This is a genomic window from Salinibacterium sp. CAN_S4, assembly GCF_015752305.1.
Classification (GTDB): domain Bacteria; phylum Actinomycetota; class Actinomycetes; order Actinomycetales; family Microbacteriaceae; genus Rhodoglobus.
This window is the reverse complement of record NZ_JADOVB010000002.1, coordinates 169437-284779: the sequence shown is the minus strand read 5'-3', so window position 1 is coordinate 284779 and position 115343 is coordinate 169437. Positions and strand designations below refer to the sequence as shown.

96 protein-coding genes, 1 tRNA gene and 2 pseudogenes (2 of these 99 cut by a window edge) are annotated in these 115343 nt (G+C 65.8%); 62 read left to right on the top strand and 37 right to left on the bottom strand.

Annotated features, from left to right (window positions below; all coding sequences use genetic code 11):
• The 5 genes from yidC to IWX81_RS07690 all read left to right on the top strand — a co-directional run.
• Window positions 1-160, top strand: the 3' portion of a protein-coding gene (gene yidC, locus IWX81_RS07710; protein ID WP_199280734.1) for a membrane protein insertase YidC. Its footprint begins 827 nt before the window's first position; the window shows 160 of its 987 coding nt (coding positions 828-987); its start codon lies off the left edge, out of view; the stop codon is at window positions 158-160.
• Window positions 157-693 carry a Jag family protein gene (locus IWX81_RS07705; RefSeq protein ID WP_199280733.1) on the top strand — a complete coding sequence of 179 codons (537 nt, stop codon included), beginning with the start codon at window positions 157-159 and terminating at the stop codon, window positions 691-693. The genes yidC and IWX81_RS07705 overlap by 4 nt, the downstream gene beginning before the upstream one ends.
• A gap of 172 nt (window positions 694-865) precedes the next feature.
• Window positions 866-1453 (top strand): 16S rRNA (guanine(527)-N(7))-methyltransferase RsmG, encoded by a 588-nt coding sequence (gene rsmG, locus IWX81_RS07700; protein WP_334593646.1) that lies wholly within the window; start codon window positions 866-868, stop codon window positions 1451-1453.
• A 49-nt stretch (window positions 1454-1502) separates the two neighbouring features.
• Window positions 1503-2420 carry a ParA family protein gene (locus tag IWX81_RS07695; protein ID WP_199280731.1) on the top strand — a complete coding sequence of 306 codons (918 nt, stop codon included), beginning with the start codon at window positions 1503-1505 and terminating at the stop codon, window positions 2418-2420.
• Window positions 2420-3373, top strand: a complete 954-nt coding sequence (locus IWX81_RS07690) for a ParB/RepB/Spo0J family partition protein (RefSeq protein WP_199280730.1) — start codon at window positions 2420-2422, stop codon at window positions 3371-3373. The genes IWX81_RS07695 and IWX81_RS07690 overlap by 1 nt, the downstream gene beginning before the upstream one ends.
• Before the next feature lie 25 nt (window positions 3374-3398).
• On the opposite strand, the gene IWX81_RS07685 is transcribed toward IWX81_RS07690, so the two are convergent.
• The 6 genes from IWX81_RS07685 to IWX81_RS07660 all read right to left on the bottom strand — a co-directional run bounded on the left by IWX81_RS07685 (window position 3399) and on the right by IWX81_RS07660 (window position 10554).
• Window positions 3399-4352, bottom strand: coding sequence for a D-alanine--D-alanine ligase family protein (locus IWX81_RS07685; RefSeq protein ID WP_199280729.1), 954 nt, complete (start codon window positions 4350-4352; stop codon window positions 3399-3401).
• Window positions 4352-5671, bottom strand: a complete 1320-nt coding sequence (locus tag IWX81_RS07680; protein ID WP_199280728.1) for an aminotransferase-like domain-containing protein — start codon at window positions 5669-5671, stop codon at window positions 4352-4354. The genes IWX81_RS07685 and IWX81_RS07680 overlap by 1 nt, the downstream gene beginning before the upstream one ends.
• A gap of 131 nt (window positions 5672-5802) precedes the next feature.
• Entirely contained in the window at window positions 5803-6129 is a 327-nt protein-coding gene (gene trxA, locus IWX81_RS07675) for a thioredoxin (RefSeq protein ID WP_199280727.1), read from the bottom strand.
• Window positions 6130-6147: 18 nt separating this feature from the next.
• A complete protein-coding gene (trxB, locus tag IWX81_RS07670) occupies window positions 6148-7113 on the bottom strand; it encodes a thioredoxin-disulfide reductase (protein ID WP_199280991.1) in 966 nt (321 codons plus the stop codon).
• 55 nt (window positions 7114-7168) lie between these two features.
• Window positions 7169-8875 (bottom strand): murein biosynthesis integral membrane protein MurJ, encoded by a 1707-nt coding sequence (gene murJ / locus IWX81_RS07665; RefSeq protein WP_199280726.1) that lies wholly within the window; start codon window positions 8873-8875, stop codon window positions 7169-7171.
• Entirely contained in the window at window positions 8872-10554 is a 1683-nt protein-coding gene (locus IWX81_RS07660) for a DUF6049 family protein (protein WP_199280725.1), read from the bottom strand. The genes murJ and IWX81_RS07660 overlap by 4 nt, the downstream gene beginning before the upstream one ends.
• A gap of 111 nt (window positions 10555-10665) precedes the next feature.
• Here IWX81_RS07660 and IWX81_RS07655 point away from each other — a divergent pair, with 111 nt between their 5' ends.
• On the top strand, window positions 10666-12093 hold the full coding sequence (locus IWX81_RS07655) for a CCA tRNA nucleotidyltransferase (protein WP_199280724.1): 1428 nt from the start codon (window positions 10666-10668) through the stop codon (window positions 12091-12093).
• 112 nt (window positions 12094-12205) lie between these two features.
• Here IWX81_RS07655 and IWX81_RS07650 read toward each other — a convergent pair whose 3' ends face one another.
• Window positions 12206-13276 (bottom strand): inositol-3-phosphate synthase, encoded by a 1071-nt coding sequence (locus IWX81_RS07650; RefSeq protein WP_199280723.1) that lies wholly within the window; start codon window positions 13274-13276, stop codon window positions 12206-12208.
• Between the two features lie 152 nt (window positions 13277-13428).
• Here IWX81_RS07650 and rpsF point away from each other — a divergent pair.
• The 7 genes and pseudogenes from rpsF to IWX81_RS07615 all read left to right on the top strand — a co-directional run.
• Window positions 13429-13770: pseudogene (gene rpsF, locus IWX81_RS07645) on the top strand (30S ribosomal protein S6); the annotation flags it as partial.
• Between the two features lie 147 nt (window positions 13771-13917).
• Entirely contained in the window at window positions 13918-14457 is a 540-nt protein-coding gene (locus tag IWX81_RS07640) for a single-stranded DNA-binding protein (protein ID WP_199280721.1), read from the top strand.
• A 93-nt stretch (window positions 14458-14550) separates the two neighbouring features.
• Window positions 14551-14814, top strand: a complete 264-nt coding sequence (gene rpsR / locus IWX81_RS07635; protein WP_097061567.1) for a 30S ribosomal protein S18 — start codon at window positions 14551-14553, stop codon at window positions 14812-14814.
• Between the two features lie 11 nt (window positions 14815-14825).
• A complete protein-coding gene (rplI, locus tag IWX81_RS07630) occupies window positions 14826-15278 on the top strand; it encodes a 50S ribosomal protein L9 (protein ID WP_199280720.1) in 453 nt (150 codons plus the stop codon).
• A gap of 444 nt (window positions 15279-15722) precedes the next feature.
• Window positions 15723-17156, top strand: coding sequence for a replicative DNA helicase (gene dnaB / locus IWX81_RS07625; protein ID WP_199280719.1), 1434 nt, complete (start codon window positions 15723-15725; stop codon window positions 17154-17156).
• Between the two features lie 47 nt (window positions 17157-17203).
• Window positions 17204-17818 carry a DUF308 domain-containing protein gene (locus IWX81_RS07620; RefSeq protein WP_334593511.1) on the top strand — a complete coding sequence of 205 codons (615 nt, stop codon included), beginning with the start codon at window positions 17204-17206 and terminating at the stop codon, window positions 17816-17818.
• Window positions 17815-18075: a hypothetical protein gene (locus IWX81_RS07615; RefSeq protein WP_199280718.1), complete on the top strand. Its 261-nt coding sequence runs from the start codon at window positions 17815-17817 to the stop codon at window positions 18073-18075. Before IWX81_RS07620 ends, IWX81_RS07615 begins: the two co-directional genes overlap by 4 nt.
• A gap of 51 nt (window positions 18076-18126) precedes the next feature.
• Here the strand turns inward: IWX81_RS07615 and purB are convergent, their stop codons facing one another.
• Together purB and IWX81_RS07605 are read right to left on the bottom strand one after the other, a co-directional pair.
• Complete coding sequence (gene purB, locus IWX81_RS07610) at window positions 18127-19509, bottom strand: adenylosuccinate lyase (RefSeq protein ID WP_199280717.1); 1383 nt, start codon at window positions 19507-19509, stop codon at window positions 18127-18129.
• On the bottom strand, window positions 19506-19949 hold the full coding sequence (locus tag IWX81_RS07605) for a low molecular weight protein-tyrosine-phosphatase (protein ID WP_442977637.1): 444 nt from the start codon (window positions 19947-19949) through the stop codon (window positions 19506-19508). Before IWX81_RS07605 ends, purB begins: the two co-directional genes overlap by 4 nt.
• A 280-nt stretch (window positions 19950-20229) precedes the next feature.
• Here IWX81_RS07605 and IWX81_RS07600 point away from each other — a divergent pair, with 280 nt between their 5' ends.
• Both IWX81_RS07600 and IWX81_RS07595 read left to right on the top strand, forming a co-directional pair.
• Window positions 20230-20526, top strand: a complete 297-nt coding sequence (locus tag IWX81_RS07600; protein ID WP_199280715.1) for a hypothetical protein — start codon at window positions 20230-20232, stop codon at window positions 20524-20526.
• Window positions 20519-21988 carry a hypothetical protein gene (locus IWX81_RS07595; RefSeq protein ID WP_199280714.1) on the top strand — a complete coding sequence of 490 codons (1470 nt, stop codon included), beginning with the start codon at window positions 20519-20521 and terminating at the stop codon, window positions 21986-21988. The genes IWX81_RS07600 and IWX81_RS07595 overlap by 8 nt, the downstream gene beginning before the upstream one ends.
• Before the next feature lie 22 nt (window positions 21989-22010).
• On the opposite strand, the gene IWX81_RS07590 is transcribed toward IWX81_RS07595, so the two are convergent.
• Window positions 22011-22412 (bottom strand): phage holin family protein, encoded by a 402-nt coding sequence (locus IWX81_RS07590; protein WP_199280713.1) that lies wholly within the window; start codon window positions 22410-22412, stop codon window positions 22011-22013.
• A gap of 129 nt (window positions 22413-22541) precedes the next feature.
• On the opposite strand from IWX81_RS07590, the gene IWX81_RS07585 reads away from it, so the two are divergent.
• The 13 genes and pseudogenes from IWX81_RS07585 to IWX81_RS07525 all read left to right on the top strand — a co-directional run bounded on the left by IWX81_RS07585 (window position 22542) and on the right by IWX81_RS07525 (window position 33832).
• Window positions 22542-23633 (top strand): histidinol-phosphate transaminase, encoded by a 1092-nt coding sequence (locus IWX81_RS07585; RefSeq protein ID WP_199280712.1) that lies wholly within the window; start codon window positions 22542-22544, stop codon window positions 23631-23633.
• A 4-nt stretch (window positions 23634-23637) separates the two neighbouring features.
• On the top strand, window positions 23638-24765 hold the full coding sequence (locus IWX81_RS07580) for a thiamine pyrophosphate-dependent dehydrogenase E1 component subunit alpha (protein WP_199280711.1): 1128 nt from the start codon (window positions 23638-23640) through the stop codon (window positions 24763-24765).
• Window positions 24762-25742, top strand: a complete 981-nt coding sequence (locus IWX81_RS07575; RefSeq protein WP_199280710.1) for an alpha-ketoacid dehydrogenase subunit beta — start codon at window positions 24762-24764, stop codon at window positions 25740-25742. Before IWX81_RS07580 ends, IWX81_RS07575 begins: the two co-directional genes overlap by 4 nt.
• Window positions 25743-25822: 80 nt before the next feature.
• On the top strand, window positions 25823-27166 hold the full coding sequence (locus IWX81_RS07570; protein ID WP_199280709.1) for a dihydrolipoamide acetyltransferase family protein: 1344 nt from the start codon (window positions 25823-25825) through the stop codon (window positions 27164-27166).
• Window positions 27167-27248: 82 nt separating this feature from the next.
• On the top strand, window positions 27249-28220 hold the full coding sequence (locus IWX81_RS07565) for a metal ABC transporter solute-binding protein, Zn/Mn family (protein ID WP_199280708.1): 972 nt from the start codon (window positions 27249-27251) through the stop codon (window positions 28218-28220).
• Window positions 28221-28267: 47 nt separating this feature from the next.
• Window positions 28268-29086 (top strand): metal ABC transporter ATP-binding protein, encoded by an 819-nt coding sequence (locus IWX81_RS07560; RefSeq protein WP_199280989.1) that lies wholly within the window; start codon window positions 28268-28270, stop codon window positions 29084-29086.
• Window positions 29083-29989: pseudogene (locus IWX81_RS07555) on the top strand (metal ABC transporter permease). Before IWX81_RS07560 ends, IWX81_RS07555 begins: the two are co-directional and overlap by 4 nt.
• Entirely contained in the window at window positions 29986-30432 is a 447-nt protein-coding gene (locus tag IWX81_RS07550) for a Fur family transcriptional regulator (protein ID WP_199280707.1), read from the top strand. Before IWX81_RS07555 ends, IWX81_RS07550 begins: the two are co-directional and overlap by 4 nt.
• Window positions 30433-30592: 160 nt before the next feature.
• Window positions 30593-30829, top strand: a complete 237-nt coding sequence (gene rpmB, locus IWX81_RS07545) for a 50S ribosomal protein L28 (protein ID WP_199280706.1) — start codon at window positions 30593-30595, stop codon at window positions 30827-30829.
• A complete protein-coding gene (rpmG, locus tag IWX81_RS07540) occupies window positions 30829-30996 on the top strand; it encodes a 50S ribosomal protein L33 (protein ID WP_097061546.1) in 168 nt (55 codons plus the stop codon). Before rpmB ends, rpmG begins: the two co-directional genes overlap by 1 nt.
• A 2-nt stretch (window positions 30997-30998) precedes the next feature.
• On the top strand, window positions 30999-31304 hold the full coding sequence (rpsN, locus tag IWX81_RS07535; RefSeq protein WP_097061545.1) for a 30S ribosomal protein S14: 306 nt from the start codon (window positions 30999-31001) through the stop codon (window positions 31302-31304).
• An 82-nt stretch (window positions 31305-31386) separates the two neighbouring features.
• Window positions 31387-31677 carry an HU family DNA-binding protein gene (locus tag IWX81_RS07530; protein WP_199280705.1) on the top strand — a complete coding sequence of 97 codons (291 nt, stop codon included), beginning with the start codon at window positions 31387-31389 and terminating at the stop codon, window positions 31675-31677.
• Window positions 31678-31825: 148 nt separating this feature from the next.
• Window positions 31826-33832 (top strand): cytochrome c oxidase assembly protein, encoded by a 2007-nt coding sequence (locus IWX81_RS07525; RefSeq protein WP_199280704.1) that lies wholly within the window; start codon window positions 31826-31828, stop codon window positions 33830-33832.
• Here IWX81_RS07525 and IWX81_RS07520 read toward each other — a convergent pair.
• Window positions 33816-34781, bottom strand: coding sequence for a hypothetical protein (locus IWX81_RS07520; RefSeq protein WP_199280703.1), 966 nt, complete (start codon window positions 34779-34781; stop codon window positions 33816-33818). The genes IWX81_RS07525 and IWX81_RS07520 overlap by 17 nt on opposite strands.
• 98 nt (window positions 34782-34879) lie before the next feature.
• Between IWX81_RS07520 and IWX81_RS07515 the strand changes: the two genes are divergently transcribed.
• Window positions 34880-36211 carry an ATP-dependent DNA helicase gene (locus tag IWX81_RS07515; protein WP_334593502.1) on the top strand — a complete coding sequence of 444 codons (1332 nt, stop codon included), beginning with the start codon at window positions 34880-34882 and terminating at the stop codon, window positions 36209-36211.
• A 91-nt stretch (window positions 36212-36302) separates the two neighbouring features.
• Here the strand turns inward: IWX81_RS07515 and IWX81_RS07510 are convergent, their stop codons facing one another.
• Both IWX81_RS07510 and IWX81_RS07505 read right to left on the bottom strand, forming a co-directional pair.
• A complete protein-coding gene (locus tag IWX81_RS07510; protein ID WP_199280702.1) occupies window positions 36303-36842 on the bottom strand; it encodes a hypothetical protein in 540 nt (179 codons plus the stop codon).
• 39 nt (window positions 36843-36881) lie between these two features.
• Entirely contained in the window at window positions 36882-37304 is a 423-nt protein-coding gene (locus IWX81_RS07505) for a DUF4383 domain-containing protein (RefSeq protein WP_199280987.1), read from the bottom strand.
• Between the two features lie 217 nt (window positions 37305-37521).
• Here IWX81_RS07505 and IWX81_RS07500 point away from each other — a divergent pair, with 217 nt between their 5' ends.
• Complete coding sequence (locus IWX81_RS07500) at window positions 37522-38037, top strand: DinB family protein (protein WP_199280701.1); 516 nt, start codon at window positions 37522-37524, stop codon at window positions 38035-38037.
• 6 nt (window positions 38038-38043) lie between these two features.
• Here the strand turns inward: IWX81_RS07500 and IWX81_RS07495 are convergent, their stop codons facing one another.
• A complete protein-coding gene (locus tag IWX81_RS07495) occupies window positions 38044-38691 on the bottom strand; it encodes a dienelactone hydrolase family protein (protein ID WP_199280700.1) in 648 nt (215 codons plus the stop codon).
• 47 nt (window positions 38692-38738) lie between these two features.
• Window positions 38739-38809: transfer RNA gene (locus tag IWX81_RS07490), tRNA-Gly, on the bottom strand.
• Window positions 38810-38916: 107 nt separating this feature from the next.
• On the opposite strand from IWX81_RS07490, the gene dcd reads away from it, so the two are divergent.
• From dcd to IWX81_RS07470, 4 genes are all read left to right on the top strand, one after another.
• Window positions 38917-39522 (top strand): dCTP deaminase, encoded by a 606-nt coding sequence (dcd, locus tag IWX81_RS07485; protein WP_199280699.1) that lies wholly within the window; start codon window positions 38917-38919, stop codon window positions 39520-39522.
• An 85-nt stretch (window positions 39523-39607) separates the two neighbouring features.
• Complete coding sequence (locus IWX81_RS07480; protein ID WP_199280698.1) at window positions 39608-40675, top strand: iron ABC transporter substrate-binding protein; 1068 nt, start codon at window positions 39608-39610, stop codon at window positions 40673-40675.
• A 2-nt stretch (window positions 40676-40677) separates the two neighbouring features.
• Complete coding sequence (locus tag IWX81_RS07475; protein ID WP_199280697.1) at window positions 40678-42198, top strand: ABC transporter permease; 1521 nt, start codon at window positions 40678-40680, stop codon at window positions 42196-42198.
• The gene (locus IWX81_RS07470) at window positions 42195-43280 is read left to right on the top strand and encodes an ABC transporter ATP-binding protein (RefSeq protein WP_199280696.1); all 1086 of its coding nucleotides are present in this window, start codon (window positions 42195-42197) and stop codon (window positions 43278-43280) included. The genes IWX81_RS07475 and IWX81_RS07470 overlap by 4 nt, the downstream gene beginning before the upstream one ends.
• Before the next feature lie 44 nt (window positions 43281-43324).
• On the opposite strand, the gene idi is transcribed toward IWX81_RS07470, so the two are convergent.
• A complete protein-coding gene (idi, locus tag IWX81_RS07465; RefSeq protein WP_199280695.1) occupies window positions 43325-43852 on the bottom strand; it encodes an isopentenyl-diphosphate Delta-isomerase in 528 nt (175 codons plus the stop codon).
• A gap of 17 nt (window positions 43853-43869) precedes the next feature.
• Here idi and IWX81_RS07460 point away from each other — a divergent pair, with 17 nt between their 5' ends.
• Genes IWX81_RS07460 through IWX81_RS07440 form a run of 6 tightly spaced genes read left to right on the top strand, consistent with a single transcriptional unit; the run spans window position 43870 to window position 48991 of the window.
• The gene (locus tag IWX81_RS07460) at window positions 43870-44940 is read left to right on the top strand and encodes a polyprenyl synthetase family protein (protein WP_199280694.1); all 1071 of its coding nucleotides are present in this window, start codon (window positions 43870-43872) and stop codon (window positions 44938-44940) included.
• Window positions 44937-45836: a phytoene/squalene synthase family protein gene (locus IWX81_RS14975; protein WP_334593493.1), complete on the top strand. Its 900-nt coding sequence runs from the start codon at window positions 44937-44939 to the stop codon at window positions 45834-45836. Before IWX81_RS07460 ends, IWX81_RS14975 begins: the two co-directional genes overlap by 4 nt.
• Before the next feature lie 30 nt (window positions 45837-45866).
• The gene (gene crtI / locus IWX81_RS14970; protein WP_334593491.1) at window positions 45867-47450 is read left to right on the top strand and encodes a phytoene desaturase family protein; all 1584 of its coding nucleotides are present in this window, start codon (window positions 45867-45869) and stop codon (window positions 47448-47450) included.
• Window positions 47447-47788 carry a lycopene cyclase domain-containing protein gene (locus tag IWX81_RS07450; protein ID WP_199280693.1) on the top strand — a complete coding sequence of 114 codons (342 nt, stop codon included), beginning with the start codon at window positions 47447-47449 and terminating at the stop codon, window positions 47786-47788. The genes crtI and IWX81_RS07450 overlap by 4 nt, the downstream gene beginning before the upstream one ends.
• Window positions 47785-48138, top strand: a complete 354-nt coding sequence (locus IWX81_RS07445; RefSeq protein ID WP_199280692.1) for a lycopene cyclase domain-containing protein — start codon at window positions 47785-47787, stop codon at window positions 48136-48138. Before IWX81_RS07450 ends, IWX81_RS07445 begins: the two co-directional genes overlap by 4 nt.
• Window positions 48131-48991, top strand: coding sequence for a prenyltransferase (locus tag IWX81_RS07440; protein WP_199280691.1), 861 nt, complete (start codon window positions 48131-48133; stop codon window positions 48989-48991). The genes IWX81_RS07445 and IWX81_RS07440 overlap by 8 nt, the downstream gene beginning before the upstream one ends.
• A gap of 21 nt (window positions 48992-49012) precedes the next feature.
• Here IWX81_RS07440 and IWX81_RS07435 read toward each other — a convergent pair whose 3' ends face one another.
• The gene (locus tag IWX81_RS07435; RefSeq protein WP_199280690.1) at window positions 49013-49510 is read right to left on the bottom strand and encodes a hypothetical protein; all 498 of its coding nucleotides are present in this window, start codon (window positions 49508-49510) and stop codon (window positions 49013-49015) included.
• A 9-nt stretch (window positions 49511-49519) separates the two neighbouring features.
• The gene (locus IWX81_RS07430) at window positions 49520-50062 is read right to left on the bottom strand and encodes a hypothetical protein (RefSeq protein ID WP_199280689.1); all 543 of its coding nucleotides are present in this window, start codon (window positions 50060-50062) and stop codon (window positions 49520-49522) included.
• Window positions 50063-50120: 58 nt separating this feature from the next.
• Here IWX81_RS07430 and IWX81_RS07425 point away from each other — a divergent pair, with 58 nt between their 5' ends.
• Window positions 50121-50858, top strand: a complete 738-nt coding sequence (locus IWX81_RS07425) for a MarR family winged helix-turn-helix transcriptional regulator (RefSeq protein WP_199280688.1) — start codon at window positions 50121-50123, stop codon at window positions 50856-50858.
• A gap of 80 nt (window positions 50859-50938) precedes the next feature.
• Here IWX81_RS07425 and IWX81_RS07420 read toward each other — a convergent pair whose 3' ends face one another.
• Both IWX81_RS07420 and IWX81_RS07415 read right to left on the bottom strand, forming a co-directional pair.
• Window positions 50939-51727, bottom strand: a complete 789-nt coding sequence (locus tag IWX81_RS07420) for an isocitrate lyase/PEP mutase family protein (protein ID WP_199280687.1) — start codon at window positions 51725-51727, stop codon at window positions 50939-50941.
• An 89-nt stretch (window positions 51728-51816) separates the two neighbouring features.
• Entirely contained in the window at window positions 51817-53220 is a 1404-nt protein-coding gene (locus tag IWX81_RS07415; protein WP_199280686.1) for an MFS transporter, read from the bottom strand.
• A 239-nt stretch (window positions 53221-53459) separates the two neighbouring features.
• Here IWX81_RS07415 and IWX81_RS07410 point away from each other — a divergent pair, with 239 nt between their 5' ends.
• The 8 genes from IWX81_RS07410 (at window position 53460) to IWX81_RS07375 (ending at window position 69236) form a co-directional block, all read left to right on the top strand.
• Window positions 53460-60707 (top strand): SdrD B-like domain-containing protein, encoded by a 7248-nt coding sequence (locus IWX81_RS07410; protein ID WP_199280685.1) that lies wholly within the window; start codon window positions 53460-53462, stop codon window positions 60705-60707.
• Window positions 60708-60929: 222 nt separating this feature from the next.
• A complete protein-coding gene (gene dnaK / locus IWX81_RS07405; protein ID WP_199280684.1) occupies window positions 60930-62816 on the top strand; it encodes a molecular chaperone DnaK in 1887 nt (628 codons plus the stop codon).
• Between the two features lie 2 nt (window positions 62817-62818).
• Window positions 62819-63496 (top strand): nucleotide exchange factor GrpE, encoded by a 678-nt coding sequence (locus tag IWX81_RS07400; protein ID WP_199280683.1) that lies wholly within the window; start codon window positions 62819-62821, stop codon window positions 63494-63496.
• Between the two features lie 52 nt (window positions 63497-63548).
• A complete protein-coding gene (locus IWX81_RS07395) occupies window positions 63549-64550 on the top strand; it encodes a DnaJ C-terminal domain-containing protein (protein WP_199280682.1) in 1002 nt (333 codons plus the stop codon).
• Window positions 64551-64660: 110 nt separating this feature from the next.
• Window positions 64661-65083 (top strand): heat shock protein transcriptional repressor HspR, encoded by a 423-nt coding sequence (locus IWX81_RS07390; RefSeq protein WP_199280681.1) that lies wholly within the window; start codon window positions 64661-64663, stop codon window positions 65081-65083.
• Window positions 65080-66261: a class I SAM-dependent methyltransferase gene (locus tag IWX81_RS07385; protein ID WP_199280680.1), complete on the top strand. Its 1182-nt coding sequence runs from the start codon at window positions 65080-65082 to the stop codon at window positions 66259-66261. The genes IWX81_RS07390 and IWX81_RS07385 overlap by 4 nt, the downstream gene beginning before the upstream one ends.
• A gap of 75 nt (window positions 66262-66336) precedes the next feature.
• Entirely contained in the window at window positions 66337-67065 is a 729-nt protein-coding gene (locus tag IWX81_RS07380) for a hypothetical protein (RefSeq protein WP_199280679.1), read from the top strand.
• Between the two features lie 17 nt (window positions 67066-67082).
• Complete coding sequence (locus IWX81_RS07375; RefSeq protein WP_199280678.1) at window positions 67083-69236, top strand: ATP-dependent Clp protease ATP-binding subunit; 2154 nt, start codon at window positions 67083-67085, stop codon at window positions 69234-69236.
• Window positions 69237-69280: 44 nt separating this feature from the next.
• On the opposite strand, the gene IWX81_RS07370 is transcribed toward IWX81_RS07375, so the two are convergent.
• The 5 genes from IWX81_RS07370 to IWX81_RS07350 all read right to left on the bottom strand — a co-directional run bounded on the left by IWX81_RS07370 (window position 69281) and on the right by IWX81_RS07350 (window position 74475).
• On the bottom strand, window positions 69281-70390 hold the full coding sequence (locus IWX81_RS07370) for an ABC transporter permease (RefSeq protein WP_199280677.1): 1110 nt from the start codon (window positions 70388-70390) through the stop codon (window positions 69281-69283).
• Window positions 70387-71271 carry an ABC transporter ATP-binding protein gene (locus IWX81_RS07365; protein ID WP_199280676.1) on the bottom strand — a complete coding sequence of 295 codons (885 nt, stop codon included), beginning with the start codon at window positions 71269-71271 and terminating at the stop codon, window positions 70387-70389. Before IWX81_RS07365 ends, IWX81_RS07370 begins: the two co-directional genes overlap by 4 nt.
• A gap of 133 nt (window positions 71272-71404) precedes the next feature.
• Window positions 71405-72382, bottom strand: a complete 978-nt coding sequence (locus IWX81_RS07360; protein ID WP_199280675.1) for an aldo/keto reductase — start codon at window positions 72380-72382, stop codon at window positions 71405-71407.
• Between the two features lie 12 nt (window positions 72383-72394).
• A complete protein-coding gene (locus IWX81_RS07355) occupies window positions 72395-73078 on the bottom strand; it encodes a response regulator (RefSeq protein ID WP_199280674.1) in 684 nt (227 codons plus the stop codon).
• Window positions 73075-74475, bottom strand: a complete 1401-nt coding sequence (locus IWX81_RS07350) for a sensor histidine kinase (RefSeq protein ID WP_199280673.1) — start codon at window positions 74473-74475, stop codon at window positions 73075-73077. The genes IWX81_RS07355 and IWX81_RS07350 overlap by 4 nt, the downstream gene beginning before the upstream one ends.
• 102 nt (window positions 74476-74577) lie before the next feature.
• Here IWX81_RS07350 and IWX81_RS07345 point away from each other — a divergent pair, with 102 nt between their 5' ends.
• On the top strand, window positions 74578-74982 hold the full coding sequence (locus IWX81_RS07345; RefSeq protein WP_199280672.1) for a DUF1801 domain-containing protein: 405 nt from the start codon (window positions 74578-74580) through the stop codon (window positions 74980-74982).
• Between the two features lie 19 nt (window positions 74983-75001).
• Here the strand turns inward: IWX81_RS07345 and IWX81_RS07340 are convergent, their stop codons facing one another.
• Complete coding sequence (locus IWX81_RS07340; RefSeq protein ID WP_199280671.1) at window positions 75002-75589, bottom strand: nitroreductase family protein; 588 nt, start codon at window positions 75587-75589, stop codon at window positions 75002-75004.
• 153 nt (window positions 75590-75742) lie between these two features.
• Between IWX81_RS07340 and IWX81_RS07335 the strand changes: the two genes are divergently transcribed.
• Window positions 75743-76792 carry a zinc-dependent alcohol dehydrogenase family protein gene (locus tag IWX81_RS07335; protein WP_199280670.1) on the top strand — a complete coding sequence of 350 codons (1050 nt, stop codon included), beginning with the start codon at window positions 75743-75745 and terminating at the stop codon, window positions 76790-76792.
• A gap of 63 nt (window positions 76793-76855) precedes the next feature.
• Here IWX81_RS07335 and IWX81_RS07330 read toward each other — a convergent pair whose 3' ends face one another.
• Together IWX81_RS07330 and IWX81_RS07325 are read right to left on the bottom strand one after the other, a co-directional pair.
• A complete protein-coding gene (locus IWX81_RS07330) occupies window positions 76856-77521 on the bottom strand; it encodes a GntR family transcriptional regulator (protein WP_199280669.1) in 666 nt (221 codons plus the stop codon).
• Window positions 77522-77635: 114 nt separating this feature from the next.
• Entirely contained in the window at window positions 77636-78472 is an 837-nt protein-coding gene (locus IWX81_RS07325; RefSeq protein ID WP_199280668.1) for an exodeoxyribonuclease III, read from the bottom strand.
• 126 nt (window positions 78473-78598) lie between these two features.
• On the opposite strand from IWX81_RS07325, the gene IWX81_RS07320 reads away from it, so the two are divergent.
• The 3 genes from IWX81_RS07320 (at window position 78599) to IWX81_RS07310 (ending at window position 80981) form a co-directional block, all read left to right on the top strand.
• On the top strand, window positions 78599-78775 hold the full coding sequence (locus tag IWX81_RS07320) for a hypothetical protein (protein ID WP_199280667.1): 177 nt from the start codon (window positions 78599-78601) through the stop codon (window positions 78773-78775).
• A gap of 32 nt (window positions 78776-78807) precedes the next feature.
• On the top strand, window positions 78808-79359 hold the full coding sequence (gene pyrE, locus IWX81_RS07315; RefSeq protein WP_199280666.1) for an orotate phosphoribosyltransferase: 552 nt from the start codon (window positions 78808-78810) through the stop codon (window positions 79357-79359).
• A gap of 437 nt (window positions 79360-79796) precedes the next feature.
• Window positions 79797-80981 carry a septum formation family protein gene (locus tag IWX81_RS07310; protein ID WP_199280665.1) on the top strand — a complete coding sequence of 395 codons (1185 nt, stop codon included), beginning with the start codon at window positions 79797-79799 and terminating at the stop codon, window positions 80979-80981.
• 14 nt (window positions 80982-80995) lie between these two features.
• On the opposite strand, the gene IWX81_RS07305 is transcribed toward IWX81_RS07310, so the two are convergent.
• The 4 genes from IWX81_RS07305 to IWX81_RS07290 form a co-directional block, all read right to left on the bottom strand.
• Window positions 80996-81796: an HAD-IIA family hydrolase gene (locus IWX81_RS07305; RefSeq protein ID WP_199280664.1), complete on the bottom strand. Its 801-nt coding sequence runs from the start codon at window positions 81794-81796 to the stop codon at window positions 80996-80998.
• Window positions 81797-81858: 62 nt separating this feature from the next.
• Window positions 81859-82719 (bottom strand): DNA-methyltransferase, encoded by an 861-nt coding sequence (locus IWX81_RS07300; protein ID WP_199280663.1) that lies wholly within the window; start codon window positions 82717-82719, stop codon window positions 81859-81861.
• A 45-nt stretch (window positions 82720-82764) separates the two neighbouring features.
• Window positions 82765-84108, bottom strand: coding sequence for an HNH endonuclease signature motif containing protein (locus IWX81_RS07295; protein WP_199280662.1), 1344 nt, complete (start codon window positions 84106-84108; stop codon window positions 82765-82767).
• Window positions 84109-84210: 102 nt separating this feature from the next.
• Window positions 84211-84609, bottom strand: coding sequence for a DUF3253 domain-containing protein (locus IWX81_RS07290; protein ID WP_199280661.1), 399 nt, complete (start codon window positions 84607-84609; stop codon window positions 84211-84213).
• A 78-nt stretch (window positions 84610-84687) separates the two neighbouring features.
• Here IWX81_RS07290 and IWX81_RS07285 point away from each other — a divergent pair, with 78 nt between their 5' ends.
• The 3 genes from IWX81_RS07285 (at window position 84688) to IWX81_RS07275 (ending at window position 104096) form a co-directional block, all read left to right on the top strand.
• Window positions 84688-85332, top strand: coding sequence for a TrmH family RNA methyltransferase (locus IWX81_RS07285; protein WP_199280660.1), 645 nt, complete (start codon window positions 84688-84690; stop codon window positions 85330-85332).
• A 129-nt stretch (window positions 85333-85461) separates the two neighbouring features.
• On the top strand, window positions 85462-103611 hold the full coding sequence (locus tag IWX81_RS07280) for a DUF7507 domain-containing protein (RefSeq protein WP_199280659.1): 18150 nt from the start codon (window positions 85462-85464) through the stop codon (window positions 103609-103611).
• Window positions 103608-104096 carry a hypothetical protein gene (locus tag IWX81_RS07275; protein ID WP_199280658.1) on the top strand — a complete coding sequence of 163 codons (489 nt, stop codon included), beginning with the start codon at window positions 103608-103610 and terminating at the stop codon, window positions 104094-104096. Before IWX81_RS07280 ends, IWX81_RS07275 begins: the two co-directional genes overlap by 4 nt.
• A 25-nt stretch (window positions 104097-104121) precedes the next feature.
• On the opposite strand, the gene IWX81_RS07270 is transcribed toward IWX81_RS07275, so the two are convergent.
• From IWX81_RS07270 to IWX81_RS07260, 3 genes are read right to left on the bottom strand one after another with little or no spacing between them, the layout of a single operon-like run.
• Window positions 104122-106017: a YhgE/Pip family protein gene (locus IWX81_RS07270; RefSeq protein WP_199280657.1), complete on the bottom strand. Its 1896-nt coding sequence runs from the start codon at window positions 106015-106017 to the stop codon at window positions 104122-104124.
• On the bottom strand, window positions 106014-106679 hold the full coding sequence (locus tag IWX81_RS07265; RefSeq protein ID WP_199280656.1) for a hypothetical protein: 666 nt from the start codon (window positions 106677-106679) through the stop codon (window positions 106014-106016). Before IWX81_RS07265 ends, IWX81_RS07270 begins: the two co-directional genes overlap by 4 nt.
• Complete coding sequence (locus IWX81_RS07260) at window positions 106664-107290, bottom strand: TetR/AcrR family transcriptional regulator (RefSeq protein ID WP_199280655.1); 627 nt, start codon at window positions 107288-107290, stop codon at window positions 106664-106666. The genes IWX81_RS07265 and IWX81_RS07260 overlap by 16 nt, the downstream gene beginning before the upstream one ends.
• 123 nt (window positions 107291-107413) lie before the next feature.
• Here IWX81_RS07260 and IWX81_RS07255 point away from each other — a divergent pair, with 123 nt between their 5' ends.
• Window positions 107414-108703, top strand: coding sequence for an adenylosuccinate synthase (locus IWX81_RS07255; RefSeq protein WP_199280654.1), 1290 nt, complete (start codon window positions 107414-107416; stop codon window positions 108701-108703).
• A gap of 272 nt (window positions 108704-108975) precedes the next feature.
• Window positions 108976-109680 (top strand): hypothetical protein, encoded by a 705-nt coding sequence (locus IWX81_RS14965; protein WP_334593478.1) that lies wholly within the window; start codon window positions 108976-108978, stop codon window positions 109678-109680.
• Between the two features lie 19 nt (window positions 109681-109699).
• Here IWX81_RS14965 and IWX81_RS07240 read toward each other — a convergent pair whose 3' ends face one another.
• Window positions 109700-112210: a helix-turn-helix transcriptional regulator gene (locus tag IWX81_RS07240; RefSeq protein WP_199280651.1), complete on the bottom strand. Its 2511-nt coding sequence runs from the start codon at window positions 112208-112210 to the stop codon at window positions 109700-109702.
• Between the two features lie 223 nt (window positions 112211-112433).
• Here IWX81_RS07240 and IWX81_RS07235 point away from each other — a divergent pair, with 223 nt between their 5' ends.
• The 3 genes from IWX81_RS07235 to IWX81_RS07225 are packed head-to-tail and all read left to right on the top strand — an operon-like array spanning window position 112434 to window position 114411.
• Window positions 112434-113060 (top strand): GNAT family N-acetyltransferase, encoded by a 627-nt coding sequence (locus IWX81_RS07235; RefSeq protein WP_199280650.1) that lies wholly within the window; start codon window positions 112434-112436, stop codon window positions 113058-113060.
• Between the two features lie 48 nt (window positions 113061-113108).
• Window positions 113109-113429, top strand: a complete 321-nt coding sequence (locus IWX81_RS07230) for a chorismate mutase (protein WP_199280986.1) — start codon at window positions 113109-113111, stop codon at window positions 113427-113429.
• A 46-nt stretch (window positions 113430-113475) separates the two neighbouring features.
• Entirely contained in the window at window positions 113476-114411 is a 936-nt protein-coding gene (locus IWX81_RS07225) for an SDR family NAD(P)-dependent oxidoreductase (RefSeq protein ID WP_199280649.1), read from the top strand.
• A 213-nt stretch (window positions 114412-114624) separates the two neighbouring features.
• Here the strand turns inward: IWX81_RS07225 and IWX81_RS07220 are convergent, their stop codons facing one another.
• Window positions 114625-115343, bottom strand: the 3' portion of a protein-coding gene (locus IWX81_RS07220) for a hypothetical protein (RefSeq protein WP_199280648.1). It continues 169 nt past the right edge of the window; only the last 719 of its 888 coding nucleotides appear in the window; its start codon lies off the right edge, out of view — the gene reads right to left on this strand; its stop codon occupies window positions 114625-114627.

Sequence of the window (115343 nt, the reverse complement as noted above, 5' to 3'; positions counted from 1 at the left end):
CCGTGAGGCCAGGCTCGCCAAGCGCCAGCAGCGCAGGGGCATCGTCATCATCGAAGACGAAGTCGGCGTCACCGAGGTCGAAGAGATCAAGAACGTGCAGCGGCAACAGCCCGTTGGTAAGAATCGTGCCAAGAAGAAGAGTGGAAGCAATAAGCGATGAGCGATGTCACCGAGATCAATGAGACAGAGACTGTCACCGCGGACGACGTAACCGAGGCAGCCCCGGCGTCGACTCCCGATCAGCTCGAAGAAGAGGGCGACATCGCCGCCGACTACATCGAGGAACTGCTCGACATCACAGATCTCGATGGAGACATCGAGATCGATGCTCGCGGTGGTCGTGCTTACCTGTCCGTCACGTCCAGCGAGCAGACCAACCTGCGACTGTTGTCCCGACCGGATACCGTCAACGCGCTGCAGGAACTCACGAGGATTGCTGTCCAGACGAAGACCGGAGCATTCTCTCGCCTGATCCTCGATATCGGCGGCTCACGCGAGACACGCGAAGCGGAACTGGCACTCCTTGTGGACAAGGCAGTGGAGCGCATCGACGCCGGCGCCGAGTCGGCTGCGTTGCCGCCCATGTCGTCCTACGAGCGCAAACTGATCCACGATGTGGTCGCGGAGCGCGGATTCACGTCCCAGTCCGAGGGTGAAGGCCGCGATCGCCACACGGTCATCACGCGTTCATAGTTTCACGTGAAACATCGGGAGTGAGCTTCGGTTGTCTCCCGGGAGAGGCCCGAGGATGATGAGCGATCTTCCCGTGCAGCAAGAGATTCCTCTCGTCGACGGATCAGATCAGGCTGGGCCCGCAGTGTCCTATCTCGACCTGCTGGAATCCGAGCCGACGTTCGCCTCCGAGATGTTCGGCCATCGCATCGAGGTTGCCCGGCAATACACCGATGACCTGGCGCGACGCGGGGAGGAGCTGGGGTTGATCGGGCCTCTCGAGCTGCCCAGGTTGTGGACGCGCCACATCATCAACTGTGGCCTGGTTGCTCCTTTGCTTCGGGCCGGCCGGGTCGGCGACGTCGGCAGTGGCGCTGGGCTTCCCGGACTGGTGCTTGCGATTGCTCGCCCCGATTGTCACCTCGTTCTCATTGAGCCGATGGAACGCAGGGTTGCCTGGCTCGAGAGCGAGGCACGCGACCTCGGGCTGGATAATGTGACGGTCATACGGGCGCGTGCGGAGGAGGCCAGGCTCGATGCCCCACTTGACCAGGTGACCGCTCGGGCCGTTACAGCGCTCACTAAACTCATCCCCGCGACAGTCGGGCTGGTGCGTCACGGAGGCGAGATGGTCTTCATGAAGGGGGCGCGGGTCTCCGACGAGATGGTTGCGGCAAAGAACATCATCCGCAAACACCACCTCGTGAATGCAGAAGTGCTCGTGCTCGGCGAGGGACAGACCCCAGAGTTGACGAGGGTGTTTCGGGCTACAGTGGACTGACCACGAACGACCACGCAAGCAGACAGCTCACGCCAGCAGAAGGTTTCACGTGAAACATCCCGAAGGACAACTCGCCGATTCGACGAGGAGCTTCGATGGAACGACTCCCTTGGCTCGAGAAATAGCCGACAACACTCGCCGTCGCCGGGCGATTGCCGCAGAGACTCTTCCGTTACCTCCCGAACCACGGATCTTCACGGTGGCCAACCAAAAGGGTGGCGTAGGCAAGACGACGACGACAGTGAACCTCGCAGCGGCCCTGGCCCGCGGGGGGGCCCGGGTGCTCGTGATCGATCTGGACCCGCAGGGAAACGCATCAACGGCGCTCGGAGTGGAGCACCGGTCTGAGACTCCCAGCGTCTACGACGTGATCATCAACGAAGTGCCGATGGGTGACGTGGTGCAGAAGAGCCCAGAGTTCGATCACCTCTACTGCCTTCCCGCGACCATCCATCTCGCTGGAGCCGAGATCGAACTCGTGTCATTGGTTGCCAGGGAACAGCGGCTCAGGACCGCACTCGATGCATTCCTGGATTCCTCCCCGGATGATTTCCACTACGTCTTCATCGACTGCCCCCCATCCCTGGGACTTCTTACGATCAACGCCTTCGTCGCCGCCAAGGAGGTGCTCATCCCGATCCAGTGCGAGTACTACGCACTCGAGGGGCTCAGCCAGCTCCTCAGCAATATCCAGCTGATCGAGCGGCACCTCAACCCGGACCTTGCCGTATCCACGATCCTGCTGACGATGTACGATTCCCGCACTAACCTCGCTAACCAGGTCGTGAAGGATGTGCGGGACCACTTCCCGGACCAGGTCCTGCAGACGCTCATTCCCCGCTCAGTTCGAATCTCAGAAGCACCAAGTTATGGACAGACAGTGATCAGTTACGACGCAAATTCACCGGGATCACTCTCGTACCTCGAAGCGGCGGGCGAGATCGCCCACCGCGGAGCACCCGAATAATGGCGGCACCGAAGCGCACGGGCCTCGGCCGGGGAATCGGTTCGCTGATTCCTGGCAACGACGAGTCGGCGCAGCGCCCTGTCGATGTCTTCTTTCCCTCGAACGCCGGCGCACCCCAGGGGCTTCTTGCCGTGCCCGGCGCCAAGCTCGCTAATCTCTCGCCCGACGATATCGTGCCGAACCCGAAGCAGCCCCGGAGTGAGTTCAGGGAAGACGAGCTCAACGAACTTGTCGTGTCCATCAGGGAGATCGGCGTTCTCCAGCCGATCGTCGTTCGTCCCCGGGTCGGCGCGGCAGCCGGGGAGGCCCAGTATGAGCTGATCATGGGGGAGCGCCGCTTACGCGCCACCAAACAGCTCGGCCTCGCAACGATCCCTGCCGTCATCAAGAGCACGGCAGACGAAGACATGCTCCGGGACGCCCTGCTGGAGAACCTCCACAGGGCAAACCTCAACGCGCTGGAAGAGGCATCCGCGTACCAGCAGCTGCTCGCCGACTTCGGAATCACGCAGGAGCAACTGGCGAGCAGGATCGGGCGGTCCCGGCCCCAGATCACGAACACGCTGCGCCTGCTGCGACTTCCGACGGCGGTGCAGAACCGCGTCGCCTCAGGTGTATTGAGCGCGGGTCACGCCCGGGCCATCCTTGCCGCGGGCGACGAAGCCTCCATGGAACGGCTCGCCGACAAGATCGTCAACGAAGACCTTTCTGTGCGAGCGGCAGAGGCGGCCGCCGGCCAGTTGTCACCGAAGCTCACCAAGTCGAAGCCGTCTGCGGGGAAGCGTCAGGGCCAGCTCGACGAGATTGCAGAGCGGCTGGGCGACAGGCTGAACACCAGGGTCAAGGTCAGCCTGGGTGCCAGTAAGGGTCAGATCGTGATCGACTTCGCTACCGTTGGGGATCTCAACCGCATTCTCGGCGAACTCGGTGAGCCAGGTTTCACTCGCCCGTAGTGGTTCCCTGCAAAATTAGTGCTGGTCAGGAGGCTGATTCAGTGACTGCAGCTTCTGCCAGAGTAGCGTAGACCCAACCCAGATCATGGCCAGCTGCCTCAAGCGCCTGCGGCAGGACAGACGTCTCGGTCAGCCCTGGCAGCACGTTCGCCTCGAGGAACCACGGTGTGCCCGCGCCATCGACGATGATGTCAACGCGCGAGAGGTGCCGCAGGCCGAGTGCGCGATGGGCAGCAAGGGCGGCATCGGCGGCACGAGCCGCGACATCCTGATCGATGCGGGCGGGCACGTAGAAACGCGTCTCGCCAGCGTTATAGCGGGCCTCAAAGCTGTAGACGCCCGATAGTGGTTCGATCTCCACGGCGGGGAGCGCGACGGGTCCGTCTCCGCTGTCGATGATGCCGATCGCGATCTCGGTGCCCGTGATCTTCTGCTCGATGAGGGCCACGTCCCAGTACGTGTATGCATCGACCATGGCTCGCGGGAGCAGTGACCGGTCGTCGACGATCGTTACTCCCTGCGATGAACCACCCTGAGCTGGCTTGACGACAAGAGGGCCGGAGAATTCGTCGGAGATCTCTTCGAGGATGCTGTTCGCACCCAGTTCACGAAACGCGTCGCGGGGGAGCGCGATCGACGTCGGTGTGGCGACTCCTGCGCGGCTCACAATCGTCTTGGCGGTCGGTTTGTCCCACGCGAGTCGGGAAGCATCTGCCCTGGAGCCAACGTAAGGCACGCCCATGAAATCCAGGAGCCCACGCAGCGCACCATCCTCTCCGCTGGCGCCGTGGAGAGCAGGCCACACTACGTCAGGGCGGTTCTCACGCAGGTAGGCGAGGAGCGTGGCATCGGGATCGCGTAATTCGACCTGAAGGCCGTGCGCGGAGAGGCTGTCAGCGACCCTGCGGCCCGACCTCAACGAGACATCGCGCTCGTGTGAGATGCCTCCGGCGAGAACAAGCACTCTGGTGGATGCCATCAGCCGAGGTTCGCAGGAGGGTTGCTCATCGACGCCTCGGGTCGCACTACGGGCAGGGGGCTGGTCTGAGAGAAGGTGTTGAGAAGTTCACGCTCGCCATTGATGACGGTGGAGAGACGACGGATCCCCTCGCGGATGAAGTCGGGTGTCGGGTAGCAGAATGCGAGCCTAAGCTTGTTGCGACCGCTGCCGTCGGCATAGAACGCGGTGCCAGGCGTATATGCCACGAGTTCCTTGACGGCCCTCGGAAGCATGGATTTCGCGTCGATGTTATCGGGAAGAGTGACCCACACGTAGAAACCGCCGGCCGGCGTGGTCCAGTTGAGGTCGGGGAGGTAGTCGCCGAGAGCCGCAAGCATGGCGTCGCGCCGCTCACGATAGACGCCCCGGAAGGTGTCGATCTGGCCCTTCCAGTCCGCTGAATCCAGGTATTCACTGATCACGTGCTGGGTAAAAGAGCTGGGGGAGAGCACGGCCGCCTCGTTGGCGAGGATGAGTTTCTCACGAATGGCGTGCGGCGCGAGGGCCCAGCCCACCCTGAATCCGGGGGCAAGAGTCTTGGAGAACGTGCCGAGGTAGATGACCCCGTCCTCCTCGACCGAGCGCATGGCGTGGGGAGGCTGGCCGTCGAAGTAGAGCAATCCGTACGGGTTGTCTTCGAGTACGAGGATGCCGTTGCTGCGGCAGATCTCGAGCACCTCGAGCCGGCGTTCCCAGGACAGGGTCACACCGGCAGGGTTGCTGAACGTCGGAACCGTGTACAGGAACTTGATGGATTTGCCGGCAGCCTGGATTCGCGCGATGCTCTCGCGGAGCGCCTCGGGGATCAGGCCGAACTCGTCCATGGCGACGTGGTTGATGTCGGCCTGGAAAGACTTGAAAACGGTGATGGCCGTTACATAGCTGGGCGCTTCTGCGAGCACGACGTCGCCGGGGTTGATAAACAGCTTGGTGACCAGTTCGAGAGCGTGCTGCGAACCCGTCGTGACGACGAGGTCGTCCACACCGGCGCGGATACCCTCCAGCGCCATGACCTCGAGGATCTGCTCACGCAGGGCCGGCATCCCCTGGCCCGATCCGTACTGCAGCGCCACAGCGCCTTGTGTGGCCATAACGCGCTCGATTGCACCACTGATCAGCTCTTTCGGCAAAGCTGAGACGAACGGCATTCCGCCAGCGAGCGACACCACTTCTGGTCGGGATGCGACGGCGAACAGGGCACGCACTTCCGAGGCGGCAAGACCGGCCGTGCGGGCGGCGTAATGGCCGTACCACTGGTCGAGGTTATTGCCCGTACCCGGGGAGTGTGCTGTGGTCATGCGCTGGTCCTTTTCAGTCGCCAAGTCTCAAGGATAACCGTGACCATGGGAAAAGCCCCGTCCCCCAGCGGGGACGGGGCCAGTCAAGCGCAATGGGACGCCCGAGGCGTCATCCTGCACTCACGATCGGATCAGGCGAGGAATTCGGCCAGGTCTGCTTCGATGGCGGGCTTCGGCTTGGCGCCGATGACAGTCTTGACGACCTCTCCACCACGGAAGACCTTCATCGCCGGAATCGACGTGATCTGGTACTTCATGGCCATCTGCGGGTTGTCGTCGACGTTGAGCTTGACGATCTTGATCTTGTCGGAGTGCTCAGCGGCGATCGCATCGAGGATCGGCGAGACAGCGCGACACGGGCCACACCATTCGGCCCAGAAGTCGACCATGATGGTGTCGCTCGAGTTGAGCACCATGTCGGCGAACGTGGCGTCAGTGACATCTTGTGCTGTTGACATTATGTTTTCCTAACTGTTTCAGACGGTGACCGGCTGTGATTCAGCCTTAGCCAATAGTTCTTTTGGGAGAGCTGCGAGGTAATGTTCGGCGTCAAGCGCGGCGACCGTGCCGGATCCGGCTGCGGTGACGGCCTGGCGGTACGTCGGGTCGATGACGTCTCCTGCTGCAAAGACACCGGTGAGGTTGGTGCGAGAGGAACGTCCGTCGACCGCAATCGTGCCGTCTGCGTTGAGGTCCAGTTGCCCGTGAACGAGGTGCGTGCGCGGGTCTGCACCGATGGCGATGAAGAGGCCGGAAAGGTCGATCGTCGATTCCGTGCCATCCACGGTATCGATGACACCGATGCCGGTCACTAGTTCGTCGCCGTAGATGTGCGCGACTTCCTTGTTCCACAGGAACTCGATCTTCGGATCGTTGAACGCGCGATCCTGCATGGTCTTGGATGCTCGCAGGGAGTCTTTGCGGTGGATGACATAGACCTTGTCCGCAAACCTCGTGAGGAACGTGGCTTCCTCCATCGCGGAGTCTCCTCCGCCCACGACCGCGATCGTCTTCTGGCGGAAGAAAAACCCGTCACAGGTAGCGCACCAGGACACCCCATGGCCGCTCATGCGCTCTTCGTCATCGAGACCGAGCTTGCGATACGCGGATCCGGTCGCGAAGATCACGGCCAGGGCCTCGTGGACATCGCCGTTGCCGAGGGTGACGCGCTTGACCTCACCCTCCAGCTCGAGCTTCGTGACGTCGTCGAGCACGATCTCCGTGCCGAATCGCTCGGCCTGCGCCTGCATGGCCATCATGAGCTCGGGGCCCTGGATGCCGTCGGCGAATCCGGGATAGTTCTCGACCTCGGTGGTCTTCATGAGCTCGCCGCCCGCCTCGACCGAACTTGCGATGAGCAGAGGCTTCAGGTTGGCGCGCGCAGCATAGATCGCTGCGGTGTAGCCGGCGGGGCCGGAACCTATGATGATGATCTGGCGCACGGTGAGTGTCTCCTTCAGGGTTTTACTATCCGGCACAACACTGTCACGATACGTGCTATTCCCGGGAGTCAGCCGGTCGTGTGCGGCGCAGCAGCTTCGCCATGATCGGCTCACCGAACGCGCGGAGTTCCGGATTGCGGGTGACCCACAGCAGCCCGAAGTAGACGACAGCCATCGCCGAACCGGCAGCAGCCATGGAGACAATAGCGTCGAGTCGGTTGGTGATGGGGAAGGCATCGGGACCGACACCTCCGAGGAGCTGCAGGATGCCCCAGCCGGCAGCGCCGGCGGGGATCGCCGAAGCGAGGAACCACATCGCCTGTTTCACGACTCCAGCTACATCGAGCTGGCCGAGGTGCCGGCGCAGCACGATTGCCGACAACACGGCCTGCACGGTGACGGCGGTAGTAAGAGCGAGCGTGAGCCCGACGGCCGTCCATTCATCTGGCACGAAAACGCCCACGAGCAGCGCGAGCGAGATATAGACGGCGGTCTGGATCACCTGGATGAAGAACGCCCAGCGCGTCTTCCCCAGGGCGTAATAGACCCGCAGCAGCACAAAAAAGACAGTGAATGGCACGAGGCCGGTCAGGAAGCCGAGATAGACGGCAGCAAGAGACAGGATCTCGTCGTACCTGTTGCCGAACACCGCGCTGAAGGGGAGGGCGAGCACTCCAAGGCCGACAGCGGCGAAGATCATGATCAGCAGGATGGAACGGATGGCGGACGAGATGTCATCCCGCAACTCGTCGAGGCGGCCATCGCGCACATGAGTGCTCATCCTCGTGAAATAGGCCGTGACGATCGAGACCGTGACGATCGAGTGTGGCAGCATAAACATGAGCCAGCCGATCTTCATGGCATTCGCAGAGGCGTCCCCGCCACCGCTGGCGCTCGACGAGACGTTGACCTCGATGACCCCTGACACCTGGCTGACCAAAAAGATACCGAAGACCCAGGATGCTGCCTTGCCGGTGTTACCGAGTCCCACGCCCTTCCAACGGAAGTCCGGGCGGTACCTGATGCCGGCTTTGCCCAGGAAGAGAAAGAGAGAGACCGCCTGGACCGCGATTCCCAGGGTGGCACTTCCCGCCAACAGGGCGATCTCAGCAACTGTCCACCGGGACGGATCGGTGTGCTGCGTAGCGCCACCGAAGAGGATGATGAAGGTGACGAGCCCACCGATGGCCACCACGTTGTTCAGCACGGGAGCCCAGGCGAATGGGCCGAACAGTCCACGGGCGTTCAGTGTCTCGCCCAACAGGCTGTACAGCCCGTAGAACAGGATCTGGGGCAGACACCAGTAGGCGAGCGCGGTCGCCAGTGCCTTATTCGAGTCAGTGAATCCACCGCCGTAGAGCGAGACGAGCAACGGTGCACACGCCGTAGCGATCAGTGTCACGACGAACACCACCACGAGGCCGATGGTCAGCAGCTTGTTGATGAAGGCGGTTCCGCCGTCGTCATTCAGGCTCGACTTCACGATCTGCGGCACGATCACGGCACTCAGGAGGCCGCCGGCCACCAGAGAGTAGATGTTGTTGGGCAGCTGGTTCGCTACCGCAAATGTGTCACCAGCCGAGCTGTTGACACCGATCGCCACCGACAGCACGATGATGCTGACGAGTCCGAGCACTCTGGATACGAGGGTTCCCGAGGCCAGCAGAACGCTCGACCGGCCGATGGACGACGCCGGTCGTGCTGGTTCGGGAACATCGACGATGGATGCCGCGTCCGAGCCTTCGCTGACTGGTTCCGTCATGCGCCAGGACCTTTCGCCGCTGCCGCTTTGCGCAGTCGGAGGATATTGCGCACCAGCCCGCCACCGAATACGGCGACGACCAGGCTCGCGATGATGACGACCACCGGCGTTTCCCACCCGGCCTGCACGTTGATCCTCGCCCGGGAGGCTTCGCCGATCGGAACTCCGGTTTCGCTCGAGAGTGACACCGTCACGCTCACGACTCCATTCGACACAGCCTGCGCGGGAATCATCGCGCTCGCCTGCGAGTTAGGTGCGATCTCGAGTTCGACCCTGGACTCTGCCACGGTGAGCAGTCCGGTGTCCGGCCGTACTGTCACGTACACGGTCACGGGTTGGTCGAGGTTGTTGGCCACAGCGATCGGCAACGGGGCGGCGGCGGCGAGGAAGTTGAAATCGCCAGTGGAGGCGACCTGCACGGCTGAGCGCAGTTCTGTGGACGCGGTGAGGTCTTGTGACACGACGACGGGCCACCCGGCGGCGTTGCTCCTCCAGCCGCTGGACTGGAGGGCGAGCAGCTCGAGCCGGCGCGCCGACGTGATGGCGAGCGGATCTTCGGCAATCGCTGCGAACTGGTCTTCGGCGGCCCTGGCATCCAAAAGCTGGCGCATGAGAGCCAGTTGGTCCGGAGCGTGAGGCAGGTCGATCACACTCGCAGGCACCGTATCGACCCCCAGCAGATCGGCGAATCCGACGACTCGCACCTGGGGGTTTCCCTGCACCGCGGCGATGGTCTCCGCCAACCGGGTGCCGCCGCCGAGCGCGATCCGATCGAGGGTCATCACGACCGTCGCCGCGGAGGCCGACTGGCCCTGACCAGCAGCGGCGATAGCCGTGGACATCGCGGCGACGTTCGCTTGCCAGTCCGTGGTAGTGAACGACTGCACAGCGGATCGGAATGACGACGATGCTGTGGCGTCAGAGACGACGGTGCGAATCCCGGCCAGGTCGGCTGTCGCCCCCGATCCGGGTGTGCGATCGAGATTCTCCGACGAGAGGATCACCGTCGAGAAGCCGCTGCTGGAGATCACAGGCAGGTCCGCCGCCGTCACCGTCGACTCGAGAGGCCAGGCGATCCCGGTAACGGAATACGTCCAGGATTGCAGGTCATCACTGCTGGGCAGTGGCGGTACGACGGGAGTCGCGGGCGTAGCGGTTGTGGTCGGAACCGCCGTCGGTGTCACCGTCGCGGTAGGAGTGGCCGTCCCAATGGGAGCCGTGAAGAGAGCAGGATCGATGGCGAAGTCGAATCCTGTGGGCTGGATGACGCTCGTGCTGCCGGCCTGGGTGGCCAGCGTGATGTCGGAATCCGCATAGGTCAGCGGAAAAGACTCATTCGGTGCTGCCTCCAGCCGGGCGAGCCAGCTCGTGGCGCTCGCTGGGGCTGCCGTTCCCAGGATTCGGATCGACACGATGATCCTCGGGTCGATCCCGAGCACGACGGGGCGGCCCTCGACGGCGTCCAGTTGCCGCGTGAGGGTGCCCAGCGGAGAGGTGTATTGCGTGAGGGCATCCGCCGAAATAAGCCCACCGGCACTCTCCGGCACGGTGATCGGCACCGCGATCGCCACCTGGACCGGCACGGCCGGGTCGGCAGCCACTGCGGCTGTTGAGCCGACGCCGAGGCCGACCAGCCCGATCCCGAAGGCCAGCGCAGCGCTGAGCACTCTCAAAGACATGGGCTGGCCCCGAAAAAAGGCGTGGCCAGCATGAGGATGATTCTATTCACCGCAGGCTGAGAGTTGCCGACCACAACCGGTGCGGCGGCTCTATGTCATGCTGGTTCGATCATGGAGAGTGTCGCCAGGGCCATCGTCAGTCTCGGCGCGCTCGCCGAATCCCGGCCGGTCGCCGCCCTGGCCGCCGCATTTGCGCAGGCGGGACGGGAACTCGCGCTCGTGGGCGGTCCTGTGCGGGACGCATTTCTCGGTCGAGCCGTCACGGACCTGGATTTCGCGACAGACGCCAGGCCCGACGAGATCCTTCGGCTCGTCACCCCGATCTCGAGCGCCCAGTGGGATATCGGACGGGAATTCGGCACCATCGCCGCCCGCATCGCCGGTCAGACCGTCGAGATCACCACCTACAGGGCCGACTCGTACAACGGCGAGTCCCGTAAACCGGTGGTCGCCTTCGGTGACAGTCTCGAAGACGACCTCGAGCGTCGCGACTTCACGATCAACGCCATGGCGCTTCGCCTGCCGCAGCGAGTGCTCGTCGACCCCTGGGGTGGCGTCGAAGATCTCGTGGCCCGGCGCATCACCACCCCGGGGCCGCCGGAGGTGTCGTTCGGCGACGATCCGCTCAGGATGATGCGGGCAGCCCGATTCACGTCGCAACTGGGCTTTACCGTCGCTCCCGCAACGGTCACGGCGATGACCGAGATGGCCGCCAGGATCGGGAAGATCAGCGTCGAACGGGTGGCGGACGAGCTGTCGAAACTGCTGAAGACCGATGACCCCGTGCCGGGCATCCGGTTGCTGGTGGAATCGGGGATAGCGCAACTCGTGCTGCCCGAGGTGCCGGCCCTTCGGCTCGAGGTCGACGAGCACGCCCACCACAAGGACGTCTACGAACACAGTCTTACCGTGCTGCAGCAGGCCATCTCGCTGGAGAAGTCCAGGGCCTCCGAGGGCGCTGCGCCCGACCTGGTGCTGCGGATCGCTGCGCTGCTGCACGACATCGGTAAGCCATCGACGCGCCGCATCGAAGGCGGTGGAGTGGTGACGTTCCACCATCACGATGTCGTCGGGGCGAAGCTCGCGGGTCGTCGGTTGAAAACCCTGCACTTCGACAATGACACGATTGCGGCGGTCTCCCGCCTGATCGAGCTGCACCTGCGATTCTTCGGATACACGGATGCCGCCTGGACCGACTCGGCCGTTCGACGCTACGTGCGCGATGCCGGAGACCAGCTCGAGCGGCTGCACATCCTGACCAGGGCCGACGTGACGACCCGCAACGTGCGCAAGGCCGACCGACTGTCATTCGCCTATGACGACCTCGAGGAGCGCATCGTCGCCATCGCCGAGGCGGAGGGGATCGCCGCGGTGCGCCCTGACCTCGACGGGGAACAGATCATGGCGATCCTCGGAATCACTCCCGGCCGCGAGGTGGGCGAGGCGTACCGGTTCCTGCTGGAGCTGCGCCTGGACGAGGGACCGCTCGGAGCCGAGGTCGCCGAGCAACGCCTCCGGGCCTGGTTCGCGGCGCGCTAACTCCCTTTCACTATTCCGGAGGTCATGTGGCTGACGTGACGCAGCGGCACTGGAGTGCCCTCAACAGTGGCACCCCGTCACAGGAGTCACACAGACTCCGGAATTATGAAAGTCAGGAGTTAGACGCGATCCACTCGTCGAGCTGACGGCGCGCGACAGGATCGGGCAGCTGGACGGGGGGCGACTTCATCAGGTACGCCGATACCGCTTCGATCGGGCCGCCGAGGCCGGCATCCAGAGCCATCTTCGCCGCGCGGACGGCATCGATGACCACTCCGGCCGAGTTGGGAGAATCCCAGACCTCGAGCTTGTACTCGAGGCTCGTCGGCGCGTTGCCGAAGCCATGTCCCTCGAGGCGCACGAACGCCATCTTGCGATCTTCGAGCCACGGCACGTGGTCGCTCGGGCCGATGTGCACGTCCCGCGAGTTCAGCTGGGCGTCGACGTTGCTCGTCACGGACTGGGTCTTGGAGACCTTCTTGGATTCGAGCCGAGTGCGCTCGAGCATGTTCTTGAAGTCCATGTTGCCGCCGACGTTCAGCTGGTACGTGCGGTCGAGCACGAGGCCACGCTCCTCGAAGAGGCGGGCCAGCACACGGTGGGTGATGGTCGCGCCGAGCTGGCTCTTGATGTCGTCTCCGACGATCGGGATGCCGGCGTCGGCGAACTTCGCCGCCCACGCCGGATCGCTCGCGATGAAGACGGGCAGTGCGTTCACGAACGCGACTCCCGCATCGAGCGCGGCCTGCGCGTAGTGCTTCGCGGCCTGCTCCGAGCCGACGGGGAGGTAGCAGACCAGCACATCGGCGCCGCTGTCGCGGAGGGCCTGTGCCACATCGACGGCCGCGGCATCCGACTCGTCGATCATCTCGCGGTAGTAGCTGCCGAGCCCGTCGAGGGTGGGCCCGCGCTGCACCGTCACGCCCGTGGGCGCGACCTCCGCAAAACGGTACGTACCGTTCTCGCTGGCCCACATCGCGTCAGCGAGATCGACGCCGACCTTGAGTGCATCGACGTCGAACGCCGTGACGAACTCGATGTCAGACACCGCGTATGGGCCGAAACGGTTATGCATGAGACCGGGGATGACGTCGCCCGCTGCGGCATCCGCATAGAAAGTGACGCCCTGGATGAGTGAATTGGCGCAGTTTCCTACGCCCGCGATAGCGACCTTGACGGCCATAAAGATGGTGCTCCTTGCGAGAAATGACTACACTGGGCAGGTTGTCTGGTTCCAAATGGAGCTGCGACAACCGTCAACACCCTCCTGTTGCAGATCGTCTGCAACCGTTCAAGTCCGAAGGAGGTGGGTTTGTGACGCACCAGTACGAACTCATGGTGATCCTCGATCCAGAGATCGATGAGCGCACCGTGGCACCCAGCCTAGACAAATTCCTCAATGTCATTCGCGCCGATGGTGGAACCATCGACAACGTCGACATCTGGGGACGCCGTCGCCTGGCCTACGAAATCAACAAGAAGACCGAGGGCATCTACGCCGTCGTTCAGCTGACGGCAAACTCGTCGGCAACTGTTGAGCTCGACCGCCAGCTCAAGCTCAGCGAAGCGGTCATGCGCACCAAGGTGCTCCGCGCCGAAGAGGGCATAGCCCAGGTCGCAGCAGCGAAGGTCCTGTCCGACGCGAAGGCGGCCCGCAAGGCTGCAGCCGCGCCCAAGACAAGTGCCCCGGCAGAAGCTGCAGCTCCCGCTGCCGCCGCACCCGCCGCCGCATCCAAGCCAGCCGCATCCAAGCCAGCCGCAGCGAAGCCCGCTGCCAAGGCCGACGTCGAAGCCCCGGCCGAGTCGAAGGACTCGGAGTAGAGCATGGCCGGCGAAACCGTCATCACAGTCGTGGGAAACCTCACGGGAGATCCCGAGCTGCGTTACACGCAGAACGGGCTCGCGGTTGCCAACTTCACCATCGCCTCGACACCGCGCAACTTTGATCGTGCATCCAACGAGTTCAAAGACGGCGACACTCTCTTCCTGCGCGCAAGCGTCTGGCGTGAGTTCGCTGAGCACGTTGCTGGTTCGCTGACAAAGGGCAGCCGGGTCATCGCGACCGGTCGCCTGAAGCAGCGTGACTACCAGACGAAGGAAGGCGAGAAGCGAACCAGCCTCGAGCTCGAGGTCGACGAGGTCGGCCCCAGCCTTCGCTATGCAACCGCGCAGGTCACTCGTGCCGCTTCTTCACGCGAGGGCGGCAACAACTCCGCTCCCCGTGGTGGCGGCAACCAGGTTGGCAGCAACCAGGGCGGCTCAGGCCAGCAGCAGGAGGAGCCGTGGGCCGCAAGTGCCCCGAGCGCCTCGGGCGGCGACGTCTGGAACACGCCAGGCAACTACTCGGACGAGACGCCTTTCTAGTCCCCACATGAGCCGCCTCCACGTTGCTGCGCAACGCGGTGGACAGCTCGATGGGGGCTCAGGCTCATCACTTACTGAAGGAAAAAGAAACTCATGGCTGGAAAGAGCAGCGGCGATCGCCGCAAGCCCATCCGCAAGGGCAAGGACGGCAAGAACGCCGCCCCCGCCAAAGCGATCCGCGTGGGCGTCATCGACTACAAAGACGTCGCGACGCTTCGCAAGTTCATCTCAGAGCGTGGAAAGATCCGCGCTCGCCGTATCACCGGTGTCTCCGTACAGGAGCAGCGCCTCATCGCCACGGCCGTCAAGAACGCCCGTGAGATGGCACTGCTGCCGTACGCAGGCTCGGGCCGTTAAGGAGCACCGATATGTCCAAGTTGATCCTCACGCATGAGGTCACCGGTCTCGGTGCCCCCGGCGACGTCGTTGACGTCAAGAACGGTTTCGCTCGAAACTACCTGATCCCCCAGGGCTTTGCCGTGGCGTGGACTCGCGGTGGCGAGAAGCAGATCGAATCCATCAAGGCAGGTCGCGCAGCGCGCGAGCACGCCACCCTCGAAGAGGCACAGGACCTGAAGGCTCGCCTGCAGGCCACCACCGTCAAGCTCACCGTCAAGGCGGGCGAGGGCGGTCGTCTTTTCGGTTCGGTCAAGACGTCGGATGTCGCAGACGCCGTCGCCGCAGCCGGATTGGGCACCGTCGACAAGCGCAAGATCGAGATCACCACGCCCATCAAGGTGACCGGTGAGCACGAGGCTTCAGTTCGTCTCCGTGACGACCTGGTCGCCACCATCACGCTGCAGGTAGTCGCAGCGAAGTAGCATTGCCCCCCCATGGGGGGTAGACGGCGGCGAGAATTTTCTCGCCGCCGTCTTTACTTTAAGCACAATCATCCGGAGAGTTTCGACATGGTTGTACACAGGAGTGCTCACATTCCTCCAACCCTCAAGTTGCGGTCTAGACATGTTTGTACACACATGGGCGCAAAATCAAAAATGCTGGTCAACATAGCAATTTTCCCATAATCGGGGTAACTTTCCACAGATCAATCCACAGGTTTCGCACACGACTTCCGGCGTTTCCCCCCAGTTGTACACAGCGTCATCCACAGGGTGGCTTGTCGAGGCATCCTGCGCCTCCGTACTGTGGGGCAGCCCCTCCCGATGCGGTTGCGCTGGGGGAAAGCCCAGCTGATATCGCCAGGACCGCGAGTGTCGGCGGACGCGGCTACAACTGAGGCATAGCGTCATCAAACGGAGGGTCGAATGTCAATCGCGCACCTGGGGCTCGCTGGCGAACAGCGACCCGGCGACCAACGACACGGCGACCAGCGCGGCGGCGACCGGGCCCAGGGCGGGGACTCCAGGGCGGATTCCCGGGGCGACAGGGTCCCACCGCACGACCTTCTCGCTGAGCAGAGCTCCATCGGTGGCATGCTGCTGAGCAAGGATGCCGTCGCCGATGTTATCGAGACGGTGCGCGGCCTCGACTTCTACATCCCCAAGCACGAGACGATCTTCAACGCGATCATGTCGCTGTATTCGCACGGGGAGCCGACCGACGTCATCGCCGTCACCGACGAGCTGACGAAGACGGGCGAGCTCAGCCGCGCCGGCGGGGCCGAGTACCTCCACACGCTCACCGCCCTCGTGCCGACCGCCGCCAATGCCGGCTTCTACTCCACCATCGTCGCCGAGAAGGCGGTGCTGCGTCGACTGGTCGAGGCGGGGACCCGAATCGTTCAGATGGGCTACGCCAGCGAAGGTGAGGTCGTGGACCTCGTCAACAACGCCCAGGCCGAGATCTACGGCGTCACCGGTGGCGTCGAGAGCGAAGACTACATTCCCCTCACCGAAGCCGTCACGACGGCCATCGACGAGATCGAGGCAGCTCGAGGGCGCGACGGCCAGATGGTCGGAGTTCCGACCGGATTCGCCGAGCTCGATGAACTCACCAACGGACTGCACCCCGGCCAGCTGATCATCATCGCCGCACGACCGGCCATCGGTAAGTCGACACTCGGCCTTGATATCGCCCGCGCTGCGGCGATCAAGCACGACCTCGCCACGATCGTGTTCTCGCTCGAGATGGGACGCAGCGAGATCGCGATGAGACTGCTGTCTGCCGAGTCATCAGTTCCCCTGCAGCACATGCGAAAAGGCTCTGTGCACGCCAACGACTGGACGACCATCGCCCAGACGCGCGGGCGCATCAACGATGCTCCGCTTTATATCGACGACAGCCCCAACATGACCCTCGTCGAGATCCGCGCGAAGTGCCGGAGGCTGAAGCAGAAGGTCGGCCTGAAGATGGTCATCATCGACTACCTGCAGCTCATGACCAGCGGCAAGAAGGTCGAATCCCGCCAGCAGGAGGTCAGTGAGTTCTCGCGTGCGCTGAAGCTTCTCGCTAAAGAGCTGCGCGTCCCCGTTATCGCGATCTCCCAGCTGAACCGTGGCGCCGAGCAACGCGCAGACAAGAAGCCGGCACTGTCGGACCTTCGCGAGTCGGGCTCGATCGAGCAGGATGCCGACATGGTGATCCTGCTCCACCGTGAGAGCGCGTACGAAGCCGACAACGCTCGCGCCGGAGAAGCCGACCTCATCATCGCCAAGCACCGGAACGGCCCGACCCGCACCATCACCGTGGGCTTCCACGGCCACTTCTCCCGCTTCGTCGACCTTCCGCCAGGATCCTAGGCACCTCCCGGGATTCCGTCTCTCTACAAGCTCGTAGAATAGAACGCGTGGAAGCTGTAACGCCCTGGTACGTGCCTGTGGCGCGAGCTGTACCCGCTCTGGCGCTCTCGGTGGTCGTCGCGTTCACCCCCGATCACTCAGCCCCTCTCGGGTACGTGACCTTCGGAATTTTCGCTGTGGTGACCGGCGCGATCCTGGCCGCCTCCGGGCTCAGGCTGGGTGCGCGCGGGGTCACCCGCTCTGTCACCATCGCGCAGGGACTGGTCTCGGTTCTCGCAGGGATCGTCGCGTTGTCGCTTCCCGCGGGAGGGCTGCCGTTCTTCGTATTCCTTCTCTCGGCTTTCGCCGCCATCACCGGTTTTCTCGAGCTCTACCTCGGGCTCCGCAGTCGTGGGCGCGACCAGTCGGCCAGGGACTGGGTCTTCGTCGGTGCTCTCACAGCGGTGCTGGCGGTCGTCGTGCTGCTCGTACCTCCCGAGTTCCAGCAGGTCTTTTCGGGGCCGGATAACGTCGAGCGGCAGCTGACGGCATCCGTCATCATCGTCGGTGCTCTCGGCGCATACTGGGCGATCGTCGGGGTCTACCTCGTGATCGCGGGCCTGTCACTCAAGTGGGCGAAGACGGATGCCGTCGCTCCTGTCACGGAAGAAGCGTCACCATGAGCAAGCCCAGCCGAAAAGATCGCACCCGCCCGGTCGAGTTGCTTGTGCTCTCGGCCATCCTCGGGGTTTTCGCCGGCCTCGTCGTGTTCATGTCGACGCGCGAGATCGTGCTCGCGCTCATCTTCCTCGGCATTGCGTTCATCGTCTCGCTGGTCGTGCTCGCAATGCTGTCACTCGCCGTGCAGCCGACCGGTGACGAGAAGATCGACCTCGCTCAGCAGGACGACGAGCAGGGCAAACGGCCGCTCGGTCACTGACCCTGCGGCTGACCTGAGCTTCGGCTGACCCCCGCTGATCTGCCGCGACCCTCAGTTCTCGATGTAACCCACGAGCTGTGAGGCGAGCCCGGCATAGGTCGCCGGTGTCAGGATGCGCAGCCGATCCTTCGCGTCCTGGCCGATGTCGAGTCCGTCGATGAACTCGACGAGTTCAGCCTGACCGATGCGCTTGCCGCGGGTCAGTTCTTTGAGAATCGCATACGGATCGGTGATCGAGCTTCGGCCAGCGGTGATCTCAACACGAATGACGGTCTGGATGGCCTCGCCGAGAATCTCCCAGTTGCCATCGAGGTCTGCCGCGAGCCGCTCGCGATCGAGGTCGATTTCCTTCAACCCGCGCAGGATGTTCTCGAACGCGACGAGCGAATGTCCGAAGGCGACTCCGATATTGCGTTGCGTCGTTGAGTCGGTCAGGTCGCGCTGCAGTCGTGAGGTGACGAGGGTTTGTGCGAGAGATTCGAGCAGCGCGCTCGAGAGTTCGAGGTTGGCTTCGGCATTCTCGAACCGGATCGGGTTGATCTTGTGGGGCATCGTCGACGACCCCGTTGCGCCTGCCTGTGGGATCTGCCGGAAGTATCCGGTACTGATGTACGACCACACATCGGTGCACAGATTGTGCAGGATGCGCGCGGCATGGCTCATCTGCTGGTAAAGGTCGACCTGCCAGTCGTGAGATTCGATCTGCGTCGTGAGTGGGTTCCATTCGAGACCGAGGCTGGTCACGAATTCCCGCGAGATCTCAGGCCAGTCCTCGCCGGAATCTGCGGCGAGGTGGGCTGCATATGTGCCCGTCGCGCCGTTGAACTTACCGAGGAACTCCGTGGCCTCGATCTTCGCGGTGATGCGTTCGAGGCGGTGCACGAACACAGCGAACTCTTTGCCCATGCTGGTGGGGGTGGCGGGCTGGCCGTGAGTGTGGGCGAGCATCACGTCATCCCGCAGCTCGATGGAGAGGGAGCGCAGTGACTCGATCACCGCCCGCAGCTTCGGAAGCCAGACCTCGCGCACGGCCGCGCTGATCGTGATGGCATACGACAGGTTGTTGATGTCTTCGCTGGTCGCCGCGAAGTGGGTGAGCTCTGCGATATCGGTGAGTCCGAGCTCGGCGAGCTTGGCACGGACGAGGTATTCGACGGCCTTGACGTCGTGGCGAGTCGTCGCCTCGAGCGTGGCGAGCTGGTCGATTTCGGCCTGCCCGAAGTCGGCGGCGAACTCCCGCAGCTGTCGGGCCTGCTCGTGGTCGACCCGTCGGGACCCCAGAAGCTCGTGGTCGGTCAGGTAGAGCAGCCACTCGACCTCCACTCGTACCCTGGCCCGGTTGAGCCCGGCTTCCGAGAGGTGGTCGCCGAGGCCCGTGACCATGGGTCGGTATCGTCCGTCGAGCGGGCTCAGTGGTTGTTCGGGCAGGCTCATAGTGTTCCCTGTCTGATTCCTGGTGTGATCTGGCGAAAGAGTGCGGCGCAGGCCTTTTCGATCATCGACAGCACCTGGTCGAAGAGTGCGGCGTCAGAATAGTACGGGTCGGGGACGTCGTTCATCGGGGACTGCTTACTGTCGAATGACAGCAGAAGTTGCACCTTTGATCGATCCTGGTCCGTCGATGCCCACGACTTGAGAGTGCGCTCCTGGCTGCGATCGAAGACGACCACGAGATCGAGTTCATCGAACCAGGCCGGGTCGAACTGCCGCCCGCGATGGCCGGAAGCGTTGTATCCCCTGGCAGCCAGTGCCGCGAGCGTGCGGTCGTCGGCCGGTTCCCCGACGTGCCAGTCGCCCGTGCCGGCCGACGTGATGGAGAGGTTAGCGCCGAGCCCGGATTGGGAGGCCAGTCGCTTCAACACTGTCTCGGCCATGGGTGAACGGCAGATGTTGCCTGTGCAGACGAAACACACGCGAAATCGTGCGGTTTCGATGAAGCTCTGCTCAAAACTCACCAGCCTATTGTTGCGCAGTTCTTCTCGCCCACACGAAACGATTCTCTGCGGTCGCCACCAGTCGGGATTTCGAGGCCCACGCTGGAGACGGCCAGGACACGCTGTAGCCAGCACCACGCATCCAGCAACGCACCGCATGCAGCAGTGACTCGTTTCCAGCAATAACTCATATCCAGCAACGACTCGGGAAAGGCCACAGTTGAACCACTCGACGGACCTCGTGACGGGGAGCACCCCCGACACCCAGGTGGCGCGGCAGGTTCTCGCCGCGCTGGAGCGACAGGCGCGCGAACTCACCCACCTGCTGTGGCGGCTGGAGCGTGCCCGACGGGTGCTCGTCCCGGCCACAGTGGATTCGTGGCGTGGACTGTCGAAACTGGCGTTCGACTCGGCGCTGGGAGGGCTGGAGACGACAATGGATGACGCCATCGCGACCGTCGGTGCGGCTATCCAGTCGACCCGGAACGCGATAGCGACGATGAGCTCAGATGGGTGACGAGCTGATCATCGGAGGCAGTGGATCCTTCGCCGTCGGTACCGATGAATTGTTCGCCTGCGCCGAGCAGTTGCGAGAGCTGGCGAGGGAGATGTCGACCCTCGGCAGCGACCTGGCCGTGATCGACTCGCTCGTCGCCGGTTGGCAGTTGAGGTCGGCAGCCGTGCCCGCGAGTGCCTCCGATGCCGATGCCGGGATCCAGCGGGCGAGAGTGGTCGTGGCGGAGGTCGAGCTCCAGTCGAGGGTCATGGATTCCGCAATCCAGGCCGCAGCGTCCGGCTACGGATTCGCCGAGCATTTCGTCGGCCGCATGATCCACGAGTTCACGGGCCAGTTCGGGGCGATGCTCGCGCGGTTCTCGCCCGTGCTGCTGCTCGCGACCCTCGCCGGAACGGCCGTCGTCGGCATCGCGGGCGGGCTGCTGATCGAGAAAGCGAATGCTCCTGCCACAGGTCCGAATCGGCCGAACCGTTCCCCGCTCAGCACGTCCAGGCCGGGCCGCCCCGGCGAATCGGCACCATCGTCCTGGTTCAGGGAGCACAACGAGATCATCACCAATCCCCTGACCGTGGATCTCGTGCGCATAGCCTCACAGGCCTCTGGCGACGTGGTGGCCGGAGCGCTTGGAGTGCCACCGCAACTGACCAGTCTGCTCGGTGGCGCCGGGGTGGTGATCGGCTCGACCGCGGTGATGCGTGCTGGGGCCACCCTCGGTTTTTTGAAGGAAACCCCGGTGACGCTGGCCGATTCGCATCCGCAGGCCGTATCGGGCGGGCCGAACGGATTCGCCGAACGGCTGTCGCGTGTGCCGGACACCGCAGCAACGGATGGCGCCCAGGTAGTGATCGAGAAGTATTCGACACCGGGCGAGGCCGACAGGTTCGAGGTATACATCGCCGGCACCGTGACCTTCTCACCGACGGCAGACAGTGAACCGTTCGACATGACGAGCAACATGGCGAACGCGGCCGGGTTCGGTGGCGGGAGTTACGCTTCGGTCGCCGCGGCGATGGAGCTCGCCGGAATCGATGAGTCGAGCCCCGTCCAGTTCACCGGCTACTCGCAGGGAGGTGGAACGGCGGCACGACTGGCGGCATCCGGTGACTACAACACTCAGGGGCTGGCGACGTTCGGCGGCCCCACGGGGCAGGTCCGGATCCCCGAGGGATTTCCTGCGGTGATCGTCGAGCACACCGACGACATAGTTCCCGCTCTCGGGGGTGAACAGGTCAACAACCATGCTGTGTTGGTGGAACGGGCGGTGTTCGCCGGACGCGAGGTTCCTGCCGACTATGCGGTGCCTGCCCACCACTACGAGTACTACGAAGAGACGGCGCGACTCATGGATGTGGCGCGGAGCGACGATGTGACGTCGGCGCGTTCCCGACTCGATTCGTTCGGCAGCGGAGCGACCTCCGTCACCAGCACGGCGTACCAGTTCGAAAGAGTGCCTCAGAAGTGAGGGCTCCGTGACCGCGCCGCCGCTAGCTGCGTCGCGACGAGTTGACCACGGGACGGAGCACGATTCCGATCAGCCAGCTGATCAGGCCGAGCACCAGCGCGCCGAGCACTCCCCACCAGAAGCTCTCCACGACAAGGCCGAAGCCGAACAGCTGGGACAGCCAGGCCGCCAGCAGCAGAAGCAGGCCATTGACGATGAGAGAGATCAGGCCGAGAGTCAGGATGTAGAGGGGAAACGCGACGATGCGGATGACGTTACCGATCACGCCATTGACGATTCCGAAGATCGCGGCCACCAACAGGTAGGTGAGCACTGTTTCGAGGGTGCCGCCGGGGGCAAAGGCCTGAACGCTGACACCCGCAACCAGCAGTGTCGTCAACCAGAGAGCCACGGCGTTGATGAGCAGGCGCACAATGAGTTTCATGGCATAACTATGCACCGAGGGCATTGCACCGTGCAAAGGTCCGCTGCCTGGACGCGCGCACTGCGGCTGGCGTCGCCACGATAGCCGCGCCAGTGCCGCTGGTGGGACCTGCCAGTTTAGGCTGGGGCGGTGACCTCACCGAGAGTACGACTGCGCCCCGAGATCGAGACGCTTCAGCCATACCGGCAGGGCAAGCCCGCCGCAGCCAAGGCGTTCAAGCTGTCATCGAACGAGAACCCGTTCGAACCGCTGCCCTCCGTGCTCGAATCGCTCAGCCTCGCGGGAATCAACCGGTATCCGGATGCCACGGCGAGCGAGTTGAGGTCCATCCTGGCCGCGCGCCACGGCGTCGAGTCTGGGCAGGTGCAGGTCGGCGCGGGATCCGTGTCGGTGCTCGCCCAGCTGATTACCGCTGCCGCCGCTCCCGGCGATGAGGTGGTCTACTCATGGCGCAGTTTCGAGGCATACCCGGGGCTTGTCACGACAGCGGGGGCGACATCCATCCAGGTGCCGAATACGCCGGAGCACGGGCACGACCTTCCCGCCATGCTCGCGGCCATCACCGATCGCACGAGGCTCGTCATCGTATGCAGCCCCAACAACCCGACGTCGACAGTGGTGTCGCGCTCGCAGTTCGCGGAGTTCATGGCGGCCGTGCCGCAGAGCGTGCTGGTGGTGCTCGATGAGGCCTATGCCGAATTCGTCGTCGACCCTGAGGCCGTGAGCGGAGACGGGCTGCTTTCCGAATATCCGAACCTCGTGCTGCTGCGGACATTCTCCAAGGCGTTCGGGCTGGCCGGGCTCCGGATCGGCTACGCCGTCGGTCCCGAGTACGTGATGGAGGCCGCGAGGGCCGTCGCGATCCCGCTGTCGGTGACCGGTCTCGCGCAGCAGGCGGCCATCCTGTCGCTGCAGCACGAGGATGAGCTGCTCGATCGGGTGGCCCAGCTCAACGAGGTCAGGACGCGTGTCGCGGACGGCCTGACGGCTCAGGGCTGGAACTTCCCCCAGCCGCACGGCAACTTCGTCTGGCTGCCGACCGGTGAGCACACCGCCGCCGCGGCAGAGGTGTTCGCCAGTCACTCAATTGTGGCCAGGGCGCTCATCGACGGGCTCCGCGTGAGCGTGGGAGAGGCAGAAGCTGTGGACAAACTCCTAACGGCCGCGGCTGAGGTTGTGCGTATGCAACGAACGTCTCCGACGACAGGCGGGTTAGGTTAGAGCAATGCATTACACCCCAGCGACGGTGCAACTCCTGTCAACGGAAGGCAAAATCGTCACAAGCGATGCTGCCGCCGAATACCTTCCCTACATCGAGCAGCTCAGTGACGAGCAGCTCAGGGACTTCCACCGAAACATGGTCGTCATGCGGATGATCGACCTCGACGCCGCGAACCTGCAACGTCAGGGCCAGTTGGCGATGTGGATTCCGAGCCTCGGCCAGGAAGCCGCGCAGGTCGGTTCGGGCTTCGCCGCCAGGCCACAGGATCACCTGTTCCCCGCCTATCGCGAGCACGCGGTGGCTCGCATCAGGGGCGTCGACCCGATCAAGCTGATCGCGTTGCTGCGCGGGCTCAGCCACGGAGGCTGGGACCCGAAAGAGAACGGCAACTTCCACCTGTACACGCTTGTCATCGGTTCGCAGACGCTGCACGCGACAGGCTTCGCGATGGGCATCCAGCTGGATGGCGCGACGGGCACCGGAAATCTCGACACCGACGAAGCCGTCATGGTCTATTTCGGCGATGGAGCCACGAGCCAGGGTGACGTGAGCGAGGCTCTCGTGTTCGCGGCGAGCTACCAGACCCCCGAGGTGTTCTTCCTGCAGAACAACCACTGGGCGATCTCGGTGCCGGTGACGAGGCAGTCCCGCACGCCGCTCTACCTGCGTCCGTCGGGGTTCGGCATCCCCTCTGTGCAGATCGACGGTAACGACGTGCTCGCGAGCTACGCGGTGACGAGGGCCAATCTCGATGCCACCCGCAGCGGCGACGGGCCGAGGTTCATCGAGGCGCTGACCTACCGCATGGGCGCTCATACGACGAGCGACGACCCCACGAAGTACCGGAAGTCCGAGGAACTCGAGTTCTGGACGGCGGCGGATCCGATCAGCCGGTTCGAGGCCTATCTGAGGTCGCGAGGCGAAGGCGACGGGTTCTTCGCGGAGGTCGCGACCGAGGGCGCGGATGCCGCGTCTGACATCCGCCGTCGCATCCACGATCTCGGCACGCCGTCGGTCTCGAGCATGTTCGCTCACGTGTATTCAGAGCCGCACCCGGTGATGGATGCCCAACTCGCCTGGCTCGAAGCGTATGAGGCCTCGTTCGCCGGCACGGAAGGCGGCCACGCATGAGCACGCAGTCACTGAGTCTCGCGAAGGCCATCAACCTGGGATTGCGCCAGGCCCTGCTCGACAACGACAGAGTGTTGCTCATGGGGGAGGACATCGGCCCGCTGGGTGGAGTCTTCCGCGTGACAGAGGGCCTGCAGGCCGAGTTCGGTGACAACAGGGTGCTCGACACCCCACTCGCCGAGTCCGGCATCATCGGCACGGCCATCGGCATGGCGATGCGCGGGTACCGACCCGTTGTCGAGATCCAGTTCGACGGATTCATCTTCCCCGGATTCGACCAGATCACGTCCCAGCTCGCCAAGCTGACCGCTCGACACGAGGGTTCGCTGAGCATGCCCGTCGTGATCAGGGTTCCCTACGGCGGACACATCGGTGCCGTCGAGCACCACCAGGAGAGCCCGGAGGCGTACTTCGCGCACACGGCCGGCCTGCGCGTCGTGACCCCATCCACTCCTCACGATGGCTACTGGATGATCCAGGAGGCCATCGCCAGCAACGATCCCGTGATGTTCTTCGAGCCGAAGAGCCGTTACTGGCCCAGGGGCGAGGTCGACATGGACGCCAGCGGCAGCGCGCTGCACTCCTCTCGAGTGGTTCGCGAGGGAACAGACGTGACGGTGCTCGGCTACGGTCCGATGGTGAATGTGTTGCTGCGCGCCGCGGAGTTCGCGGCCGAGGAGGGTCGAAGCGTCGAGGTCATCGACCTGCGATCGATCTCACCGATCGACTACGACCCTGTGGTGGCGTCGGTGCAGAAGACCGGCAGGCTCGTCATCGCCCAGGAGGCGCCCGGCTTCGTGTCGGTCGGGTCCGAAATAGCGGCGACGATCACCGAGCGCGCGTTCTATTCGCTCGAGGCTCCGGTGCTGCGTGTCGCCGGATTCGATACACCGTTCCCTCCGGCGAAGCTCGAAGACATCTACCTTCCGGATGCCGATCGGGTGCTCGAAGCCGTCGACAGGGCCATGGCCTACTAGGGCCGCCCGGCAGCTTCACCCGGCAGCCTCACCCTGCACTTTTCAGACCCGGCACTTTTCAGAACAGGAGCACGGCGAACATGGCGAACTCAGATTTCACACTTCCGGATGTTGGCGAAGGGCTCACCGAGGCCGAGATCGTCTCGTGGAAGGTCAAGGCTGGCGACACGGTCGTCGTCAACCAGGTGCTCGTCGAGATCGAGACGGCCAAGTCCCTCGTGGAACTGCCGTCCCCGTTCGCAGGCACGGTCTCGGCGTTGCTGGTGGAGGAGGGGCAGACCGTCGAGGTCGGCACCCCGATCATCTCGGTTAGCGCCCAGGGTGCCGAAGTCGAGCTCATGGCGCCGGCCGGAGCCGACGAGTCGATCGTGGCCGACACCGCAGCGACGGTGGCGCCCCAGGAGGAGGGCTCGGGGGCCGTGCTCGTCGGCTACGGAGTCAGCGGCCACGGTGCATCCCGCCGCCGGGCAGCCGCACCGGTGGCACCCCCGACACCGGGTGCTGGCGCGGCCGCACCTCGGGCTGCTGCACCTCGCGCACTTGCCGCACCGCCGGCCGGGGCATCCGTCACCATCACGAAGCCACCGATCCGCAAGCTCGCGAAAGACCTCGGCGTCGACCTGTCGCTCGTGGTCGCGACGGGCCCGATCGGCGACGTCACTCGCGACGACGTGATCCGCCAGGCCTCGCAGGTGAGTGTCTTCCGCAACATCCAGACTCCGGAGTGGGGTGAAGAGCGCGAAGAGATCATCCCCGTGAAGGGCGTGCGCAAGGCGATCGCGAAGGCCATGGTCGGCAGCGCGTTCTCGGCTCCCCACGTCAGCGTATTCGTCGATCTCGATGCGACGAGGACGATGGAGTTCGTCAAGCGGCTCAAGAACTCGCCGGACTTCGCGGGGATCAAGGTCTCACCGCTGCTCATCGCGGCCAAGGCCGTGATCTGGGCGGTGCGACGCAATCCCACGGTCAACAGCACGTGGACCGATAAAGAGATCAGCGTCCATCACTATGTGAACCTCGGGATCGCTGCGGCGACCCCGAGGGGACTCGTCGTGCCGAATATCAAGGATGCCCACACCCTCTCCCTGCGCGACCTCGCGACCGCTCTCGAGCAGTTGACGATCACCGCGCGAGACGGCCGGACCCAGCCCGCGGAGATGGCGGGGGGCACCTTCACGATCACCAACCTCGGCTCGTTCGGCATGGATACGGGCACCCCGATCCTGAACCCCGGCGAGGCCGGAATTCTCGCGCTCGGCACGATCAGGCAGAAGCCGTGGGTCGTGGACGGGGAGGTCAGGCCGAGGTTCGTGACCACGCTCGGCGGCAGCTTCGACCACAGGGTCGTGGATGGTGACGTGGTGAGCAGGTTCGTGGCGGACGTCGCCAGCGTGCTCGAGGAACCTGCGCTGCTGCTCGACTAGCGACTCTCTTCGAGGACCGCCGCGGTGGTGCGCTATGCTGTTGATAACGAATCTCATTACCGTTCCAGCTAGAGAGCCCTTCATGCGCCACTCCATTCCTGTCCTGGCCGCCGTTGCCATCACCAGCCTCGCCCTCGCCGGGTGTTCTGCCGCCCCTGCGTCACCAAGCTCAGGGGTGTCGATCGTCGCCACCACGAGCGTGTATGGCGACATCGCGCAGAGCATCGTCGGTGAGTTCGGCACCGTGACGAGCCTGATCAGCGACTCCTCGGTCGATCCGCACAGTTTCGAGGCCTCGGCTCGCGACCAGCTCGCCATCGCCGACGCCGACCTCGTGATCGCCAATGGCGGGGGATACGACCCCTTCGTGTCGGCCCTGGTCGAGGCATCCGGGACGAAAGCTGTGGTTGTCCAGGCCGTCGAAGCTTCGGGACTGCTCGACCACGCCGAGGGCGACCACACTGACGAAACCCCTGCGGCCGACGACAGTCACGACGACAGTGACGACGCCACCCACGACCACATCGAAGGGTTCAACGAGCACGTCTGGTACTCGCTGCATGGGATGACTCACGTGGTGGAGCACATCACCGACGAGCTGGTTGCGCTCGATCCGGCCAACGAATCGACATTCGAGGCGAATGCCGAGGAGCTCACGACGAAAATCGAGGCTCTGGAGACCAGGACCGACGAACTCACGGCGCAGATCAACGGCGGCGGTGCTGCCGTGACCGAACCGGTTCCGCTGTACCTGCTCGAGGCCGTCGGCCTGGAAAACCTCACCCCGGCCGACTTCACCGAGGCGATCGAAGAGGGAAACGACGTTCCTCCGCTCGCGTTCGAGCAGACCGTGGACCTTTTCGCCGCCGGGGACGTGCGACTGCTGGGGTACAACGAGCAGACCGCCAGCCCCGAAACCGAACGAGTGCGCCAGGCCGCGGAATCCGCTGGTGTACCCGTTGTCGTGTTTACGGAGACCCTGCCGGAGGGGGCAGACTACGTGTCGTGGATGACCGACAACCTCGACGCTCTGGCGGAGGCACTTCAGCTGTGACGCCCAGTTCCATCGAGAACATCAGTTCCATCGACAACAGTGGTCCCATCGGCAACAGTGGTCCCATCGACAGCGCCGGGCCCATCCTCGACATCCGCCAGGCCGGACTCTCCCTGGGCGGGCGGACCCTGTGGAGCGGCCTCGACCTCGCGGTTCAGCCGGGGGAGTTCGTCGCTGTGCTGGGCGCCAACGGCTCGGGTAAGACGAGCCTGCTGCGGTCGATCCTCGGGCAGCTTCCCGTCGACTCGGGCGAGATCCTGCTGCAGGGCAAGCCCGTGCACCGGGGCGACCGGGCGATCGGCTACATCCCGCAACAGCGGATCATGCCGGCCGGCACCGCGCTGAGGGGTCGTGACCTGGTGAGCCTCGGTCTCGACGGTCATCGCTGGGGTGTGCCGTGGCCCTCCCGGCAATCGAGGGAGACGGTGGATGCCCTCATCGAGTCTGTCGGAGCGACGGCGTATGCCGACCTCCCGGTGGGCGTGCTCTCGGGTGGTGAGCAGCAGCGCCTCCGTGTGGGGCAGGCTCTCGCGAGTGATCCTGCGTTGCTGTTGTGCGACGAGCCGCTGTCAAGTCTCGACCTGCATCACCAGCGTGGAGTCGCAGAACTCATCGATAGGGGACTGCACGAGCGGGGTACCGCCGTCGTCTTCGTGACCCATGACATCAATCCGGTGCTCGACATGGTCGACACCGTGCTCTATCTGGCCGCAGGCCGGTTCACGTCCGGCCCTCCGGAGGAGGTGCTGCGCTCTGACGTGCTGAGCGACCTCTACGGAACCCAGGTGGAGGTGATCCGCACCGGTAACAGGGTGTTCGTCGCCGGCGTTCCGGAGTTTCCGCATCACCTCGGGGAGCCAGCATGACCGACGTGTTCTCGGCAGACTTCTGGTCGTCGATCTTCAACTTCAGCGACTACGGGCGACTGCTCGTGCTCGTGCAGAACTCCATCATCGCTGGCGCGATCCTCGGGATCGTCGGCGGGCTGATCGGTGTGTTCGTCATGCAGCGCGACATGGCCTTCGCCGTGCACGGCATCAGCGAGCTCTCGTTCGCGGGCGCGGCGGCGGCCCTAGCTGTTCGGTGCGAACGTCGTCGCCGGATCCCTCGTGGGTTCCCTGCTCGCGGCAACGATCATCGGCGTGCTCGGGTCGAGGGCCCGCGACCGCAACTCCATCATCGGGGTGCTGATGCCGTTCGGGCTCGGGCTGGGCATCCTGTTCCTCGCGCTCTATCCCGGGCGCAGCGGCAACCGGTTCGGCCTGCTCACCGGCCAGATTCTCTCGGTCGACATCCCGCAGCTCGGCGTACTGATCGCCATCAGCATCGTGGTGCTCATCACGCTCCTGGTGATCTGGCGGCCGCTCGTGTTCGACAGCGTTGACCCGGATGTGGCCATGGCCCGTGGCGTCCCCGCTCGCACCCTGTCGATCGTGTTCATGATCCTTCTCGGTCTCATGGTCGCGGTCTCGGTGCAGATCATCGGGGCGCTGCTCGTGCTCGCGCTGCTGGTCACCCCCGCGGCCGCGGCGCTGCGCGTCTCGTCGTCCCCCGTCGTCGTGCCGTTGCTCGCGATGCTCTTCGGATTCGTCTCCGCGGTCGGCGGGGTGCTGCTCGCGATCGGCGGCTCACTGCCGATCAGCCCCTACGTCACCACCATCTCGTTCCTCATCTACATCGGATGCCGCATCGTGGGCCGCGTCAGGGGAGGCCGTTTGCGGCGCCTGTCCGAGTCGTCCACCCCGCAGGCGACGGGAGTCAGCGCATGAAGCGCCACACCTGGCAGCGCGACGCCGTGCGCGACGCCCTCAACACGCGTGAGAACTTCGTGAGCGCGCAGCAACTGCACGCTGCGCTGCGGGCGGGTGGGTCATCCATCGGCCTGGCTACCGTCTACCGCGCGTTGGCCGACCTCGCCGTGGAGGGGGAGGCCGATTCGCTGCAGCAGGAGGGTGAGAGCCTGTATCGCGCGTGCACACCGGGTACCCACCACCATCACCTGATCTGCCGCCGGTGCGGGCTGACGGTCGAGATCGAGGCGGATGCCGTAGAACAGTGGGCGAACTCCGTTGCGGCGGAGCATGGCTTCACGCGTCCGAACCACGTGGTCGACGTCTTCGGCTATTGCGCAGGCTGCTCGCTGGCATCGGGTGAGACCACTCAGCATGAGAAAACACAGGGTTCAATTGCAGAAGCGCCGGTAAACCCGTAACATTGCAGGCTGCAGAGCGGACTCTTCCGCTCACGCACGCACCGAACCTCGCGGAGCACGCCTCGGCACTGCTCCTGACGTTCACTCGCGTGCCGACAAGTGATCTTGGGCGGGCTTTCGGAAACGGAATGCCCGCGGTAACCAGAACAGGAGTAGAACCATGGCAGCAACATGCCAGGTGACAGGAGCCATCCCAGGCTTCGGTCACGCAATCTCGCATTCGCACCGACGCACCAAGCGTCGCTTCGATCCGAACATCCAGAAGAAGAAGTACTACGTACCGTCGCTTCGCCGTAACGTCACGCTGCAGCTGTCCGCCAAGGGCATCAAGGTCATCGACGCTCGTGGCATCGAAGCAGTGGTCAAGGATCTTCTCGCACGTGGGGAGAAAATCTAATGGCTAAGACCCAGGACGTACGCCCGATCATCAAGCTCCGTTCCACCGCTGGAACCGGCTACACCTATGTGACGCGCAAGAACCGTCGCAACAACCCGGATCGCCTCGTGCTGAAGAAGTACGACCCGGTGATTCGCCAGCACGTCGAATTCCGCGAGGAGCGCTAACAATGGCCAAGAAGAGCAAGATCGCCCGCAACGAGCAGCGCAAGGTCATCGTGGCTCGCTACGCGACCAAGCGTCTCGAACTGAAGAAGGCACTCGTCGATCCTGCGGGAACCGACGAATCCCGCGAAGCTGCACGCCTCGGCCTGCAGAAGCTTCCGCGCAACGCTTCGCCGGTCCGCGTTCGCGGCCGCGACGCCATCGACGGACGCCCGCGTGGTTTCCTCAGCCAGTTCGGTGTCTCCCGTGTTCGCTTCCGCGACATGGCGCACCGGGGCGAATTGCCCGGAATTACCAAGTCAAGCTGGTAGATTCCAAGCGGCTCCGGGGATTTTCACCGGGACATCCAACCAGTTCCACCTATAACTGCATCAGGTCCGAGGAGGACATCCCATGGCTGACAAGTCACTAAACCGTACCGAGTTCGTCGCGGCAGTTGCCGCAGAGTCTGGCCAGACCCAGGCTGCAGTCAGCGGCATCGTTGACTCGCTTTTCTCAGTTCTCGCCAAGTCTGTCGGCGACGGCACGAAGGTGTCCATCCCGGGATGGATCTCCGTCGAGCGCACCGACCGCGCAGCGCGCACCGGACGCAACCCGCAGACCGGTGAAGCGATCGACATCAAGGCAAGCAAGGGCGTCAAGATCAGCGCCGGAAGCAAGCTGAAAGCCGCTGCAAAGGGCTAAGCAGCTCACACCGCAGGACTTTTTCACGACAGGGCGGCATCCGAACGGATGTCGCCCTTCGTCGTTTCCTGACGGGCTACACGCGCTCGCCATTGCGCGGCATGGCGCTAACGGCGAGCTCCCCAAGTGGCCGACGTACACTGTTCTGGTGCCACGCCTCGTCCGGATCTCCGCTCCCGCGACCCTCATTCTGGCGGCTTTGCTCGCCCTTCTCGCGTCGCTCGCTTTCGGAGGTGGCGCCGATGCCCCGCAGCTGATCGACCCCGGCGCCGCGGCACGATACGGGCTCCCGATCTCGAAGCTCCTCGTCAACATCGGCGTCGCCGGCACCATCGGAGCCCTGGTGCTGGCGTTGTTCGCCCTGGACTCGAGTAAGCCGGAGTTCTCGAGGGCGCTGGATGTCGCGGCCGGGGCATCCGCCCTGTGGGCCGTCGCGTCAGCTGCTACCGCCTTCTTCACGTTCCTGACAGTCCTGCAGCCGACCATCAGCCTGGACAACGCGTTCGGTGATGTGCTTGCCGGCTTCCTCACCGGCACTGGACTCGGCCAGGCGTGGCTGGCGACCACGCTGATCGCCGCGACGGTCACCGTGCTCTGTTTTGCTGTACGCAATATGACGGTGCTGGTATTCGTCACGCTCGCCGCTGTCGCCGGTCTCGTGCCGATGTCGCTCGAGGGCCACACGGGCGGCACGGAGAACCACGACGCTGCCACCACCGCTATCTTCCTGCACATCCTCTTCGCGGGGATCTGGCTCGGGGGGCTCATCACCATCGTGCTCGTGAAACCGACCCTCGAGAAGGGTCGACTCGCTGCCGTGATGGCGCGGTACTCGACAGTCGCGCTGGTCAGCTTCATCGTCGTGGCGGCATCCGGATATCTCAGTGCCCAGATCAGGGTCGAAGAGATCGGCAATCTGCTGTCGCCGTACGGCATCCTCGTGCTGGTCAAGGTGGCGTCCCTGCTCGCGCTCGGGCTGTTCGGTGCCGTGCAGCGCCGATACTTCATCGGCAGGATGCAGGCGGCCACGGGCAGCGGCCGCGGATTCTTCTGGTGGGTGGTGACGGCGGAGATCGCGTTCATGGGGATCGCGTCGGGAGTGGCCGCCGCCCTGGCTCGTACCGCGACCCCCGTGCCCGAGGTCACGGCGGCGGATCTCGCACGGCCCACACCGGCTGAGCTGCTCACCGGGAGCCCGCTGCCGCCTCCCGTCACGATCGAGCGGCTGTTCACCCTCTGGAACTTCGACCTGCTCTGGATCCTGGTCTGCGGATTCGGGATCTTCTTCTACGTCGCCGCGGTCCTCAGGCTGCGCCGGCGCGGTGACTCGTGGCCGATCCTGCGCACGGTGTTGTGGATCGCTGGGATGCTCCTGCTGTTCTACATCACCAACGGCGGCATCAACGTGTACGAGAAGTTCCTCTTCTCCCAGCACATGCTCGCCCATATGGTGCTCGGCATGGGCATCCCGGTGCTGCTGGTTCCCGGTGCACCCATCACCCTCGCGTTGCGCACGATCGAGAAGCGCGCAGATGGCAGTCGTGGCGTGCGCGAGTGGCTCCTCCTTCTCGTGCACTCGAAGTATTTCGAGTTCCTCGGCAAGCCGCTCGTCGCTGCCGTGCTGTTCGCCGCGTCGCTCTGGGCGTTCTACTACACGCCGCTGTTCGGCTGGGCGACCACCAACCACATCGGTCACGAGTGGATGGTCATCCACTTCCTGTTGACCGGGTACCTGTTCGTGCAGGCGCTCATCGGGGTGGATCCGTCGCCGTCGAGGCCGCCGTACCCGATCCGGCTGCTCATCCTGCTCGGGACCATGGCCTTCCACGCTTTCTTCGGCCTGGCTCTGATGTCGGGAACCGGGCTGCTGCTCGCGGACTGGTACGGCTCGATGGGCTGGGATACCGGTATCACGGCGCTTCAGGACCAGCAGATCGGTGGCGGTATCGCGTGGAGCGTCGGCGAGATCCCGACTGTCGCCCTCGCGATCGTCGTCGCGATCATGTGGTCACGTAGCGATGCGAAGGAGTCGAAGCGCTACGACCGCAAGGCGGACCGTGACGGTGACGCCGAGCTCGAAGAGTACAACGCGATGCTTGCGGGGCGGGCGCGCACTGACGCGGCCGCGACATCGACGACTAACGCTGGGCGCTGATCAGCAACTCGTCGTCGCCGACGAAGGTCACGAGGTAGCTGACCGTGAACGGCACATCCTCATCGAAGACCGAGGTCGTGCCGTCGAAGAGGGACTGCACGTCGACGGTCAGGTGGGCTGCCGCATTCGTCGCGGGCATCAGCCAGCTACCGGGTTCTGCGCCCGGCGCCAGCGATACCGACGGATACTCGCTCATCGACCATTCGGGAGTCGAGGCTATGCGGTTGGAGATCTGCTGCCCGAAGGGGCATCCGGTCGGCAACAGCACGGTTTGTGTGGTGCACGTGTCGAGGAAGTCGTCGATCTCGCCCTGCACCTGGTCGACAAACGCGGAATTCGCCCGCACGTCGAGGGCCGCGACGACCGATGCTCCGGGCTGGGTCGCGCTCACGAGCAGGGGAGTCGCCGTTAGGAAGGTGGACTCATGAGTGACGGCGATCGCGCTGGGGGTGAACACGACGAGCGGCACGGCCGTGCCCTGCTCAGGGGCGCTGAGATCGACACCGTTCGCGGTGAAATCCTGGGAGTTCAGCACCGAGAGCTGCACGACGCTGTACGGAGCCGTGGCGAATCCCCAGCTCGGGAACAGGCCGAGTACGCTGCCGGTCTGCCGCACATCGAAGCTCGACTGGCCCGGCTTGCCGGCCGCGAGGTAGGAGAACACCACGCGCTGCACGCCGTCGGCGAAGCGGGACTCGCTGACGAACTCCACATCGTCGAGGTCACTCATGGCCGAGCGCTCGAGCATCGCCCTCGTGGCCGTGCTGCGCTCGCCGGGGCCGGCGAGCTCGAGAGCTGCTGGCGCATCCTTGTTCTCGAGCGCGTCGAGGTAACTCTTCACGAAGCCGCTCGAACTGTAGAGAGTGGCGTTGAGTGCGCTGACAGTGATTGCGAAGGCGCCGACCACCGCTGCCGCAACGACGGCCCAGATGATGATCGTGCGGTTCACGAGTCCCATCCTAAATTGCGCATGCGGCATGCCCCCGCATTCTGAACAGTCGCGGCACGGTCGCACCATGCTCCGGATGCCCCGGGTACAGTGAAGCGGTGAATGGGGAAGCGGTGAATGCTGACGCGCGGAACGGGCTGCACCTGTCGCCCGAGCAGCAGGCCGTGTTCGATGCGATCGAGACGACCCAGCAGAACCTCTTCATCACCGGTCGCGCCGGAACCGGTAAGTCCACTCTCCTGAACTACCTGTCCGAGAACACGTCGAAGCAGATCGTGATCTGTGCGCCGACGGGAGTCGCGGCATTGAACGTCGGCGGGCAGACCATCCACTCGCTGTTCCGACTGCCGATCGGAGTCATCGCCGACCACGACATCGACCAGGGCGTCGAGTTGCGCAAACTGCTCAGCACCATCGACACCCTCGTCATCGACGAGGTCTCGATGGTCAACGCCGACCTGCTCGATGCGATCGACAGGTCCCTGAGGCAGGCCAGGCAGCGCAAGCATGAGGCGTTCGGCGGCGTACAGGTGGTGCTGTTCGGCGACCCGTACCAGCTCGCGCCGGTGCCCGGTGAGGGCGAAGAGCGCGCCTACTTCGAGGATCACTACCGCTCGATCTGGTTCTTCGACGCGAAGGTGTGGGATGACACCGACCTCACGATCTACGAACTGACGACCATCCATCGCCAGCATGAAGCCGAATTCAAGTACATGCTGAACGCGGTGCGGCACGGCGGGGTGACGGCGGAGATCGCCGCGAGGCTGAACGAGGTGGGCGCACGATCGGCTCCGACCGATGGGGCGATCACGCTCGCGACCACCAACGGCACAGTCACGAGGATCAACGCGACCCAGCTCGCGAGACTGCCGGGGCGGGTGCTTACCGCCAAAGCCGAGGTCAGTGGCGACTTCAACGGGCGCGCATTCCCGGCAGACGAAGCCCTCGAGCTCAAGATGGGCGCGCGGGTGATGTTCCTGCGCAACGACACCGGCTATGAGAACGGCGGCCAGCGCTGGGTCAACGGCACCGTCGGCACCGTCGTCAAGATCGACTCGACGGTGTGGGTGGATGTCGACGGCGAACGCCACGAGGTTCGACCGGCGGTCTGGGAGAAGTTCAAGTACAACTATTCGTCGCTGACGAAGTCGCTGCGCAAAGACGTGGTCGCGGAGTTCACCCAGTTCCCGCTGAGGCTCGCGTGGGCCGTGACGATCCATAAGTCGCAGGGCAAGACCTACGATCGCGCGATAGTCGACCTCGGGCAGCGATCGTTCGCGCCAGGGCAGACCTATGTCGCACTGAGCCGCATCAGTGCGCTCGACGGGCTCTACCTGTCACGTCCGCTTCGCCCGAGCGACATCATCGTCGACGAAAACGTGGTGCGGTTCATGTCACGGGTGACCGCGATTCCCGCGATCAGGGCGTAGCAGCGCGCCTTTCAGCAGCTCCGCCCTTGAGCAGCGCGCCCTTCAGCAGCTCCGCCCTTCAGCAGCCCGCCCTTGAACAGCGGGCAGGCCGCTAGTGGGCGTCGTGACTCGGCAGGTTGAACTGCCCGGTGTGCTGCCCGTGGGGTGGCGCGTATAGCCCGGCCCCCGTCGCGGCAAGCGCCGGAGTGGTGAGTGCGCCGACGACCAGTGCTCCCGCCATGAGGCTCACGAGGTAGCTCGGAGCGCTCGGAGCGCTCGGGGTGCTTGCGGGCGTGCCTGCCGCGCGACGCAGGGTGATGGCGAGCATCCCGGCGACGACGAGCTCGAACAGGGTGGCCACCGCCATGGGCAGCAGGGGGAGGGCTTCCGCCAGTGACGGAGCTGCGGTGGCGGTCGAGGCCACGAGCACCACTATCCACAGGGCAATGGGCAGCATGGCCGCGACAAGGGCAACCCTCGGCAGCGGGACGGAGTCGCGGGCGAAGGTGGTGACCCCCCATCCGAATTCCAGCAGGCCGAACGTGGCCAGGACGATCGCCAGGGGCACAGGGGCACCGATCACGAGGGCTACATGGATGAGTCCGGTGCCGATGGCGGCGAACGCCAGCCACGCCCGCGGAATCATCGACATCATCCAGTTCCTTCTGCCACGGCCATCAGGGACCGGAGGTCAGGACGCGTTGAGCGGTGACGATGCTTTCGCCGCCGGCTTGTCGGCGCCGAGGCCGACGGCCAGCAGCACAGCCGCGCTGGCGAAGTGCAGCACGTTGTCGGCAGCGTTGAGGGCGAGGATGTTCACCGCGGTTCCTACGAGCAGCAAACCGGCGAGACCGAGCACCAGGTAGGCAGCACCGATCACGGTATTGAGGAACTTCGCCGAAGCGGCTCCCGACAGCCCTGCGAGCAGCAGGCCGGAGCCGATGAGCAGGTGGGCGACGTTGTGGAAGACGTTGACCTCGAACAGGCCGAGCAGCAATCCACCTTCTGTCGCGAAGAATCCGACTCCGGGTGTCGCCCCGAAACCGAGCAGGCCGACGAGGATGTAGACGAGCCCGAAGACCACGCCGAGCAGTCTGTTGGGCGACTGTGAGATGCGCGACTGCGAGATGCGCGACTGCGACATGGGATGCTCCTCGGTACGAAATGGGTGCGATGCGACAGGGGTGCGGCGCGAACTCTCTGCACGCGCAATTCCTATTCGTAGCGCTTCACCCGGCAGTTTGCCAGCACAGCGGGCGCCAACATCGTTGCCGCAGAATTCTGGCAGCACACCTGTGGCACGCGCGGTCAGTCAGCGCGAGGATGGGTGCATGCCGATCACACCTGACACCAAGAACTGGACCTGGGTCATCGAGAAGCCCTGTCCCGAATGCGGTTTCGACGCGGCCACGTTCGATGCGAAGGATGTCGCGACCATGCTGCTCGCGAACGCTGCGGCCTGGCCCGCGGTGCTTCACCGCGCGGACGTGCGCATCCGACCCGACGACTCGACGTGGTCACCACTGGAGTACGCGGCGCACGTGCGCGATGTGTTCCGTCTGTACGACCACAGGCTCGAACTCATGCAGAGCGACGATAATCCGCTGTATCCGAACTGGGACCAGGATGCCACGGCCGTCGCCGAGCGCTACAACGAGCAGGATCCGGCCACCGTCTCGGCCGAGCTCACCGAGGCCGCGGCATCGCTCGCTGCGGCTCTGGGCAGGGTCACCGACTGGTCACGCCCCGGGCGGCGCAGTGACGGAGTGCAGTTCACGATCGAGTCGTTCGCGACATACTTCATCCACGATCCGATCCACCACCTGCATGACGTCGGTGGGCAATAAAAACACTCAGTCGATGAGCTGAGCCTCGAGGAAGACCGCTGTGCGGGCGAAAGCTAGAGCGGCGGCTCTCGTGTCGAGCCCGCCGGGCAGGCTCGCGTTCGCGAAGGAGTGCTGGGTGCCGGCGTAGGTGTGCTGGGTGACGGGCGTTCCGTGGTCGTTGAGCCTGGCGACGAAGGATTCGGGATCCTCGTCGGTGCGCCAGCTGTCGACCTCTGCCCACTGCAGCAGCACAGGGCACGGGATCACGCCGTGGTCGGCCGATCCGAGGCTTGCGTAGTACGCGACGACGGCATCGGCTCCACCGCCCTGGGCGTGGAGCAGTGCGAGCCAGCCGCCCATGGAGAAGCCGACGAGTCCGACGCGTTCGACCCCGGTCTCCTGGTCCTGTTCGACGGCGTCATCGATGATCGACAGGGCTCTCGCGACATCCAGACTCTCCATGAGACCGCGGGCGGCCGCCTGGTCTGGTGTGCAGAATCCGTTGTAGAGGTCGGGCACGGCGACGCGGAAACCACGACTCGCAACGGCGGTGGCGAACGGCTCGAGCCAGGGCATCCTGCCGTACATGTCGTGCAGCACGACGACTGCGGGATTGCCGGGTTCGCCATAGAACAGGGTCTCGCCGGGGGAGGGGATCGGCACGAGGGCGGTCATGGTGTCCCTTCGGGCGTGAAGAGTGGATAACTCGTCGACACAATCGGAGCGAATGACGGGAATCGAACCCGCACTATCTGCTTGGGAAGCAGAAGTTCTGCCATTGAACTACATTCGCGTGACCGCTCTCGCGGTGCGATCTCGAGTCTAGCCAGTGCGAGTCCAGCCAGTACTTCGAATCCGCTGCCTGCGCTTGGCGATAGTGCTTGTCGATAGTGTGGGCGCATGCTTCTCAGCGATCGCGATATCAGGGCAGAACTCGCATCCGGCCGCATCGGCCTCGACCCCCTCGACCTGGAGATGGTGCAGCCGTCGAGCATCGACGTGCGGCTCGACAGGTTCTTCCGGCTGTTCGATAACCATAAGTACCCCTTTATCGATCCCGCGGAAGACCAGCCCGATCTCACGCACCTCGTCGAGGTGGATGCCGACCAGCCGTTCATCCTGCATCCGGGCGAATTCGTGCTCGGCTCGACCTTCGAGCTCGTGACGCTTCCGGATGACGTCGCGGCCCGACTCGAGGGCAAGAGCTCGTTGGGGCGGCTCGGGTTGCTCACCCACTCCACCGCTGGTTTCGTCGACCCGGGATTCTCCGGCCACGTCACGCTGGAGCTGTCGAACGTCGCGACGCTGCCGATCAAGCTCTGGCCGGGGATGAAGATCGGCCAGTTGTGCTTCATCCGCACCAGCTCGCCCGTCGACAACCCCTACGGTTCCGGTCCTTCCGGTTCGCGATACCAGGGCCAGCGGGGTCCGACGGCGTCCCGCAGCTTCAAGAACTTCCACCACACAGACGTCCGTTCGACCGATGCCGGAGCGCCCGGCGCCTAGAGCTCAGGTGGGCTATTCTCACGGAATTGCGACTACCGGCGAGATCGCTTAGGTTTGCCTTACCTAAGATTGGATTCCTCGGCTCATGCGTTCTGTTCGTTCTTCATCACTCACCCTCGGTGTCGCCACTACCGTGATCGCTGCCCTCGCGCTCACCGCCTGCGCTCCCGCCACCACCCCGGATGACGCGGGATCCACCCCGGCCAGCACCCCGGTCAGCGATGGCAGCTTCGTGCTCTACTCCGGCAGGGACGAAGCTCTCGTCCAGCCCCTCATCGACACGTTCGAGGCGGCGACCGACATCGAGGTCGAGGTGCGCTACGGCAACACGGCCGAACTCGCCGCCCTGCTGATCGAAGAAGGCGACGCGTCCCCGGCGCAGGTCTACCTGTCGCAGGATGCCGGGGCCCTCGGTGCTCTCAGCGACGCCGGTCTCTTCAGCACGCTCCCCACCGACGTCACCGAATCGGTGCCGGCCGGCTTCACCTCCACGGACGGCTCCTGGGTCGGAGTCACAGGCCGGGCACGGGTGATCGCCTACGACTCAGCCGAACTGGATGCCGACGCCGTCCCCACCTCGATCGACGCCTTTGCCGAACCCGAATGGAACGGTCGTGTCGCCATCGCGCCGAGCAACGCCAGTTTCCAGTCGTTCGTCACGGCCTACCGCGTACTGAAGGGTGAAGACGCGGCCGACGCCTGGGTCGCCGGGCTGGCCGCCAACAATCCCCAGATCTTCGACAGCAACCGTGCCATCCTCTCCGCGGTCAACGACGGTGTCGTCGACGTCGGACTGATCAACCACTACTACTGGTTCGCCCAGGCCGCCGAGACCGGCGTGGACAGCATGCGTGCGCAGCTGTCGTACCCGGCCGCCGGCGACCCAGGATCGATCGTGAATGTCACGGGAGCTGGCATCCTGAGTACCGGTGCGACCGACGCGGATGCCCTCGAATTCGTGCGATACCTGCTGTCGACCGAGGCGCAGGAATACTTCGTCGACGAGACGTTCGAATACCCGCTCGTGGAAGGCATCGACGCTCCGGAGGGTCTGCCGGGGCTCGACAGCCTCAAGAACTCGGACCTCGACCTCGCCGACCTGGCGAGCCTCGCCGAGACCCAGGCCCTGCTCGCGCAGTACGGCTTGATCTAGCCTTGCGCCCGCTCCGCGCGCCGACGTGGCTCGTCGTCTGCGCCGTCGTCGCCGCGTCGATCGCGTCGATTCCGCTCGTCTACCTGGCGGTGCGCGCGAGTGAGGCCGGCATCACGACGATCGCGGAGACGCTCGGGCGCGGGCGGGTGCTGCAGTTCACCCTCAATTCGCTGGGGCTCGCCGCCGCCGTCACGCTGGCGTCACTCGTGGTGGGCACGGCTGTCGCGTGGGTCCTGACCAGGGTACGCGTGCCGTTTCCGCGGGTCTGGCTGCTGTTCTCCGCCCTGCCGCTCGCGGTTCCGTCCTATCTCGCGTCGTACGGCTGGCTCGTCGTGTTTCCGACCATGAATGGATTCTTCGCCGCCTGGCTTCTCATGACGGCGGTGTGCACTCCCTACGTCACCCTGCCCGTCGCGGCGGCGTTCCGCGCGGTGTCGGCAGACATGGAGGGAATCGCGCGCACCCTCGGACACGGTCCCGTCCGCGCCTTCTTCGCCGTCACGTGGCCGCAGGTGCGACCGGCGGCGGCCGCGGGAGCCCTGCTCGTGTGCCTGTACACGCTGAGCGACTTCGGACTGGTGTCGATGTTGCGGTTCCAGACCCTCACGTGGGGAATCAATGCGGCGTACGGTGCGAGTTTCGATCGCAACCAGGCTGCGATTCTCGCCCTGTTGCTCGTGGCCATCGCCCTGATCGTCGTGGCCGGGGAGCGTCGTTCCCGGAAGTTCGCGCCGGCCGGTTCGGCTCGAATGGCGAGGCCCAGGGTGGTCTCCCGAACTTTTCTGCTCGCACTCCTTCCGCTCGTCGTGGCGTCGCCCCTCGTGGGCGTGGCGATACCGCTCGGTGGACTCGCCGCCCGACTGTTCCAGGCCGAAACCCTCAGGGAGATCGATCCGACCCGATTGCTCACCGCCGTCGGATCCACCCTGGGCGTAGCTGTGCTTGCTGCGGTGTGCGCGGTGGTCCTGGCGCTGCCCATCGCCGCGCTCGCCGCTCGATACCGGGGCAGGCTGGCCATGACGATCGAATCGCTCGGGATGATCGGACACGCGCTTCCCGGCATCGTGGTGGGTCTCTCCCTGGTCTTCTTCGCGCTCGCGGTGGTGCCGTCGCTGTACCAGAGCGTTGCGGTGCTGGTCTTCGGATATGTCGTGCTCTTCCTCCCCAAGTCGATCGGCACAGTGCGCGCGGGGATCTCGGCGGTTCCGCCCAGGCTCGCGAGTGTCGCGAGAACCCTCGGACTCTCCCCGTGGCAGGCGTGGTGGAGGGTCACGGCACGACTCGCGATGCCCTCCGTCGGCGTGGGAGCACTCCTGGTGGCCATCGCGACGATGAAGGAGCTTCCCGCGACACTGCTGCTGCGTCCGACCGGTGTCACTACGCTGGCGACAGAACTGTGGTCTCGAACCGTTATCTTCGAATTCGGAGCGGCAGCGCCCTATGCGGCAGCGCTGGTGCTGGTCGCGGCGCTGCCGGCGGTGGCGCTGTCCGGAGTGCGTGGACTCGCGAGGGAGGAACTATGAGCGGCGTCAGCGTGAAGGGGCTCCGAGTCGCGTACGGCGACTCGACACTGCTCGACGGTGTCGACCTGGAGATCGAGCCGGCGAGTTTCGTCGCCGTGCTCGGACCGAGCGGGTGCGGAAAGACCACGTTGCTGCTGAGCATCGCCGGGCTCACGCCCGTGGCCGCCGGCACGATCAGCATCGGCGGTCGCCAGCTCTCGGCCGCGGGATCCACGGTGCCGCCCGAGAAGCGCGGCGTCGGTTGGGTGCCGCAGGAGGCATCTCTTTTCCCCCACCTGAGCGTCGCCGACAACGTCGCGTTCGGCCTTCGCCGCAGTGGCCTGTCGCGCAGAGCTGGTACCGCCACCGAGAGGGACGCGCGCGTTGCCGAGCTGATGCGCCTCGTCGGTCTTACCGGGTACGGCAATCGTGCACCGTCGCAGCTCTCGGGCGGGCAGGCCCAGCGGGTGGCGCTGGCGCGTGCCCTCGCTCCGAAGCCCGAGGTGCTCCTGCTCGACGAGCCGTTCGCCGCGCTCGACACCCAGTTGCGAGGTTCGCTGCGCCTCGAGGTCGCCGAGTTGCTGCGGGCCCAGCGCACCACGAGTATCCTCGTGACCCACGACCAGGAAGAGGCACTGTCGCTCGCCGACCGGGTGGCTGTCATGCGCGACGGCCGGATCATCCACAGCGGAACGCCGGCAGAAGTCTATGACCGCCCCGTCTCGCGCTGGGCCGCCAGCTTCGTCGGGGATGCCGTCGAGCTCACGGGTCGCTGGCACAACGGTCGTGTGGAATGCGCGCTCGGGTCGGTCGAGGCCGAGGCCATGGGCTTCGAACCGGCCGAGGGAGCGTCAGTGGTGCTGGTGCTTCGGCCGGAGTGGATAGTGTTACGGCCCGGTTGGTTGGCTCACGCGGTCGAGAGCGCTGAGGCCAGGGTGACGGGCATCTCCTATGCCGGGCACGACGCGATGGTGAGTTGCGCGCTCGTCGACGGGAGCGTCATCCGTGTGCGACTTCCCCCGTTCGAGGTGCCCGCGCTCGGGGACCAGATGCGGCTTGCCGTGCGTCGCCCCGGGCTCGCGTACCCCACGGGGCTGGCGTAACCCACGGGGCATGGCGCGGGCCAGGCCTGAGGGTCTCGGGTGCGCTACTCGGCGGCGAGCTGTTCGAGCTGCCAGCCGAGCCACGGGCTGAACGCGTACGGCGCGGCTGCCGCTGCCAGATGCAGCGACTCCGGGGCGACCCAGGCGAATTCGGCCACCTCGGCGGGGTTGGGGTCGACCACATCCGAGGTGACCGCCCGGAACACCGGGCACACCTCGTTCTCGACGATGCCCGTCGCATCGACGGCACGGTAGCGGAAATCCGGCAGCACGATCTCGAGTGAATCGATGGTGATGCCGAGCTCGAACTCAGCGCGACGGCGGATCGCGGCATCCATCTCCTCGCCGGGCGCGGGATGCCCGCAGAAGGAGTTGGTCCAGACGCCCGGCCAGGTGAGCTTCGACAGGGCCCGGCGGGTGACGAGCACCTGCCCGAGTGCGTTGTAGACGTGGCAGGAGAACGCGAGGTGAAGCGCGGTGTCCGTCGTGTGCACGTCGACCTTGCCGGCGACTCCGATGGGGTTCGCGTCATTGTCGAGCAGGACGACCTGCTCAGGATGTTGGGTGCTCATCGCGGTAGTCTGCCTATATGGATGGATCGGGGCTGCTCGACCTCTCTCGCGAGAGGCAGGTGCAGGTCGACGCCGTGCTGGCGCGCTTCTTCAGCCTAGCCAAGAACCGCGCTGCAGCCTTCGGCTCGCAGTACGTGACCCTGTGGGAGACACTCGAGAACAACACCGTCGGCGGCAAGCGATTCCGGCCCAGGATGGTGATGTGCGCCTACCAGTCACTGGGTGGCGACGATCTCGAGGCCGCAGCCAACGTCGGGGCCGCGTTCGAGCTGCTGCACACCGCGCTGATCGTGCACGACGATGTGATCGACCACGACTTCACCCGACGGGGTTCGCCGAATATCGCCGGGACGTACCGCGATCGGGCCACAGCGGAAGGGGCATCCGCCAGGGTTGCCGACCACAGCGGAATCTCGGCCGCCGTGATCGCGGGAGACCTCGCACTTTTCAACTCCTACCGACTGATCGACCGCAGCGGTGTCTCAGACCAGATGCGAACCAGGCTGCTCGAGGTGATGGATGACGCGCTCTTCGCTTCGGCGGCGGGCGAACTGATCGACGTCGACTTCCAGATCGCGGCTGAGGTTCCCCGCGTCGACGACATCCTGACGATGGAGCGCTACAAGACCGCCGTGTACTCGTTCGAGTGCCCCCTGCAGGCCGGGGCAATTCTCGCGGGAGCGTCGGAAGAGGTCGTCTCGACGCTCGGTGACTTCGGCAGGGAAATCGGGATCGCCTACCAGATCGTGGATGACCTGCTCGGGGTCTTCGGGCTCGAGGCGGAGACCGGCAAGACCACCACGGGTGACCTGCGCGAGGGCAAACGGACGGTGCTGATCGCGTACGCGACGAGCACGCGCGAGTGGGCTGACGCATCTTCGATGTTCGGGGACCCCGATCTCACCGATGAGCAGGCCCAGTCCCTGCGAGACGTGCTCATCGAGTGCGGCGCGCGGTCATTCGCCGAAGGGCTCGCGCGCTACTACGCGAACCGGGCGCTGGCGCGGCTGGCCGAGCCGCACATCCCGCCCGCGCTGCGTGCGGAGCTTCATCCGGTGGCAGATTCCGTGCTCGGAAGAGTCAAGTGAGCACCGGCAGGCTTTCGCTGTATGACCGTGTCGCCGAGGAGACCGCGAGCGTGGTCATCCGGCGGTATTCGACATCATTCGGGCTCGCCGCACGGCTGCTCGGCCCCGGTGTGCGCCAGCACGTCGAGAACATCTACGCGCTGGTCCGCGTCGCCGACGAGATCGTGGACGGTGCAGCCGAAGACGCCGGGCTCGATGTCGTAGGGGCGGGCCGCGTGCTCAACGAACTCGAGGCCGAGACCGAACGCGCCATGGAGCACGGGTTCAGCAGCAACCTCGTCGTGCACGCTTTCGCGATCACGGCGAGGGAGGTGTCGTTCGGCACCGAGCTGACAGCGCCGTTCTTCGAGTCGATGCGCGCCGACCTCAGCGCGAAGGTGCACGACCAGGCCAGCTTCGAGCGGTACGTCTACGGCTCGGCTGAGGTCGTCGGACTCATGTGCCTGCAGGCTTTCCTGCTCGGGGAGAACGTCACAGATCACGCCAGGCTCGAGACCGGTGCGCGAGCCCTCGGGGCGGCATTCCAAAAGGTGAACTTCCTGCGGGATCTCTCGGCAGACTTCGAGACTCTCGGTAGGAGCTATTTTCCGGATGTCGCTGTCGACTCGTTCGACGAGGCGACCAAGTCGCGGCTGCTCGACGACATCGACGCCGATCTGGCCGTCTCCGCTGCCGTCGTTCCCGACCTTCCCCGTTCCTCCCGCCGCGCTGTCGCGCTCGCCCAGTCGCTGTTTGCCGAGCTCTCGGTGCGGTTGCGGGCCACGCCGGCGTCCGAACTCATCCACACCAGGATTCGCGTGCCGAATCCGGTGAAGGCGCGCCTCGCGCTCGCCGCAGCCATGGGGGCGACACCGTCACCAGGAGTACGAACATCACCAGAAGGAGCACAGTCGTGAGGGCAGTACAGTCATGAGAGGAGCACGGTCGTGAGTCGCGTCGTCGTCATCGGTGGAGGAATCGCGGGGCTCTCCACCTCGGCCCTGCTTGCGCGAGACGGTCACGAGGTGACCCTGCTCGAGGCCCGCCCCGCCGTCGGTGGCCGCGCCGGATCGTGGGAGAAGGATGGATTCCGGTTCGACACCGGGCCGTCGTGGTACCTCATGCCGGAGGTCTTCGACCACTTCTTCAAGCTGCTCGGCACCAGCGCAGACGAACAGTTGAGCCTGGTAACCCTCGATCCCGGTTACCGGGTGTTCTTCGAGAACGAGTCGGAGCCGATCGACATTTCCTCCGACCGCGCAGAAAACATCGCGCTGTTCGAATCGGTCGAGAAGGGCGCGGGGAAGAAGCTCGACGGCTACCTCGATTCCGCCGAGGAGACGTACACCCTCGCGAAGAAGTACTTCCTCTACACGACGTTCGCCGACTTCCGTCCGCTGTTCAATCGCGAGGTGCTCTCGCGGGCCGGCAAGTTCATCCGCCTGCTGCTGCAGCCGCTGTCGAGTTTCGTGGGTCGCAGGTTCAAGGATCTGCGGCTGCGCCAGGTGCTCGGCTACCCCGCGGTGTTCCTCGGATCGTCCCCGTACCTCACGCCCAGCATGTACCACCTCATGAGCCACCTCGACCTGAGCGATGGTGTCCTGTATCCGATGGGCGGGTTCACTCGCGTCATCGGCAGCATCGAAGACCTGGCCGAGGCGCAGGGTGTGACGATCATCCGCGGTGCGCGTGCCACGAAGATCCAGGTCCAAAATGGCGCGACGACCGGCGTGACGTATGTGACCGATGGCGAGACAGCGTTTGCCGCCGCCGACATCGTGGTCTCGGCCGCGGATCTGCACCACACGGAGACCCAGTTGCTCGAGCCAGAGCAGCAGACCTACCCCCAGCGCTACTGGGACACGAAGCTCGCGGGTCCCAGCGCCCTGCTCCTCTACCTGGGCGTGAAGGGTTCCCTTCCCGAGCTCGAGCACCACACCCTGCTCTTCACGCGCGAATGGGAGAAGGGATTCAACGCGATCTTCGGAGACAGGCCGACGGTTCCCGACCCCGCGTCGCTCTACGTCTGCAAGCCGAGTGGTGTCGATCCGGATGTCGCCCCCGAGGGTTTCGAGAATCTCTTCGTACTCGTCCCGATCCCCGCAGACCCCACCATCGGTCGCGGATCGATCGAGGGCACGGAAGACGTGAGCGACCCGAAGGTCGAGGCGCTCGCCGACCGTGTCATCGAGCAGATCGCGGACTGGACCGGTGTCTCAGATCTCGCGTCACGCATCACCGTGCGGAGAACTCTCGCCCCAGGTGACTTCGAGCACGACCTCAACGCCTGGAAGGGAACGGCTCTCGGGCCGGCGCACACGCTCAAGCAGAGCGCATTCTTCCGGGCCGGGAACGTGTCGAAGAAGGTGAAGGGACTGTACTACGTCGGCGGCTCCACGATCCCCGGCATCGGCCTTCCCATGTGCCTCATCAGTGCGGAACTCATCGTGAAGCGACTCCGCGGGGACACCACGGCGGGGCCGCTCGCCGAACCGCTCGTCTCGAGCGTCGCCGCACTCAGAACGTCATGACCCTGCTGTACCTGGCAGCGCTGCTCGTGGCGCTGTTCGGAATGGTCATGCTCGACCGCCGCTTCACCCTGTTCTTCTGGAGGGATGCCCGCCGGGCCGTCGTCGTGCTGATCGTCGGGGTGCTGTTCTTCTTCGTCTGGGATCTCGCCGGGGTGGGCAGCGGCATCTTCTTCCGCGGCGAGACCTCGTTCATGACCGGGCTTCAGGTGGCGCCCGAGATCCCCGTCGAAGAGATCTTCTTCCTCACGCTGCTGTGCTACTTCACGATGAACGTCTACGGCGCAGTATCCACCAGGGCAGTATCCGCCACACTGCGGCGATCGGGGGACGCACGGTGACGTACTGGACTCTCAATGCGATCTTCCTCGCTATTGTCGCGGTGACCCTTGTCGCGGCATCCATTCTCGGCCGCCGTCGGCTGAGCTGGCCGGCACTCGGGATCACGCTCGCCGTGCTGCTCGTGATGACCGCCGTCTTCGACAACGTGATGATCGGCATCGGGCTCGTCGCGTACAACGAATCTCTCATCAGCGGAGCGTTCATCGGCATCGCACCTCTCGAGGACTTCGCGTACGCGGTTGCGGCCGTCGCCGGTCTTCCGTCGTTGTGGGTGCTGCTCGGTCGAGGTCGCGGCGAGCCCTCGTCAGGCGCGACAACCTCATCAGTTCAGGAGCCGGGCAATGCTTAAAGCGCTGTTCGTGTCGTCCAGGCCGTTGAGCTGGGTCAACACGGCCTTTCCTTTTGCCGCGGCATACTTCCTGACGACCCAGCGCATCGACCTGACTCTCGTGCTCGGCACGCTGTACTTCCTGGTGCCGTACAACCTGGCGATGTATGGCATCAACGATGTCTTCGACTACGAGTCTGACCTCCGCAACCCCCGCAAGGGCGGTGTCGAGGGTGCGCTGCTCGATCGGCGGATGCATCGCCCGACCATCATCGCCGCGATCGTCACGAACGTACCGTTTCTCGTCTATCTCGTGGTCGTCGGCAGCCCGCTGTCGTGGGGGGTGCTCGCGATCAGCGTGTTCGCGGTTGTCGCGTACTCGGCGAAGGGACTGCGTTTCAAAGAGAAGCCGTTCCTCGACTCCCTCACGTCGAGCACGCACTTCGTCTCACCGGCCGTCTACGGGCTCGTGCTCGCGGGTGCCGTCTTCAGCCCACAACTGTGGGCGCTGCTTCTCGCGTTCTTCCTGTGGGGGATCGCGTCGCACGCCTTCGGTGCTGTGCAGGATGTCATCGCGGACCGCGAGGGCGACATCGCCTCGGTCGCGACGGTGATCGGCGCGAAAGCGACGGTACGGCTCGCGGTAGTCGCCTACCTGCTCGGGGGAGTGCTGCTGCTGTTCACCGAGTGGCCGGGGCCGCTCGCGGCGATCCTCGTGCTTCCGTATGCCGCGGTCTGTGCACCGTTCTGGAACGTGACGGATGCCGCCGCGGACACCGCCAATCGTGGCTGGCGCCGGTTCCTGCTGCTGAACTTCATCACGGGCTTCCTCGTCACCATGCTGATGATCTGGTGGCGGCTCGCGTTCAGCTGAACCCTGCTGAGGGATTCGCGGTCAGTCGTTCCACCCCAGGTTGCGCGCGACCCGTTCCAGCACCGCGACGGTCTGTTCGTACTGCTCGGGGGTGACCCCTTCGGTCGCGAGCGTGCGCTGGGCATCCACGACTCCAGAGAGGCTGTCGATCGCGACGCGACCGCGATCGGTCAGTGCGTAAAGGTTGCCCGTCACGGTCACCCAGTTGCTCTCGACGAGTTCGGCGAGGTGCGACACGGAAGACTCGGCAGTCCCGGCTGAGAGGGTGTCGGCCGAATCAGAGTCGGCATCAGAGTCGGCATCAGAGTCTGCATCAGAGTCTGCAGGCAGAGGCGCAGACAGGAATGGCGCCACCGCGGCATCCAGTTGCTCCACCGTCGCGTTCTCGCGAGCGAGAATGTTCAGGAGTTGCCACTGGCGCCGCGTGACGCCGTGTTCCTCGAGTGTCGAGGCGAATTGCTCATCGATCATGCGATCGACGAGCTTGAGCCAGAATCCGATCGGTCGAGGTGTGTCCATGATTCGACACTATGCCTCGGGCGACCCGGTGGGAACGTCCGGCGCGGTTTCGCCGCGATTGCTGGCGGGGCCGGGACCGTGGCCGGGGCCGGGGGCGGGGGCGGGGGCGGGGGCAGAGGCAGAGGCAGGATGCCGCGGGCCGGAGGGATCCGCCTTTCCGAAACGATCCGGGCGGCCGAAGCGACCCGGGCGACCGAAGTAATCCGGGCGGCCGAAGCGGCCTGTTTCCCCGAAGCGGCCCTTCCCATCGACGCTGCCAGTACCATCGAAGCTGCCAGTACCGTCGAAGCGGCCGAACCGGCCACCGCGGAATCTGCGACCGTGGCCGCGGCCATCATCGCGCTGCTCGTGCTCGCTCTCGGTCCAGCCGAGGTTGCGGGCCATGGTTTCGAGGGTCGCCATGGTGGTGGCGCAGTCCTCATCGGAAATGCCCTCGCGGGCCTTGTCCCCGAGCGACGCGCGGTATTCGCGAGTCAGCTGGTGTTTGCGATGTTCTATGGCTCGGAGCCAGAAATTGGGGCGGGGTGTTCTTTGTTGTTCAGGGGTATTCATAGGTGTGTCCTTAGTGTGTAGATGTATGTCATATGACAACAGTTGTAAGATTACATACATGGATCACGGACGTCAAGAGTCATCACGTCGGCCAGACCCCGAGGGCACACGGCCTCCGGTGGGAAGCCCGGATCCTGAGGTGCAGCACGATTCTTCGACCAAACAGGACCCGATTGCGCGGGTCGAGCAGGCGCTCAGCGCGATGAGGTCGCGCCAGTTCCGCGGGGACGCTGGCGGTCCCGGGCGAAGAGCGGGCGGGGGAGGCCCACCGTGGGCTCGCGGACTACGGCCCGGTCAGACAATCGACCCTGCCGATCATCAGAAGCACCACAACCACGGGGACAGCAACCACCCGGACAGCCACCACCAGGACAGCCACCACCAGGACAGCCACCACCAGGACAGCCACCAGGCGGGATCCCCGCAGCAGCCGGCCGCTCACGACCGCGTCGGCGGTGCCGCACGCTTCAGGCTGCTGGATGCCCTCATCACGGCAGAGTCAGCGAGCCAGCAGGTGGGTGTCTCGGAGGTGGCCCAGTCGATCGGGGTCGACCAGCCCCGGGCGAGCCGGTTGATCAACGAGGCAGTTGATCGCGGACTCGTCACACGCACGCCTGATCCCCGGGATGCTCGGCGCAGTGTCGTGAGGATATCGGAGGCCGGGCGCACCATGCTCGAGGTCGCCAGGTCTCACCGGAGGTCAGCAGTCACCGATGCCATGTCGGAATTCACCGCGGAGGAGCAGGCCAGCTTTGCCGACCTGTTCTCCCGATTCGTGGCGGCGTGGCACCGCTGAATCAAACGGACCTAAACCAAACGGACCTAAACCAAACGGACCTAAGCCAGGCGGCCAGCTATATCAGGCGGCCAGCCCGGCTAGTAGCTGAAGCCGAGCTCTGCCGGGTACTCGCCGAGCGCCGTCAGCTGTGTCGTGGCGGCCTGCAGGTGGGCAAGGGTCAGTCCCAGGGTGCCGGGGCCGAAGCTCACCCGTGACACTCCCAGCTCGGCGAGCTTCTTGACAGGCACGGATGTGGGGTTGGAGATGACAGACACCTTGCCGTTGATGTCGGCCAGCGCCCGGGCCACCTTCGCTTCGTCACCGAGGCCGAGCACGAAGATGCAGTCAGCGCCCGCGGCGAGGTAGGCGTTCGCCCTGGTGATCGCGTCATTCCATTCGCCACCACCGGCGAGGGTGTCGACCCTCGCGTTGATGGTGATCGGCACGCCTGTCGCGTCACCGGCGGCGCGCGCAGCGGCGACACGCGAGACCGCGGTGTCGATGTCGAACAAGGGGGCCTTCGGCTGGCCGATCGAGTCTTCGATGTTGAGGCCGGCGGCTCCGGCCTCGATGAGGGCTTCGACGTTGGACTGCACCCCAGCGGCATCCTGTGCATAGCCCTTTTCGAAGTCGACACTCACGGGGATCTCGACGGCCGCGGCTATAAGCCTCGCCGTGGTGAGGGCCTGCTCGATGCTGAGTCCCTCGCCGTCGTCGACACCGTGCGCGAAGCTGACCGCGTGGCTCGCCGTCGCGAGAGCCTTCACGCCAGGGGAGCCTGCAACGATTCTCGCGGTGACGGCATCCCACACGTTGGTGACGATGAGCGGAGTTCCTGGGACGTGGAGGGAGCGGAGGAGTTCGGCTTTGGCTGCGGTGGTAGTCATGACTCCAGCCTGTCCGAGCCCGCTGACAATGGCCAGCGGGATTCGGACGATACCGTCAATGGCCTCTCAGGGTCACTGACGAGCGGAGCTCACTGCTGCCTGACGTGTTTCGGCAGCTTCACCAGAAGCAACAGCACGAGGCCGACGGCGAGCACGAGCACGATTCCCAGGATGCCCCACACTGTCGCGCCGAACAGGGCGATGAGCCCGGCCCACAGCAGCGGCGAGATGAAGCTCGCGGCGCGCCCGGTCGTCGCGTAGAGGCCGAAGATCTCGCCTTCGCGACCTGCCGGCGTCACGCGTGCCAGCAGTGATCGGCTGGAAGCCTGCGCCGGCCCGACGAACGCGCACAGCAGCAGCCCACCTACCCAGAACACGATGTCACCCTGGCCAGCGAGCAGGAAGACGGCGAGCCCGGAGACGACGAGACCGACCAGCGCCGTCACGATCACGGCGCGCGCCCCGAACATGTCGTCGAAACGGCCAGCGATAATCGTCGAGATTCCCGCGACGAGGTTGGCAGCAATGCCGAAGACAACGACCTGCAGAAACTCGAAGCCGAAGACCGCTGAGGCGATAACCGCCCCGAACGCGAACACCCCGGCCAGGCCATCCCGGTACACGGCGCTGGCCAGCAGGAACCAGAACGTCGGGCGTGATTCGCGATACAGCTTGCGGATGTCTCGCACCAGCACGCCATAGCTGGCGAAGAAGCCGACTGTGGGCCCCTTCGACGTCTCGGGGAATTCCGGCACATTCAGGATGAACGGGATGGTGAAGAGGATCGTCCAGAGTGCACAGCCCACCGCGACGAGCCTGAAGTTCAGACCGTCGTCGAGCGCTGCCTGAGACATCCCGAACCAGCCGGCGAATTGCGAAGCGACAACGATCACGAGCGCGACGATGCCGCCGATGTAGCCGAGCCCCCAACCGAGCCCGCTCACCTTTCCCACGGTCTGACGTGTCGATACCTGCACGAGGATCGCGTTGTAGTTCACGCCAGCGAGCTCACCGAACACGCTGCCGATCGCGATCAGCCAGGCGCCGTACCAGAAGAACGACGGCTCGGCCTGAGTGAAGAACAGCAGGGCTGTGACGATGACGAGAGCCGCCGTGTACACGAGCACCCAGAACTTGCGACGGCCTGTGCCGTCGGCGCGCTGGCCGAGCACGGGGGCGAGCAGGGCGATCGCGAGCCCGGCGATTCCGGTGGTGAGGCCCAGGCCGCTCGCGAGGTCGGCGATCGCCCGCACCTTGAGTGGGTCGTCGTCGCCGAGCGCCGCGACATCCGCTGGTAGGAAGACGTCGGTAACCAGGTACAGCGCCGTGAAGACGAAGGTGAGGATGACCGAGTTGAAGGGCTGCGTGGCCCAGTCCCATAGCGCCCAGGAGACGACCTGGCGACGGGGGATGATTTTCCCGTCCTGCAGATCGAGCCCCACGGCCGCAATGGCCCCGGTGTTTGCCGCTGTGGGAACCGTCTTCTCCGTCATGGTGACACGCTAGTGGCTCGCAGTGGTCAGTGGGTTAACCGGATGTCCCTATGGCTAAGGAGCATCCGGATGAACCGTTCGGTGTGTCCCCCGGTTCAGGGATAGCGCACTAAACAGCGCGATATATAGGCTTATCGATGCTGTTCGGTAGATCTTGCTGACAGCGTTCCCGCTTCCGAGACTCCATCGTCGGTGAAACCCCCTACCGACGGTCCACTCCACCACGACAAGGCTCTCCCATGAAGTACTTCCTGCGTCCGCTCCTGGCCGTGGCCCTGGTTCTCACCGGCCTCTCGATACCGGCGGGCATCGCTAACGCAGCAGGTACGCCCGACATCGCTGTCGCTCGCGCAGTGAGCGCATCCACGCTGTACGGCAACGATGTACCCGTCACCCTCACCGCGACGAACGCCTCGGCCACCAACGGCTACAACCTTGCCTTCACGGATGTGCTCCCGGCGGGAGCAACGCTGGTCGGTTCCTCCTATCCGGTGAGCCAGTCCATCCCGCTCGCCGGGGGCGGCACCAAACTCATCTGGAACAACGTCGCCGACCTCAGCGCCGGGGCTGAAGTCGTGCTCAGCTATAGCTTCAGCTATCCGACGGGCGGCTACGACGTCGGCAGCACCCTCACCGGCACGGCCGAGGCCTTTGTCAACAGCGACCCGCGCGTGATCGTGAAGTTCGATTCATCGACCGGAGTCTCGACGGCGAGCTCGTACACCGGCTCAGACACCGACCAGTCGACGACGACACTGAGCCCCTTCATCCTCTCGAAGACAGAGCCCAGTGCCGAACAGGAGCTGCTGCGGGGAGTGCACGACAACAAGACGGTCTACACGCTGACGGTCACCAACAACACCGTCGCCCCGACCACGGGTTTTTCGATCACCGATTACCTGCCCGCGGGTCTGGAGTTCCTTGGTTGTGAGGGTGCGGGCAACACCAGCATCGACAACAGTGCAGCGGAGGAGTTCCCCGGCTCGGGGCGTATCGATGACTCGCCGCTGCCGGCTGGTGCGGACTGCGGCGGGTTCGCGTTCGTGGCGACGACCGTGACCGTCGACCCCGATGGCTCGGGACCGCTCGAACCCGGTGTCTACACCCGGGTCGACTGGAGCGCCCTCGGCACGCTCGCGGCCGGAGAATCGCTGACCATCCGCTACGCCGCCGCCATCCCCCTGCGCGAGAACGTTCAGTTCGACGGCGTTGCCACGGCGAACCTCGACAACAACACCGGCGCGCTCACCGAGGACGAGCAGGAGCTCATCAACTATGCCGTCGCGAGTGGCACCTATAAGGGCACCTCGTACTCGAATTCGTCCACTGCACAGGTGTTCGCAGAAGACCTGTCCATCCGGAAGGCCGTCGACGACTCGAACATCGTGCAGGGGGGCACCAACGTCTGGACGCTCAGCTTCAGTACCTCCGAGTACTCGGGCCAGACCAGCGACCTCACAGTTGTGGACACGATCCCGGATGGACTGGACTATCAGGGTGGATCGCTGGCCGAGGACTCCGTGGTGGACAACGCCGACGGCACGCAGACTGTCACGTGGACGATCGCCGGATTCGCAGCCGCATCCGGAGCCAACAGTTTCACGGTCACGACCAAGGTACGCGAGACCTACCGCAACGGGGGTGGGCCGGTAAGCGCGAACGACTCGTGGACGAACAGCGTCTCGCTCGCCGCGACCGCGACCGTGATCACCGACAACGACGGATCGACCACGTCGCTTCCCGTCACGGACGCCTCGAGCGCGAGCCAGTCCGCCGAGGGGGTCACGATCGACAAGGAAGTTGCCCAGCCAGCCGCGGTGGCGACGAGCTGTGGCGCGGGCGCCGGCTATACCTTCAGCCAGACCGTCACCGGCCCCTTCCACCCGGGTGACCGGGTGTGCTACCGCCTCACTGTCAGCTTCCCTGGAGCCCTCGACACGCTCGACAGCATCGTCAACGACTTCCTGCCGGCCGGGCTGGTCGTGGAGGGCACTCCCGAATACACGACGGCCAGCACCCTCGATGCCGGTGACGGCATCACATTCGCGCATACGCCGGGCACCCCGCTGCTCACCTGGAACCTGGGTGACGTCGATGCTGCGCAGGTCTTCCAGGTCGTCGTGACGACACGCATCACCGATCCCAGCGCGGTCACCAACGGCGACATCACCTCCAACATCATGAAGATGACCCACAAGAACTCCGGTGGCACCGTATTCCAGTTCCGCGACCAGGCCGACACCCTGCTCGAGAAGCCCGTTGTCGCACTTGCCAAGGGCATCACGGCGCTGAACACCGTTGCGGTGCCCGGTGCCCCAGTGAAGACCCTCGCCATCCAGGCACTCGACCGTGTCACCTACACGGTGGTCGTCACCAACACGGGCGGCCAGGACGCCACGAACATCTCGGTCCGTGACAATCTCCCCGCGCTGCTCGAGTGCACCGACGTCTCCAACATCAGCGCGTCGGGTACCTGCGACTCACCCAACAGGAGGCTGAGCTGGACCGTCCCGCTGGTGCCTGCGGGCGGATCGGTGACCCTCACCTACGATGTCGTGACGCCCGCCGATTCCTCAGCTGGAGACATATTCCCCAATGCGGCAGGCGTGCGCAACTACGAGGGCGCGACCAACACGGGCACACCCCAGGTCTACGTGCCGTCGAACAATATCGACCCGACCCTCAACTCCAGCGCCAACAGTTCACCGGCGAACGACGCGGCTATCGTGTCGATCGCCAGCCCGACCGTCACCAAGACCATGACGACCTCGATCAACGAGACCGGCAACGACCTCGCGACGCAGGCCACCATCGGCGAGACCGTCACGTTCACGGTGACGACGACAGTCCCGCAGGGCTCGACCCTCTACCCGCCGACCGCCATCACCGACACCCTGGACGCGAACTACACGATCATCGGAACCCCGAGGTTCACGGTGAACGGCGGGCCCGCCACCGACGCAACGGTGAATGGTCAGCTGGTCACAGCGACTCTGCCGGGAACATACGTGAACCTGCCATCCAGTGGCAACGACTCCATCGTGCTCACCATCACCGCGATCGTGAAGGATGCTTCGGGGCCCGTCAGGAGCGCCGGGCTGGACAACAGCGCGCAACTCGCATACACGAGTATCGATAACGTGACGCGCACCGTCACCAGCAACACCGTGACGGCGAGGATCGTCGAGCCGCTCATCAGCGTCGTGAAGAGCAGCAACGCCACTTCGGGGGCAGTCGTGGCGGGTCAGATCGTGACGTACACCCTTGCCGTGCGCAACAGTGCTGCCGCAAACGTATCGATCGCGTACGACACCCTCGTCGTCGACCAGGTTCCGGAGACCATCGAGCCGATCAACGCCGCCGGCGACCCGGTGACGACCGACCAGACCCTCCCCGGCGGAGGTGTGTGGAACAACAGCGCACGCACCATCACCTTCTCCGTGTCGTCTATCGCTCCCGGCGCCGGACCCGACCTGAGCTACGACGCCCGGGTGGTGACGCCGCTGATCAGCGGAACGCAGATCATCAACACCGTCGATGCCACCACGACATCCCTGGCTGGCTTCAACCCGAACGAACGCACATCCACGTCGGCAGCGGGTGGTTCGGGCAGCGGCTACCAGTCGACGAGCTCCGTGACGCTCTCCACCCCGGCCCTCTCACTCACCAAGACCGCGAGCCCGGCGACGGCAACCGTGGGCGAGGTTGTCGACTACACCGTGGACGTGACTATCCCGGCGTCCGTGGTCGCCTTCGACGCGACCGTCATCGACACCCTCCCCGCGAATGTACGATTCGGTGAACTCCTCGGCTCCAGCTGCGACCAGGGTGGAACACCCTGCGCGGTCTCCGCGACGCTGATCGGGGCGCCGACCACGACGGATCGCACCATCGGCTACTTCCTCGGCGACCTCAGCCCCGCATCATCCAGCAGCCGCGTGGTCACGATCAGCTACACCGGAATCGTCACGACCGGAGCGGTCAGCGGCGACACGCTGCAGAACACGGCACGCCCGTACTGGAACAGCGGCGACACGATCACGGGCACACCCACGTCCGTTCCCGCGGCTTCGAGCTACGCGAACCTGGGCAGCCCGGGAAGCGCGAGTGTCTCGGTGGTCGAACCACGATTGACGATCGACAAAAAGGTTGCCGGCCAGATCGGCGACAGCGACTCGCGTCGCGCGAAGCCCGGTGAGGTACTCACGTACACCGTGTCCGTCACCAACACCGGAACCTCGCCGGCCTACGACGTGACCGTTACCGACACTCCCGACCCCAGGGTGACCGGCTTCACGTCGGTGGCCCCGGTCGGTGTCACCCCGACGGATACCGACCCTTCAGACAGCACCCTCGGCTGGACGATCCTCGGGCCGATCGCGCCCAACGAGACTGTGGACATCAGCTACACGGTGACCATGCCGCTCGGCGATGACTCTCTCGAGGTCGTCCTGTCCAGCGAAATCAACAACACCGCGGATGTGCCGCACTACTTCGGCGTGGCACCGGCCGATCAGGTGGGCGGGATCGACTACCGCGACTACGACAACGTGACGGCGGATATCGTGAACGTCGAGCTCGACGTCGCCTCACTGGGTGATCGAGTCTGGTTCGATGTGAATGACGACGGCGTGCAGGATGCCACAGAGCCGGCTCTGGCGGGTGTCGGCCTCACGATCGTCTACTTCGGAGCCGATGGCGTTTTCGGCACGACTGATGACGAGACTGTCACCCGGACGACCGACAGCACCGGCAATTACCTCGTCAACAACCTGCCGGGCGGTACCTACCGGGTCACGGTGGATGCATCGACGCTGCCGGCAGGAATGCAGCCGAGTTTCGACCTCGACGGCACGACGGTCGTCCCGAACGGCGTATGGCAGGGCACGCTGGCAGAAGACGGCCGCATCCGCAACGTCGACTTCGGCTACACAGGCACGGGCTCCATCGGAGACACCGTCTGGTTCGACCAGGACGGCGACCACGTGAAGGATGCCGACGAGCCGGGTCTCGGCGGCGCTACGGTGACGGTCATCTCCGGTGGACTCGACGGCGACCTCACGACGACCGCTGACAACATCACGTACACAACCACCACCAACACGGCCGGTGCGTACTCCGTCGGGTTGCTCCCCGCGGGACCATACAGCGTCACGGTCAGTGGCGTGCCGACGGGCTACAACGTGGTAACCGATCCCAATGGCGGATCCAGTGCTACGTCGGTAACGACGCTCGGCGCTGGCCAGGCCCTCATCGACCAGGACTTCGGAATCGCGGGAACCGGCTCCATCGGTGACTTCGTCTGGCTGGACCGCGATGGAGACGGCACGCAGGATGCAGGCGAGCCCGGTGTTATCGGCGCGACCGTGCAGCTCACCTGGTTCGGCGTCGACGGGGTTTCCGGCGGCGGTGACGACGGGGTATTCACGACCACCACAGACGCCAACGGGGCATACAGCTTCCCGAACCTCCTGCCCGGCAGCTTCTCGGTACAGGTCACCGGCGGCCTGCCAGCTGGCGCGACGAACAGCTTCGACCGAGACGGCAACAACAACTCGACGGCTCCGGTGACTCTCGCGGCCGGGCAGAACGTCGCGGATGTCGACTTCGGTTACGACGTGACGTCCGTCATCGGTGACCGGGTGTGGTGGGATCGCAACGCCGACGGCGTGCAGGACACGAACGAACCCGGACTCGGGGGCGTGAACATCCGGGTGACGTACTTCGGCAGTGACGGGCTTCCGGGCGGAGGCGACGACATCGTCTTCCCGACCGCGACGACGAACGCGAACGGTGACTGGACCGTCATCGATGTGCCGGATGGGGAGTTCCTCGTCGAGGTCATCGGTGGTGTACCCGCCGGCTTCTCGGCGACCTTCGACGCCGACAGCGGCCTCTCCGCTCCTGACCAGCGCTCCATAGTCACGCTGTCAGGTTCCGACCTCGATCAGGACTTTGGTTTCGCCGGAAACTCCAGCATCTCCGACACCGTCTGGCTCGACCTGGACCAGAACGGCAACCAGAACGGTAACGAGCCAGGACTCCCCGGCGTCACGGTCACGACCGTGTGGTTGGGGCCTGACGGCGTTGCCGGTGGCGGTGACGATGTCACCTTCGTCGAGGTCACGGATGCCGATGGGCGTTACCTGTTCCCGGGGCTTCCCGAGGGCGCGTACTCGGTGACAGTCGACCTCGACACGGTGCCGTCCGGGCTCGTGGCGACCTTCGACGCCGACGCGAACGCGAACGTCCCGACTCCGCGCAGCTCCGCCTCCGGAGTCGACGCGAACTCGACGGTGACGCTCCTGCTCGACGCGGACACGGCGGCAGTCAACATCGACTTCGGTTATGTCGGCACCGGTCGCATCGGTGACACGGTGTGGCTCGACCAAAACGGTGACGGGGTGGCCGATGCGACCGAGCCCGGTCTCGCCGAGGTCGGCGTGTCGCTCACGTGGGCGGGTCTCGACGGTGTGTTCGGCACACCCGATGACGTGGTCTCGACCACGACGACGGACAGCGCGGGCGCCTACCTGTTCGAGAACCTTCCCGCCGGCCGTTTCACGGTCGCGCTCTCGAACCTGCCGGCAGGCGTGGGGTCGACCTTCGATCCCGATGCCGGCGCTGACGACACGTCTGAGCTCACGCTCATCGGTGGCGAGCAGAACCTCGACCAGGACTTCGGCTACCGCGGTGACGCCGGGGTGGGAGACCTGTTGTGGCTGGACGTCGACAACGACGGCGTCCAGGGCCCGAACGAGCCCGGCCTCAGCGGTGTCGACGTCACGGTCAGGAGTGCAGGGGCCGACGGAGTCTTCGACACCGCCGATGACCTGATCGTGGTCACGACCACAGACGCCGCCGGCAACTACCTCGCCGCCGGTCTTCCGGCCGGCGATGTCAGGGTCAGCTATGACCCGGCGACCCTGCCCGAGGGCTACGTTCCCGCGGCAGATCTCGATGCGGGCGTGTTGAGTGAATCGACGGCCACCCTGGTTGCGGGCGAGACGCGACTCGACGTCGACTTCATCGTGATCGGAAGCGCCACGCTCAATGGTGTGGTCTTCGATGACAAGAACGGCAACGGCGTGCGCGATCCCGAAGACTCAGGAATCCCGAACGCGACCGTGACGGTCATCTGGAACGGACCGAAGGGCCCGGTTCCCATCATCGTGACCACCGGTCCGGACGGCACCTGGCAGCTCCTCGATCTTCCGGGGGGCGAATATTCCGCGACGGTGGACCTCGACTCGGTCGATTCCGGTTTCCGCCCGTCTACCGGCACGACGTCGACCGTCGACCTGCCACCGACAGGCACCCGCTCGGTGATCCAGGGTCTGACGAAGGTGTCGCTCGCCTATACGGGAGGGAGCATCGCCCTCGGCGCTTCGCTCGGCGGCCTGCTTCTTGTGCTGGGCATGGTGCTGATGTTCCGCTCGCGACGATCACGGAAGGCAAGGCCACTCGCGCTCTCCTCGGGTGAGTAGGTTGGCGGCACGATAACTCATAAGAGACGAGCGACGGGGACCAGTCCCCGTCGCTCGTCGTCGTTTAAGCGTGCAAGCCAGAGACTTGAGTCACTCACACTCAAGTTTCAGCTTCACAACTTGACTCTCGGCGCCGGTGGGTAGAAACTTGATACAGCGCGACTCAAGTTGTCGCATTCGACACACGTCGCCTCCCGTTTAACAATTTAGGAGTATGAGCACATGGCTCGAGCAGTAGGAATCGACCTCGGAACCACGAACTCCGTGGTGGCCGTCCTCGAAGGTGGAGAACCCACCGTTATCGCCAACGCAGAAGGCTTCCGCACGACACCATCCGTCGTGGCCTTCACCAAGGATGGCGAGGTGCTGGTCGGTGAGACCGCCAAGCGCCAGGCCGTCACCAACGTCGACCGCACGATCGCCTCGGTCAAGCGCCACATGGGCACCGACTGGAAGGTCGAGATCGATGGCAAGAAGTACACCCCGCAGGAGATCTCGGCCCGCACCCTCGCCAAGCTGAAGCGTGACGCCGAGCAGTACCTGGGCGAGCCCGTCACCGACGCGGTCATCACCGTGCCCGCGTACTTCAACGACGCCGAGCGCCAGGCCACCAAGGAGGCCGGTGAGATCGCCGGACTCAACGTCCTGCGCATCATCAACGAGCCGACCGCGGCCGCGCTCGCGTACGGCCTCGACAAGGGCAAGGAAGACGAGCTCATCCTGGTCTTCGACCTCGGTGGTGGAACGTTCGACGTCTCCCTGCTCGAAGTGGGCAAGGATGACGACTTCTCGACCATCCAGGTCAAGTCGACCTCGGGAGACAACCGCCTCGGTGGAGACGACTGGGACCAGCGCGTCGTCGACTACCTGATCGGTCGCTTCAAGGATTCGACCGGTGTCGACGTCTCGAAGGACAAGATCGCGAAGCAGCGCCTCAAGGAGGCTGCCGAGCAGGCCAAGAAGGAACTGTCGAGCCAGACGAGCACCACGATCCAGCTCCCGTACCTCTCGCTGACGGAGAACGGCCCGGCCAACCTGGACGAGTCGCTGACCCGTGCCAAGTTCGAAGAGCTCACGGCAGACCTGCTCGAGCGCACCCGCAAGCCGTTCAACGACGTCATCAAGGAGGCCGGCGTCAAGCTGGCCGATGTCGCCCACGTCGTGCTCGTCGGCGGATCGACCCGTATGCCCGCCGTCGTCGAGCTCGTCAAGAAGCTCACCGGTGGTAAGGAGCCGAACAAGGGCGTCAACCCTGACGAGGTCGTCGCCGTCGGCGCTGCGCTTCAGGCCGGTGTTCTCAAGGGAGAGCGCAAGGACGTTCTCCTCATCGATGTGACCCCCCTGAGCCTCGGTATCGAGACCAAGGGCGGCATCATGACGAAGCTCATCGAGCGCAACACCGCGATCCCGACCAAGCGCAGCGAGACGTTCACCACGGCCGACGACAACCAGCCGTCAGTCGCGATCCAGGTCTTCCAGGGCGAGCGTGAGTTCACCCGCGACAACAAGAATCTGGGAACGTTCGAGCTGCAGGGCATCGCTCCGGCACCCCGTGGCATCCCCCAGGTCGAGGTCACGTTCGACATCGACGCCAACGGTATCGTGCACGTGTCCGCGAAGGACAAGGGCACCGGCAAGGAGCAGTCGATGACCATCACCGGCGGCTCGTCGCTGTCGAAGGATGACATCGAGCGCATGGTTCGCGAAGGCGAAGAGCACGCTGCAGAAGACAAGGCCCGTCGCGAGACCGCCGAGGTGCGCAACACCGCCGAGCAGCTCGCGTACTCGACCGACAAGCTCATCAAGGAGAACGAGGACAAGCTCCCCGCCGACGTGAAGAGCGAAGTGCAGGCCGACGTGGATGCTCTCAAGACGGCGCTCGCCGGTGACGACGAAGCGGCCGTGAAGACCGCATTCGACACGCTGAGCGAGAGCCAGCAGAAGCTCGGCCAGGCCATCTACAGCGCATCGCAGGAAGCTCCCGCCGAGGGTGGAGCCGACGGTGGCAACGCGCAGGAGCCAGCAGCTGACGGCAGCGACGAAGACATCGTCGACGCCGAGGTTGTCGACGACGATGAGCCTTCGACAGGTTCAGAGCCCAAGAAGTAATCATGGCCAACAAGAAGAACAACGACGGCAATCAAGAAGAGCCACGGCGCTCGGAAGAACCGACGATCCGCGACAAGCGGAGGGTCGACCCCGAGACCGGCGATGTTCGTGATCCAGCTGCTCATGATGGTGCTGCTTCTGATGGTGCCGCCGGGGTGGATGCTTCGGCATCCGCCCCGGCGGCGGGCGCGGCCGATTCCACGTCGGCCGACGCTTCGCTCTCGGATGACGACAAGGCGCTTCTCGACCAGGCGGCGACCGATCTCGTCGCCGAGATGCGATCGGATATGCTCCGCGCGCAGGCCGAGCTCGTGAACTTCCGCACCAGGGTAGAGCGTGACCGCGCGGCCAATCGCGAAGCTGTGATCGCCGAGGTCATCCGGTCGCTTCTTCCGGCACTGGACGATCTCGCACTCGCCGAGGCGCACGGCGACCTCGTCGAGGGTGCGCCCATGACGATCGTGGCCCAGAAGCTGCGCGCATCCTTCGACAAGTACGGGCTCAAGCCCGTCGGCGCCAAGGGTGAGCCTTTCGACCCCGCATTCCACGAGGCGGTCGTGCAGCTGCCGAACCCCGAGGTGAAGGTCAATACGATCGCTGATGTGATCGCGGCAGGCTACGTGCTCGGTGACAGGCTGGTTCGCCCTGCCAAGGTCGCCGTGTTCGTTCCGGCAGACTGAGCCCGGGCGCACCAGCGCGAGTCGTAACGGCAGAACAGGCAGGGGCACAACCATGGCGAGCCAGGACTGGTTCGATAAGGACTTCTACGCGGTACTCGGCGTCTCCAAGACGATCAGCGAGGCCGACCTCAAGAAGACCTATCGCAAGCTCGCTCGGCAGTATCACCCTGACTCCAATCCGGGTGATCCGAAGGCCGAGGCGAAGTTCAAAGAAATCAGTGAGGCGCACTCCGTGCTGTCTGACCCCGAACTTCGTCAGGAGTACGACCAGATTCGCGCCATGGGCTCCGGCGCCCGCTTCACGGCGGGTGGCCAGCAGGGGGGCGGCTTCGAGGACGTCTTCGGCGGGATGTTCGGGCAGCAGCAGCGCGGAGGCCAGCAGTATGGCGGCCAGGCTGGTGCGTCGTTCGAAGACCTGCTCGGCGGGATGTTCGGCGGCGGGGGAGGAAGGGCCGGTTTCGGCTCGACCAGTGGCGGATTCCGCGGTGCCGGAGGGCCGACCAAGGGTCGCGATCTCAGCGCCAGCACCACTCTCGACTTCATCACTGCCATCCGCGGCGAGACGATCAAGCTGCAGCCCTCAGGGGCGAAGGCGATCAACGTCAAGATCCCCGCGGGTGTCAGCGATGGTCAGAAGATCAGGCTCAAGGGCAAAGGCGAGCCGAGCCCCGATGGCGGGCTCGCGGGCGACCTCGTGCTGTCGATCACGGTGCGCCGGCATCCGGTTTTCGAGCGGGACGGCCAGAACCTGCGCATAGTCGTGCCCGTGACCTTCGTGGAGGCCACCCTCGGTGCGACGATCGAGGTGCCGACGCTGGGGGGCGAATCCGTGAAACTGCGGGTCGCACCGGGTACCCCGAGTGGCAGGATCCTTCGAGTGAAAGAGCGCGGCGTGACATCCACCAAGGGTGTCGGTGACCTGTTGGCCGAAATCCAGGTCGCGGTTCCCGCACGGCTGACCGAGGATGCCCTCAAGCACCTCGAGGCGTTCGCAGCCGCGATGCCGAACGACAATCCGAGGGAAGAACTGCTCGACAAGGCAGCGTCGGTCTGATGGATCCGCGCTGGTGCATGCTGACTGAGGACGCTGACTAATGGACGCTGACTAATGAACGTCAACTGATGGACGCTGACTAATGGACGCTGACTGATGGACGCCGACTGATGGACGAGTTCTCGCCGCTTTTCGCGATCGCGGTCGCCGCCGAGCTCGCCGGGATGCATCCACAGACCCTCCGGCAGTACGACCGCATCGGGCTGGTGAAACCGACCAGAACCGCTGGCCAGTCCCGTCGCTATTCGATGCGGGACGTGGTGCAGTTGCGCGAGATCGCGGCTCTCAGCGCCGAGGGGCTTAACCTCGAGGGCGTCAGGCGCATCCTCGACCTCGAGAACCAGGTGACGGAACTGACGGTGCGTGTGCGCGAGCTGGAGCACGCCCTCTCCAACGAGATGCTGGCCAGGCCGGGTCGCCGGGTCTTTGCCGCGGGAGCCGAAGGTGACGTGGTGTCACTGCGCGCTGGCGAGCGGTCGAAGCGCTCGAACGCCGTCGTGGTGTGGCGCCAGCTCGGGCAGCGTTCGGAATGAGCACCTTCAGCCTCGACGAACTGCGCCGCTGGCCCGACCTCGAAACGCCCGAGTTGAGGGCCTGGGATACCGCTGACACCCTCATCCTCGACGAGGCGGGTGCCCTGCTGGTCGGCGCCGACATCACCGTGATCGGTGACGAGTACGGTGCACTCACCCTGGGTGCTCTCGACCGGGGTGCCGCCAGCGTGGGGGTGCACCAGGATCGGCTCTCGGGTGAGCTCGCACTGTCTGCCAATGGCAGCGAATGGGCACTGTCTGCCAACGGCAGCGAACGGGCACTGTCTGCCAACGGCAGCGAACGGCCACTGTCTGCCAACGGCAGCGGTGCCTGGGAATCGCTTCCCCTGGAGGCTGCCCTCCTCGACGGTGTCACTCTCGTGCTCCTCAGGCTTCCGCGGTCGCTCGACGCCCTTGACGAGATCTCGGCGCTCATCGCCAGGCACGCCTCGCCCGACGTCGTCGTAATCGCCGGCGGCCGGATCAAACACATGACTGTCACGATGAACGAGGTGCTCCGTCGGCACTTCGGGCGAGTGGATGTCACGCACGCCGTCCAGAAATCCCGCGCCCTGATCGCACGGGAGCCGCTGCCTCATGCAAACCTGCCAGGCACGGCCGTCCCACCCCGACGGAAGCTCGACCCTGACCTCGGACTCTGGGTGGTCGCGACCGGCGGAGTGTTCGCCGGTGCGTCCATCGACATCGGAACGCGCGCCCTGCTCCAGTCGCTCGACCGCGTCGCCCCCTTCACTTCGGCCGTCGACCTCGGTTGTGGCACGGGGATTCTCGCGGCGGCCCTCGCGCGCCAGCAGCCGGAGGCCAGGGTGACCGCCACCGACGAGTCTGCCGCCGCCGTGGCATCCGCGGCCCTGACGGCCGAGGCGAACGGGGTCGAGGTGACGGTGACGCGGGACGATGCGGCCTCAGCCATTCCCAGCCGCAGCGTCGACCTCGTGGTGCTCAACCCTCCGTTCCACACCGGTGCCGCCGTGCATTCCGGCGTTTCGACGAAACTGTTCGAGGCAGCGTCGCGCATCCTCAGGCCGGGCGGCGAGCTCTGGACCGTGTTCAACTCACACCTCGACTACCGACCCACGCTCGATCGCATCGTCGGCGGCACGCGCCAGATCGAGCGCACCCCCAAGTTCACTGTCACGATGTCGCGCAAGCGGTGATGTGATCGTGCCCGCAGCACCCGCAGCACCCGCAGCACCCGCAGTACCAACAGTGACCGACAGAAGGGTTTCATCGTGACCGACCCAGGACGCACACCCGACCCAGCACAGCCCGGCAACGTTTACCAGCCAGGCGACGTCTACCAGCCCGGCGGCGTCTACCAGACCAGCAACGTCTACCAGACCGTGCCGCCGAAAACTGTCCAGCCGAGACCCCCGCTGCTTCCCCGCCAGCGGGCGGGTGCCAGACTGGCCGGCATCATCGGCTTCCTGGTCCTGAGTGTCGGATTCTGGATGCTCAGCGTTCCGCTCGCGATCCTGGCCGTGGTGGCGATCGTCAGTGTGATCTTCCGTGCCATCGGTCGAAGCTCCGGAAATCCCGACTGGTACCGGCAGGCGCTGGTGTTCATCGACCGCCTCCAGCCGGAGGTGTGGATCGTGCCGCTCGTGATCGTCGCGGTCGTCGGACTCGTGCTCATGGTCGTCGCGCTGTTCACCAGTGCGCGCATCCTCAGGTCCCACGGCGTGGCGAAGCCGTGGCCCGTGACGTGGGCGGCGACGGGGATCGCGATCGTGGCCAGCTGGATCGTCTCCGCTGTGCTCAGCGTGCCGTTGCAGTTCGCGGGTGTCGGCATCGACGACAACAATTCGCAGGCGCTGGCTGTGCGCATCGGCATCGGAATCCTGGGCTTCCTCGTGAGCATCGTGTCGACCGCGGCGGTCGGGTGGCTCTCCTGGTGGCTCGCCGCGCACCTTCTCCGCGCTCCCGCCGTGGCGGAGACTCCGACCAGCGACACCGAATAGAAGACGAAGTACAGATCATGGCCAACATGCAGGGCGCCCCAGCCAGCGACGACGAACAGAAATCTGCCCTCGAGACCTACGGCATCAACCTCACCGACATCGCGAGGAGCGGCAAGCTCGATCCCGTGATCGGCCGGGACGCCGAGATCCGTCGCATCAGCCAGGTGCTGACCCGTCGCACCAAGAACAACCCCGTGCTCATCGGCGAGCCCGGTGTCGGCAAGACCGCGGTCGTCGAAGGGCTCGCGCAGCGGATCGTGGCCGGCGACGTCGCCGATTCGCTCAAAGACAAGCAACTGGTTTCCCTCGACCTGGCGGCGCTCGTCGCTGGAGCCAAGTACAGGGGTGAATTCGAGGAACGGCTCAAGGCCGTGCTCAAGGAGATCAAGGATTCCGACGGCCAGGTCATCACGTTCATCGACGAGCTGCACACGCTCATGGGAGCGGGTGGTGGTGAGGGATCCGTTGCTGCATCCAACATGCTCAAGCCGATGCTCGCGAGAGGCGAGCTGCGGCTCATCGGAGCGACCACCCTCGACGAGTACCGCCAGTACATCGAGAAGGATGCGGCGCTCGAGCGCCGGTTCCAGCAGGTGTTCGTCGGAGAACCCTCGGTCGAAGACACCGTGGCCATCCTGCGCGGGCTCAAGGAACGCTACGAAGCTCATCACAAGGTCGCGATCGCGGACTCCGCGCTCGTGGCCGCGGCGATCCTCAGCCACCGCTACATCACCGGGCGCAAGCTGCCGGACAAGGCCATCGACCTCATCGACGAGGCGGCATCCAGGCTCAAAATGGAGATCGATTCGAGCCCTGTCGAGATCGACCAGCTGAAGCGGGCCGTCGACCGGCTGCGCATCGAGGAGGTCGCCCTCAAGAAGGAAAAAGACGACGCCTCCCGCGCCAGGCTCGAGAAGCTGCGTGCAGATCTCGCGACGAGTGGCGCGCAGCTCGCCGAGCTCGAGAAGCGGTGGAAGGCGGAGAAGGCGTCGCTCACCGGGGTCGGCAACCTGAAGGCCCAGTTGAACGAGGCCCGCATCCGGCTCGACCGCGCGATGCGCGAAGGCGACTACCAGGCCGCGTCGAAGCTCAACTACGAGACCATCCCTGGCATCGAAGCTGCTGTCGTCGAAGCTGAATCCGCCGAGCCGATCGGCGATCGCATGGTCAACGACCAGGTGACCGAGGACGACATCGCGAGTGTTGTCGCCGCGTGGACCGGAATCCCGGTCGACAGGCTTACCCAGGGCGAGACCGAAAAACTGCTGCACCTCGAGACCGAGCTCGGCAAGCGGTTGATCGGCCAGAAGGACGCAGTGCAGTCCGTGGCAGAGGCGGTCAGGCGCACGCGGGCCGGTATCTCCGATCCGGACCGGCCGACGGGGTCGTTCCTGTTCCTCGGCCCGACCGGCGTCGGCAAGACGGAGCTCGCGAAGGCGCTCGCCCAATACCTCTTCGACGATGAGAAAGCCCTCGTGCGCATCGACATGAGCGAGTACGGCGAGAAGCACACGGTCTCCCGGCTCGTCGGTTCGCCTCCCGGCTACATCGGTTACGAGCAGGGCGGCCAACTGACGGAGGCCGTGCGGCGGCGACCGTACTCCGTGATCCTGCTCGACGAGGTCGAGAAGGCGCACCCCGAGGTGTTCGACGTGCTGCTGCAGGTGCTCGACGACGGGCGGCTGACCGATGGGCAGGGTCGCACCGTCGACTTCCGCAACGTCATCCTGATCCTGACCAGCAACCTGGGCAGCCAGTACATCACCGACCAGAACCTGCCGTGGGAGCAGCGCAAGGCTGCCGTGAACGAACTGGTGCGCCAGGCCTTCAAGCCCGAGTTCATCAATCGCCTCGACGACATCGTGGTGTTCTCGCCGCTGACGACCGGTGACCTCGGCCAGATCGTCGAGCTCTATATCGATCGACTCGCGAAGCGGCTGGTCGGTCGTCGACTCGAACTGGCGGTGACTCCGGATGCCCGGAGCTGGCTCGCCGAACGCGGATACGACCCCGTGTATGGCGCACGGCCATTGCGCAGGCTCATGCAGCGCCAGATCGACGACTCCCTCGCCAAATCACTGCTCTCCGGAGAGATCCGGGACGGTGACACGGTGCTCGTGGAGGTCGACTCCGAGGGCGAAGGACTCACCGTCGGAAAGCTCCAGAACTAGCTTTCCGGCCGGTCAGCCCTTCAGCGCCTCAGCCTTTAAGCGCTTCAGCCCTTCAACGCCTCAGAGAGCTTCATGCGCGGCCCCATCCTGAGCAGTCCGTTGGCGTAGATGCGTGACCCGAGGGCAACGAAACCGACGGTGGCGGCGACGAGGATGCCGAGGGAGAGCACTGGCTCCCACCACTCGGCGGTGCCGAGGAAGATGCGCATGGGCATGCCGACCGGCGCCGAGAATGGCACGTAGGACATGATGCCGAGCACGACCGGATTGTCGAAGAACAGGATCACGAGGAAGTACGGCGCCATCACGAGCATCATGATCGGGGAGGTGACGGTGCCCATGTCTTCCTGTCGTGACACGAGGGCGGCGGCGGCCGCGAACAGCGACGACAACAGCACGAACCCGAACACGAACAGCACGACGAACCACACCAGGGACGGTCCGACATCTGCCAGCAGGATGTCCTGACCGGTCGCGAGCAGGCCGACTCCGGCGACCAGTGCGATCAGGATGATCTGGCCGAAGGCGAGGATGCTGTTGCCGACGATTTTGCCCGCCAGCAGCACCTGCACGGGGACCGTCGACATGAGGATCTCCACGATGCGCGTCTGCTTCTCTTCGACGACGCTCTGGGCAATGGTGAGGCCGAAGGTGATCGCCGACATGAAGAAGACCAGCCCGAACCCGAGGGCAACCAGATAGAGGATGCCCTCGTTCTGTCCTGACGGTTCGAGCACGGTGATCTCGGGCGCAACGCTCAGCGCCGCGATGACGGCGCCCGGCGTCGAATCGAGCCCGATGACCCGGATGCCCGTAGCGCCGGGGTCTGGCACGACCGCGGCCTCCACATCTCCGGAGCGCACGAGGTCTTCGGCGGCATCGATCGTGGCCGCCTCCGTGATCGCGAACCCGCCGGCGTCCTCGACGGCCTGAGCGGCGGAGCCGACGACGGCGACTGAGGTCTGTGGGGGATTCGCCCCTACGATTCCGCCGATGACGACGGCCGCGAGGATGGCGAGGATGGTGATCGCGGTGGAGATCACGAACGATTTGCTCCGCAGCTTCATGCTCACTTCGCGACTGGCGACGAGCCAGGTGGCCTGCAGGGCTCCCGGGCTCTGGTAGTTGCTCTTGGTTGCTGGAGTGGTACTCACTGGATGACCTCCTTGAAGATCTGGGAGAGGGATGGGACTACCGGGGAGAACCGTTGCACGGTTCCCACGGCGAGTGCTTTCTGCAGCACCCTCTGGGCCGTCTCGGGGGCGTCGACGTCGAATCGCGCGAATCCGCCGTCGAAGTCGATGACTGTCACTCCGGGCTCACCGCGAAGCCATCCGGCGTCGCCGGCGAGCTGGAGGTCGAATCGGGGCAGGGCGTGCTCGGCACGCAGGCCCTCCCGCGATCCGGTGGCGCGAATCGCACCATCTGCGATCACGATGAGGTCGTCGCAAAGCCGTTCGACGATATCGAGCTGGTGCGAGGAGAACAGCACGGGTGCTCCGGAGGCGGCGAAGTCCTTGAGCACGTTGAGCACGACTTCGACGGCGATGGGGTCGAGCCCGCTGAATGGTTCGTCGAGGATGAGCACGTCGGGGTCGTGAACGAGGGCGGCCGCGATCTGTGCTCGCTGCTGGTTGCCCAGGGAAAGGCTCTCGAGGGTGCTGTCTGCACGTTCGCCGAGCCCGAGCCGCTCGAGTAGCGCGGCGGTGTTCGAGCGGGCTTTGGCGTCGGGCATCCCATGGAGGCGACCGAGATACACGATCTGTTCGGCGACCTTCATTTTGGGATACAGCCCGCGTTCTTCGGGCATGTACCCGAAGCTCGTGCGCTGCTGTCTCGTCAGGGGCGCGCCGCCGAGTGTGACGGTGCCCGAGTCTGCAGCGAGCACCCCGAGGATGACGCGCATCGTCGTCGTCTTACCCGCGCCGTTGCCGCCGACGAAGCCGGTCATGCGTCCGCCCTTCACGGTGAACGAGACGTCGTGCAGCACCCGGTGGTCACCGAATGAGCGATTGATCGAATGCAACTCGAGCATGAGAACCTTTCTGTCGCATCCCACGCTACGGAGGCAGGTCGCCCCCAACATCCGGCGGGAGGTGGGTCTTTCGGGTCATCCTCCCGGGGGAGTTGTGGGAGTTGTGGGAGGTGCGGGAGGTGCGGGAGCTCCCCTAGAAGCCCTCGGGGTTACGCGGCAGGTAGGGCGCCGCCAGCGTCGAGAGTTCGTCGTCGCTGAGGTCGAGGTCGACCGCCGCGACGGCGTCACTGAGGTGGCTCGCTTTTGTGGCGCCCACGATCGGGGACGTCACGGCGGGCTGCTGGCGCACCCAGGCGAGGGCGACCTGGGCGCGGGAGACTCCCCGTTCCGCGGCGACCCCGGCCACGGCATCCACGATCCTGCGGTCACCGGCCTCCTGCTGCTGGTACAGCGACTGGAAGAACAGGTCGGTGTCGGATCGGGCCGTCGAATCATCCCAGTCACGAGTGAGCCTCCCGCGCGCGAGGGGGCTCCACGGCAGAACCCCGACTCCCTGGTCGAGGCAGTAGGGAAGCATCTCCCGTTCCTCTTCGCGGCTGAGCAGGTTGTACTGGTCCTGCATGGAGACGAATCGGGTGAATCCGCCGAGGTCGGCCGTGTGCTGCGCCGTGGCGAATTGCCAGGCGAACATCGAGGAGGCGCCGATGTATCGCGCTTTTCCCGCCTTCACCACATCGTGCAGAGCCTCCATGGTCTCCGCGATCGGTGTCAGGGGATCCCAGCGATGGATCTGGTAGAGATCGACGTGGTCTGCGCCCAGCCTGGCGAGGCTGTGGTCGATCTCGGCGAGGATGGCGCGGCGCGACAGCCCGGCGCCGTTCGGGCCCGGCCTCATCCGGCCATGCACCTTGGTGGCAAGCACGTAGTCGTCCCTGCTGCTGAAATCGCGCAGCGCCCGGCCGAGGATCTCTTCGCTGCTGCCGTCAGAGTAAACGTTCGCGGTATCGAAGGTGGTCACGCCCGCTTCGAGCGCCTGCCTGATGAGCGGCCTGCTGTCGTCTTCGGTGAGGGTCCAGGCGTGGTTGCCGCGATCCGGTTCGCCGAAGCTCATGCAGCCGAGGGTGATGGCTGAGATTTCGAGCCCGGAATTGCCCAGTCGAACGTACTTCATGTGAACCTCTGTTCAGCCAGGGGCCTGCCCGGGAACGGTGAATCCATTCTCGTAGGCCCACACGACCGCACGGATGCGGTCGCGCACCCCCAGCTTCGCAAGAATGTTGGAGACGTGGGTTTTGACCGTCGATTCGCCCACGAACAACGCGGTCGCGATCTCGGAATTAGAGTGTCCGCGGGCGAGGAGGCCCAGCACCTCGATCTCCCGCTCGGTGAGTTCAGGGAGGGCACCAGCACCCACCACTGCACCAGCATCACGGCCGGCTCGGCCCACGCTGCTGAACCGTTCGATGACCCGTCGCGTCACGGCAGGGCTCAACAGCGCCTCGCCTGCCGCCACGATCTGCACGGCCTCCACGAGTTTCTCGGGGCTCGCCGTCTTCAGCAGGAATCCACTCGCGCCCGCGTCGAGTGCTTCGAACAGGTACTCGTCACTGTCGAAGGTGGTGAGCATGAGGATGCGGCTCGCGACGCTGCTGTCTCCCGCGAGTTGCCGGGTGGCTTCCAGCCCGTCCATGACCGGCATTTGCACGTCCATGCAGATGACATCCGGCGTCAGTTCGAGCGCGAGGCGCACGCCATCCTCTCCGTTGCCAGCCTCGCCGACGACCTCGATTCCGGGTTCGCTGTTCAGGATGATCCGGATCCCCGCCCGCATCAGTGCCTGGTCGTCGACCAGCAGTACGCGTGTCACGAGGTGACCCGGGGTTCAGTGACTGTGGCTTCAGAGACTGTGGCTTCAGAGACTGTGGCTTCAGAGACTGGAGGTTCGGAGACGCTGTGTTCGGAGACGCTGTGCTCGGAGACGCTGTGCTCGGGGATCCCGGCCCGCACCAGGAATCCACCGCGTGCCCGGGGAGCGACTTCGAGGCTGCCACCGACCGCGAGAATACGCTCCCGCATGCCCACAAGCCCCATACCGCCGCCGGTGCCAGCAACCGTGTCCGCACCCCTGGAGAGGCCGCGGCCCATGCCGGTGTCGCTGATCTCGAGTTCGATGCCGTCGTCGAGGTAGCGCAATCGCATGTCGACGGTGGCTCGTTCACCGGCGTGCTTGCGTACGTTGGTGAGGGCCTCCTGTGCCACGCGGTATGCAGTGAAACCAGCTAGGGCGGTTACCTGTCGTTCCGTGCCGACCACCTGGAAGTCGACGGGATGGCCCGCGCTCGAGGATTCCGCGATGAGGGATTGCAGCTGCTCGATGCCGAGAGTCGATGAGCCCCGGCTTGCGGGGTCGCGGCTCGCGGCATCCTGATTCGAATCCCGAAGGGTGACGAGCAGCCTGTGCAGTTCGTCGACGGCGGTTCGCGAGCTCTGTTCGATGATGGCGAGAGACGAGGCCGCCTGTTCGGAATTCGTGCCGAGCACCCGTCGGGCCGCTCCGGCCTGGACTCCCATCACCGACACGTGGTGCGCGACGACATCATGGAGCTCCCTGGCGATCTGCATCCTGTCGAGGGCTACGGCCTGGGCCGAGCTGAAGGCACGCTGGCGCTCCAGCTCTTCCGTGCGAGCAAAGAGGTCGGCCCGATCCCGGGCGGCCGTCCACGATGAGTTCCCGAAATAGTAGGCGCCACCGAAGTAGAGGATGTTCGTCATCACGTTGATCAGGGCGAATGTCGCGAACTGGGAGAACACGCCGGAGCGGGACACCTCGGGCAGCATCTCCGGATCACTGACCGAGATCAGAAGGTTGACCGCCAGCCACACGAACATGCCAGCGATGATCGCCGCGCGAACGATGGTTGCCCGGCGGCGGTTGCGGCCCCACGCGCCGAGAGAGTAGAACGCGATGAAGAGGGCGATGTTGCTGACCAGTACCTCGGGAACCGCGAGTTGCTGGAACGCGAAATAGGCGACGGATGCCGTGATCGCGACGACCTCGGGAAACCGGCGGCGCAACGCCAGCGGCAGGGCGAGCACCGCGACGAGCGGCACGCTGATCCACGGTTCAGCCGGCTCTTTGTAGAATCCGAGGCGCGTGTACAGCATGAGACTCAGCGCCATGCCGACGGCGATGGCGACAGCTCCGATCGCGTCGCGTCGGTAGGAGCGCGCGCCGGGGCGGGGGCGAACCCAGTCAGCGGTCATGACTCAACGCTAGCGAGCGGCGGATGCCGCGGCATCCGCCGCTCGACGGAAACAGCGAACCGGGGCCCGCCCTGACGACCTGGCCGGGGCTACACTCCTGCCATGGTTGTCGCATACGGGACGGTGGACGAGTTTCTGGCGGCGCAGACCGTCGAGCGCCGGGCCCTCGTGAACGCGGTGCGCTCCGTGGTCGCCGACGCGCAGCCGGATGCCGTCGAACACATCAAGTGGAATTCGCCCAGCTGGGTGGTCGACGGGATCGACCAGGCGACGATCAGCGCGCAGGGGAAGGCGGGGGTGCGACTCGTGCTGCATCGGGGCGCATCGAGACCCGAGAACGCCGGTGCGGACGCCGGTGCCGCGTCAGTTTTTGCCGGGGATCCGCTCGGCATGCTCACCTGGCACTCCGACATCAGGGCGAGTCTGCTGGTGACCGACCTTGCCGATCTCGCGGGAAGGCGGGATGCCGCGGTAGAGCTCGTGCGCTCGTGGCTGGCGGCGCCCTGAGAGCGGTTCGAGCGGAGTTCTAGGCGAGCACGAGCACCAGGTCGTCGAGGGGCAGGCGTTCACGGCTGGCGACCTCACGAGAGAGGTACGGCTCGCCGAGGGCGGCGGCTTCGCCCAGCGTTCCGATTGCGGTGATGCTCACGGGGACGAAGGTGTCTGCCAGTCCGAAGTGGTCGGCGATGGCCCGTGGGTCGAAGCCGCCGATCTGGTGCACGTGGAGTCCATCGGTGTGGGCCTGGACCGAGAGGTGCGCGATGGCCTGGCCGAGGTCGTATTCGGCCCAGCGGTGAGGCGTGCCATCCTGCCCGGCGGTCACGGCGATGCCGACGACGAGGGCGGATGCCCGAACCGCCCATACCTGGTTGAACCCGACGAGCGTGGCAACGATGGCGTCGAATTCTGCGGTTCCACGGCGTGCGGCGATAAACCGAACCGGCTGCAGGTTCGAGGCGGACGGCGCCCAGCGCGCAGCCTCGAGCAGCACCGAGAGTTGGGCGTCGTCGATCTGCGCTGAGGGGTTGAACGAACGGGGGCTCCATCGTTCGGCGAGAACCTCGGCGATGGGATGGGTGGTGACGGCACGACGGTCTGACAGTGAGATGCTCATCGAGGGATCCTTCGGACTTCACACAGCTGAGTAGGAACAGGTCGGGGCTCCATCGACCCACTTCAGCTAACACCACTCGCCGGTCAACCATTCCCGTGCGCACCCCGACATCCGGGGTTCGAGAGTCGCAGCGCAAGAGCCTAGGCTCGATGCATGCTTGCAACAGTCATTCATGGCGAAAAAGACATCCGAATCGAAGAGGTCCCTGACCCGGTGTTGTCCACCGGTGGCGATGCGATCGTCAGGGTCGTTGCGGCCTGTGTCTGCGGCTCCGACCTGTGGCCGTACCGGGGCATCACCCCCACGAAGTCGCCCAAGCGCATCGGTCACGAATTCGTCGGCATCGTCGAATCCATCGGGCCTGACGTCACGACCGTCACGCCGGGCGACTTCGTCATCGCCCCCTTCTACGACTGCGACATGACGTGCGCCAACTGTCTCAACGGCGTGAGCACATCGTGCCTGCACGGCGGCTGGTGGGGTGCGGATGACCGCCTCGGCGGTTTCGCGGATGGCGCCCAGGGCGAGCGCGTGCGTGTTCCTCACGCCGACGGATCGCTCGTGGCGACGCCGGGTCAGCCCGATGCCGCGCTCGTCCCCAGCCTGCTCACCCTCGCCGATGTGATGGGCACGGGTCACCATGCGGCGCTGTCCGCTGGCGTCACAGCCGGCAGCACTGTCGTCGTGGTCGGCGATGGAGCCGTCGGGTTGTGCGGTGTGCTCGCGGCGAAGCGGCTCGGTGCTGCGCGCATCGTCGCGATGTCACGTCACGCTGACCGCCAGGCTCTGGCCCGCGAGTTCGGCGCCACCGACATCGTCGAGGAGCGTGGCGCAGACGGTATCGCGCGCATCAAGGAGCTCTTCGACGGCATCGGGCCCGATTGCGTGCTCGAGTGCGTAGGCACGACGGAATCGATGGACCAGGCCCTGCGTTCGGTTCGCCCCGGCGGCATGGTCGGATACGTCGGTGTTCCCAACGGAGGCGCCGAACTGCCGATCGGCTTTATGTTCGGAAACAACGTCGGAGCCAATGGCGGAGTCGCTCCCGTGCGCAACTACATCGAGGAGCTGCTGCCCGAGGTGCTCTCTGGCGCGATCAACCCCGGTCGCGTGTTCGACCTCGAGCTTCCTCTCGTCGAGGTGGCAGAGGCATACGCGGCCATGGATGAGCGTCGCGCGATCAAGGTGCTGCTGCGTCCCTGAATGTTCACTGCCTGAATGTTCAAGGCCTGCGTGTTAGCTGCCAGATTGCTATCCGCCTGAATGTCAACTGGTGGGGATCTCGATCCGGCCGAGAAGCGACATGGCTTCGCGTGCTGCCGTCAGGTCGTGGTCGCGAACGGCGCCCAGAAGAAGCCGTTGCGCTTCACTGAGCGACGCAAGGTCGATGAAACCGGGCAGGTGCATGCTGCCGAGGCTCAGCAGGTGAACCACAGAAGTGATGGCCCGCTGCAGTGCGACGTTGTCTGACTCTGGCGGAAGCCGGGAGAAAAAATCCAGGTTCGCTTTCGCTATCGGTCGCGCTTCCCTCGTGGACAATGCGGCGAGGAATGTCGCGTTGTCCCGGAGCATCACGTTGTACGACCGCTCGGGGGCACGCGGCACCACCTCGTCGACGAGAACCGAATAGAGGGCCTGCCAGACGATGTAGGCGTGTCGGGTCTGCTCTGGAGTGACATCCACGATGCGGGTGAACCTGTCGGAGGATGCCTCGATCAGGCCGATCTCGCGCAGGCGCTGGATGGCCTCCCTCACGGGAGTGCGCGACACATTGAGCTGCTTCGCGATCTCGGTATCGCTGATGTGCTGGCCGGGAAGCAGAGTGCCATCGTGGATCGCCGAGAGCACGCGATCGAACACCGTGGTGACCACTTTGCTCGTCGTGATGACCGGTTCATCCTGCCCCACGACGGGGCCGCGATCTTCGCTCATTTTATGATCATATGACGTCTCGCGGCCAGAAGAATGTCCGATCGGTCAGATCAGCCGTGACGCCCGGTTCCGCGAGCGTAACGGCAGGCTCAGGTCGGTGTCACACCGACGACGCTACAAAAACATCGGCCGATCGTCATCGTCGTCGACATCGACGTCCAGGTCGACGCTCACGGGCACGTGATCACTCGGCCCGTCGCCCTTCCGTTCCTCGCGATGGATCTTCGGCTCTGAGACGAGAGCGTCGAATGCGGAGGAGCCGAGGATGAAGTCGATGCGCATGCCCTCGTTGCGCGGGAATCTGAGCTGCTGGTAGTCCCAGTAGGTGTAACCCTCGATGCCGCGGCTGCGAAGCGCATCGATCAGGCCGGCATCTTCGAAGGCGGTGAACGCATTCCGCTCCGGCTGGCTGACGTGGGTGCGACCCGCGAACGCCGCGATGTCCCACACGTCGATGTCGAGGGGAGCGATGTTGAAGTCGCCCATCAGGGCGAGGGGCTTGTCCGGGTGGGAGGCGAGCCAGCCCCGCGTCTCCGTGGTGAGGTTGGCAAGCCATTCGAGCTTGTACGGGTAGTGCGGATTGTCGAGTTCACGACCATTGGGCACATACAGGCTCCACAGCCGTACGCCGTTGACCGTCACGCCGAGAGCCCTGGCCTCCTGCTGAATCACGCCATTGTCGTCGGGCTTTCCGAAGCCCGGTGCGCTCGGGAATCCGACGGTCACGTCGTCCATCGGGAGCCTGCTCGCGAACGCGACACCGTTCCACTGGCTCAGCCCGTGGAGTTCGACCTCATAGCCGGCCTCGGTGAACTGTTCGAAGGGAAACTGGGACTCCTTGCACTTGATCTCCTGCATGCCCAGGACGTCGATGTCTTCACGCAACATCCAGTCGACGACCCTGCCGACTCGGCTTCTGATCGAATTCACATTCCAGGTGGCAACTCGCATGTGTCAACGCTAGCTGTACTGCTTGGGGACGGTGGCGGATGCCGAATGATATGTGCCCGAACCACGCCCGTGACTCCCCCTAACTGGGCCGTGACAGCGGTGTGTGCGCGGCCATACGGTGGGGACGTGTCAGAGCGCGTTGATCCCGAGGGGTACGAATACCCGGAGGATGATCCCCGGGGGGATGACGCGGCATCCGTCACCCGCAGGGAGATCAGGCGGGCCGTGATCATCACCGTCGTCGCGCTTCTCGCGATCATCGTCTCGAGTATCTTGTTCGTGTTGGCGGACGTCGCCGGGTGAACTGCGGATGATCACTCGGTAGTGTGGGCATTGTGACCGACGCGCGGCAGAAACTCATCGACTACATCTCGGCCGACGCCGTGTTCCATGGTGACTTCACCCTCACCAGCGGCAAGAAAGCGACGTACTACGTCGACCTCCGTCGGGTCAGTCTCGACCACAGGGTCGCTCCGCTTATCGGCCAGGTCATGCTCGACCTCATCGCCGACGTCGCCGACGTGCGCGCCGTAGGAGGAATGACGATGGGAGCCGATCCCGTCGCGGCCGCGATCATGCACCAGGGTGCAGCGCGAGGTCTCTCTTACGATGCTTTCGTCGTGCGCAAGGAGCCGAAGGACCACGGCCGTGGGAAACAAGTCGAGGGTCCGGACCTCGCTGGCCAGCGCGTGATCGTCCTGGAAGACACCTCGACGACCGGCGGTTCTCCGCTGGCCGCCGTCGAGGCGTTGCTGAAGGTGGGCGCGGAGATCGCGGCTGTCGCTGTCGTCGTCGACCGTGACACCGGCGCTCGCGAACGCATCGAAGCTGCAGGCTATCCGTACCTCGCCGCTATCGGATTGGCGGACCTGGGTCTGGCCCCATGACAGCCGGTCGAGGGCCAGGCGGTCGAGAGCCGAACGATCCGCCATCCGGTAGTCGGCGGTCACGTCGTCGGGCGGCGGCGAGTGATGAGCCTGTCCCCGATGGCACAGGAATCGATGGCGCAGGAATCGATGGCGCAGGAAACGATGGCGCAGGAAACGACGGCGCGGGAAACCAGGCTGCCGGAGGGTTTCGCTGGAACCTGACCCCGGGGGGAACTGATGAGGGGCGGCGTGCCGCGGGGCCCGACACTTCTGGCGTATCTACACCGGCGCCTACGAATTCACCCTCGGACACATCCACACCGACAGAGCCCACGGCTCCTGCCGCGCCCGTGGACGACTGGGATGTGCCCACGGCCGCTTCGCCGATCATCGCGCGATCGGTTTTCCCGCTTGGGCCTCCGTCAGGGCCCCCCGCACTTCTGCCTCCGCCCTATGTGCCGCCGCCTGCGGCACTCGAGGCACCCACTGCCGCACCCGGATTCGCCGCAGCCGGGTTCCTCGCACCACTCGATTCCGCGCTGGAGGGAGCGACGGAGGTGCTGGGCGCCCACCCCGTCGGGCTTCCCGATCCCGTGAATGAGGGGCCGGAGACATCCGCCATCGATGCGCTGTTCGGCGAGTCGAAGTTCGTGGACTACGACGCTGCGCCCGCGGTCGCACCGCCTCCCTATGTAGCACCGCCTCCCTATGTTGCACCGCCTCCCTATGTTGCACCGTCTCCGTACCTCGCACCGCCGGCGTACGGTGCTCCACTGCCGCCCGCCACCACAGCGCTGCCTGCGACGAGAGCATTCCCCCCGGCGGCCACGTTGCCTCCCACGATGGCATTGCCTCCCACGATCGCGTTGCCTTCCACGACCACGCATCCCACGACGACGCCTCCCGGCTCACTGCCGCCGATGTCTTCCCTCCCGTTCGACACTCTGCCGCCGCTCCCGGCATCGGCGATGGCGCTCTACGAAGCGCCTCGCGCTGGCGGACTGGTAGCTGGCGGACTGGTACCTGGCGGGCCGGTGTCCGGCGGTCCGGGATCGGGCGCCGCACGGTCGATGCCCCGGCCGCAGAAGATCCTGCTCTGGGTTGCCGGCGCGCTCGTGGCGTGTCTCGCCATGGTCGCCCTCTTCCTGCTCGGGATGCGCCTCGGCCAGGGCTCGCCGGCCCCCGAGGTTGCGGCAGTTCCCACCTCCACGCCCAGCGCAGCGGCACCAGCTGAGCCGGTCACGACCGTCGGGCCCGTCGCTCCGGGCGACTATTCCTGGGACGAGCTTCTCGGCGGTGAATGTCTCACGTTCTACGAATCACCGTGGCAGGACACCTATACGGTCGTCGATTGCGCTGGCCCCCACACCGGCCAGCTGCTGTCTAGGGCGACGCTTCCCGATGCTGCCGGTGCAGCGTATCCGGCACCGGCCGACCTGCAGTCGACGGTCACCAACGCGTGTTCGGCGACGACGGTCCTGGATTACGCGGCGGCCGGAGCCGTGGACGACATCCAACTCGAGGCCAGTTACCCGGCAACCGCGGAACAGTGGGATGCCGGTGAACGCACGACGTACTGCTTCGTCACTCGCGCGGGTGGGGGAGACCTGACAGGATCACTCGCCCTCCCGGCGGCCTGACGGAGTCGCGCCGGCTAATCCAGTTCGGATTCCACAGGTTCGCTCGAGAGTAGGTCTGCAACGCTGCCCAGGATCTCGTCGGGCCGGAACGGGTACTTGTCGATCTCGGCCTGGTCACTGATGCCGGTGAGCACGAGGATCGTGTGGAGCCCGGCCTCGATGCCGGCGATGATGTCTGTGTCCATGCGGTCACCGATCATTCCGGTGTTCTCGCTGTGGGCACCGATCTTGTTCATTGCGGAACGGAACATCATCGGATTGGGCTTGCCCACCACGTAGGGCTCCTTGCCCGTGGCCTTCGTGATGAGGGCGGCGACGGCGCCGGTAGCGGGGAGGGGTCCGTCAGCGCTCGGGCCCGTGGCATCCGGGTTCGTCACAATGAATCTCGAACCCGCACCGATGAGCCTGATGGCCTTGGTGATGGCATCGAAGGAGTAGTTGCGCGTCTCACCGATGACCACATAGTCGGGGTCACTCTCTGTCATGATGAAGCCGGCCTCGTGCAGCGCCGTCGTGATGCCCGCTTCGCCGATGACGAAGGCGCTGCCGCCGGGCATTTGCGATTGCAGGAAGTCGGCGGTCGCGAGCGCAGAAGTCCAGAGGTATTCCTCGGGGACATGCAGGCCGGATGCCTTCAATCGGGCGCTCAGGTCTCGCGGGGTGAAGATCGAGTTGTTCGTGAGCACGAGGTAGGGCTTGCCCTCGTCCCGCCACTGCTGGAGCAGCTCAGCGGCACCCGGAACCGGATGGTTTTCGTGGACAAGAACGCCGTCCATGTCGGTGAGCCAGCATTCGATGTCTCCGCGGTCTCTCATGCGGCCATCGTACTCGGGCGACTTAACCGGCCGGAGTCGGTGCCTGCGCCGAGGTTGGCGCTTTAGGAGAAGGTGGCTCGCTCGCCGAGCCGTCGGCGCATGACACCGATCGCGTCGGGGTTCTCATCGACCAGCACGAATCGGCGATCGAGCTGCCCGGCAACAGCACCGGTGGTGCCGCTGCCCGCGAAGAAGTCGAGCACCCAGTCCCCAGGGGCACTCGACGCCTGGATGATGCGCCGGATGATCCCCTCCGGCTTTTGCGTCGCGTAGCCGGTCTTCTCCTTGCCTGTCGGCGAGACGATCGTGTGCCACCAGACGTCGGTGGGGAGTTTTCCGCGCGCAGCCTTCTCCGGGGTGACGAGGCCGGGTGCCATGTACGGTTCCCTGTCGACGGCGACATTGTCGAAGAAGTACGTTGCGGGATTCTTCACGTAGACGAGGATCGTGTCGTGTTTCGACGGCCACTTTCTGGTGGCGCGTGCTCCGTAGTCGTAGGCCCAGATGATCTCATTGAGGAAGCTCTCGCGGCCGAACAGGGCGTCGAGGATCACTTTGGCGTAGTGGGATTCGCGGAAGTCGAGGTGCAGGTACAGGGTGCCGCGGTCATCCAGCAGTCGCCAGGCCTCGATGAGCCGTGGCTCGAGGAAGGCCCAGTAGTCGGCGAAGGTGTCGTCGTACTGGGTGAGGGTGCGTTTAATCGTCTCGTAGCTGCGCCCCTGGAATCCGGTGCGGGCGCCCTCGCTGCTGCGGGTGGTGGTGATGCCCTGGCGTCGTTGGGTGCGGCCGGTATTGAACGGCGGATCGAGGTAGATCAGCCTGAAGCTCTCATCCGGCAACGCGCAGATCACGGGGAGGTTGTCGCCGTGGATGACGCAGTTGGGCCCGTCGGCGCTCCAGGGTGTCGGGTGCGCAGGGTCCATGGTGCGAGATTAACATGCTGCGAGATTGACACGTGGGGACGGTCGTCAGGCCACGGCGGCGCCGATCGCGACTGCCTCGATCGCGGCATCCGCGATCTCGATTGCCGGGCTGGTGAGGTAGGTGCGCCCGAGCGGGGACGTCCACTGCAACACCCCACCATCGAGTTGCGCGACCGTCCATCGCGTGTGGTGCTTCACGTGGTGATGCCCCGGACACAGGTGTGCCAGATTGTCGTGATCTGTGGGACCGCGGGTGTGCCAGTCGACCGTATGGTCGAGGTCGCACCCGCCGGCGAGTCGGCCACAACCGGGGAAGCGGCAGGTCTCGTCTCGAACCCGGAGATACCGACGCAGATCGGCCGGAGCCGAATACCTGTCGCGACCGACCGAGAGCACCGCGCCCGTCTCGGGATGTGTCAGGATGCGCGTGAACCCCGGTGCCGTAGCGGCCAGCTCACGGGCAGTACGGGCGTCTATCGGGCCGAAGCCCTCGAGGGTCGCCGGCGCTGCATCGAGCCCGAGGAGCGCCAGAACGGGGACGGTGACCAGTACCGTCGCCCGGATGCCCCTGCCGATGCCGTGCCCGGCGTCTCGGGAAGCAATCTCGCCATCGACGAGCAGGTCGACGAACACATCTGCCATCAACTGGGTGTGCGTGCGAGGCTCGAGCCTGCTGTCGAGGCTTGAGGCGAGGTCACCCAGCCGGTTGTGGATCGCGACGGAGTGGGCGGCGGGAAGATAGGCACTGAGCCAGGCCATTTCATCGCGTGCGGGGGTGATCGAGACCGAACGATCGGCGACGCTCACGGTGTGGCGCGCCTCGATGGTTTCCGGATGCATCCGCTCTCGATGCTCCCGCGCCTTCCGGTCGAACCGAGCGACGGTGAGCGTCTGGGCGGCAGGCAACACGGCAGTTTCGAATGCCGCCAGGCTGCTTTCGGGCAGGCTCGCCGCGTGGTCGGCCATGGACTGCGCATGGCGGTAGCTGATCTGCCCCCTCTGGAGCGACTCGAGGGTGGCCGGCAGGCTCGCCGCGAGGATGTGGCTGTGGGCGACGAGAGTTTCTGCCGTGCGTTCCGGAAGCCGCAGCGCACACGCGAGTTCGGTGACGAGTTCGCGGTGAGCGACGGTTGCGGCATCCCACCCACCCGGCCGGTGCGAGAGGGGCCGAATTTCGTCGACGACCCTCGCGCTGAGTTCACCCAGGGTTCGGGCCTGGTCGATGAGGTGTGCACGATAGGCCGTAATGGAGGCGATCATGCCCTCGGCTGCAACGATGGAGTCGAGCAGTTCCGCCATCGTGTCCCGCAGGGCGACAGCGCCTGTGAAAGGCGCACCGGTAGAAGGCGCGCCGAGCGACGCGAAGCTCACTGCGCCAGGTGGTGTCATAGCTACATCAGACACCGTGCCACCGACATTCAGACCACCGATTCCAGCACGGGAAAAACCGGGGGAAAACCCTTTCGACCAGCACTTTGTGGAGGAGTAGCCCTACCGCGGTCGCCTCAACCGGATCGGCCCTTTCGCGGCGGATGGATCGACCACACTCCCGCCCTGCGTGATCTGCAGCTCCCCGCGGGCGACCATCCGCCGTGCGGCTCGCCGTGCCGGCTCCATGAGGTCGCGCCAACTTTCGCCGCCGATCGCTCTCGCGGCGTCTGAGGGGCAGATCGTGGCATCCTGGGCCCGCGTGCCGAGAAGGGTAACGATGGTCTCTTCGAGTCTCAGGTCGGTCGCATCGACGCCGTGTCGGCGGCAGGCATCAGAGCAGTACCTGACCGAGTCCCAGTCACGAGCCCACTTCGCGCGCCACTCGATGCGTCGGCCGCAGGAGGCGCAGGTCTTCTCGGCCCTCTCGGGTTCGGCGGGTTCGCGCTGGCGGTGGGCCATTCCTCCATTGTGCACGGCCAGCTGGAGCCCCGCTGGGCGACCACCCGCCGAGCAACGCACCCCCGGTAACCTCGACTCGTGAGCGACGCGACCGAACCCAACCCGAGCGTCGAGCTCAGCACCAACGGGGTCGGCCCGTGGCGGGGCGAACTCCCGACCGACGAACGCTTCGATCCCGAACTGCTGGAGCGCGGCGATTCCCGCAACGTGATCGACAAGTACCGCTACTGGACGATGGCCGCGATCGTCGCCGATCTCGACGAGCACAGGCACGAGTTCCATGTCGCGATCGAGAACTGGCAGCACGACATGAATATCGGCTCCATCGTGCGCAGCGCCAACGCCTTCGGAGCCGACACCGTGCACATCATCGGCCGACGACGGTGGAACAAGCGTGGCGCGATGGTGACTGATCGCTACCAGCACGTGCTGCATCATCCGGATGTCGCGACCTTCGTCGACTGGATGCGCGAGGCCGACATCCCGATCATCGCTATCGACAACGTGCCGGGCAGCGTGATCATCGAGACCTTCGACCTGCCGCGGCGCTGCGTGCTGCTGTTCGGCCAGGAAGGACCAGGGCTCAGCACCGAAGCGATTGCGTCGGCCGACGCCGTAGTCGAGATCAGCCAGTTCGGGTCGACGCGCAGCATGAACGCCTCGGCCGCTGCCGCTGTGACGATGCATTCGTGGGTTCTGCAGCACGTCTTCGCGGGAAAGTGACGCCGCCCCTGATGTGGGGTAAGGGAAATCGTCGCATTCCGCGATATTCTGCCCTACAGTATTTCCCACAGGGGTAGAACCATTGTGCGGCGCTAGCTGGGGAGCGGCGCGCGTAACTACGGGGGAATTGTGCAGGGCCAGCTCGTCGCAGAAGAGCCGCGTCAGCGGCGGTTTTTGCGTGTCATAGCGCTGCCGCTTGCCGCCATCATCGCCGTCGTCAGCCTCTCGCTCGTTCCGACCCAGCAGGCCGAGGCTGCCGTCGTGCAGTGGGGCACCAACTCGGGCACGACGCCGAACTACCAGGCCAATGTCAACGGTGATTTCGTGATGGTCGGCAACGGGGTTTTGGCGTGTGCAGGGGCTGTCGCGAATAACATCACAGGGGGGCCGGGAACCTGCGCCGACCTGCACAGCACCACGATCAGCCCCAACGCCAATAACGTCAACGACCTCTTCAACATGGTGAACGTGCTCGATGCGCCTGGCTTCACCACCAACTCGAGCCGCGCTACCATGACGATCCCGGCGGGAGCGACCGTGGTCAAGGCGTTTCTCAGCTGGAGCGCAAACACCGGCGCCTTTCTCAACGCGACCCAACCGCAGTGCGCGGCTGCCGGTTCGACTACCGCCTCGCGTCTTGCAACCGTGCCAGCCGGCAGCTACCTGAACCGTGCCATCGAACTCAAGGTGGGAACGGGCCCGATCACCTCCGTGGCGCCTGCCAGCGTGCTGGCCGACCCGACAACGCAGGCAACATCCCAGTACTACTCTGCCAGCGCCGATGTCACTGCGGCATTTGCCGGCGTCACCACAGGATCACCGATCACCCTGGCCGCCGGAAATATCTGGGCTCCCCAGGGGTCGGGTTGTTACGCGGGCTGGTCACTCGCTGTCGTGTACGACTACGGGACGTTCATTGTCGGCAACAACGATTCCAAGCCGCACAGCATCGTGTTCTACGAAGGCCACGTGCGCCAGGGCGCGGCAGATGTGCCGCTGACCGTGGCGTTCAACGGGTTCACGGCGGCGGAGACCGCGACGACCCGCATCGGCCTCACGCTGTTCGAAGGTGACAGGAACATTTCCGGCGACACCGCGCAGTATTCGAGAGGCGGCGCCACCGCGTATACCCAGATCCCCAACGCCAACGGGGCAAACGGCAATATCGGCGTCGGCCAGGCCTCCGGTTCTGTGCGGTATACCCAGTCGGGTACCGGATTCACCAACCAGAGCATCGACGTCACTACCCAGACGCTGCCCAACGTGACGGTCGGTGACACGACGGTCAACCTTCAGCTCGGTACGTCGGGCGACTCCTACCTTCTGCGCAACGCGATCCTGTCTGTTCCCATCCCGGGGCTTCAGATCGTCAAGACCTCCGCTGCCGGTCCCGACAGCCAGTCGAGGCTAGCGAACGAGGTCGCCCAGTTCTCGATCACCGTGACCAACACCGGGGTCGGAACCCTGCAGAACATCGTGGTGACGGATGACCAGTCGAATTGCGCCAGGACCCTCACCGGCGTGACCCTTGCCCCCCTTCAATCGTTCACGTACACATGTGTTGCCACTGCCGCGTCATCCTCGTCGTACGTGTCGACGGCGACGGCGAAGGGGAGCACCGTTGTCGGTGGTTACCAGGCCCAGGACTCCAACTCGACGACAGTGTTGCTCACCGCGATCGCGCTGACGAAGTCGAGTGCGCTGGCGGCCGGAGCCACGGGTCGCGCCGGTGACATCGTCAACTACACGTTCACGGCGACGAACACGGGCAGCTCCACGCTCACGGGGGTGACCATCACCGATCCTCTCGCCGGACTGTCTGCCCTGACCTACTCCTGGCCGGGAGTCGCAGGCACGCTCACGGCGGGCCAGTCGGTCACGGCCACCGCTGCATACGCCCTCAAGCAGTCGGATGTCGATGCCGGGAGCGTCTCGAACACGGCAGCCACGACCGGTACGGACGAGGATGCCGGCCCGCAGCCGACCGCGACCGCCAGCCGGGTGCAGACCATCGCCCCGACCCCGCTCATCGCGGTGACGAAGTCGGGTGCCTTCACGAGCGGCAGCACAGGCAGGGTCGGCGACCGCATCAACTACAGCTTCACCTTCACCAACACGGGAAACGTGACGCTCACGAACCTCGTGCTCAACGACCCGCTCACCGGGCTTTCTCCACCGGTCGTGGTCTACCCCGGAGCCACAGGCACCCTTCTTCCCGGTGCCACGGCGACCGCAACAGCGTTCTACATCATCAAACAGAGTGACGTCGATTCCGGTTCAGTGAAGAACACGGCGACAGTCACGGGCCGCACTCCGGCCGGAGCCACCACGAGCGGCTCCTCACCCCAGTCTTCGATCAACACCGTGGCCTCGGCGGCCACCCTCACGACGCAGAAGTCGGGGGCGTACACGACCGGCTCCGGCGCGGTCGGCAGCATCATCACCTTCACGATCCGCTCCACGAACACCGGAAACGTCACGCTCACCGGTGTCTCCATCGCCGATTCTCTCGTCGGTCTGAGCGCCCTCACCTACTCGTGGCCCGGCACCGCCGGCGCGCTCGCTCCCGGCCAGGTCGTCACCGCCACGGGCACCTATACGGTGACGCAGACGGATGTGGATGCCGGTACCGTCAGGAACACCGCGACCACGACAGCGACCAGCCCGACCGGAGCGGTGCTGACCGTGCCCTCGACACAGGCGATCGTCCCGACCAACGTCGCGGCTCCGGCCGTCACGCTGCTGAAGTCCGGAGCCCTTGCCGCCGGCTCGACCGGCAGGGCCGGTGACACGGTCAACTACTCGTTCCGCCTGACGAACTCCGGCAACGTGACCCTCACGGGCGCGACCATCACCGACCCACTCCCCGGGCTGTCGGCACTCACCTACGTCTGGCCCGGCGCCGTGGGTACTCTCGCTCCCGGACAGTTCGTGACAGCGACCGCCACGTACACACTCAGGCAGTCAGACGTCGATGCAGGGTCGGTCGCCAACATCGCGAGTGCTTCGGCGAAGCCACCGACCGGTGCCAACGTCACCCAGTCGAGGTCGGCGACCGTCCCCGTCGCGCCGAACGGCACGCTGACCGTCCTGAAGACCGGCTCGGCTCCCAGCGGCACCGGTGGAGTCGGCAGCGTCATCACCTACTCCTTCTCGGCGACGAACAACGGCAACGTGACCCTCACCCAGGTGGCGATCTCCGATCCGCTCCCCGGTCTCTCGAGCCTGACCTACACCTGGCCCGGAGTGGCAGGAACGCTCGCGCCCGGCCAGACCGTCAATGCCACAGCCACATACACGATTAGGCAGTCGGACGTGGATGCCGGACAGGTCACCAACGTCGCAACGGGATCGGGCCGCACCCCGGCCGGCGCGACAGTCTCAGCTTCATCGCCGACCACCCGCGTCAACACCCAGGCGGCGAGCCCGTCGACCACGACGGTCAAATCATCGACCGTCTCGGGAACGCGGTCCGTCGGTGACGTGATCAACTACACCTTCCGCACCACCAACACCGGGAATGTGACACTAACCGGTGTTGCGATAGCCGATCCACTTCCCGGTTTGTCTGTGCTGACCTACTCCTGGCCGGGAATCGCGGGCACCCTCGCCCCGGGCCAGGTCGTCACCGCGACAGCGAGCTACACGGTCAGGCAGTCCGACGTGAACGCGGGATCCGTCACGAACACCGCGAGCTCCACGGCGAGCTACGGCGCCATCGCGGTGCCGGGCACCTCGAACACTCTCGTCACAACGCTGGTCGCACCCGCCCCCAACCTGGTCGCCACCAAGTCCGGCGCGCTGGCCAGCGGAGCGACCGGTCGCGCCGGCGACACCGTCAACTGGACGATCACGCTGCGCAACTCGGGCAACGTCACCCTCACGGGCGTCTCGGCGACCGACAACCTGCCCGGCATCTCGGCGGTGACCTACGGCACCTGGCCGAGCGGCACCACCGGCACCCTGCAGCCGGGGCAGACCGTCACCGCGACCGCCACCTACGTGCTGAAGCAGACGGATGTCGACTCCGGCGCCGTGAGCAATACCGTCACCGGCAAGGGAACACCGAGCAATCCCGGGGCCACCGAGCTGACCCGTACGAGCCCCGCGACAGTCAGCCTGGCATCGGCGCCCGGACTCACCCTGGCGAAATCCGGCTCGTATTCGACGGGAAGCGGAGCCGTCGGCAGCGTCATCACCTACACCTTCACCGCGGTCAACGCCGGAAACGTCACGCTCACCGGTGTCAGCATCGCTGACCCGCTGCCGGGCCTGTCGACCCTGGGGTACGTCTGGCCGGGAACGCCCAACCAGCTCGCACCCCAGCAGTCGGTCACCGCGACGGCGACCTACACCGTGAGGCAGAGCGACGTCGACTCCGGCTCAGTGCGGAACACGGCCATCGCGCGCGGCACGCCGCCTACCGGCGCCGAGATCACCGCGCCGTCTGCCCAGGTCACCACGCCCACACAGGCTGCGGCTCCCGCCATCACCACCTCCAAGCGAGTGACGTCGGGCGCCGCCAGCGCCGTGGGTGGCGTCGTCAGGTACGAATTCACCGCCACCAACACGGGTAACGTCACGCTCACGGGCGTGGCGATCAGCGATCCGAAGCCCGGGCTGTCGGCGCTCACCTATATCTGGCCCGGGGTCTCCGGCGCCCTCGCGCCGGGACAGTCCGTGACGGCCACTGCCACATATACCGTGACCCAGGCCGACCAGAACGCCGGATCCATCACCAACACTTCGAGTGCGAGCGGCACCGGCGGCGGCCGCACGGTGACCGCATCATCGGCCACGGTCACGACACCGACCGCGGCGTCGCGGCCGGCCATCCAGGTCACCAAATCGTCTAACCCCACGTCAGCGACGCAGGCCGGTGAGGTCGTGGCGTACACCTTCCTGCTGCGCAACACCGGCAACGTGACGCTGACGAATGTCAGCGCAACCGACCCGCTGCCTGGACTCGGCGCGATCACCTTCAGCAACTGGCAGAGCGGCACGCCGGGCACCCTGCAGCCAGGGCAGACGGCCACGGCAAGCGCGAGCTACACGATCAGGCAGTCGGACGTGGATGCCGGCTCCGTCGCCAACACCGCGACGGCAACGGGAACCCCGCCCGCGGGGGCGGCCGTGACTGGCACGGGCAGCGCGACGGTGACCCTGCCGGCAACCCCGAATATCACTGTCGTCAAGACCGGCTCCGTCACGACCGGAGACGGCACAGCGGGCAGCGTCATCACGTGGGGATTCACGATCCGCAACACCGGAAACGTGACACTCACCTCGGTCGTTCTCACCGACTCTCTCGTCGGCCTCGGCGTGCCGTCCCTCACGTGGGACAGCGGCACGGCGGGAACACTCCGCCCCGGCCAGGCCGCGACCGGTACCGCGACGTACACCGTGAAGCAGTCGGACGTGGATTCCGGTTCCGTGAAGAACACCGCGACCGTCACAGGCCGTTCACCCGCCGGCGCGATAGCGACGGCATCATCCGGCGAGATCGTCGTGCCGACCGCAGCAGCGACGCGGTCCATCTCGCTCACCAAGACGGCGACTCCGTCCACCGGACTCCAGCTCGGAAACGTCGTCGCCTACAGGTTCGTCCTCACCAACACGGGTAACCAGACACTCAGCGGCCTGAGCGTGACCGACCCGAAGCCGGGCCTGTCTGCTCTTTCCTACGTCTGGCCGGGAGCAACCGGGGTTCTCGCGCCGGGCCAATCCGCGACGGCGACAGCGACGTACACCGTCAGGCAGTCGGACGTGGATGCCGGGTCGACCACGAACACGGCGACCGCCGCGGGCACAGCACCCGGAAATATTCCGGTGAGCACGTCGTCCCCGACCGTCACCGCGACGACCGTTGCCGCAGCTCCGCAGCTGTCGCTCGATAAGTCGGGCGCGCTGGCCAATGGTTCTACCGGTCGCGCTGGTGACACCGCGAACTTCACGTTCACTCTGCGCAACACCGGAAATGTCACGGTATCGGCCGTCTCCATCACCGACCCCCTTCCCGGGCTCTCCGCCGTCACGTACCCCGTCGGCTTCTCAGGATCCCTTGCCCCGGGCCAGTCCATCGTCGCGACGGCGCAGCACACGCTCACGCAGGCCGACGTAGACTCGGGCTCGCTGAGCAACACGGCGAGCGCGAACGGCACACCGGCACGGGGAACCCTCGCTGCCGTCACCGACTCCAACACCATCCCGATCACGTCAGGTCCCGCGCTGACTCTGGGTAAGACCGGGGCGTACACGACCGGCTCCGGCGCTGTCGGCAGCGTCATCACGTACACCTTCACCGCGCGCAACACGGGCAACGTCTCGCTCGCGGGAGTGACGGTCACCGACCCGAAGCTCGGCGCTGCGTCACCGATTGCCGTCGGGTCCCTCGCCCCGAACCAGTCTGCTGTCGTGACGGGCACGTATACCGTCACGCAGGCGGACGTGAACTCGGGCACCGTCAACAACACCGCCACCGCGACCGGCACCGCCCAGAACGGCGCGACCCCGACGGCGACGTCACCGACGGTACGCATCGCTACAGTCGCTGCTGCGCCTTCCCTGGACACGCTCAAGAGCGGCGCGTACACCACGGGAACCGGTGCTGTGGGCAGTGTCATCACCTACACCCTGAGCACCCGTAACGCCGGAAACGTCACGCTGACCGGTGTCACGATCGCCGACTCTTTGCCGGGCATCTCGCCGGTGAGCTACGGTGCCTGGCCCGGCGGGGTCACGGGAACCCTGCAGCCGGGCGCGACCATCACCGGTACCGCGACCTACACCCTCACCCAGGCGGATGTCGATCGCGGCACCGTTGCGAACATCGCGACCGGATCGGGGCTGCCACCTACCGGCCCCGCCGTCACCGACGACTCAGCAAATGTCGTCACCGCTGCTGTCGCGGCGGCACCCCGGCTCACGGTCACGAAGTCGGGCGTTCTGTCGGCAAACGCCTCCACCATCTCGTGGACCGTCAGCGTGCTCAACGACGGCAACCTGACCATCAGTGGCATCACCCTGAACGACCCACTGCTCGGCGGCCCGCTCACTCTCAGCACGACCACTCTGGCGCCGGGTCAGACAGCTACGGCCACAGCCACCTATGCCGTCACCCAGTCCGACCTCGACGCCGGCTCCGTCGCGAACGCCGCGACCGCCAAGGGCACACCGGCGCGAGGCGCTGAGGTCACGGGAACCGGTTCGGGTACCGTGCCGATCACAGCGACGCCCGCCATCTCGGTCACGAAGGCGGGCTCGTACACCACGGGCAGCGGTGCCGTCGGCAGCGTCATCACCTACACCTACACTGCCGTCAACGACGGCAACGTCACCCTGAGGAACGTCGTCGTCAGTGACGCGCACGCCGGACTCAGTGCACTGCAGTACACCTGGGCCGGCGCCACCGGCACGCTCGCTCCCGGGCTGTCCGTGACCGCGACGGCCACGTACACGGTCGTGCAGTCCGATGTGAACGCCGGTCGGGTGCTCGACACCGCCACGGTCAGCGGCCTGCCGCCCCAGGGTGCTGCCGTGAACGGCACGTCGAACACGGTGACGGTGCTGACGGATGCCGCGAGCCCGAGCATCCTGACTGCCAAGGTGGCACAGCCGGGGTCACGTAACGTCGGCGACCTGATCACCTACGAGATCACCCTCACCAACAACGGGAACGTGACCCTCACCGCGGTGAGCGCGAGCGACCCGAAGCCCGGGCTCTCGACGCTGCGCTACGGAACCTGGCCGGCGGCCACCGACACTCTGCAGCCCGGCCAGAGCGTCACGGCTACGGCGACGTACCGCATCACCCAGCAGGATGTGGATGCCGGCAGCACCCAGAACACGGCGACGGGAACCGGCACACCGCCCACCGGTCCGGCCGTCACCACGGCCGCAACGGTCACCACGCCGACGGCGACAGCGGCTCCCGCTCTCATGGTGACGAAGACCGGTGCGCTCTCCGCCGGTGAGACGAACGCCGCTGGCGAGCAGCTCACGTTCTCCTTCATCGTGCGCAATACCGGCAACGTCACCCTCAGCGGTGTGCAACTCAATGACCAGCTCAGCGGGCTCTCGGCGATCACCTACGTCTTCCCCGGCGCCCAGGGAACCCTCGCACCGGGGCAGACGGCAACGGCGACGGCGACGTACCTGCTCACGCAGGCAGACGTGGATTTCGGTTCCGTCGTGAACACCGCTACGGCTAGCGGTACGGCGCCCGGCGCACAGTCGTACACCTCGCCCGTAGCTTCCGACACCGTCGTCGTACCACCGGCGCCCAGGCTTGAGGTGACGAAGCAGGGTGCGCTCGCGATCCCCGACCAGGCAGAGCTCGGCAATGTCATCAACTTCAGTGTCACAGTGCGCAACAGCGGCAATGTCACGGTGTTCGGCCTTGCGCTGGGCGACAGCATTGCGGGATTGACCCTGACGCCGGCGACCATCGCCTCGCTTGCTCCCGGTGCGACGGCGACGGCAACGGCCCAGTACACGATCACCTCAGAGGACCTCACCAACGGGGTGGTGCTGAACATCGCAACCGCCACGGGAACCTCTCCCGGCGGGGCAACGGTGACCGGCACCTCTCCGGAGGTTCGAATCGCTACCGGTGCTGCGCGGGCACAGCTCGAGCTCCTGAAGCAGGCCGCATACACAACGGGAACCGGTGCGGTCGGCAGCGTCATCACGTACACGTTCACCGTCACCAACACGGGGAACCAGCCGATCACGAACGTCGTCGTGAACGACCCGCTCCTGATCCCGTCGACCATTTCGGTGGAGCCTGACACGCTGCCACCGGGCGAGCAGCGTGTCGTGACAGCGACCTACCCCGTCACCCAGGCGGATGTCGATTTGGGCACCGTCGACAACACCGCCGTGGCAGCGGGCACCGGGCCGTCACCTGAATTCCTCGATGTCACGAGTACACCGTCCTCGGTGAGCACCCCCACGGCCGCCGCCAGCCCCTCGGTCTCGATCACCGACGATGGTGTGCTCGCGGCAACGGGACCTGGCGGTTCCCCCCGGGTTGGCGACATCGTCACGTGGACCTATGTCCTCACCAACACCGGCAACGTGACCCTCTCGACGGTGACGATCACTGACGCCCTCGGCGTCGGACCGCTGGCATACGTGTGGCCGGGAGCACCGGGCAGCCTCGCGCCAGGGGCATCGGTCACCGCCACGTCGACGTACGCCATCACGCAGGCCGACATCGATGCAGGATCGGTGCTGAGCATCGCCACCGGTACCGGAACACCGCCAGGTGCTGCCGCCCCGATCTCTGCGACCGACCCTGCAACGGTGCCCCTTGCGGAGCAGGGCTCGCTGGCGATCACGAAGTCGGCGAGTAAGACCAGCGACCTCGTCGCAGGCGAGTCGGTGACGTTCACGTTCGTCATCACCAACACCGGCAACGTGACCATTGACGGCATCACCGTCAATGATCGCCTGCCGGGTATCAGCACTCCCACGTTCCCGACGCTCGTCAACCGCACTCTCGCCCCGGGGGCCTCGGCCACGGGAACAGCGACCTACACCGTCACCCAGGCCGACGTCGACAACGGCGGACTCGTCAACACGGCCACCGTGACCGGCACCACGCCGGGCGACGCGGTGCAGCAGGGCTCCGCCGCCGTCACGCTGACGACCCGCGCTGCGGCTCCGGCCCTGACGGTCGTCAAGACGGCGGATAAGCTCGAGAACCTCGTTATCGGGGACACGATCAACTACGGCTTCGTCGTCACGAACACCGGAAACGTGACCCTGGACTCGGTCGCCCTCACGGATTCGCTCGTCGGGCTCAGCTCGCCGGTCATCCGGTTCCCGGGCGCCACCGGGGTGCTCGTCCCCGGCGAGGTGGCGACTGCCACGGCCCGCTACACCGTCACCCAGACAGATATAGACAGCGGATCGGTCGTCAATACGGCCGCCGCTACAGCCGTGGACCCCAACGGCACCACGGCCACGGCCCCCGACTCGACCGTCACCGCGACTGCTGCAACGGCCGCCCCGAATCTGAGCCTGGTCAAGCAGGGTGCGCTCGCGGCGGGAAGCTCCAGCGTCGCGGGCGATACCGTCAACTACGACTTCACCATCCGCAACACCGGCAACGTGACGATCTCGGGCATCACCCTCACCGACCCCCTTCTCGGCGGTACGGTGACCGTGACGTGGCCGGGCGCCGACGGTGTGCTGTCGCCGGGCTCCACGGCGACCGCTCGTAGCAGCTACGTGCTGACACAGGCCGATGTGGATGCCGGTTCGGTAGCCAACACGGCGACCACCGCGGGAACCCCAGCGCGTGGCACGCTCCCGACCCCGGGCAGCCCCGAGTACGCGGCGCAGGCGAGTGCCACAGTCCCGATCACACCGGGTGCAGGGCTCTCCATCCTCAAGGAAGGCCTGCTGGCGCCCGGGGCGACCGGTGCCGTCGGCGACGTCATCCTGTACACCCTCTCCGCCACGAACACCGGAAACGTCACCCTCACCCAGGGCACCCTGATCGACGTGAAGGACGGCGTCTACGATGTCGTCTACCCGTGGGCGATCGGCGACACCGAGCGCAGGCTCAACCCGGGGCAGACGCTCGTCGGCACCGCGAAGTACCGGATCACCCAGGCCGACGTGGATGCCGGAATCACGACGAATACGGCCCGTGCCGCGGCGCAGACCCCGCAGGGCATCACCATTCCGGCGACCTCCAACACGGTCATCCTCAACACTGTGCAGGCCGTTCCCGCGCTGACCATTGTGAAGACCGGAACTCCGGAGCTCCGCGCCGTCGGCGAGTCGATCATCTACACCTTCACCGTCACCAACTCCGGCAATGTCACAGTCACCAACGTGACGGTCAGTGACCCGTTGATCCCGCAGGCCAGCATCACGTTCATCAACGTGACCGACCCCGCCGCACCCGTCTCACTCGTACCGGGCGGATCGGTGCAGGCGCAGGCGACGTACGTCGTGACGCAGGATGACGTGAACCGCGGTGCCGTGCTCAACACGGCGACGACCTCGGGCACCCCGATCCGAGGACCCACAACGGTCACCGACGACTCGCCCGAAAGCGTCGTCAGCACGGTCGCGGCCGTCACCACGGCCAGTGCGACCGACAGCGGAGTGCTCGCGGTCGGATCGACCGGCCGCGCCGGTGACACCGTGACCTGGAGCTACTCCTTCACGAATACCGGCAACGTCACCCTCACGGGCGTGACCCTCGCAGAGTCGCTCCCGGGAGTGACGATCGGCAACTACCAGTGGGGCTCGGCGACGGGCATCCTGCAGCCGGGCGAGACCGTCACCGCGACCGGCACCTACCTGCTGACCCAGGCCGACGTGAACGCTGGCGCCGTGTCGAGCATCATCACCGGAACCGGCACCACGCCCCAGGGTGGAACCGTGACCGCCTCGGCCCCCGCCACAGTGTCGATCGCTCCCACCGCATCGCTGGTCATGACCAAGACCGACAACCTTGCACCGGGTCAGCGCATCTCGGTGGGTGATGAGATCACCTACGGCTTCTCGTTCGTCAACACGGGCAACGTGACGATCTCCCGCATCGTCGGTCAGGACAACCTGCCGGGGCTCAGGGGCGTCGTCTTCACCTGGCCCGGTGCTGTTCGCGTGCTCGAACCCGGCCAGACCGGCACGGCGGTCGGCTTCTACACCGTGACGCAGGCCGACATCGACCGCGGTGGAGTGACGAACACCGCTTCGGTCTCCGGCGTTACGCCCGCCAACGAACCCGTGAGGTCGAACGATTCGAGTGTGACGAGCACCGCGGTCGCGAGCGCTCCGGCCCTGACGATCAGCAAGACCGATTCGCTCGACGGCACCGGTGCCGTGGGCGACTCCATCGACTACACGATCGTCGTCTCGAATCCGGGCAACGTCACCGTCACCGGCGTCAGCATCGCCGATGCGCTCCCGGGCCTGTCTGCCCTTCGATACGTGTGGCCGGGTGCTGTCGGAGAGCTCGCGCCTGGGCAGCAGGTCACGGCCAGCGCCACCTACACGATCATTCAGTCGGATGTGGATGCCGGCTCCGTCGAGAACACGGCGACCGCCTCCGGCGCGACGACCCTCGGAGCACCGGTCGATGCCGGCGCTGCGTCGACGAGCACGCCGACCGAGACCCGTGACGGGTCGTTCAGCGTTTCCAAGTCCGGGGTGCTCGAAGCCGGAGCAACGGGAACACCCGGCGATCTCGCGGAGTTCACGCTGACGATCACGAACGACGGCAACGTGACGCTCGCAAATGTGCGCTTCACCGACACGCTCGTCGGCCTCTCCGCACTCGCATACACGTGGCCCGGTGCCGCGGGTGTGCTGCTTCCGGGCGAGACCGTGACGGCAACCGCTGCCTATCCCCTCACCCAGGTCGATATCGACGCCGGATTCGTCGCGAACACGACGACAGGGTTCGTCACTCCCGCCAATGGCACGGAGACCAGCAAGGATGCGACAGCCACCGTGCCCGTGCCGCGTTCGGCCTCGCTGTCGGCTGTGAAGACCGGCGTGCTGCGGGCGGGCGGCATCGGCCAGCTCGGCGACATCATCGACTACGCGGTAACCGTGACGAACACCGGCAACGTGACAGTCACGCAGGGAAGGCTCACCGACCCGCTTCCCGGCATCTCCGATCCCGTCATCGGCTGGCCGGACCCCGCCCTGCCCGGTGTGCTTCCTCCCGGCGCCTCCGTGACGGGCACCGCCGCCTACGCGCTGACCCAGGCGGACATCGACCGCGGTTTCCGTGATAACACGGCAGATGTCGCAGCCCTGGGCGCCGACGGAACACAGGTCACGGCGACTACCAACACCGTCATCATCGACACGGTGAGCCCGGTGCCCGGCCTGACCGTCACCAAGACATCGTCACGCACCAACGCGACCACGATCGACTACACGTTCAGTGTCGAGAACACCGGAAACGTCACGATGACCGGCGTCGCGATCAACGACCAGCTGCCGCGCCTCGGAGCCCTCACCTACTCCTGGCCGACGGCAGCAGGAGTCATCGCGCCCGGTCAGGTCGCGACGGCCACCGCGAGTTACACGATCGACCAGGCCGACATCGATGCCGGTGCCGTGACCAACGTCGCGAATGCTTCGGGCACGACCCCGCGCCTCCAGGATTACATCGGACCGGATGCCGTCAACACCCAGCCGACGGACCAGAGTGCTCCGAGCATCCTCGTCACCAAGACGGCCACGCTTCCGGCTGGCGCCGAGGGCGTTGCCGGCGAGATCGTCACCTTCGAATACACGCTCATCAATACCGGAAACGTGACACTGACGAGCGTCGAGCTGCTCGACCGGCTGGCCGGCACGTCGGCTCCGGTCTACTCCTGGCCGGGCACGCCGTTCACGCTTGCGCCGGGCCAGTCCGTCACGGCGATCTCCACCCACGCGCTGACCCAGGATGAGGTCAACGCCGGAGGCGTGTCGAGCGCGGTCGACGGCTCGGGCCTCCCGCCGCGGGGTGCCGTTGTTACCGGCAGCGCGACCGCGGGCGTCATCGTCGCCGCGGTGCCCGACATGGTCGTCACGAAGTCGGGCGTCTCGACGGGCAGCGGCGAGGCCGGCAGCTCCATCGACTACTCATTCACGATCACCAACAGCGGCAACGTGACCCTGACGCTCGTCGACCTCATCGACGCGCTGCTCGGGGCCAGCCAGCCCGTGATCGTCTGGCCGCGGGTCGCCGAGCCGGGCATCCTGCAGCCGGGCGAGACCGCGACGGCGACGGCGACCTACACGGTCACCCAGCAGAACGTGGATGACGGGACCGTCACCAACATTGCGACCGCCACCGGTAAGCCGCCAGTGGGAGACACGATTTCGGTCAGTTCGCCCGCCGCCGTCACCACCGTTGCGACGGCAGAGCCCTCGCTGGCCACGGTGAAAGCCGGCGCGCTCGCGACCGGCGCCACTGGCGCGGTCGGCGACATCGTCGAGTACACCTTCACGATCACCAACGACGGCAACGTCACCATCTCGGGGATCTCCCTCAGCGACCCGCTGCCGGGGCTGTCGGTGCCCGTGGTGAGGTGGCCAGGAGCGGTCGGCGTGCTCGCGCCGGGCCAGGTCGCGACCGCCACCGCCACCTATGCACTCACGCAAAGCGACGGCAACGCCGGTTCCGTCGTCAACGCCGCCCAGTCCGCGGGATCCGCGCCGAGGGGCGGCGCGGTCACCAGTGACTCGAACCCGGTGACGGTCGCCACCGCGGCTGCGGCTCCGGCATTCGCCGTCACGAAGACCGGCACCCTCGCCGCGGGCAGCACGGGCACGGTCGGCGATCTGGTCACCTTCTCGCTCAGCGTGACCAACGGCGGCAACCAGACCCTGACGAACGTGAGCCTCGCCGACAGCCTGCCGGGCATCACGGCGCTCACCTACTCCTGGCCGACCGCAGTGGCCGGGCAGCTCCAGCCGGGTGAGGTCGTGACGGCGACCGCGACGTACGCCCTCACGCAGTCCGACATCGACGCGGGTTCCGTGGTCAACACCGCCATCGGCACGGCCGACTCCCCTGCGGGAGCCGTGCCCGTCCAGCCCGAGCACCAGGCGACGGCAACCGTAGTGGTGCCGAGGTCGGCATCGCTCGCGGCGGTGAAGACCGGTGTATTGCGGCCCGGTGCGATCGGTGAGGTCGGTGACATCATCGACTACGCCGTCACTGTGACGAACACGGGCAACGTGACAGTGACGCAGGGTCGCCTCATCGACCCGTTGCCGGGCATCTCCGACCCGGTGATCGGCTGGCCGGACCCGGCCCAGCCCGGCGTACTGCCTCCCGGCGCGTCTGTCACAGGTACAGCCTCATACGCCCTGACGCAGGCCGATGTCGACCGTGGTTTCCGCGATAATACGGCGAGGGTCGCAGCGCGCGGTCCGGACGACCTCCCCGTCACCGCCACGACCAACACCGTCATCATCACGACCGTGGCCGCCGTGCCCGAACTCACCATCAGCAAGTCCGGCGCGGTCGCTGACGATGGTGCCCTCGGCGACACGGTGAACTACACCTTCATCGTGCGCAATACCGGAAACGTCACCATGACCGACGTCACAGTTGCCGACGCGCTTCCGCGACTCTCGAGCGTGAGCTACGGAGCCTGGCCCGACCCGGCGAACCCCGGCGTGCTCGCTCCCGGCCAGCAGGTCGTCGCGACGGCCGACTACCTGCTGCTCCAGGCCGACATCGACACAGGATCCGTGACGAACTCCGCGACGGCCACCGGCACGCCGCCCAACGGCGCAGACCCGCTGACCTTCGATTCCAACGCGAACGTGGTCCAGACGGTCATCGCGAATCCTCTCGTCACGATCACCAACCGTGGAGAACTCGCGCCCGGAGCCACCGGCAGGGCCGGCGACGTGGTCACGTGGACCTATGTCTTCACGAACGGTGGAAACGTCAGTCTCAGCGGCGTTCAGCTGACGGATGCCGTGGCCGGAGTCGGGGCGCCCTCCTACGTATGGCTGGGCACCCCCGGCATCCTGCAGCCCGGCGAGTCGGTCACGGCGACAGCGACCTACACTCTCACCCAGGACGACGTCGACTCCGGGTCGGTGTCGAGCCTCGTGACGGGCGTGGGACAGGTACCTGCGGGTGGAGCGCCCGCGACGGCCAGCGCGCCCGCGACTGTGCCCATCACGGCGAATCCCGCCCTCACGCTCGCCAAGACCCAGGCGCTCGCCGCCGCCGGTCAGAACGGGGTGGGCGACACCGTCGAGTACGGCTTCGAGATCGTCAACACGGGCACCGTGACCATGACCGGCGTGACCATCGACGACGCCCTGGTGGGGGTCTCGACGCTCGACTACACCTGGCCCGGCGCCGACGGTGTGCTGCGCCCGGGAGAGACGGCGACGGCAACCGCGACCTACCAGCTCACCCAGGAAGACGTCGACAACGGATCGGTCGACAACCGGGCGACCGTCACCGGCACACCGCCGACCGGTACGGCGCAGACCGTCACCTCGAACACCGTCACCACCGCGACCGAGGCGCAGGCCCCATCCATCACCACCCTGAAGTCCGGGGCGTACAGCAGCGGATCGGGCGCCGTCGGATCGGTCATCCGGTACACCTTCGAGATCACCAACACCGGCAATGTGACGCTCAACCTCGTCGCCCTGCGCGAATCGCTCGCCGGCGTCTCGCGCCCGGTCATCACCTTCCCGTCGACTACGGGGCTCCTGGCGCCGGGGGATGTCGCCATCGGCACGGCGACGTACACCGTCACCCAGGCTGCCGTCGACCGCGGATCTGTGAACAACCAGGCGAACTCGGTCGGAAGCTCGCCCCTCGGCGTCGTCGTGAACGGACCGTCGAATACCGTGACGACGGCCACAGCAGTCGCGGCGCCCGGCATCACCACCACACACACGGCGACTCTCGCCCCCGGAGCTCCCGGCGTGCTCGGGGACAGGGTCGACTACAGCTTCGTCATCCAGAACACCGGCAACCAGACTCTCGACGGCGTCGCCCTCTCGAATACCCTCACCGACCTCTCTGGATTCGTGTACACATGGCCGGCGACGGCAGGCACCCTTCTGCCGGGCGCGAGCGTCACGGTGACGGCGAGCCGCCTCGTCACGCAGGCCGATGTCGACGCCGGACAGATCCTGAACGTCGCCACCGGGCGCGGGGACAGCCCGAGCGATGTGGTCGTGACTGATGACTCGACCCAGACGATCGTCCCGCTGCAGGCGGCCACGGCCGAACTCTCCATCGCCAAAGCCGGAACGCCTGAGGGTGGAGCAGTCGGCGCGACCGTGACCTACACCTTCACCGTCACGAACTCCGGTCCGATCAGGGTCACGGATGTGGCTGTCTCCGATCCGAAGCTCGGAACCGCACCCATCACGTATGGCGCGTGGCCTGGAGTCACGGGAACCCTCGCTCCGGGTGAACAGGTCGACGCGACGGCCAGCTACACGATCACCCAGGCCGATGTCGACGCCGGAGCCGTGCAGAACACGGCCTCGGTCTCGGGCAACAGCGCTCGCGGAGGAGTCGTGGCCGCGGCGTCCAACGCCACCATCGTCCCGACGAACGATGCCGACCCGATCATCAGCCTCACGAAGACCCAGCCGCTCGCTGTCGGATCCACCGGCGTCGCGGGCGACATCGTCGAGTTCTCCTACACGGTGACCAACATCGGCAACGTGACGCTCGACGCCGTCTCGATCGCCGATCCGCAGCCCGGCCTCGGCTCGCTGAGCTACGTGTGGCCGAACCCCGCACTTCCCGGCGTGCTGCTGCCCGGCCAGTCGGCCACGGCCACCGTGACCTATCCGCTGACGCAGGGTGACGTGGATGCCGGGGGCATCGCCTCCACGGCCGTCGCGAGCGGATCCAGCGAGACCACCACTGTCACGTCATTGTTCGACGGCGCGACTCCCGTGGTCGCGTCGCCCGGCCTCAGCATCGTCAAGAGCCACACCGTCGAGACCGTGCTGCAGCAGGGCGCCGGCATCCTGTATCGCATCGTCGTCACCAACACCGGCAACGTGACCCTCTCGGGCGTGACGATCGACGACCCCAAGCCGGGACTCACGGCGCTCGCGGTCACCTGGCCCGGTATCGCCGGAACACTCGCTCCCGGTGAGACGGCCGTCGCCACAGCGCGCTACGTGGTGACCCAGGACGACGTCGACGCCGGCACGATAGCCAACACGGCGACGGTGAATGGATCGGGTCCGGCAGACCAGCCCGTCACCGCAGAGGCGACGCACGACGTACCGGTTCCGAGCACGCAAACCATCGACCTCGACATGGACATCACTCTGGCTCCCGGCCAGACCGGCGTCGTGGGTGACACCCTGATTTTCCGGCACATCGCGACCAACACCGGCACCGTCACCCTGCGTGGCGTCACCATCTCCGACCTGTACCCGGGCCTGAGCGATCTCGAGTACACCTGGCCTGGCGAGCCGGGCGTGCTCCTGCCGGGGCAGTCGGTCGTCGCCATCGGCACGGTCACGGTCACTCCCGGGATGGTGGGCACCATCGTGTCCTCCACGGCGACCGTCACAGGGCAGTCGCTCACGACCGGTGTGACTGTCGATGCGGTTGCCGCGGCATCCATCAGGCTTCCCACGCCCGCCGTCCCGAGCGTTCCGGGTATTCCCGGGCTGCCCAATACGGGGGCGGCTCCGCTCATTCCCAGTGGCTACGCTGCGCTTCTCATCATCGCCGGACTACTGTTGACGGTCGGCTCCCGCCGCAGAAGCTCCATCCGAAAGGTCACCCCATGACGCGCGCCAGTCTCATCGCCACCTCGGCGGCCATCGCCATCGCCATCGCCCTGACCGGATGCACGGACAACGCTTCGCCGACTCCCACGCCCACGCCTACCGCGAGTGCCGACCCGACCCCCGGCATCACCGACATCATCGATACCCCTGGCTCCGGCGAAGGCCTCGAGGGAGCCCTGTCGGATTCCGAGGTCACGACCTGCGAGCTCGCGGACGGATCCTGGACCGTCGATGGCACGCTCACGAACTCGAGTGCGGTTGCCGCGAACTACCGCCTGTATGTCTCACTCCTGGCCGGCGATGGCGACACCAGGGCACTCACCCAGGTGAACGTCGACGGAGTCGAGCCCACCCAGTCCAGCCCGTGGTCGACCCAGATCGCCGTCAGCGATGCCGACCTCAGCTGCGTGCTGCGGGTCGAGCGCTACCCGGCCGTCGCACCCGAGCCCGAACCCACCGAGACCGGCGACGACACCGAGGGCTAGTCACCGCCGCCCCGCGGGGTGACGGTCAGCCCGCGAGCGGTGACGGTCGCAGTTCCCGCAGGGTCCGTACCCTGCCCTGTTTCAGGGCTCCGAGCACGCTGATCGCGAGGGCGACGAGCATCCACGCCACCAGCGGAACGATCGCCCCGGCCAGGTTCGACGTATCGCCATAGGTGAGCTGGCGCACACCCTCCACGGCGTGACTCATGGGTAACGCCTGATGCAACAGCGCGAGTGGTGTCGGCAGCGTCTGCCAGGGGAAGGTTCCGCCCGCGACGACCAATTGCACGATCATGAGCAACAGCGCGATGAACTGCCCGACACTGCCGAGCCAGACGTTGAGCGCGTGCACGATCGCCGCAAACGTCACGGAGATGAGGATCATGAACGCGAGCAGCCCGGCGGGATTCTCCGGCTTCAGCCCGAGCACGAGGGTCACCACCGCGAACAGGGCCACCATCTGCACCACGCCGAGCGTCGCGGGAGTCAACCACCCCGCGATCGCCGTGCGAACGGGCCGACGCACCGCGGTGAGCGCCCGTCGCGACAGCGGGCGCACGAGCAGGAAGAGTGCGTACATCCCGATCCAGGCCGCGAGGCTGATGAAGAACGGCGCGAGCCCGGCGCCGTAGTTCTGCGCCTCGGTGATGGCGTCCTGGTCGACCGTCAGGGGAGAGGCGATGGCGGTGGCCGTGGCATCCCTCGACGAGACGGTGGTCGCGGGAACCTTCGAGACGCCGTCGGCGAGAGAATCGCGCAACGTCGCAGAGCCGTCGGCCAGCTGTGCCATGCCATCGCTGAGCTGCGTGGCCCCGGTGGCCGCGGTTGCTGCTCCATCGGAGAGGGTGGATGCGCCCTCCGCGGCGCTGCCGATGGCTCCCGCGAGGGCCGGTGCCTGCGCGCTCAACGCGGCCGCGCCGTCCGAGACCTGCGTGGCGCCCGAGGCGAGCGTGCTCAGGCTGGGAGCAAGAGCTGCCGCGATCGCGCTGGAGCCCCCTGTCGCACGACCGAGAGCGTCGAGTTCTGCGAGGATCGGCTGCTGCTCGGCGGGGGAGACGCCGGCGTTGTCAAGTGCCGTCACAACGTCAGCGCGAACCGCTGGAGTAAGAGCAGCCGCCTGCGACGCGACACCGGCGAGCTGCTCTCCCGCGGTCGAGGCTGAACCGAGACCCGTGGCGACGGAGGATGCTCCGCTGGACAGGGCGGCGGCGCCGGACGGCAGCGCTCCAGCGCTCGCGTCGAGGGTGGCGAGGCCCTCGCTGAACGATTCTGCCCCGGCGGCGAGCGACTGCGCACCCGAGGCGAGGGTCGTCGCACCCTGCGCGGCTGTCGTCGTGGCATCCGCCAGCGTCGTCGCGCCGGTGTTTGCATCCACCAGTCCGGTGCGCAGCGAATCGACGGCATCGAGAAGAGTCCTGGATGCCTCAGCGCCCACCTTCTCGACCAGCGCGACCTGCACGGCCGCCGCCGCCTGCTTGGCGAGGGTAGTGCTCAGGTAGCTGTTGGTGTCGTTGGTGGTCAGCTCGAGGGATGCCGTCACGGGAGCGTCACTGCCGGCGGACTGGAGGTCGCTCGAGAAGTGCGCGGGGAACGTGAGGCTGAAGTCGTAGGTGCCATCCGTGACTCCGGAGGCCGCATCATCCGCTGAGACCAGCACCCAGCCGAAGCGCTGGTCGTCGACCAGTTGCTCAGCGGCATCCTGCCCGTAATTCACGCGGGAACCGTCGGAGGTTGCTCCGGCATCGCTTACGACGACCGCCGCCGGGATCTGGTCGAGCCGGTCGTAGGGGTCGGCGTTGCCCCAGAGGTACATCCCGCCGTAGATGACGGGCACGGCCATGAGCGCTATGAGGGCGGTGATGCCGATGCGGCTCGATGTCAGCCTGGCGAACTCTGATCGGACGAGAGTGATGATCTTCATGATGCTTCTTCTGTGTGTGGGTTCACCGGGGGCAGGGACGTCGCGTCGCGCGCGCCCAGGTTCAGCAGCAGGTCGGCCGTCGCCGCGTCGGTGACGACCACCACGCTGATGCCACGGGCCGCGATCTCCTCGAGCGACGGGTACCAGCTCTCGGGCTCGCCACCGTGGCGCTCCGGCGAGGTCAGGATGATGCCCAGGATGCCCGGCCGCAGCAGGGCCAGCTCGCACAGCAGCCGCACCCTGTCGTTGGCGGGCAGCGCCCGGAGGGGAATGCGTGCGAACCTGAGTAACTCGTGCTGCTCGAGGAAGGCGCGAACGACACGGCGTCCGGCGGGGAGGTCGGCGAACGTGAGTTCTTCGGCGACCACCCCGGACAGGCTCGCCCCCGGGCTCGGCTCCGCCACGACGGGGGTGTCGACGAGAGCCGTGCGCCGGCGCAGCGCGTCGAGGTCGGCCCGGTCATCCATCCGGATGCTGCCCGCGTCGACCGCGATGCGACCGCCCAGCATCATCGAGACGAGCATCGGGCGTTCGGCCGTCTCGACGCGAACGACTGTCGGTGTGCCGGGGCCCGCCCAGACCGTGAGGGCTGGCACTTCGGCGCCGAGACCGCTGCCGATAGCCGCATTCTCGAGGGCGATCAGCATCAGCGTGCCGTCCATTCGAGTTCGGGGTGCCCGTCAATGATCGCGGCGGAGTCGGCGGCACCGAGCCCGACGGTGCCGAGCACGAGCAGCATCACGAGCCGGTGGGCTTCCCGGTCGTCCATGCGTTCGCGCGATGCTTCGGCGAGGGCGGAGAGGGCGGCATTCTCGACGAGCCTGGTCAGGCGGTCGGCCGGTATGTCTGAGCGCAGCTCGCCGGTCGCGACCCCGGCCGCGATCGCCGCGGCCACCCTGTCCCGCAGCGGTTGCAGGGCCGCGGCGGTGTGGGCCTTGAGTGGGCCGCGCACGGCGAAGACCGCCATGACTTTGATATCGGCGACTTCGCGCCACAGCCGGGAGGCGATGAGGGCGAGCCTCACTGTCGGGCGTGGATGATCGACCCCCGCCATGGCTCCGGCGATCCGGGTGGCTCCGATGGTCACGAGCTCGCGCAACAGCTCGTCGCGGGTCGCGAAGTGGCCGTATACGGAGCGACGGGAGAGCCCGGCCCTGGCCGCGATGGTCTCGAGCGAGGCTTCGGCGTCGAGGTTGAGCTCGATGCGCGCGGCGGCGAGCAGCGCGTCACGGTTCTCCGTGGCATCCCTGCGGGGAGATCTCGTGGTGGTCATGATGGTCAGGCTACTATCTTGCACAGCAGTGTGCAAGATAGTTTGCAGACTGTCGGGAAACCCTCACCCTCGACGTGGCGGGTAGAATGGGGCGTAATCCCGTTCTCTACGAGAGGCCTCACCGTGCCAGCAATCGTCATCATCGGCGCCCAGTGGGGCGACGAGGGTAAAGGCAAAGCCACCGACCTCCTGGCAGACCGCACCGACTACGTCGTCAAGTTCAATGGCGGCAATAATGCGGGCCACACCGTCGTCGTCGGCAACCAGAAGTACGCACTGCACCTGCTGCCGTCCGGCATCCTGACCGACGGCGTCGTCCCCGTCATCGGCAATGGCGTCGTCGTCGACATCGAAGTGCTGTTCGATGAACTGAACGCCCTCGCGTCTCGCGGCGTCGACGTCTCGAAGCTCAAGGTGAGCGCCAACGCGCACGTCATCACCCAGTACCACCGCACCCTCGACAAGGTGACCGAGCGGTTCCTCGGCAAGCGCCAGATCGGAACCACCGGTCGCGGCATCGGCCCGGCCTACGCCGACAAGATCAACCGGGTCGGCATCCGGATCCAGGACCTGTTCGACGAGAACATCCTGCGCCAGAAGGTGGAGGGCGCCCTGCACGCCAAAAACCACCTGCTCGTCAAGATCTACAATCGCAGAGCCATCGCCGTCGACGAGGTCGTCGAAGACCTGCTGAGCTATGTCGACCGACTGCGCCCGATGGTGGCAGACACCGGACTGCTGCTGAACCAGGCGCTCGACGCCGGCAAGACCGTCGTCTTCGAAGGCGGACAGGCGACGATGCTGGATGTCGACCACGGCACCTACCCGTTCGTCACCTCCTCCAACTCCACCAGTGGAGGCGCAGCGACGGGGTCGGGAGTGGCCCCGAACCGCCTCGAGCGTGTCATCGGAATCGTCAAGGCGTACACGACCCGTGTCGGCGCCGGCCCCTTCCCGACGGAACTCCACGACGAGTCGGGGGAGTGGCTGCGGGCCCGTGGCTTCGAGTTCGGCACCACGACGGGTCGCCCGCGCCGCACAGGCTGGTACGACGCGCCCATCGCCCGCTACTCGGCCCGCATCAACGGTGTCACCGACTTCGTCATCACCAAACTCGACGTTCTCACCGGACTGAAGACGATCCCCGTCTGTGTCGCCTACAGCGTCGACGGCGTCAGGGTCGACGAGGTTCCGGTCTCGCAATCGGATTTCCACCACGCCGTGCCGATCTACGAAGAGTTCCCCGGCTGGGACGACGACATCACCGGCGCCCGCACGTTCGAGGAGCTGCCGAAGAACGCACAGGATTACGTGCTCGCGATCGAGGCGATGAGCGGATCCCGCATCTCTGCCATCGGCGTCGGACCGGACCGCGAGGCGATCATCACCCGGCACGACCTCCTGAACGGTTAACCCCCGACTTAACCCCTCGATGACCCCTGCGTTTCGGCCGCGGGGGTCCATGTCCGCCTTTTGGGGGACAGTACTATGGGATTGCCGACAACCCGACGGCAGCGTTTACCCCCCTCGAACGCTGACGGTCGGCACCCCCGAAGACAACAATCACCCTCCGGTCCACCCCGAGCCGGAGGGTGATTGCCTTCACCGCGATGACGTTCGCGGAGCGCCAGTCACCCGCCGCGCCGCCGACCGTCCAGAACACGTGACCGGAGTCACCCACGCCCATGCGCCAGCCGTCGTACAGCTCCCCCCGGAGCTGGATCGCGCTCGCCGTGCAGAAGCTGACAGCCCGACGAGTCGTCGAGACGCTGCCGACCCTCGAGGTGAGCCCCGTTGCCGCGCCGGTCTCGCGGAAGACCGAGCTGACGCCGTCGTCGCGATTCGCCCCGGCGGAAGACACCCTGCCCCCGGTGTCGCGCTCGAGGGTTCACCCCGGCATGACGATGGTGACGGAGCTGCCCGTCTTCGCGAGTTCCGGATCCCCGCGTCGCTCCTCGAGGCCAGCGGGCAGTCCGGTGATCAGCACCACGCCCGTGTCCCGCGCAGTCGACACGCTTCCCGCGGCGACACCTCCTGCAGAGAGAACGATCGACACGATCATCGAGGATGCGCCCGGCGGCTCGCCCCGCCAGGCGGCCCGATCCAGGGCCAGCCGGCAGTCCGGCCCGGTGAAGGTCACCGTCGGCGACAATCCCGAGACGGATGTGAACTCGGCGGTGGTGTCGCGAGAGCGCATCGCGCGGGAGAGTTACGCCCTCAAATCCCGCGAACTGGAGCGGGCGGCCGACGAACGGCTCGCCTACGAGCAGCAGTTGGTCGAGCGCCGCATCCGGGAACAGCTCGAGGCGCGCCAGCGCGAACTGGACTCGTCCCTCGAGGAGATCCTCGAAGACACGGTAATCCTGCCGAGGTCGATCGAGCGCAACTAGGCCAGCTGCAGCACACGGGTCACGCGCTGCGGGGATCCTCGTCGAGCAGGCCGAGTTCGGCTGCCACGAGCAGAGCCTCGGTCCGGGTCGACACATTGAGCTTTCGGTAGATGCTGCGCAACTGGGCTTTCACGGTGTTGTTGGCGACGAACAGCTTGCGGGCGACCTGTTCGATCGTTGCGCCGGGGTCGAGCGCGCGGAGCACCACGAGTTCACGCTCGCTGAGGGCACCGGCAAGCGTCTGGTAGGGGGCGAGATAGCTGGTTCCGCGCAGCGCGTGCCTGGCGACGAATGCCTCTGCGTCCGGATGCAGGGACGCCAGCGAACTCAGCGTCTCCAGCGGGAGCAGGTGGAACGGCACGATCACACCCGACTTGTTCGACTGGTTGATGGCCCGCAGCAGCGACGCCGTCGCATCCTCCTCGCGATCGAGAGCGTGCTCGGATGCCGCGCGCAACACGGCAAGGTCGAGCTGGCCGTGGCGCTCCGTGCGGCCGCGACCCTGACCTTCGAGGATGAACAGCAGCGCGTGTTTCGGGTTGCCTGACAGCAGTGCGAGCCTCGCGCGGCACACCGAGATCCACGTGTTGCGCACCGTCGCCTGTTCGAGCGCCGATTCGGCCCTCGGGAGCTGGCCGAGGAGCAGGGCGAGATCTGCGGCATCGCTCGTGAGCAGCACCTGGGCGGTCGAGCCCGACACGAGCTGGTCTCCGTGCTCGGCCCAGGCACGATCGAGGTCGGAATCGGTCTCAACGGGGTCACCCCAGTAGAGGCCATAACGGTTCTCGGCGTGCACCGCGAAAGCCCAGAACTCGTCGCCGTCGCGCAGCTCGCCGAGCTGCGCGATCCAGTGGCGGGCACCCGCCGGATCCATTCTGCTAATGTCGACGAGCGCATGGGCCACGAGCGTCGACGTGTCGACCATCGCGTCCAGCGCCAGCAGCAGGGCTGACGCCTGCTCGATCTCGCCCTCGAGGGCCCGGGTCAGGGCGAGCGCCGCCGTCGCCCTCGATGACGACTGGTACGCCGCCGTATCGAGCCCGCGTGCCACATCGGCGCTGCGGTGGAAGCTCTCCCGTGCGCCGGCCAGGTCGAGGCCGAGCAGCCGGCACATGCCTGCCTGGAAGTGCGCCTCCGCGACCATGAGCGGCGGCCGGTCGATCATTTCGTCAGTCTCGAGCAGCTCGTCGAGCTCGTCGGCGGTCTCGAGCGCACCGGAATAATCGCTCTTCAGTCGCAGCAGGAGCGCCCTCGTGAGCAGAGCGACGAGGCGGTCCCAGGGGGCCATGACATCGGGAAGGCGCGACAGCGTCGCCGGCATCCTCCTCGAGATGGCAAGGTAGGGCGGCGCATCCGGCTCGCTGCGCTTCCACTCGCTTTCGACATACAGGCTCAGTCGTGGATGCTCGTCGCGGACGGCGCGAGGCAGCTCGAGGATGATGCGGTGCAGGGCCTGCTGGTCTTCCGCCATCAGGTCCACGAGCGAGCGGTCGATCGTCCCGACGAGCGCGGTCCAGTCTTCGGCCTGCGCGAAGTGGGAGAGCGCGTCGAATGCCCTGCCGGTCGCGAGGTGATGCCGGGCTGCCGCTCCATGAAGCCGGGCTAGCGTGCGAGGGATGCGCGACCGCGCCTCATCCAGCACAGCGCGACGCAGGGTGGGTTCGAGGTGCAGCTGGCCATCGCGCAGCAGCACCCGCGACTGAGTGAGCCGCTGCAGTTCACGGTCACCCACATCCAGCCCGGTGATGTCGGCCAGCATCCGGGTGCTGACGGTGGCGGGAACGGCGATGGATGCCGCAGACTCCAGTTGCTCGTCAGACATTGCGGTCGCCCTCAACTCGAGCACATACGAGATCTCGGCACGAAGGCGGATCGCGTTGGTATCCGGATCGGCGTCGGCTTCGGCATCCGGCTCCATCATGGCCAACGCCGCGGGGAGCACGTCGGCCTGGGCGAGCGCGGACTGCGCAAGCCCGGCCGCTGCGGCGTGGCTCAGGGAAAGACCGACTTCGGCGGCGGCAGCGCGGATGCCCGGAGCGTCGACGACCAGCGCCGACGGCGGCACGGTGACGGCGCCGAACTCCAGCCGAGCCCGTGCCATGAGCGCGCGGCGGCCGGTGCAGACGGCCACGATCGACAAAAGCGGCGAGGTGGCGAGCAGGTCGAGCAGGCCGGAATCCACTGTCGTATTGACCCCGGGGTGAAGGTCGACGGCCAGAAGCAAGGGTCGTGTCAGTGTGGGCGTGAATGCGGCGATGGCGTCGAACGGATCGCCGGACACAGCTGCGCCGAACGCCGTGGCGACCGTTGACCTGAGGCTCTCCCAGGGGCCCGTTCCCTGCGCGAGATCGACCCACAGGATGTCGCGATCGTCACGATCCTCGGCCAGCGCGGCGGCAACGATGTCGCGCACGGGAACGAGCGGCACGCTGTGCAGGATCGTCACCCTGGTCGACTGCTCAGGCGGGGAGAACCCCGTCGCGGCGATAGTTCCGACGCTGGGTATGCCGAGATGGAGCGGGCGTGGCATCCGGTCTCCTCGGTACCTCTGGTGTCGGCGCATATGGTGGGGGAGATTCCATTAACCCGCGCTATCACCCTCACGGGTATCCCCTGTTGTGGTGCATCTATGCTCCACTTGGGGGGACAGACGTACTCTTCCGGTCGGCGGGCAGTGCACAGCCTTAAGGGCACAGCCTTAAGGGCACAGCCTTGATGGGCACAGCCTCAATGGGCGCAGCCATAATGGACACATGCCAGCAATCAGACCTGCTCCCCGAGTTCTCGACGGAAGCGTCGTCAGGCTCATGCCTCTCGAGGATGAGCATCTGCCCGCCCTCTACGGCGCGATCGGCAGGCCTGACGTCTTCGAAGGCGGATATGGCGGGGGCGCGGCGGGGATGCCATCGACCGAGGCTGGATTCATCGAGTTCGCGCACAACTACTACCGCCGCGATATCGCGAACGTCTACGGCGTCTGGCTGCAGGACGGCACCACGTCGGAACCGACCATGGTCGGCACGTCCACCCTTGGCGATTTCGAGCTCGTCAAGGAGAGTGCGCACATCGGATGGACGGCGTACTCGCCGTCGGTCTGGGGCTCCGCCGTGAATCCTGAATCGAAACTGCTCATGCTCGACGAGGCGTTCGATCACGGGTTCGGCAGGATCAAGCTGCAGGCCGATGCGGTGAACGCGAGGTCGCGAGCGGCGATCGCCAAACTCGGTGCGCGGTTCGAAGGGGTCACCAGGCGGGACCAGCTCAGGGCCGACGGCACCTGGCGAGACGCCGCGGTGTATTCGATCATCGTGGATGACTGGCCCGAGGTCAGGGCCGGGCTTGTGGCCCGCGTGGCACAGTTCGCTGCCGGCACCAGCTGACGAGGATTCACGTGACATGCCCCCAGCCGCTAGCGTGTCCCCATGAGCATGAATGACGAACCGGAAGAGGCGTCGGCCGAACTCACGAGCCTCCGACGCAGCATCGACAATATCGACGCGGCGCTGATCCACCTGCTCGCCGAGCGGTTCAAGTTCACCCAGACCGTCGGCAGGCTCAAGGCCAGCACGGGGCTGCCCGCCTCAGACCCCGATCGCGAGAAAGTCCAGATCGCCAGGCTCAGGGCGCTCGCCGAAGACGCCAGGCTCGATCCGGCCTTCGCGGAGAAGTTCCTCAACTTCATCGTGGCGGAGGTTATCCACCACCACGAGCAGATCGCGTCCACCGGAGCCATCGACACGCAGAAATAGCTGTTGCTGTCGTCATTCGTCCAGCCGCGCCGCGTACGCTCGGAGTATGAGCTGGATCCCTTCACACCTACCCCGGCAGGATGGCCGCACCTTCGTCGTCACGGGCGGCAATGCGGGGCTGGGTTACTTCACCGCTGAGCAACTCGCGTCGACCGGAGCCCACGTGGTGCTCGCGTCGCGCAACCCCGCGCGGGCCGGGTTGGCGGCCTCGTCGATCCGCGGGAACGTGGCCGGGGCATCCATCGACACGCTCACGGTCGATCTCGCATCACTCGACTCGGTGCGCGAGGCCGGAGCCAGGCTCGCCGACTATGGTCGCCTCGACGGGCTCATCCTGAACGCCGGGACTACCACGGGCTCTGGCGAACGCCAGGAATCCGTCGACGGTCTCGAGCTGACGATGGCCACCAACTTCATCGGACACTTCGCCCTCACCGCGCTCGCCTGGCCGGCCCTCACCCGCACCGAAGGCAGCAGGGTCGTCGGCCTCGGCAGCATCAGCACCCTGCTCGTGCTGCCGAACCCCGGCGACATGCTGAGCAGGCGCGGCTACAACTCCTTCCGCGCATACTCGCTCTCGAAGCACGCGATGCAGGGGTTCATCCTCGAGCTCGACCGACGGGTGCGGGTCTCCACCACGTTCGGGAAGGTTCCGGATGTCACGGCTGTGCTCGCGCATCCCGGCTATGCCATCGACGGACTCACGCCGCTGCGACCCGGCATCGCGGATCGCACACCGCTGATGCGCGCGGGGGCCGCGGCCATCGCCTTCGGAACCCAGGGCAAGAATCGCGGAGCCGCTCCCACGGTTCGAGCCGCGCTGGATCCATCGTTCACCGGCGGCGAATTCGTGGGGCCGCACTACCTGACGCGCGGGCGACCCGTGCTGAAGCATCCCACCGCGACGAGTGGATCGCGCGAGTTCGGCGGCCACATCTGGGCTCTCGCCGAGGAGTGGACCGGCGTCGACTTCGACGTTTAGCTCTGGTTTTCAGCCCCGTCCCGTTCCTCTGCTCCCGTCCCCGTGCCCCCGCAATCCCCGCCGCCGCCGTCACTTTCGTCCTCCTGCTCCCGTCTTGCCCCCGCAATCCCCGCCGAGGTGACGCAAACGGCGGTCATGGCGACGGGATAGCGACCGTTGGGGTCATCTCGGCGAAGTATTCGCGGTCAGGGGCCGGCGGTCAGGGGCCGGCGGTCAGGGGTCAGGGCGGAGCGCTCGGCGCAGCTTCGAGAAGAGGGTGATCGGCCGGTTCAGCAGGTCGTTATCGACGCGGATGACCCGCCAGCGTTCCTCCATGATGTCGTCGAGGCGATAGATGTCGCGGAAGTACTGGCGCTTCTCCCGGTGAACCCCGCCGTCGTATTCGAGCACGACCTTCTGCTCGCGAAACACGAGGTCGCCGTGCGCGATGAGAGCGCCATACTCATTGTGGATGCGGCCGTTGACCTCGGGTTCGGGAAATCCCGCACGCACGATCAGCAGCCTCAGCGCGGTCTCGCGCGGCGAATCCGTGCGCGGCCGCAACTCCGGCAGCGCCAGCCGGAGCATCCTGAGCCCTCGCACGCCGCGCAACAGGCCGACATGTGACTCGAGCTGGCCGAGTGTTGCGACCGGGCTGTGGCGCTGGATCAGGCCGTCGCCCATCACGATGAGGTCGTCGAGGCCGAGCATGCCCGCACACTGCACCCACGTGTCGATCGGCGGTGCGAGCCGGAGTCCGTCCACGGTCACCGGGGTGACGGCGCACTGGTGTCCGGTGATACCACGCGACCGCGGTGCCCGGTGCGGCTCGCACGCGGCGACGTGGAGTGTGTGTTCCGCGAACCCATCCGGCATTCTCAGTCGGTGGATGCCCGCCGCCGTGGTGTGCGAGAACAGTTCGTGCCGCGGCATCCGTGCGGCGTACGCGCGAG

Coding starts and splice junctions, on each gene's coding strand:
- IWX81_RS07705 (WP_199280733.1), top strand. CDS start 157: ATGAGCGATGTCACCGAGATCAATGAGACAGAGACTGTCACCGCGGAC.
- rsmG (WP_334593646.1), top strand. CDS start 866: ATGTTCGGCCATCGCATCGAGGTTGCCCGGCAATACACCGATGACCTG.
- IWX81_RS07690 (WP_199280730.1), top strand. CDS start 2,420: ATGGCGGCACCGAAGCGCACGGGCCTCGGCCGGGGAATCGGTTCGCTG.
- IWX81_RS07685 (WP_199280729.1), bottom strand. CDS start 4,352: ATGGCATCCACCAGAGTGCTTGTTCTCGCCGGAGGCATCTCACACGAG.
- IWX81_RS07680 (WP_199280728.1), bottom strand. CDS start 5,671: ATGACCACAGCACACTCCCCGGGTACGGGCAATAACCTCGACCAGTGG.
- trxA (WP_199280727.1), bottom strand. CDS start 6,129: ATGTCAACAGCACAAGATGTCACTGACGCCACGTTCGCCGACATGGTG.
- murJ (WP_199280726.1), bottom strand. CDS start 8,875: ATGACGGAACCAGTCAGCGAAGGCTCGGACGCGGCATCCATCGTCGAT.
- IWX81_RS07660 (WP_199280725.1), bottom strand. CDS start 10,554: ATGTCTTTGAGAGTGCTCAGCGCTGCGCTGGCCTTCGGGATCGGGCTG.
- IWX81_RS07655 (WP_199280724.1), top strand. CDS start 10,666: ATGGAGAGTGTCGCCAGGGCCATCGTCAGTCTCGGCGCGCTCGCCGAA.
- IWX81_RS07650 (WP_199280723.1), bottom strand. CDS start 13,276: ATGGCCGTCAAGGTCGCTATCGCGGGCGTAGGAAACTGCGCCAATTCA.
- IWX81_RS07640 (WP_199280721.1), top strand. CDS start 13,918: ATGGCCGGCGAAACCGTCATCACAGTCGTGGGAAACCTCACGGGAGAT.
- rpsR (WP_097061567.1), top strand. CDS start 14,551: ATGGCTGGAAAGAGCAGCGGCGATCGCCGCAAGCCCATCCGCAAGGGC.
- rplI (WP_199280720.1), top strand. CDS start 14,826: ATGTCCAAGTTGATCCTCACGCATGAGGTCACCGGTCTCGGTGCCCCC.
- dnaB (WP_199280719.1), top strand. CDS start 15,723: ATGTCAATCGCGCACCTGGGGCTCGCTGGCGAACAGCGACCCGGCGAC.
- IWX81_RS07615 (WP_199280718.1), top strand. CDS start 17,815: ATGAGCAAGCCCAGCCGAAAAGATCGCACCCGCCCGGTCGAGTTGCTT.
- purB (WP_199280717.1), bottom strand. CDS start 19,509: ATGAGCCTGCCCGAACAACCACTGAGCCCGCTCGACGGACGATACCGA.
- IWX81_RS07605 (WP_442977637.1), bottom strand. CDS start 19,949: ATGGCCGAGACAGTGTTGAAGCGACTGGCCTCCCAATCCGGGCTCGGC.
- IWX81_RS07595 (WP_199280714.1), top strand. CDS start 20,519: ATGGGTGACGAGCTGATCATCGGAGGCAGTGGATCCTTCGCCGTCGGT.
- IWX81_RS07590 (WP_199280713.1), bottom strand. CDS start 22,412: ATGAAACTCATTGTGCGCCTGCTCATCAACGCCGTGGCTCTCTGGTTG.
- IWX81_RS07580 (WP_199280711.1), top strand. CDS start 23,638: ATGCATTACACCCCAGCGACGGTGCAACTCCTGTCAACGGAAGGCAAA.
- IWX81_RS07575 (WP_199280710.1), top strand. CDS start 24,762: ATGAGCACGCAGTCACTGAGTCTCGCGAAGGCCATCAACCTGGGATTG.
- IWX81_RS07570 (WP_199280709.1), top strand. CDS start 25,823: ATGGCGAACTCAGATTTCACACTTCCGGATGTTGGCGAAGGGCTCACC.
- IWX81_RS07565 (WP_199280708.1), top strand. CDS start 27,249: ATGCGCCACTCCATTCCTGTCCTGGCCGCCGTTGCCATCACCAGCCTC.
- IWX81_RS07550 (WP_199280707.1), top strand. CDS start 29,986: ATGAAGCGCCACACCTGGCAGCGCGACGCCGTGCGCGACGCCCTCAAC.
- rpmB (WP_199280706.1), top strand. CDS start 30,593: ATGGCAGCAACATGCCAGGTGACAGGAGCCATCCCAGGCTTCGGTCAC.
- rpmG (WP_097061546.1), top strand. CDS start 30,829: ATGGCTAAGACCCAGGACGTACGCCCGATCATCAAGCTCCGTTCCACC.
- rpsN (WP_097061545.1), top strand. CDS start 30,999: ATGGCCAAGAAGAGCAAGATCGCCCGCAACGAGCAGCGCAAGGTCATC.
- IWX81_RS07530 (WP_199280705.1), top strand. CDS start 31,387: ATGGCTGACAAGTCACTAAACCGTACCGAGTTCGTCGCGGCAGTTGCC.
- IWX81_RS07510 (WP_199280702.1), bottom strand. CDS start 36,842: ATGTCGATGATTCCGCGGGCGTGGCTGGCGTTCGCCGCCATCGGCACC.
- IWX81_RS07500 (WP_199280701.1), top strand. CDS start 37,522: ATGCCGATCACACCTGACACCAAGAACTGGACCTGGGTCATCGAGAAG.
- IWX81_RS07495 (WP_199280700.1), bottom strand. CDS start 38,691: ATGACCGCCCTCGTGCCGATCCCCTCCCCCGGCGAGACCCTGTTCTAT.
- dcd (WP_199280699.1), top strand. CDS start 38,917: ATGCTTCTCAGCGATCGCGATATCAGGGCAGAACTCGCATCCGGCCGC.
- IWX81_RS07480 (WP_199280698.1), top strand. CDS start 39,608: ATGCGTTCTGTTCGTTCTTCATCACTCACCCTCGGTGTCGCCACTACC.
- IWX81_RS07470 (WP_199280696.1), top strand. CDS start 42,195: ATGAGCGGCGTCAGCGTGAAGGGGCTCCGAGTCGCGTACGGCGACTCG.
- idi (WP_199280695.1), bottom strand. CDS start 43,852: ATGAGCACCCAACATCCTGAGCAGGTCGTCCTGCTCGACAATGACGCG.
- IWX81_RS07460 (WP_199280694.1), top strand. CDS start 43,870: ATGGATGGATCGGGGCTGCTCGACCTCTCTCGCGAGAGGCAGGTGCAG.
- IWX81_RS07450 (WP_199280693.1), top strand. CDS start 47,447: ATGACCCTGCTGTACCTGGCAGCGCTGCTCGTGGCGCTGTTCGGAATG.
- IWX81_RS07440 (WP_199280691.1), top strand. CDS start 48,131: ATGCTTAAAGCGCTGTTCGTGTCGTCCAGGCCGTTGAGCTGGGTCAAC.
- IWX81_RS07435 (WP_199280690.1), bottom strand. CDS start 49,510: ATGGACACACCTCGACCGATCGGATTCTGGCTCAAGCTCGTCGATCGC.
- IWX81_RS07430 (WP_199280689.1), bottom strand. CDS start 50,062: ATGAATACCCCTGAACAACAAAGAACACCCCGCCCCAATTTCTGGCTC.
- IWX81_RS07425 (WP_199280688.1), top strand. CDS start 50,121: ATGGATCACGGACGTCAAGAGTCATCACGTCGGCCAGACCCCGAGGGC.
- IWX81_RS07420 (WP_199280687.1), bottom strand. CDS start 51,727: ATGACTACCACCGCAGCCAAAGCCGAACTCCTCCGCTCCCTCCACGTC.
- IWX81_RS07415 (WP_199280686.1), bottom strand. CDS start 53,220: ATGACGGAGAAGACGGTTCCCACAGCGGCAAACACCGGGGCCATTGCG.
- IWX81_RS07410 (WP_199280685.1), top strand. CDS start 53,460: ATGAAGTACTTCCTGCGTCCGCTCCTGGCCGTGGCCCTGGTTCTCACC.
- dnaK (WP_199280684.1), top strand. CDS start 60,930: ATGGCTCGAGCAGTAGGAATCGACCTCGGAACCACGAACTCCGTGGTG.
- IWX81_RS07400 (WP_199280683.1), top strand. CDS start 62,819: ATGGCCAACAAGAAGAACAACGACGGCAATCAAGAAGAGCCACGGCGC.
- IWX81_RS07395 (WP_199280682.1), top strand. CDS start 63,549: ATGGCGAGCCAGGACTGGTTCGATAAGGACTTCTACGCGGTACTCGGC.
- IWX81_RS07390 (WP_199280681.1), top strand. CDS start 64,661: ATGGACGAGTTCTCGCCGCTTTTCGCGATCGCGGTCGCCGCCGAGCTC.
- IWX81_RS07385 (WP_199280680.1), top strand. CDS start 65,080: ATGAGCACCTTCAGCCTCGACGAACTGCGCCGCTGGCCCGACCTCGAA.
- IWX81_RS07375 (WP_199280678.1), top strand. CDS start 67,083: ATGGCCAACATGCAGGGCGCCCCAGCCAGCGACGACGAACAGAAATCT.
- IWX81_RS07365 (WP_199280676.1), bottom strand. CDS start 71,271: ATGCTCGAGTTGCATTCGATCAATCGCTCATTCGGTGACCACCGGGTG.
- IWX81_RS07360 (WP_199280675.1), bottom strand. CDS start 72,382: ATGAAGTACGTTCGACTGGGCAATTCCGGGCTCGAAATCTCAGCCATC.
- IWX81_RS07350 (WP_199280673.1), bottom strand. CDS start 74,475: ATGACCGCTGACTGGGTTCGCCCCCGCCCCGGCGCGCGCTCCTACCGA.
- IWX81_RS07345 (WP_199280672.1), top strand. CDS start 74,578: ATGGTTGTCGCATACGGGACGGTGGACGAGTTTCTGGCGGCGCAGACC.
- IWX81_RS07340 (WP_199280671.1), bottom strand. CDS start 75,589: ATGAGCATCTCACTGTCAGACCGTCGTGCCGTCACCACCCATCCCATC.
- IWX81_RS07335 (WP_199280670.1), top strand. CDS start 75,743: ATGCTTGCAACAGTCATTCATGGCGAAAAAGACATCCGAATCGAAGAG.
- IWX81_RS07330 (WP_199280669.1), bottom strand. CDS start 77,521: ATGAGCGAAGATCGCGGCCCCGTCGTGGGGCAGGATGAACCGGTCATC.
- IWX81_RS07325 (WP_199280668.1), bottom strand. CDS start 78,472: ATGCGAGTTGCCACCTGGAATGTGAATTCGATCAGAAGCCGAGTCGGC.
- IWX81_RS07305 (WP_199280664.1), bottom strand. CDS start 81,796: ATGAGAGACCGCGGAGACATCGAATGCTGGCTCACCGACATGGACGGC.
- IWX81_RS07300 (WP_199280663.1), bottom strand. CDS start 82,719: ATGGACCCTGCGCACCCGACACCCTGGAGCGCCGACGGGCCCAACTGC.
- IWX81_RS07295 (WP_199280662.1), bottom strand. CDS start 84,108: ATGACACCACCTGGCGCAGTGAGCTTCGCGTCGCTCGGCGCGCCTTCT.
- IWX81_RS07290 (WP_199280661.1), bottom strand. CDS start 84,609: ATGGCCCACCGCCAGCGCGAACCCGCCGAACCCGAGAGGGCCGAGAAG.
- IWX81_RS07275 (WP_199280658.1), top strand. CDS start 103,608: ATGACGCGCGCCAGTCTCATCGCCACCTCGGCGGCCATCGCCATCGCC.
- IWX81_RS07270 (WP_199280657.1), bottom strand. CDS start 106,017: ATGAAGATCATCACTCTCGTCCGATCAGAGTTCGCCAGGCTGACATCG.
- IWX81_RS07265 (WP_199280656.1), bottom strand. CDS start 106,679: ATGGACGGCACGCTGATGCTGATCGCCCTCGAGAATGCGGCTATCGGC.
- IWX81_RS07260 (WP_199280655.1), bottom strand. CDS start 107,290: ATGACCACCACGAGATCTCCCCGCAGGGATGCCACGGAGAACCGTGAC.
- IWX81_RS14965 (WP_334593478.1), top strand. CDS start 108,976: ATGCGCCAGCCGTCGTACAGCTCCCCCCGGAGCTGGATCGCGCTCGCC.
- IWX81_RS07240 (WP_199280651.1), bottom strand. CDS start 112,210: ATGCCACGCCCGCTCCATCTCGGCATACCCAGCGTCGGAACTATCGCC.
- IWX81_RS07235 (WP_199280650.1), top strand. CDS start 112,434: ATGCCAGCAATCAGACCTGCTCCCCGAGTTCTCGACGGAAGCGTCGTC.
- IWX81_RS07230 (WP_199280986.1), top strand. CDS start 113,109: ATGAATGACGAACCGGAAGAGGCGTCGGCCGAACTCACGAGCCTCCGA.
- IWX81_RS07225 (WP_199280649.1), top strand. CDS start 113,476: ATGAGCTGGATCCCTTCACACCTACCCCGGCAGGATGGCCGCACCTTC.